The organism is Burkholderia sp. YIM B11467 (genome assembly GCF_052952715.1).
The window spans coordinates 535,461-648,923 of sequence record NZ_JBQVSQ010000003.1 but is presented as its reverse complement, the minus strand read 5'-3'; the positions used below and the strand labels follow the sequence as shown (position 1 = coordinate 648,923).

The 113,463-nt window shown below is 67.7% G+C and carries 95 protein-coding genes and 1 other RNA gene (2 of these 96 running past the window's edge); 46 read left to right on the top strand and 50 right to left on the bottom strand.

From position 1 onward, the window contains the following. From holA to ACTRWB_RS14925, 3 genes are all read left to right on the top strand, one after another. Positions 1 to 684, top strand: partial view of a DNA polymerase III subunit delta gene (gene holA / locus ACTRWB_RS14935; RefSeq protein WP_446902321.1) — the 3' portion only. It extends 411 nt beyond the left edge of the window; only the last 684 of its 1,095 coding nucleotides appear in the window; its start codon lies beyond the left edge, outside the window; the stop codon is at positions 682 to 684. A gap of 137 nt (positions 685 to 821) precedes the next feature. After that, on the top strand, positions 822 to 2,093 hold the full coding sequence (locus ACTRWB_RS14930) for a glutamate-5-semialdehyde dehydrogenase (protein ID WP_446902320.1): 1,272 nt from the start codon (positions 822 to 824) through the stop codon (positions 2,091 to 2,093). Positions 2,094 to 2,110: 17 nt separating this feature from the next. Then, positions 2,111 to 2,533, top strand: coding sequence for a CopD family protein (locus ACTRWB_RS14925; RefSeq protein ID WP_006760213.1), 423 nt, complete (start codon positions 2,111 to 2,113; stop codon positions 2,531 to 2,533). Positions 2,534 to 2,620: 87 nt separating this feature from the next. Here the strand turns inward: ACTRWB_RS14925 and ACTRWB_RS14920 are convergent, their stop codons facing one another. Beyond that, a complete protein-coding gene (locus ACTRWB_RS14920) occupies positions 2,621 to 3,469 on the bottom strand; it encodes a MurR/RpiR family transcriptional regulator (RefSeq protein ID WP_011350936.1) in 849 nt (282 codons plus the stop codon). Between the two features lie 293 nt (positions 3,470 to 3,762). Here ACTRWB_RS14920 and edd point away from each other — a divergent pair, with 293 nt between their 5' ends. From edd to ACTRWB_RS14900, 4 genes are all read left to right on the top strand, one after another. Next, positions 3,763 to 5,619 (top strand): phosphogluconate dehydratase, encoded by a 1,857-nt coding sequence (gene edd / locus ACTRWB_RS14915; RefSeq protein ID WP_446902319.1) that lies wholly within the window; start codon positions 3,763 to 3,765, stop codon positions 5,617 to 5,619. Between the two features lie 19 nt (positions 5,620 to 5,638). Continuing rightward, entirely contained in the window at positions 5,639 to 6,265 is a 627-nt protein-coding gene (gene eda, locus ACTRWB_RS14910; protein ID WP_048251206.1) for a bifunctional 4-hydroxy-2-oxoglutarate aldolase/2-dehydro-3-deoxy-phosphogluconate aldolase, read from the top strand. A gap of 223 nt (positions 6,266 to 6,488) precedes the next feature. After that, on the top strand, positions 6,489 to 7,850 hold the full coding sequence (locus ACTRWB_RS14905) for a GntP family permease (protein WP_048251207.1): 1,362 nt from the start codon (positions 6,489 to 6,491) through the stop codon (positions 7,848 to 7,850). 13 nt (positions 7,851 to 7,863) lie between these two features. Further along, positions 7,864 to 8,367 carry a gluconokinase gene (locus ACTRWB_RS14900; RefSeq protein ID WP_193097629.1) on the top strand — a complete coding sequence of 168 codons (504 nt, stop codon included), beginning with the start codon at positions 7,864 to 7,866 and terminating at the stop codon, positions 8,365 to 8,367. A 74-nt stretch (positions 8,368 to 8,441) separates the two neighbouring features. Here ACTRWB_RS14900 and ACTRWB_RS14895 read toward each other — a convergent pair whose 3' ends face one another. Beyond that, complete coding sequence (locus ACTRWB_RS14895) at positions 8,442 to 9,089, bottom strand: TetR/AcrR family transcriptional regulator (RefSeq protein ID WP_446902318.1); 648 nt, start codon at positions 9,087 to 9,089, stop codon at positions 8,442 to 8,444. Between the two features lie 561 nt (positions 9,090 to 9,650). Here ACTRWB_RS14895 and ACTRWB_RS14890 point away from each other — a divergent pair. Beyond that, positions 9,651 to 11,072, top strand: a complete 1,422-nt coding sequence (locus tag ACTRWB_RS14890; protein WP_446902317.1) for an NAD(P)/FAD-dependent oxidoreductase — start codon at positions 9,651 to 9,653, stop codon at positions 11,070 to 11,072. A gap of 70 nt (positions 11,073 to 11,142) precedes the next feature. Here ACTRWB_RS14890 and purB read toward each other — a convergent pair whose 3' ends face one another. After that, entirely contained in the window at positions 11,143 to 12,531 is a 1,389-nt protein-coding gene (gene purB / locus ACTRWB_RS14885; protein ID WP_048251211.1) for an adenylosuccinate lyase, read from the bottom strand. Positions 12,532 to 12,761: 230 nt separating this feature from the next. Here purB and ACTRWB_RS14880 point away from each other — a divergent pair, with 230 nt between their 5' ends. The 6 genes from ACTRWB_RS14880 (at position 12,762) to ACTRWB_RS14855 (ending at position 18,615) form a co-directional block, all read left to right on the top strand. Next, positions 12,762 to 13,715, top strand: a complete 954-nt coding sequence (locus tag ACTRWB_RS14880) for a LysR substrate-binding domain-containing protein (RefSeq protein ID WP_048251213.1) — start codon at positions 12,762 to 12,764, stop codon at positions 13,713 to 13,715. Positions 13,716 to 13,991: 276 nt separating this feature from the next. Next, on the top strand, positions 13,992 to 15,278 hold the full coding sequence (locus ACTRWB_RS14875; RefSeq protein ID WP_129513711.1) for a Glu/Leu/Phe/Val family dehydrogenase: 1,287 nt from the start codon (positions 13,992 to 13,994) through the stop codon (positions 15,276 to 15,278). A gap of 219 nt (positions 15,279 to 15,497) precedes the next feature. Continuing rightward, on the top strand, positions 15,498 to 16,391 hold the full coding sequence (locus tag ACTRWB_RS14870; RefSeq protein ID WP_164991988.1) for a glutamate/aspartate ABC transporter substrate-binding protein: 894 nt from the start codon (positions 15,498 to 15,500) through the stop codon (positions 16,389 to 16,391). Between the two features lie 84 nt (positions 16,392 to 16,475). Continuing rightward, the gene (locus ACTRWB_RS14865; RefSeq protein WP_129513713.1) at positions 16,476 to 17,216 is read left to right on the top strand and encodes an amino acid ABC transporter permease; all 741 of its coding nucleotides are present in this window, start codon (positions 16,476 to 16,478) and stop codon (positions 17,214 to 17,216) included. After that, entirely contained in the window at positions 17,216 to 17,893 is a 678-nt protein-coding gene (gene gltK / locus ACTRWB_RS14860; protein ID WP_129513714.1) for a glutamate/aspartate ABC transporter permease GltK, read from the top strand. The genes ACTRWB_RS14865 and gltK overlap by 1 nt, the downstream gene beginning before the upstream one ends. Continuing rightward, positions 17,890 to 18,615 (top strand): amino acid ABC transporter ATP-binding protein, encoded by a 726-nt coding sequence (locus ACTRWB_RS14855; protein ID WP_011350949.1) that lies wholly within the window; start codon positions 17,890 to 17,892, stop codon positions 18,613 to 18,615. The genes gltK and ACTRWB_RS14855 overlap by 4 nt, the downstream gene beginning before the upstream one ends. A 122-nt stretch (positions 18,616 to 18,737) precedes the next feature. On the opposite strand, the gene ACTRWB_RS14850 is transcribed toward ACTRWB_RS14855, so the two are convergent. Further along, complete coding sequence (locus tag ACTRWB_RS14850) at positions 18,738 to 24,008, bottom strand: autotransporter outer membrane beta-barrel domain-containing protein (protein ID WP_446902316.1); 5,271 nt, start codon at positions 24,006 to 24,008, stop codon at positions 18,738 to 18,740. Between the two features lie 646 nt (positions 24,009 to 24,654). Beyond that, complete coding sequence (locus ACTRWB_RS14845; RefSeq protein ID WP_114176117.1) at positions 24,655 to 25,566, bottom strand: class II glutamine amidotransferase; 912 nt, start codon at positions 25,564 to 25,566, stop codon at positions 24,655 to 24,657. A gap of 205 nt (positions 25,567 to 25,771) precedes the next feature. On the opposite strand from ACTRWB_RS14845, the gene pyrC reads away from it, so the two are divergent. Both pyrC and rnpB read left to right on the top strand, forming a co-directional pair. After that, positions 25,772 to 26,836 (top strand): dihydroorotase, encoded by a 1,065-nt coding sequence (gene pyrC, locus ACTRWB_RS14840; protein WP_027788369.1) that lies wholly within the window; start codon positions 25,772 to 25,774, stop codon positions 26,834 to 26,836. Positions 26,837 to 26,973: 137 nt separating this feature from the next. Continuing rightward, positions 26,974 to 27,385, top strand: an RNA gene (rnpB, locus tag ACTRWB_RS14835) — RNase P RNA component class A. A 69-nt stretch (positions 27,386 to 27,454) separates the two neighbouring features. On the opposite strand, the gene ACTRWB_RS14830 is transcribed toward rnpB, so the two are convergent. Beyond that, on the bottom strand, positions 27,455 to 27,919 hold the full coding sequence (locus ACTRWB_RS14830; RefSeq protein ID WP_193097634.1) for an OsmC family protein: 465 nt from the start codon (positions 27,917 to 27,919) through the stop codon (positions 27,455 to 27,457). A 420-nt stretch (positions 27,920 to 28,339) separates the two neighbouring features. Continuing rightward, positions 28,340 to 28,645, bottom strand: a complete 306-nt coding sequence (locus ACTRWB_RS14825) for a hypothetical protein (RefSeq protein WP_446902315.1) — start codon at positions 28,643 to 28,645, stop codon at positions 28,340 to 28,342. A gap of 311 nt (positions 28,646 to 28,956) precedes the next feature. On the opposite strand from ACTRWB_RS14825, the gene rplM reads away from it, so the two are divergent. The 3 genes from rplM to erpA all read left to right on the top strand — a co-directional run bounded on the left by rplM (position 28,957) and on the right by erpA (position 30,377). Further along, positions 28,957 to 29,385, top strand: coding sequence for a 50S ribosomal protein L13 (gene rplM / locus ACTRWB_RS14820; protein WP_041490553.1), 429 nt, complete (start codon positions 28,957 to 28,959; stop codon positions 29,383 to 29,385). A 10-nt stretch (positions 29,386 to 29,395) separates the two neighbouring features. Continuing rightward, positions 29,396 to 29,788: a 30S ribosomal protein S9 gene (gene rpsI / locus ACTRWB_RS14815; RefSeq protein ID WP_048251223.1), complete on the top strand. Its 393-nt coding sequence runs from the start codon at positions 29,396 to 29,398 to the stop codon at positions 29,786 to 29,788. Positions 29,789 to 30,005: 217 nt separating this feature from the next. Continuing rightward, positions 30,006 to 30,377 carry an iron-sulfur cluster insertion protein ErpA gene (gene erpA / locus ACTRWB_RS14810; protein ID WP_011350956.1) on the top strand — a complete coding sequence of 124 codons (372 nt, stop codon included), beginning with the start codon at positions 30,006 to 30,008 and terminating at the stop codon, positions 30,375 to 30,377. A 102-nt stretch (positions 30,378 to 30,479) separates the two neighbouring features. Here erpA and ACTRWB_RS14805 read toward each other — a convergent pair whose 3' ends face one another. Then, the gene (locus ACTRWB_RS14805) at positions 30,480 to 31,628 is read right to left on the bottom strand and encodes an anhydro-N-acetylmuramic acid kinase (RefSeq protein ID WP_446902314.1); all 1,149 of its coding nucleotides are present in this window, start codon (positions 31,626 to 31,628) and stop codon (positions 30,480 to 30,482) included. Positions 31,629 to 31,770: 142 nt separating this feature from the next. On the opposite strand from ACTRWB_RS14805, the gene tyrS reads away from it, so the two are divergent. The 3 genes from tyrS to ACTRWB_RS14790 are packed head-to-tail and all read left to right on the top strand — an operon-like array spanning position 31,771 to position 34,153. Then, positions 31,771 to 33,012: a tyrosine--tRNA ligase gene (gene tyrS / locus ACTRWB_RS14800; protein WP_129513720.1), complete on the top strand. Its 1,242-nt coding sequence runs from the start codon at positions 31,771 to 31,773 to the stop codon at positions 33,010 to 33,012. Then, a complete protein-coding gene (dtd, locus tag ACTRWB_RS14795; protein ID WP_048251602.1) occupies positions 33,009 to 33,467 on the top strand; it encodes a D-aminoacyl-tRNA deacylase in 459 nt (152 codons plus the stop codon). The genes tyrS and dtd overlap by 4 nt, the downstream gene beginning before the upstream one ends. Before the next feature lie 23 nt (positions 33,468 to 33,490). Further along, positions 33,491 to 34,153 (top strand): histidine phosphatase family protein, encoded by a 663-nt coding sequence (locus tag ACTRWB_RS14790; protein ID WP_446902313.1) that lies wholly within the window; start codon positions 33,491 to 33,493, stop codon positions 34,151 to 34,153. A gap of 57 nt (positions 34,154 to 34,210) precedes the next feature. Here ACTRWB_RS14790 and ACTRWB_RS14785 read toward each other — a convergent pair whose 3' ends face one another. From ACTRWB_RS14785 to ACTRWB_RS14740, 10 genes are all read right to left on the bottom strand, one after another. Then, entirely contained in the window at positions 34,211 to 35,338 is a 1,128-nt protein-coding gene (locus ACTRWB_RS14785; protein WP_446902312.1) for a ParB/Srx family N-terminal domain-containing protein, read from the bottom strand. A 152-nt stretch (positions 35,339 to 35,490) separates the two neighbouring features. Further along, entirely contained in the window at positions 35,491 to 36,444 is a 954-nt protein-coding gene (locus ACTRWB_RS14780) for an oxygenase MpaB family protein (protein ID WP_446902311.1), read from the bottom strand. A gap of 24 nt (positions 36,445 to 36,468) precedes the next feature. Further along, positions 36,469 to 37,539, bottom strand: a complete 1,071-nt coding sequence (gene ruvB, locus ACTRWB_RS14775; RefSeq protein ID WP_343492939.1) for a Holliday junction branch migration DNA helicase RuvB — start codon at positions 37,537 to 37,539, stop codon at positions 36,469 to 36,471. Positions 37,540 to 37,933: 394 nt separating this feature from the next. Further along, entirely contained in the window at positions 37,934 to 38,515 is a 582-nt protein-coding gene (ruvA, locus tag ACTRWB_RS14770; protein WP_129513724.1) for a Holliday junction branch migration protein RuvA, read from the bottom strand. A 156-nt stretch (positions 38,516 to 38,671) separates the two neighbouring features. Then, a complete protein-coding gene (gene ruvC / locus ACTRWB_RS14765) occupies positions 38,672 to 39,214 on the bottom strand; it encodes a crossover junction endodeoxyribonuclease RuvC (RefSeq protein WP_048251609.1) in 543 nt (180 codons plus the stop codon). Between the two features lie 151 nt (positions 39,215 to 39,365). Then, a complete protein-coding gene (purH, locus tag ACTRWB_RS14760; RefSeq protein WP_129513725.1) occupies positions 39,366 to 40,931 on the bottom strand; it encodes a bifunctional phosphoribosylaminoimidazolecarboxamide formyltransferase/IMP cyclohydrolase in 1,566 nt (521 codons plus the stop codon). 44 nt (positions 40,932 to 40,975) lie between these two features. Continuing rightward, on the bottom strand, positions 40,976 to 41,209 hold the full coding sequence (locus ACTRWB_RS14755) for a Fis family transcriptional regulator (protein ID WP_006476892.1): 234 nt from the start codon (positions 41,207 to 41,209) through the stop codon (positions 40,976 to 40,978). After that, the gene (gene dusB, locus ACTRWB_RS14750; RefSeq protein WP_446902310.1) at positions 41,206 to 42,273 is read right to left on the bottom strand and encodes a tRNA dihydrouridine synthase DusB; all 1,068 of its coding nucleotides are present in this window, start codon (positions 42,271 to 42,273) and stop codon (positions 41,206 to 41,208) included. Before dusB ends, ACTRWB_RS14755 begins: the two co-directional genes overlap by 4 nt. Before the next feature lie 137 nt (positions 42,274 to 42,410). After that, complete coding sequence (locus ACTRWB_RS14745; RefSeq protein WP_446902309.1) at positions 42,411 to 43,598, bottom strand: UbiH/UbiF/VisC/COQ6 family ubiquinone biosynthesis hydroxylase; 1,188 nt, start codon at positions 43,596 to 43,598, stop codon at positions 42,411 to 42,413. A gap of 70 nt (positions 43,599 to 43,668) precedes the next feature. Continuing rightward, the gene (locus ACTRWB_RS14740) at positions 43,669 to 45,066 is read right to left on the bottom strand and encodes an aminopeptidase P N-terminal domain-containing protein (protein ID WP_193097641.1); all 1,398 of its coding nucleotides are present in this window, start codon (positions 45,064 to 45,066) and stop codon (positions 43,669 to 43,671) included. A gap of 186 nt (positions 45,067 to 45,252) precedes the next feature. On the opposite strand from ACTRWB_RS14740, the gene ACTRWB_RS14735 reads away from it, so the two are divergent. Continuing rightward, positions 45,253 to 45,864: a glutathione S-transferase family protein gene (locus ACTRWB_RS14735; RefSeq protein ID WP_048251619.1), complete on the top strand. Its 612-nt coding sequence runs from the start codon at positions 45,253 to 45,255 to the stop codon at positions 45,862 to 45,864. A gap of 122 nt (positions 45,865 to 45,986) precedes the next feature. Here the strand turns inward: ACTRWB_RS14735 and ACTRWB_RS14730 are convergent, their stop codons facing one another. From ACTRWB_RS14730 to ACTRWB_RS14720, 3 genes are all read right to left on the bottom strand, one after another. Further along, positions 45,987 to 47,606, bottom strand: coding sequence for an FMN-binding glutamate synthase family protein (locus ACTRWB_RS14730; protein WP_419686236.1), 1,620 nt, complete (start codon positions 47,604 to 47,606; stop codon positions 45,987 to 45,989). A gap of 401 nt (positions 47,607 to 48,007) precedes the next feature. Further along, on the bottom strand, positions 48,008 to 49,177 hold the full coding sequence (gene mnmA / locus ACTRWB_RS14725; protein WP_446902308.1) for a tRNA 2-thiouridine(34) synthase MnmA: 1,170 nt from the start codon (positions 49,175 to 49,177) through the stop codon (positions 48,008 to 48,010). Beyond that, positions 49,174 to 49,683, bottom strand: a complete 510-nt coding sequence (locus ACTRWB_RS14720) for an NUDIX hydrolase (RefSeq protein ID WP_047899825.1) — start codon at positions 49,681 to 49,683, stop codon at positions 49,174 to 49,176. Before ACTRWB_RS14720 ends, mnmA begins: the two co-directional genes overlap by 4 nt. A gap of 286 nt (positions 49,684 to 49,969) precedes the next feature. Between ACTRWB_RS14720 and ACTRWB_RS14715 the strand changes: the two genes are divergently transcribed. From ACTRWB_RS14715 to ACTRWB_RS14705, 3 genes are read left to right on the top strand one after another with little or no spacing between them, the layout of a single operon-like run. Then, a complete protein-coding gene (locus ACTRWB_RS14715) occupies positions 49,970 to 51,109 on the top strand; it encodes a Re/Si-specific NAD(P)(+) transhydrogenase subunit alpha (RefSeq protein ID WP_193097644.1) in 1,140 nt (379 codons plus the stop codon). A gap of 11 nt (positions 51,110 to 51,120) precedes the next feature. Next, positions 51,121 to 51,438 (top strand): NAD(P) transhydrogenase subunit alpha, encoded by a 318-nt coding sequence (locus ACTRWB_RS14710; RefSeq protein ID WP_129513733.1) that lies wholly within the window; start codon positions 51,121 to 51,123, stop codon positions 51,436 to 51,438. Then, the gene (locus ACTRWB_RS14705) at positions 51,435 to 52,889 is read left to right on the top strand and encodes an NAD(P)(+) transhydrogenase (Re/Si-specific) subunit beta (RefSeq protein ID WP_446902307.1); all 1,455 of its coding nucleotides are present in this window, start codon (positions 51,435 to 51,437) and stop codon (positions 52,887 to 52,889) included. The genes ACTRWB_RS14710 and ACTRWB_RS14705 overlap by 4 nt, the downstream gene beginning before the upstream one ends. A gap of 88 nt (positions 52,890 to 52,977) precedes the next feature. On the opposite strand, the gene ACTRWB_RS14700 is transcribed toward ACTRWB_RS14705, so the two are convergent. Beyond that, on the bottom strand, positions 52,978 to 53,898 hold the full coding sequence (locus tag ACTRWB_RS14700) for a LysR family transcriptional regulator (RefSeq protein WP_446902306.1): 921 nt from the start codon (positions 53,896 to 53,898) through the stop codon (positions 52,978 to 52,980). Positions 53,899 to 53,978: 80 nt separating this feature from the next. Between ACTRWB_RS14700 and ACTRWB_RS14695 the strand changes: the two genes are divergently transcribed. Then, positions 53,979 to 54,902, top strand: coding sequence for a carbon-nitrogen hydrolase family protein (locus ACTRWB_RS14695; protein ID WP_343492948.1), 924 nt, complete (start codon positions 53,979 to 53,981; stop codon positions 54,900 to 54,902). A 72-nt stretch (positions 54,903 to 54,974) separates the two neighbouring features. On the opposite strand, the gene ACTRWB_RS14690 is transcribed toward ACTRWB_RS14695, so the two are convergent. After that, positions 54,975 to 55,661 (bottom strand): helix-turn-helix transcriptional regulator, encoded by a 687-nt coding sequence (locus tag ACTRWB_RS14690; protein ID WP_069746174.1) that lies wholly within the window; start codon positions 55,659 to 55,661, stop codon positions 54,975 to 54,977. A 73-nt stretch (positions 55,662 to 55,734) separates the two neighbouring features. After that, the gene (locus ACTRWB_RS14685; protein ID WP_048250823.1) at positions 55,735 to 56,139 is read right to left on the bottom strand and encodes a VOC family protein; all 405 of its coding nucleotides are present in this window, start codon (positions 56,137 to 56,139) and stop codon (positions 55,735 to 55,737) included. Between the two features lie 162 nt (positions 56,140 to 56,301). Here ACTRWB_RS14685 and ACTRWB_RS14680 point away from each other — a divergent pair, with 162 nt between their 5' ends. Both ACTRWB_RS14680 and ACTRWB_RS14675 read left to right on the top strand, forming a co-directional pair. After that, positions 56,302 to 56,634, top strand: coding sequence for an ArsR/SmtB family transcription factor (locus ACTRWB_RS14680; RefSeq protein WP_129513735.1), 333 nt, complete (start codon positions 56,302 to 56,304; stop codon positions 56,632 to 56,634). Continuing rightward, entirely contained in the window at positions 56,627 to 57,091 is a 465-nt protein-coding gene (locus ACTRWB_RS14675) for an SRPBCC family protein (protein ID WP_129513736.1), read from the top strand. Before ACTRWB_RS14680 ends, ACTRWB_RS14675 begins: the two co-directional genes overlap by 8 nt. A 60-nt stretch (positions 57,092 to 57,151) precedes the next feature. On the opposite strand, the gene ACTRWB_RS14670 is transcribed toward ACTRWB_RS14675, so the two are convergent. The 6 genes from ACTRWB_RS14670 to ACTRWB_RS14645 form a co-directional block, all read right to left on the bottom strand. After that, the gene (locus ACTRWB_RS14670) at positions 57,152 to 58,453 is read right to left on the bottom strand and encodes a THUMP domain-containing class I SAM-dependent RNA methyltransferase (protein WP_343492950.1); all 1,302 of its coding nucleotides are present in this window, start codon (positions 58,451 to 58,453) and stop codon (positions 57,152 to 57,154) included. Positions 58,454 to 58,631: 178 nt separating this feature from the next. Beyond that, a complete protein-coding gene (locus ACTRWB_RS14665) occupies positions 58,632 to 60,755 on the bottom strand; it encodes a site-specific recombinase (protein ID WP_446902305.1) in 2,124 nt (707 codons plus the stop codon). A gap of 474 nt (positions 60,756 to 61,229) precedes the next feature. After that, positions 61,230 to 61,943 carry a PqiC family protein gene (locus ACTRWB_RS14660; protein WP_419686249.1) on the bottom strand — a complete coding sequence of 238 codons (714 nt, stop codon included), beginning with the start codon at positions 61,941 to 61,943 and terminating at the stop codon, positions 61,230 to 61,232. After that, a complete protein-coding gene (locus ACTRWB_RS14655) occupies positions 61,940 to 63,559 on the bottom strand; it encodes a PqiB family protein (protein ID WP_193097648.1) in 1,620 nt (539 codons plus the stop codon). The genes ACTRWB_RS14660 and ACTRWB_RS14655 overlap by 4 nt, the downstream gene beginning before the upstream one ends. After that, complete coding sequence (locus tag ACTRWB_RS14650; RefSeq protein ID WP_129513741.1) at positions 63,552 to 64,181, bottom strand: paraquat-inducible protein A; 630 nt, start codon at positions 64,179 to 64,181, stop codon at positions 63,552 to 63,554. The genes ACTRWB_RS14655 and ACTRWB_RS14650 overlap by 8 nt, the downstream gene beginning before the upstream one ends. Beyond that, a complete protein-coding gene (locus tag ACTRWB_RS14645) occupies positions 64,178 to 64,852 on the bottom strand; it encodes a paraquat-inducible protein A (protein ID WP_048250782.1) in 675 nt (224 codons plus the stop codon). The genes ACTRWB_RS14650 and ACTRWB_RS14645 overlap by 4 nt, the downstream gene beginning before the upstream one ends. 258 nt (positions 64,853 to 65,110) lie before the next feature. Here ACTRWB_RS14645 and ACTRWB_RS14640 point away from each other — a divergent pair, with 258 nt between their 5' ends. The 4 genes from ACTRWB_RS14640 (at position 65,111) to ACTRWB_RS14625 (ending at position 68,339) form a co-directional block, all read left to right on the top strand. Further along, positions 65,111 to 65,671: a cytochrome b gene (locus ACTRWB_RS14640; RefSeq protein ID WP_446902304.1), complete on the top strand. Its 561-nt coding sequence runs from the start codon at positions 65,111 to 65,113 to the stop codon at positions 65,669 to 65,671. A gap of 8 nt (positions 65,672 to 65,679) precedes the next feature. Next, on the top strand, positions 65,680 to 66,240 hold the full coding sequence (locus ACTRWB_RS14635; protein ID WP_419686254.1) for a YceI family protein: 561 nt from the start codon (positions 65,680 to 65,682) through the stop codon (positions 66,238 to 66,240). A 63-nt stretch (positions 66,241 to 66,303) separates the two neighbouring features. Then, positions 66,304 to 66,885 carry a YceI family protein gene (locus tag ACTRWB_RS14630; RefSeq protein WP_129513745.1) on the top strand — a complete coding sequence of 194 codons (582 nt, stop codon included), beginning with the start codon at positions 66,304 to 66,306 and terminating at the stop codon, positions 66,883 to 66,885. A gap of 176 nt (positions 66,886 to 67,061) precedes the next feature. After that, the gene (locus ACTRWB_RS14625) at positions 67,062 to 68,339 is read left to right on the top strand and encodes an MFS transporter (protein ID WP_048250791.1); all 1,278 of its coding nucleotides are present in this window, start codon (positions 67,062 to 67,064) and stop codon (positions 68,337 to 68,339) included. Between the two features lie 30 nt (positions 68,340 to 68,369). On the opposite strand, the gene ACTRWB_RS14620 is transcribed toward ACTRWB_RS14625, so the two are convergent. From ACTRWB_RS14620 to queA, 6 genes are all read right to left on the bottom strand, one after another. Next, on the bottom strand, positions 68,370 to 69,884 hold the full coding sequence (locus tag ACTRWB_RS14620) for a S41 family peptidase (protein WP_446902376.1): 1,515 nt from the start codon (positions 69,882 to 69,884) through the stop codon (positions 68,370 to 68,372). Between the two features lie 168 nt (positions 69,885 to 70,052). Further along, positions 70,053 to 71,003, bottom strand: coding sequence for a protein translocase subunit SecF (gene secF / locus ACTRWB_RS14615; protein ID WP_048250793.1), 951 nt, complete (start codon positions 71,001 to 71,003; stop codon positions 70,053 to 70,055). A gap of 18 nt (positions 71,004 to 71,021) precedes the next feature. Then, entirely contained in the window at positions 71,022 to 73,043 is a 2,022-nt protein-coding gene (gene secD, locus ACTRWB_RS14610) for a protein translocase subunit SecD (protein WP_446902303.1), read from the bottom strand. 106 nt (positions 73,044 to 73,149) lie between these two features. Next, a complete protein-coding gene (gene yajC, locus ACTRWB_RS14605; RefSeq protein WP_048250795.1) occupies positions 73,150 to 73,473 on the bottom strand; it encodes a preprotein translocase subunit YajC in 324 nt (107 codons plus the stop codon). A 233-nt stretch (positions 73,474 to 73,706) separates the two neighbouring features. Next, a complete protein-coding gene (tgt, locus tag ACTRWB_RS14600) occupies positions 73,707 to 74,894 on the bottom strand; it encodes a tRNA guanosine(34) transglycosylase Tgt (RefSeq protein ID WP_129513749.1) in 1,188 nt (395 codons plus the stop codon). A gap of 91 nt (positions 74,895 to 74,985) precedes the next feature. Continuing rightward, positions 74,986 to 76,065 (bottom strand): tRNA preQ1(34) S-adenosylmethionine ribosyltransferase-isomerase QueA, encoded by a 1,080-nt coding sequence (gene queA / locus ACTRWB_RS14595; RefSeq protein ID WP_446902302.1) that lies wholly within the window; start codon positions 76,063 to 76,065, stop codon positions 74,986 to 74,988. 167 nt (positions 76,066 to 76,232) lie between these two features. Between queA and recG the strand changes: the two genes are divergently transcribed. The 6 genes from recG (at position 76,233) to ubiA (ending at position 84,408) form a co-directional block, all read left to right on the top strand. Beyond that, the gene (gene recG / locus ACTRWB_RS14590) at positions 76,233 to 78,563 is read left to right on the top strand and encodes an ATP-dependent DNA helicase RecG (protein WP_446902301.1); all 2,331 of its coding nucleotides are present in this window, start codon (positions 76,233 to 76,235) and stop codon (positions 78,561 to 78,563) included. Positions 78,564 to 78,687: 124 nt separating this feature from the next. Then, entirely contained in the window at positions 78,688 to 79,647 is a 960-nt protein-coding gene (locus tag ACTRWB_RS14585) for a hydrogen peroxide-inducible genes activator (protein ID WP_048250800.1), read from the top strand. A 625-nt stretch (positions 79,648 to 80,272) separates the two neighbouring features. Beyond that, complete coding sequence (gene katG, locus ACTRWB_RS14580; RefSeq protein ID WP_446902300.1) at positions 80,273 to 82,459, top strand: catalase/peroxidase HPI; 2,187 nt, start codon at positions 80,273 to 80,275, stop codon at positions 82,457 to 82,459. Between the two features lie 110 nt (positions 82,460 to 82,569). Further along, complete coding sequence (locus ACTRWB_RS14575) at positions 82,570 to 82,725, top strand: hypothetical protein (protein ID WP_193097654.1); 156 nt, start codon at positions 82,570 to 82,572, stop codon at positions 82,723 to 82,725. A 121-nt stretch (positions 82,726 to 82,846) separates the two neighbouring features. Next, positions 82,847 to 83,335, top strand: a complete 489-nt coding sequence (gene dpsA, locus ACTRWB_RS14570; protein ID WP_446902299.1) for a non-specific DNA-binding protein DpsA — start codon at positions 82,847 to 82,849, stop codon at positions 83,333 to 83,335. A gap of 209 nt (positions 83,336 to 83,544) precedes the next feature. Further along, a complete protein-coding gene (ubiA, locus tag ACTRWB_RS14565; RefSeq protein WP_343492961.1) occupies positions 83,545 to 84,408 on the top strand; it encodes a 4-hydroxybenzoate octaprenyltransferase in 864 nt (287 codons plus the stop codon). A gap of 97 nt (positions 84,409 to 84,505) precedes the next feature. Here the strand turns inward: ubiA and proC are convergent, their stop codons facing one another. The 6 genes from proC to ACTRWB_RS14535 form a co-directional block, all read right to left on the bottom strand. Further along, a complete protein-coding gene (gene proC, locus ACTRWB_RS14560; protein WP_343492962.1) occupies positions 84,506 to 85,318 on the bottom strand; it encodes a pyrroline-5-carboxylate reductase in 813 nt (270 codons plus the stop codon). A 51-nt stretch (positions 85,319 to 85,369) separates the two neighbouring features. Continuing rightward, positions 85,370 to 86,068 carry a YggS family pyridoxal phosphate-dependent enzyme gene (locus ACTRWB_RS14555; protein WP_446902298.1) on the bottom strand — a complete coding sequence of 233 codons (699 nt, stop codon included), beginning with the start codon at positions 86,066 to 86,068 and terminating at the stop codon, positions 85,370 to 85,372. Between the two features lie 98 nt (positions 86,069 to 86,166). Next, positions 86,167 to 87,393, bottom strand: a complete 1,227-nt coding sequence (gene glcF, locus ACTRWB_RS14550; protein ID WP_129513756.1) for a glycolate oxidase subunit GlcF — start codon at positions 87,391 to 87,393, stop codon at positions 86,167 to 86,169. A gap of 7 nt (positions 87,394 to 87,400) precedes the next feature. After that, entirely contained in the window at positions 87,401 to 88,489 is a 1,089-nt protein-coding gene (gene glcE / locus ACTRWB_RS14545) for a glycolate oxidase subunit GlcE (protein ID WP_048250813.1), read from the bottom strand. 185 nt (positions 88,490 to 88,674) lie between these two features. Beyond that, positions 88,675 to 90,168 (bottom strand): FAD-linked oxidase C-terminal domain-containing protein, encoded by a 1,494-nt coding sequence (locus ACTRWB_RS14540; RefSeq protein ID WP_193097659.1) that lies wholly within the window; start codon positions 90,166 to 90,168, stop codon positions 88,675 to 88,677. A 38-nt stretch (positions 90,169 to 90,206) separates the two neighbouring features. Then, positions 90,207 to 91,616 carry an FAD-binding oxidoreductase gene (locus tag ACTRWB_RS14535; RefSeq protein WP_193097660.1) on the bottom strand — a complete coding sequence of 470 codons (1,410 nt, stop codon included), beginning with the start codon at positions 91,614 to 91,616 and terminating at the stop codon, positions 90,207 to 90,209. Between the two features lie 137 nt (positions 91,617 to 91,753). Here ACTRWB_RS14535 and ACTRWB_RS14530 point away from each other — a divergent pair, with 137 nt between their 5' ends. Together ACTRWB_RS14530 and hmpA are read left to right on the top strand one after the other, a co-directional pair. Beyond that, positions 91,754 to 92,305 carry a cob(I)yrinic acid a,c-diamide adenosyltransferase gene (locus tag ACTRWB_RS14530; protein ID WP_446902297.1) on the top strand — a complete coding sequence of 184 codons (552 nt, stop codon included), beginning with the start codon at positions 91,754 to 91,756 and terminating at the stop codon, positions 92,303 to 92,305. A gap of 95 nt (positions 92,306 to 92,400) precedes the next feature. Next, the gene (gene hmpA / locus ACTRWB_RS14525) at positions 92,401 to 93,609 is read left to right on the top strand and encodes an NO-inducible flavohemoprotein (RefSeq protein ID WP_129513761.1); all 1,209 of its coding nucleotides are present in this window, start codon (positions 92,401 to 92,403) and stop codon (positions 93,607 to 93,609) included. 84 nt (positions 93,610 to 93,693) lie between these two features. Here hmpA and ACTRWB_RS14520 read toward each other — a convergent pair whose 3' ends face one another. The 6 genes from ACTRWB_RS14520 to ACTRWB_RS14495 form a co-directional block, all read right to left on the bottom strand. After that, positions 93,694 to 94,083: a type II toxin-antitoxin system VapC family toxin gene (locus ACTRWB_RS14520; RefSeq protein WP_193097662.1), complete on the bottom strand. Its 390-nt coding sequence runs from the start codon at positions 94,081 to 94,083 to the stop codon at positions 93,694 to 93,696. Next, on the bottom strand, positions 94,080 to 94,349 hold the full coding sequence (locus ACTRWB_RS14515; RefSeq protein ID WP_446902296.1) for a type II toxin-antitoxin system Phd/YefM family antitoxin: 270 nt from the start codon (positions 94,347 to 94,349) through the stop codon (positions 94,080 to 94,082). Before ACTRWB_RS14515 ends, ACTRWB_RS14520 begins: the two co-directional genes overlap by 4 nt. A gap of 125 nt (positions 94,350 to 94,474) precedes the next feature. Then, positions 94,475 to 95,548 (bottom strand): 3-deoxy-7-phosphoheptulonate synthase AroG, encoded by a 1,074-nt coding sequence (gene aroG / locus ACTRWB_RS14510; RefSeq protein ID WP_412022451.1) that lies wholly within the window; start codon positions 95,546 to 95,548, stop codon positions 94,475 to 94,477. A gap of 445 nt (positions 95,549 to 95,993) precedes the next feature. Then, positions 95,994 to 97,460, bottom strand: coding sequence for a metalloprotease TldD (tldD, locus tag ACTRWB_RS14505; RefSeq protein ID WP_048242939.1), 1,467 nt, complete (start codon positions 97,458 to 97,460; stop codon positions 95,994 to 95,996). 85 nt (positions 97,461 to 97,545) lie between these two features. Next, positions 97,546 to 98,373 (bottom strand): carbon-nitrogen hydrolase family protein, encoded by an 828-nt coding sequence (locus ACTRWB_RS14500; protein WP_048242938.1) that lies wholly within the window; start codon positions 98,371 to 98,373, stop codon positions 97,546 to 97,548. Positions 98,374 to 98,436: 63 nt separating this feature from the next. Then, entirely contained in the window at positions 98,437 to 102,636 is a 4,200-nt protein-coding gene (locus tag ACTRWB_RS14495; RefSeq protein WP_446902295.1) for a YhdP family protein, read from the bottom strand. Between the two features lie 230 nt (positions 102,637 to 102,866). On the opposite strand from ACTRWB_RS14495, the gene glnE reads away from it, so the two are divergent. Continuing rightward, positions 102,867 to 105,656, top strand: a complete 2,790-nt coding sequence (glnE, locus tag ACTRWB_RS14490) for a bifunctional [glutamate--ammonia ligase]-adenylyl-L-tyrosine phosphorylase/[glutamate--ammonia-ligase] adenylyltransferase (RefSeq protein ID WP_446902294.1) — start codon at positions 102,867 to 102,869, stop codon at positions 105,654 to 105,656. A gap of 143 nt (positions 105,657 to 105,799) precedes the next feature. Next, positions 105,800 to 108,040, top strand: coding sequence for a carbohydrate-binding protein (locus ACTRWB_RS14485; RefSeq protein WP_446902293.1), 2,241 nt, complete (start codon positions 105,800 to 105,802; stop codon positions 108,038 to 108,040). Between the two features lie 129 nt (positions 108,041 to 108,169). Here ACTRWB_RS14485 and recN read toward each other — a convergent pair whose 3' ends face one another. Next, a complete protein-coding gene (recN, locus tag ACTRWB_RS14480) occupies positions 108,170 to 109,819 on the bottom strand; it encodes a DNA repair protein RecN (RefSeq protein ID WP_446902292.1) in 1,650 nt (549 codons plus the stop codon). A 19-nt stretch (positions 109,820 to 109,838) separates the two neighbouring features. Then, positions 109,839 to 110,741: an NAD kinase gene (locus ACTRWB_RS14475; RefSeq protein ID WP_129513765.1), complete on the bottom strand. Its 903-nt coding sequence runs from the start codon at positions 110,739 to 110,741 to the stop codon at positions 109,839 to 109,841. Between the two features lie 131 nt (positions 110,742 to 110,872). Here ACTRWB_RS14475 and hrcA point away from each other — a divergent pair, with 131 nt between their 5' ends. The 3 genes from hrcA to ACTRWB_RS14460 all read left to right on the top strand — a co-directional run. Next, positions 110,873 to 111,895: a heat-inducible transcriptional repressor HrcA gene (hrcA, locus tag ACTRWB_RS14470; protein WP_048242933.1), complete on the top strand. Its 1,023-nt coding sequence runs from the start codon at positions 110,873 to 110,875 to the stop codon at positions 111,893 to 111,895. Positions 111,896 to 112,020: 125 nt separating this feature from the next. Next, positions 112,021 to 113,085: a ferrochelatase gene (gene hemH, locus ACTRWB_RS14465; protein ID WP_446902291.1), complete on the top strand. Its 1,065-nt coding sequence runs from the start codon at positions 112,021 to 112,023 to the stop codon at positions 113,083 to 113,085. Positions 113,086 to 113,169: 84 nt separating this feature from the next. Further along, positions 113,170 to 113,463 carry the 5' portion of an RNA-binding S4 domain-containing protein gene (locus tag ACTRWB_RS14460; RefSeq protein WP_419686280.1) on the top strand. It continues 114 nt past the right edge of the window, so only the first 294 of its 408 coding nucleotides appear in the window; the start codon lies at positions 113,170 to 113,172; its stop codon lies off the right edge, out of view.

Below are 113,463 nucleotides of genomic sequence, written 5' to 3'. Positions count from 1 at the left end.
ATCGATCCGGTCGATCGCGCGCAACTGCCGAACTGGATCGGCCAGCGTCTCGCGATGCAGGGCCAGCGCGCCGCGCCCGGCGAGGACGGGCGGCGCGCGCTGCAGTTCATCGCGGAGCGCGTCGAGGGCAACCTGCTCGCCGCGCACCAGGAAATCCAGAAGCTCGGGCTGCTGTATCCGCAAGGCGCGCTGTCGTTCGAGCAGGTGCACGACGCGGTGCTGAACGTCGCGCGCTACGACGTCTTCAAGCTGAACGAAGCGATGCTCGCCGGCGACGCCGCGCGGCTCGCGCGGATGATCGACGGGCTGAAGGGCGAGGGCGAGGCGATCGTGCTCGTGATGTGGGCCGTCGTCGAGGAGTTGCGTACGCTGCTGCGGATCAAGCGCGGTGCGGACGCCGGCAAGCCGTTGGCGACGCTGCTGCGCGAGAACCGCGTGTGGGGGCCGCGCGAGCGGCTGATCGGCCCCGCGCTTAACCGCGTGTCGGCACCCGGGCTCGAGAAGGCGCTTGCGTTTGCCGCGAAGCTCGACCGGCAGGTCAAGGGGCTCACGGCCGTCATGCCGGGCCGCCGCACGCAGGACGAGCCGCCGCCCGATCCGTGGGACGGGCTGTTCCAGCTCGCGATGACGGTTGCGGGCGCACGCGGCGAACGACCGCCGACCGCGGGTCGCGTGCGGCGTTAAGTCCCTCCGGGCCGTCAGCGCGTACTGCGCAACCCGCTTACAATGCTTCGATGGTCGGGGCGGCCATCCGGCCGCCGCCCCACATGCTTCCCCACGAATTCATGCCGCCCAGCGCGGCTCGCTTCTCGAGTCACACGATGGATATCGATCAGTACATGACCGACCTGGGCCGTCGCGCCCGGCACGCTTCCCGCGCGATGGCGCGCGCCAGCACAGCCGCGAAGAACGCGGCGCTCGACGCCGTGGCCCGCGCGATCGAACGCGACGCGCAGGCGCTGAAGGAGGCGAACGCACGCGATGTCGCCCGCGCCCGTGAAAAGGGGCACGATGCGGCGTTCATCGACCGCCTGACGCTGTCGGACAAGGCGCTGAAGACGATGGTCGAGGGCCTGCGCCAGGTCGCGTCGCTGGCCGATCCGATCGGCGAGATCGGCAACCTCAAGTTCCGCCCGAGCGGGATCCAGGTCGGCCAGATGCGCGTGCCGCTCGGCGTGATCGGCATCATCTACGAATCGCGCCCGAACGTGACGATCGACGCGGCCGCGCTGTGCCTGAAGTCGGGCAACGCGACGATCCTGCGCGGCGGCTCCGAAGCGCTCGAATCGAACGCGGCGCTCGCGAAGCTGATCGGCGAAGGTCTCGAGGCGGCCGGTCTGCCGCAGGATGCGGTGCAGGTCGTCGCGACGGCCGATCGCGCGGCGGTCGGCAAGCTGATCACGATGACCGAATACGTCGACGTGATCGTGCCGCGCGGCGGCAAGAGCCTGATCGAGCGCCTGATCAACGAGGCGCGCGTACCGATGATCAAGCACCTCGACGGCATCTGCCACGTGTATGTCGACGATCGCGCCGATCTCGACAAGGCACTCACCGTTTGCGACAACGCGAAGACGCACCGCTACGGTACCTGCAACACGATGGAGACGCTGCTCGTCGCGAGCGGCATCGCGGCGACGCTGCTGCCGCCGCTCGGCAAGCTGTATCGCGACAAGCAGGTCGAGCTGCGTGTCGATGCGGCCGCGCGCACGGTGCTTGCTGATGCGGGCGTCGGGCCGCTCGTCGATGCGACCGAGGAAGACTGGCACACCGAATACCTCGCGCCGGTGCTCGCGATCAAGGTCGTCGACGGCCTCGACGCCGCGATCGAGCACATCAACCATTACGGCTCGCATCACACGGATGCGATCGTCACCGAGGATCACGACCGCGCGATGCGGTTCCTGCGCGAGGTCGATTCGGCGAGCGTGATGGTCAACGCGTCGACGCGCTTCGCGGACGGCTTCGAATTCGGCCTCGGCGCGGAAATCGGCATCTCGAACGACAAGCTGCACGCGCGCGGCCCCGTCGGCCTGGAAGGGCTGACGTCGCTGAAGTACGTCGTGCTCGGACACGGCGAAGGCCGCCAGTAAAGCGAGGCGCACAACCGATGGCAATGCTCTGGGTCAAGACGTTCCATATCGTTCTGATCGCCGCGTGGTTCGCGGGGCTCTTCTACCTGCCGCGCATCTACGTGAACCTGGCCATGGAGACCGATCCGGCCGCGGTGCGGCGCCTGCTGCTGATGGCGCGCAAGCTGTTCCGCTTCATGACGATGATCGCGGTGCCGGCGCTGGCCTGCGGGCTGTGGCTCTGGCTCGTGATCGGCATCGGGCAGGGGCAGGGCTGGATCCATGCGAAGGTGACGGTCGTGCTGCTGCTCGTCATCTATCACGCGTACTGCGGGCACCTGCTGCGGGTGTTCGAGCGCGGCGAGAACCGCCGCACCGACAAGTGGTATCGCGTGTTCAACGAACTGCCGGTGCTCGGCATGCTCGCGGCGGTCGCGCTGGTCGTGATCAAGCCGTTTTGAGCGGTGCGGCCGGCGAGGCTGCCGGCGTCGATCCATGCGCAACGGCGCCCCGCGGGGCGCCGTTTGTCGTTTACGCGCGGGTTCTTTTCAATCCTTCGCGCCGTCGTCGATCCGCCTGCGCGTGATCGCTTCCTTTGCGCGGCCGACCCGTTCCATCAACGCGGGGCCACGCGACAGCGCGACGCCGACCGCGAGGATGTCGCCGATCGCGAGATGCGACATCCGCGACGTCATCGGCGAGAACACGTCCGTTTCCTCGGCGACGTTCGATGCGAGGCTGACCGTCGCGAGCTTCGCGAGCGGCGAATGGCTCTGCGTGATCGCGACGACCTTCGCGCCGCACGCGAGCGCGGAGCGCGCGGCGTCGACGATGTCGCGCGTGCGGCCGGTGTTCGAGATCGCGACGACGACGTCGTGCGGCCCGAGCAGCGCCGACGACATCGAGAACGTGTGCGGATCCGAATACGCGACGCTCGGCACGCCGAGCCGGAAGAACTTGTGCTGGATGTCCTGCGCAGCGATGCCCGAGCCGCCGGCGCCGTAGAACTCGATGCGCGACGCGTTCGACAGCAGCGCGATCGCGTCGGCGACGCTACCGGCCGACAGGCTGTTGCGCACCTCGATCAGCGCGCCGATCGTGCGGTCGAACACCTTGCCGATGATGCCGGGCGCCGGTTCGTCGGGTTCGACGTCGCGGTACACCGACGACACGCCCGGCGCGACGCTCTGCGCGAGCCGGATCTTGAATTCGCGAAAGCCGCTGCAGCCGAGCGCCTGGCAGAAGCGCGCGATCGTCGGCTGGCTGACGCCCGCGCGCGTCGACAGCTCGGTCATCGCGAGGTCGAGCACCTCGCGCGGCGCGGCGAGGATGTAGTCGGCGAGCTTGCGCTCGGACGGGCGCAACTCGGCGCGGATCGCTTCAATGCGAGGCAGCATGGGACGGCAGGCGTTAATCGGGTTCGGATGAGCGAGTGTATCGCAATCGAATTGTAGAAAATCTACATAAAAATACTAGCTGCATTATTGCCCTTTCACGGTGACGCTGGTGGAGAGGATTAGGGTTTTCACTAGGTTAAGCCTTGCTGGTGGCGGGAGTAAGGGTCGCGCGTGAATCGATCTGCATTGCATGCGTGTAGTTTTTCTACTAGACTGACTTCGTTCTGTCGATGCATTCGACCGTCCCCACGATTCCAACCGCCGGTGTCGGCCGGCATACAGGAGCGCCCAGCATGACGTCGCTGCACCCCACCCTGGCGAAGGTCACCGAACGCGTGATCGCCCGCAGCCAATCGACCCGTTCCGCCTATCTGCAGCGCATCGACGGCGCGCAGGGCAAGTTCCCGGCGCGCGGCGCGCTGTCCTGCGCGAACCTCGCGCACGGTTTCGCGGGCCTCGAGGGCAACGACAAGTTCGCGATCAAGGCGATCCGCGAGCCGAACATCGGCATCGTGTCCTCGTACAACGAGATGCTGTCCGCGCACGCGCCGTACAAGGATTTCCCCGAGATCATCAAGGCCGCCGCGCGCGAGAACGGCGGTGTCGCGCAATTCGCGGGCGGCGTGCCGGCGATGTGCGACGGCGTCACGCAGGGCAACCCGGGGATGGAACTGTCGCTGTTCTCGCGCGAGGCGATCGCGATGGGCACGGCGATCGCGCTCACGCACAACATGTTCGACGCGGCGCTCTGCCTCGGCATCTGCGACAAGATCGTGCCGGGTCTGCTGATCGGCGCGCTGCAGTTCGGCCACCTGCCGACGATCTTCGTGCCGGCCGGCCCGATGACGAGCGGCCTGTCGAACGACGACAAGGCGAAGATCCGCCAGCAGTTCGCGACCGGCCAGGTCGGCCGCGACGCGCTGCTCGAAGCCGAATCGGCCGCGTATCACGGCCACGGCACCTGCACGTTCTACGGCACCGCGAACAGCAACCAGATGCTGATGGAGCTGATGGGGCTGCACCTGCCGGGTTCGGCCTTCGTCCATCCGCACACGCCGCTGCGCACCGCGCTGACGGCCGAGGCCGCGCGCCGCGTGCTCGACCTGACCGTCGAGCGCGGCCACTACACGCCGATCGGCCATGTGATCGACGAGAAGGCGATCGTCAACGGGATCGTCGCGCTGCTCGCGACGGGCGGCTCGACCAACCACACGCTGCACCTCGTCGCGATCGCGCGCGCGGCCGGCGTGCTGATCGACTGGAACGATTTCGACGAGCTGTCGGCCGTCGTGCCGCTGCTCGCGAAGATCTACCCGAACGGCAAGGCCGACGTGAACCATTTCCACGCGGCGGGCGGCGTCGCGTTCCTGGTGCGCAACCTGCTCGACGGCGGGCTGCTGCACGAGGACGTGACGACGGTCGCCGGCAAGGGGCTGTCGCACTACACGAAGGAGCCGAAGCTGATCGACGGCAAGCTGACGTGGGTCGACGGCGCGGCCGAGAGCCACGACCCGAAGGTGTTGCGCGGCATCCGCGACCCGTTCCAGCCGGACGGTGGCCTGCGCCTGATGCAGGGCCGGCTCGGCCGCGGCGTGATCAAGATCTCGGCGGTCGCGCCCGAGCACCGCAAGGTAACGGCGCCCGCGATCGTGTTCGATTCGCAGGAAGCCGTGCAGGAGGCATTCGATCGCGGCGAGCTGAAGCGCGATTTCGTCGCGGTGGTGCGCTTCCAGGGCGCGCGCGCGAACGGGATGCCCGAGCTGCACCGTTTGACGCCGCTGCTCGGCGTGCTGCAGGATCAGGGCTTCCACGTCGCGCTGGTGACCGACGGCCGCATGTCGGGCGCGTCGGGCAAGGTGCCGGCGGTGATCCACGTGTCGCCGGAGGCGCTGCTGGCCGGCCCGCTCGGCAAGGTGAAGACGGGCGACACGCTCGTGATCGACGCGGAAGCCGGCGTGCTCGACATCGAGGTCGACGACGCCGAGTGGCACGCGCGCCCGGTCGCGCAGCCGCAGCACCAGGCCGAGAATGAAGTCGGTTTCGGGCGCGAACTGTTCGGCGTGTTCCGCGCGGCTGCGGCGCCGGCCGAGCAGGGCGCATCGGTTTTCGGGACGCTGGTCGGCGAAACGGCCGTCCACGTCGCCGCATGAATTTCAAGGAGTGTTATCGATGAAGACGATTGGTGAAATCGTGAAGCTGGGCCCGGTCATTCCGGTGCTCGCATTCGACTCGGTCGAGCAGGGCGAACAGGTGTCGCGCGCATTGCACGCGGGCGGCGTGAAGGTGCTCGAGATCACGCTGCGCACGCCGGCCGGCCTGGAAGCGATCCAGCGCGCGAGCCAGCTCGCGGACGACATCGTCGTCGGCGTCGGCACGATCACGAAGCCCGAGCATTGCGCGCAGGCGAAGCGCGCGGGCGCGAAGTTCGGCGTGTCGCCGGGCCTGACGAAGGACCTGCACCTCGCGTCGCTCGACGCGGGCCTGCCGCTGCTGCCGGGCGTGATGACGCCGAGCGACATCATCCAGGCGCTCGAATTCGGCTACGAGATCGTGAAATTCTTCCCCGCGCAGCAGGCGGGCGGCGTGCCGATGCTGCAGGCGTTCCACGGCCCGTTCCCGGCGCTGAAGTTCTGCCCGACGGGCGGCATCACGGTCGAGAGCGCGCCGAATTTCCTGAAGCTGCCGAACGTCGTCTGCGTCGGCGGCTCGTGGCTCACGCCGAAGGCCGCGCTCGCCGCGCAGGACTGGGCCGAAGTCACGCGCCTCGCGCAAGCCGCGAGCCAGCTGCCCCGCTAAGACTTGTACGAAATGGTAGTCTGACCCTCGGAGAACAAGCGCTTAGTGCTTGTTTTACCGAGGGTTTTTGCTGATGGAACCGGTTCTATCCGTGGACCGTAAAGATAAGTAAAATTCAGCGTCCTGACGGCGGGTGGGGGACCTCCCGTGTTTCGGAGACCTGCATAGCCGGGCATACTCGCAACGACTCGCCCGGTTCGAACAATTCTAGGAGGAGTGCCACATGGGGGCTGTCCAAGGCAGCATGCTGCTCGTATTCACGCTGATCGCGATTGCCGCGCTGATCCTGATGATCGCGCGCTACAAGATCTACCCGTTCCTGGTGCTGATCATCGTTTCGCTCGGCCTTGGTCTCGTCGTCGGCATGCCGATGGACAAGATCGTCAAGTCGTTCGAGACGGGCACCGGTGGCACGCTCGGCCACATCGCGATCGTCGTCGGCCTCGGCACGATGCTCGGCAAGATGATGGCCGAATCGGGCGGCGCCGAACGGATCGCGACCACGCTGATCGACTGGTTCGGGGAAAAGAACATCCACTGGGCGATGATGTTCGTCGCGATCATCGTCGGCCTGCCGGTGTTCTTCGAAGTCGGCTTCGTGCTGCTGATCCCGATCGCGTTCAACGTCGCGAAGCGCACCGGCAAGTCGCTGCTCGTCGTCGGCCTGCCGATGGTGGCCGGCCTGTCGGTCGTGCACGGGCTGATTCCACCGCACCCGGCCGCGCTGCTGGCCGTCCAGCAATACGGCGCCGATATCGGCAAGACCATCGCGTTCGGCCTGCTCGTCGGCGTGCCGACCGCGATCATCGCGGGCCCGATGTTCGCGCTGATGATCTCGAAGTTCGTGAAGCTGCCGGAACACAACCCGCTCGCCGCGCAGTTCGTCGATTCGCACACGGATGGCCGCAAGCGCGAACTGCCGAGCTTCGGCATCACGCTGTTCACGATCCTGCTGCCCGTCGTGCTGATGCTCGTCGGCAGCTGGGCCGACCTGCTGTTCACGCCGAAGTCGCTGCCGAACAACCTGCTGCGCTTTGCCGGCAACTCGGACGTCGCGCTGCTGATCGCGGTGCTGGTCAGCTTCTGGACGTTCGGCGCGAAGCAGGGCTTCAACCGCGACCAGATCCAGAAGTTCTGCAGCGAGTGCCTGGCGCCGATCGCTGGCATCACGCTGATCGTCGGCGCGGGCGGCGGCTTCGGCGGCGTCCTGCGTGACAGCGGGATCTCGCAGCAGATCGTCGAGACCGCGAAGCACGCGCACCTGTCGCCGCTGCTGCTCGGCTGGTTCGTCGCGGCGCTGATGCGTCTCGCGACGGGTTCGGCGACGGTCGCGATGACGACGGCCTGCGGCATCGTCGCGCCGATCGCGGCGGCGGCCGGCACGACGGTCAGCCCGGAGCTGCTGGTGCTCGCCACGGGCTCGGGCTCGCTGATCTTCTCGCACGTGAACGACGGCGGCTTCTGGCTGATCAAGGAGTACTTCGGGATGACGGTCGGTCAGACGTTCAAGACCTGGTCGTTGCTCGAAACCATCATCTCGGTGCTTGGTCTGAGCTTCACGCTGCTGCTGAGCCTGGTTTTGTAACAAGGGGTAGTCAATGATTCTGATCGCAATGGGCGTGTCGGGCGCGGGCAAGTCGCGAATCGGCGAAATGCTGGCGGAACGCCTGTCGTGCAGCTATACCGACGGCGACGCGTTTCACAGCGCGGCGAACAAGGAAAAGATGCACCACGGCATTCCGCTGACCGACGACGACCGCTGGCCGTGGCTGCGCGCAATTCGCGCGGCCATCGAGGAAAAGCAGCGCGCGGGGGAGACGGCCGTCTTCACCTGCTCGTCGCTGAAGCGGTCGTACCGCGACGTGCTGCGCGGCACCGACGCCGACGTGCGGTTCGTGTATCTGCAGGGTTCGTTCGAGGTGTTGCACGAGCGCCTGAAGACCCGCACCGGCCATTTCTTCGATCCGTCGCTGCTGAAGAGCCAGCTCGACACGCTCGAGGAACCGGGCCCGGACGAAGCGATCGTGGTCAGCATCGAGCTGACGCCCGAGCAGATCGTCGATCAGGTGATGACGAAGATCGACAGCGCGCATCCGCACTGAGCGCGGTTCGCGGCAATACGTGATGAAAAAGGCGCCCTTCGGGGCGCCTTTTTCGTTGGCGGCCCGCCGGCCGGTCAGGCCGCGTGCGCGCGCGTCGCGATGCCGTCGAGCAGCACGTCGAGCATCGTGTCGTGCACGGCCGCCGGATCGAGCTGCGCATAGAGCGGCGCGGCCGACCGGACGAGCGGATGCTCGGTGTCGGACAGCGCGTGCATTTCCGCGAGCTCGACGTCGTTCGCGGGCCGCGTGAGCCCGCCGGCCTCGGCGGCGGCGAGCCCGATCACGCTCGCATACCAGCCGACGCACACGGCCGGCAGCGCCGCGCGCGGGATGCCGGCGTCGACCAGCGCGCGATGCACGGCGTCGATGTGCGCGAGATCGGCGGGGCCCGTGCTCATGTGGCGCTGCAGGAGCGCGAACGCGGCAGGATGGCGCAGCGCGAGCGCGCGGTACTGGCGCGCGAGGTCGCGCAGCCGGTCGCGCCACGGCAGCGCGTCGTCGACCGGCACGAGTGAACGCGACAGCGCGTTCGCGATCGCGCGGGTCAGGCCGTCCTTCGACTTGAAGTGGTACAGCACGCTCATCGGATCGCAGCCGACCGATTGCGCGAGCTTGCGCACGCTGAATGCGGCTTCGCCGACGTCTTCGAGCAGCGCGAGCGCGGCCGCGACGATCGCGTCCTTGTCGAGGCCGCGCGGGCCCTGGGCGGGTTTGTCTTTCATCGATGCGGGCTGGCGGCCGGCGTAGGCCCGGCCGTAAACTTGACGAAAGCTTATTCTACACTGTAGAATTATTTCTGCGATGTAGAAATTGGGTGTCCCGGCACCTTTCAATACGTGCTTTCGCACAGTCCGGGATCCAGGCGGCACAAGCGTGCCCGCCGTCAACACGGGCCATTGCGCCCCTTTTCTCGTTGACACCCATGTGGAACCGGCTGCCCCACACGCAAAGCCATCAGGCTCTTCGACAGGCGGCCCAGGGCCTGCTCACGCTAATAACGGGCTTGCGCTGGCCCCCAGAAGGGCCGAGCGCGAGGAATGCGACGAAGCGAATACTCGACGTATTCGCGAGGAGCATGACGCGGCGATCGGCCCTTCTGGGGGCCAGCCCCACGAATGATTTTTTCCAAACAGGGGAACGCGCCTTGCCGGCCGTATTGCGGCGTCGATCGTCGCTTGTTTGGCTTAGCCAAACGGCGCTCCTCACTCCTTGCACTACGACCGGCAAGGCACGTTCGCAAGCCCGTTATTAGCGTGAGCAGGCCCTACCATGCAAGTGCAATCATGACTTCCAATCACCAACCCCTGATCCAGGGCGAATCGCGTTTCGAGCAAACGCAACTGAACATCGAAAAAGACAACTGGAACTGGTGCGACCCGGCCCGTTACGACGGCGAGCGCCCGGCCAACTGGTACGAGGCGTCGCTGTCGCGCCACGCGAACACCGCGCCGCTCGCGCACGATGCCGTATGCGACGTGCTCGTGATCGGCGCGGGGCTGCTCGGCGCGTCGGCCGCGCTGCATCTCGCGGAAGCGGGCGTCGACACGATTCTCGTCGACAAGCATCACGTCGGCTCGGCGGCATCGGGCCGCAACGGCGGTCAGCTGACGCCCGGCCTCGCGCGCTGGGAAGCCGCCGACATGATCGATTACCTGTCGCACGACGATGCGAAGCGGCTGTGGCGCTTCGCGTCGGCCGAATCGATGGGGCTGATCGATGCGATCGGCGCGCGTTACGCGCTCGATCTCGACCGCAAGCGCGGCCACATCACGGCGGCGGTCCACCCGGGCCACATGAGCGCGCTGCTCGACGGCGCGGATGCGCGCCGCCATCTCGGCGACGCGGGCGTGACGCTCGTCGGCCGCCATCAGCTGCATGACGAATACGTGCGCTCGGGGCTGTACCACGGCGCGGCGATCGACACGATCGGCGGGCAGATTCACCCGCTCGCGCTCGTGCGCGGCCTCGTGCACGGCTTCCGGCTGAACGGCGGCGCGCTGTTCGAGGGCACCGAGGTGCTCGAGCTCGACGACACGCCGGCGGGCGTCGTCGCGACGACGCCGGGCGGCACGATCACCGCGCGCAAGGGTGTCGTGCTCGCGCTGCACAACACGACGTTCCGGCTGCTCGACGACGGCGCCGCGACCACCGTGCCGTTCTTTACCTACGTGAGCGTGACGGCGCCGCTCGACGTCGACGTCGCGACGCTGATGCCAGCCGGCATGCCCGTGTACGACACGCAGTTCCAGATCGACTACTACCGGCCGGTGCGCGGCAACCGCCTGCTGTTCGGCGGGCAGGGTACCGGTAGCTGCTGGGCGCAGCCCGACGTCAACGCGTATCTGCTGACGCGGCTGAACACGGTGTTTCCGCAGGTCGACGGCCAGTTCGCGCTCGACTACTGCTGGAGCGGCGTCAGCGACTTCACGCTGAACGGCGCGACCGACAGCCGCAAGACCGACGGCCGCGTGCCGATGTACATGGTGCAGGGTTGGAGCGGCCACGGCGTCGCGCAAACGGTGCGGATCGGCAAGGCGATCTGCGACGATTTCGTCGGACGCAACGACGATTTCTCGATGCTCACCGGCATCGACCACCGCGCGATTCCGCTCGGCCGTCAGTTGTCGCCGATCGCGATCCCGGCCGCGAAGGCCGCGATGAGCGTGATGAGCGCGCTCAACCCGGGCCGGATGATTTCGTTCTGAGCGCCTGAAAGGAAAAAAGCCCGATGCGAGCGATCGCATCGGGCTTTTTCGCGTCTGGCGACGGCGGCGCTTACGCGATCCGCTTCGCGAGTTCGACGGCCTTGCCGATGTACGACGCGGGCGTCATCTCGAGCAGGCGATCCTTCGCATCCTGCGGGATCGCGAGCGTGCCGACGAACTGCTGCAGCGCTTCGCGCGTGATGCCCTTGCCGCGCGTCAGTTCCTTCAGCTGCTCGTACGGGTTCTCGATGCCGTAGCGGCGCATCACCGTCTGCACCGGCTCGGCGAGCACTTCCCAGCAGTTGTCGAGATCTTCGTTCAGGCGCTGCGGATTCACTTCGAGCTTGTCGAGGCCGCGGATCAGCGAGTCGTACGCGAGCAGCGAGTAGCCGAGCGCGACGCCCATGTTGCGCAGCACCGTCGAGTCGGTCAGGTCGCGCTGCCAGCGCGACACCGGCAGCTTGTCGGCGAGGTGGCGCAGCGTCGCGTTCGCGAGGCCCAGGTTGCCTTCCGAGTTCTCGAAGTCGATCGGGTTGACCTTGTGCGGCATCGTCGACGAGCCGATTTCGCCGGCCTTCGTCTTCTGCTTGAAGTAGCCGACCGAGATGTAGCCCCACACGTCACGGTCGAGGTCGAGCAGGATCGTGTTCGCGCGTGCGACCGCGTCGAACAGCTCGGCCATGTAGTCGTGCGGCTCGATCTGGATCGTGTACGGGTTGAACGTGAGCTTCAGGCGGTTTTCGATCACGTCGCGCGAGAACGCTTCCCAGTCGAATTCCGGATACGCGGACAGGTGCGCGTTGAAGTTGCCGACCGCACCGTTCATCTTGCCGAGGATCTCGACCTTCTCGATACGAACGATCGCACGGGCGAGGCGCGCGGCGACGTTCGCGAGTTCCTTGCCGAGCGTCGTCGGGCTGGCCGGCTGGCCGTGCGTGCGCGACAGCATCGGCTGTTCGGCGTGCGCATGTGCGAGCGCGACGAGGCGCTGGTAGACCGTGCGCAGCGCCGGCACGATCACGTGTTCGCGCGCGCCGGCGAGCATCATCCCGTGCGACGTGTTGTTGATGTCCTCGGACGTGCACGCGAAGTGGATGAATTCGCTCGCCTTCTCGAGTTCGGCCTGGCCCTTCACCGATTCCTTCAGCCAGTATTCGACGGCCTTCACGTCGTGGTTCGTCACACGCTCGATTTCCTTGATGCGTGCGGCGTCGTGCGCGGTGAAGCGCTCGGCGAGCTGCAGCAGGAACTGCTCGGCGGCGTCGGAGAAGCGCGGGACTTCCGCGAAGCCGGCGCGCGACAGCGCGATCAGCCAGTGCACCTCGACGGTGACGCGGTGGCGCATGAAGGCGGCTTCGGAGAGCCAGTCGCGCAGCGCTTCGGTCTTGCTGGCGTAGCGGCCGTCGATGGGCGAGAGCGCGGTGAGGGCGAAAAGCGTATCGGGACGAGTGTCGGACATGATCGGGCGGGCCTTGAAGCCGGGGCAAGCGAGGGGAGGAGAATCCGGTATTTTACCATCGGCGCGGGACGATCCCGGCCGCGGCCGGCCGGCGGGTGCCGTCGCGGGCGAACGCCGCGCCGGCGCCCGTCCGCGGCGGGCCGCCGGGCCGCTCGCCACGCCGCCGGCCGGGCCCGGCCGCCGGTAGAATGCAGGCTTCTTCCCGACCGCCGCCCGCCGCGCCCGCCTGCATGGAACTGAAATGGCTCGAAGACTTCGTTTCGCTCGCGGAAACGCGCAGCTTTAGCCGGTCCGCCGAACTGCGGCACGTGTCTCAGCCGGCGTTCTCGCGGCGCATCCAGGCGCTCGAGGCATGGCTCGCGACCGAACTGATCGATCGTTCGGTCTATCCGACGCGCCTCACGCAGGCCGGCCAGATCTTCTACGAGCAGGCGCTGACGATGCTGTCGCAGGCGCACGAGGCCCGGACGCTGTTGCGCGGCCACGTCGGCGCGCCGGTGCCGACGATCGAGTTCGCGGTGCCGCACACGCTGTCGCTCACGTATTTCCCGCGCTGGCTGCAGCGGATCGAGGCGAAGATGGGTCAGGTCCACACGCGGCTGCGCGCGCTGAACGTGCACGACGCGGTGCTGTCGCTCGTCGAGGGCGGCTGCGATCTCGTGATGGGCTACCACCACCCGAGCCATCCGGTCGCGCTCGACCCGGCGCGCTACGACATGCTGGTCCTCGGCAGCGAGCCGATCAGCCCGTTCTCGGCACCCGGCCGCGCGGGCCGGCCGCGTTATACGCTGCCCGGCACGGCCGACGCGCGCGTGCCGTACCTGTCGTATACGCCGAACGCGTATCTCGGCCGGATGACGGAAGTCATCGTCGCGAACGCGCCGACCCGGCTGTTCCTCGATCGCGTCTATGAAACCGACATGGCCGAAGGGCTGAAGGCGATGGCGCTTGCGGGCCACGGCGTCGCGTTCCTGCCGCACAGCGCGGTCGAGGACTCGGTTGCCGGTGGTCGCCTGATCCGGCTCGACCGGTCGGTGCGCGGCGGCGCGCATCCGTTCACGCTGACGATGGAGATCCGGCTGTACTGCGACAAGCTCGCGCTGCAGGGCGACGATCCGCGCCAGAAGCTGGTGCGGGCGCTGTGGGACGTCGTGCGCGACGAGCTGCGCGATACCGACGCCTGATTGTGGCCGCGTGATTGTGGCCGCTTGAAGGCGGCGGGCTGACGGCGACCTTGCGGCGCCTGTCGGACGGCTGTCCGGCGGCCGGCCCGCACCCGACAACACGATTTTTCGCGGACGCGATGCATGACCGATCGCGGGCGTTCTTGCGCAAATCGACCGCAGATTTGCGAAAAATCGCGATCATGCAAGAAACGCATAATCGAATAAGCAAACGGCATTGGATAAAAAAAACGGGTTTTTCGACAATGTGCGCACCTGTTGACCGTTGGAGCATCCATGTCTTCGCAATTGCAGTCCATCCCGTCCTACCTGCACGCCGACGATCTCGGCCCGTGGGGCAACTACCTTCAGCAAGTCGATCGCGTCGCGCCGTACCTCGGTTCGCTGTCGCGCTGGCTCGAGACGCTGAAGCGTCCGAAGCGCATCCTGATCGTCGACTGCCCCATCGAGCTCGACAACGGCACCGTCGCGCACTTCGAAGGCTATCGCGTGCAGCACAACGTGTCGCGCGGCCCGGGCAAGGGCGGCGTGCGCTACCACCAGGACGTGACGCTGTCGGAAGTGATGGCACTGTCCGCATGGATGTCGGTCAAGAACGCGGCCGTGAACGTGCCGTACGGCGGCGCGAAGGGCGGTATCCGCGTCGACCCGCGCAAGCTGTCGCGTGGTGAGCTCGAGCGCGTGACGCGCCGCTACACCAGCGAAATCGGCATCATCATCGGCCCGAACACCGACATTCCGGCGCCGGACGTCAACACCAACGAACAGGTGATGGCGTGGATGATGGACACCTACTCGATGAACCAGGGCCAGACGTCGACCGGCGTCGTGACCGGCAAGCCGATCGCGCTCGGCGGTTCGCTCGGCCGCAAGGAAGCAACGGGCCGCGGCGTGTTCGTCGTCGGTTCGGAAGCGGCGAAGAAGAAGGGCCTCGAAATCGCAGGCGCGCGCATCGCGGTGCAGGGCTTCGGCAACGTCGGCGGCATCGCGGCGAAGCTGTTCCAGGAAGCGGGTTCGAAGGTGATCGCGGTGCAGGATCACACGGGCACGATCTACCAGCCGGCCGGCCTCGATTCGAACAAGCTGCTCGACCACGTCGCACGCACGGGCGGCGTCGCGGGCTTCGAAGGCGCTGAGCCGATGCCGAACGACGAGTTCTGGACGGTCGAAACCGACATCCTGATCCCGGCGGCCCTGGAAAACCAGATCACCGAGAAGAATGCAGCGAAGATCCGCACGAAGATCATCGTCGAAGGCGCGAACGGCCCGACGACGACGGCGGCGGACGACATCCTGAGCGCGAACGGCGTGCTCGTGATCCCCGACGTGATCGCGAACGCAGGTGGCGTGACCGTGTCGTACTTCGAGTGGGTGCAGGATTTCTCGAGCTTCTTCTGGACGGAAGACGAGATCAACCACCGTCTCGAGCGCGTGATGCGCGATGCGTTCGCCGGCGTGTGGGCGGTCGCGGAAGAGCACAAGGTGTCGGTGCGCACGGCGGCGTTCATCGTTGCGTGCAAGCGCATCCTGATGGCGCGCGAAATGCGCGGCCTCTACCCCTGATCGTCGACTTCGATCGATTCATGACGCAATCCACCCGATTGCGGATATGAACCCTCGCGGGCGGTGCCGGATCCGGCACCGCCCGCGCGCGCATTCGGGGTGCCCGGAGCCGGGAGGAAGGCTTCGCACGGGGCGATTCGTAGTGCGGTAAACAACCAGTACTTTCAAAAATATTACTTTGATACACTGGCGCGGGTTTTAGCCAAGGAGATGACCAAAATGAAATACCAAAAGGCTGTCCTGATGATCGCGGCGCTTTGCGCATTCGCAAGCGGCGCGCATGCTCAGGAGACGGGCACGCTGAAGAAGATCAAGGACACGGGCGTGATCGCGCTGGGCCACCGCGAATCGTCGATCCCGTTCTCCTACTACGACCAGAACCAGCAGGTGGTCGGTTATTCGCGCGAATTCCAGATGAAGGTGGTCGACGCGGTGAAGAAGAAGCTGAACCTGCCGAACCTGCAGGTGAAGAACATTCCGGTCACGTCGCAGAACCGCATTCCGCTGGTGCAGAACGGCACGGTCGACATCGAGTGCGGCTCGACGACCAACAACGCCGAACGTCAGCAGCAGGCTGCGTTCTCCGACACGATCTTCGTGATCGGCACGCGCCTGATGACGAAGAAGGATTCGGGCGTCAAGGATTTCGCGGACCTGAAGGGCAAGACGGTCGTGACGACCGCCGGCACGACGTCCGAACGCCTGCTGCGCAAGATGAACAACGAGAAGCAACTCGGCATGAACATCATCAGCGCGAAGGATCACGGCGATTCGTTCAATACGCTGGAATCGGGCCGCGCGGTCGCGTTCATGATGGATGACGCGCTGCTCGCGGGCGAGCGTGCGAAGGCGAAGCAGCCGGGCGAGTGGGTGATCGTCGGCACGCCGCAATCGGAAGAGGCGTACGGCTGCATGATGCGCAAGGGCGATACCGATTTCAAGAAGGTCGTCGACGACGCGATCTCGCAAGTCGAGAAGTCGGGCGACGCCGCGAAGATCTACGCGAAGTGGTTCGAGAACCCGATTCCGCCGAAGGGGCTGAACCTGAACTTCCCGCTGTCCGATTCGATGAAGAAGCTGTACGCGAACCCGAACGACAAGGCGCTCGACTGACCGCACGGCCGTTGATGCAGAAATGACGCTAATGAGACGGAAGAAGCCACGCTTCTTCCGTCTCTTTTTGCTGGAGTCTTGCCCATGTCTTACCACTGGAACTGGGGCATCTTCCTGAGCCCCGTGTCGACCGGCGAGCCGACGACTTATTTCGGATGGCTGATGTCCGGCTTCTGGGTGACGATCGAAGTGTCGCTCGCCGCCTGGGTCATCGCGCTGATCGTCGGATCGCTGTTCGGCGTGCTGCGCACCGTGCCGAACAAATGGCTGTCCGCGCTCGGCACCCTGTACGTGTCGATCTTCCGGAACATTCCGCTGATCGTGCAGTTCTTCGTCTGGTATCTCGTGATACCCGAGTTGCTGCCCGCGTCGATCGGCACCTGGATCAAGCAGTTGCCGCCCGGCACGCAGTTCTTTACCGCGTCGATCATCTGTCTCGGCCTGTTCACGGGCGCGCGCGTGTGCGAACAGGTGCGCTCGGGGATCAACGCGCTGCCGAAGGGCCAGCGCGCCGCCGGCCTCGCGATGGGCTTCACGCAATGGCAGACGTACCGCTACGTGCTGCTGCCCGTTGCGTACCGGATCATCGTGCCGCCGCTCACGTCGGAATTCCTGAACATCTTCAAGAACTCCGCCGTCGCGTCGACGATCGGCCTGCTCGACCTGTCCGCGCAGGCACGCCAGCTCGTCGACTACACCGCGCAGACCTATGAGTCGTTCATCGCGGTCACGCTCGCGTACGTGCTGATCAACCTGGTCGTGATGGCGTTCATGCGCTGGATCGAAGCCCGTACGCGGCTGCCCGGCTATATCGGAGGCAAGTGATGCATCAGTTCGACTGGAGTAGTATTCCCGGCGCGCTGCCGACGCTGTGGACGGGTGCGATCGTCACGTTGCAGATCACGCTGATCGCGATCGTGATCGGGATCGTCTGGGGCACGCTGCTGGCGCTGATGCGGCTGTCGGGCGTCAAGCCGCTCGCGTGGTTCGCGCAGGGCTACGTGACGGTGTTCCGCTCGATCCCGCTCGTGATGGTGCTGCTGTGGTTCTTCCTGATCGTGCCGCAGCTGCTGCAGGGCGTGCTCGGGTTGTCGCCGACGATCGACATCCGTCTCGCATCGGCGATGGTCGCGTTTTCGCTGTTCGAAGCCGCGTATTATTCCGAGATCATCCGCGCCGGCATTCAGTCGGTGCCGCGCGGGCAGGTGAACGCCGCGTTCGCGCTCGGCATGAACTACGCGCAGGCGATGCGCCTCGTGATCCTGCCGCAGGCATTCCGCGCAATGGTGCCGCTGCTGCTCACGCAGGCGATCGTCCTGTTCCAGGATACGTCGCTCGTGTACGTGATCAGTCTCGCGGACTTCTTCCGCACGGCCGCCAACGTCGGCGATCGCGACGGCACGACCGTCGAGATGGTCCTGTTCGCCGGCGCATGTTATTTCGTGATTTGCTCGTTGGCGTCTGTTCTCGTCAAGAGTCTCCAGAAAAAGGTCACACGATGATTTCCATCAAGAACGTTTCGAAGTGGTACGGCCAGTTTCAGGTCCTCACCGACTGCACGACCGAGGTCAAGAAGGGCGAAGTGGTCGTCGTGTGCGGCCCGTCGGGCTCCGGCAAGTCGACGCTGATCAAGACCGTGAACGGCCTCGAGCCGTTCCAGCAGGGCGAGATCCTGGTGAACGGCCAGTCGGTCGGCGACAAGAAGACGAACCTGTCGAAGCTGCGCTCGAAGGTCGGGATGGTGTTCCAGCATTTCGAGCTGTTCCCGCACCTGTCGATCACCGAGAACCTGACGCTCGCGCAGGTCAAGGTGCTCGGCCGCGGCAAGGACGAGGCGAACGAGAAGGGCATGAAGCTGCTGGATCGCGTCGGCCTGAAGGCGCATGCGCACAAGTTCCCGGGCCAGCTGTCGGGCGGCCAGCAGCAGCGTGTCGCGATCGCGCGCGCGCTGTCGATGGACCCGATCGCGATGCTGTTCGACGAACCGACGTCCGCGCTCGATCCCGAGATGATCAACGAAGTGCTCGACGTGATGGTCGAACTCGCGCAGGAAGGGATGACGATGATGGTCGTCACGCACGAGATGGGCTTCGCGAAGAAGGTCGCGCATCGCGTGATCTTCATGGACAAGGGCGCGATCGTCGAGGACGACCGCAAGGACGATTTCTTCTCGAATCCGAAATCGGAACGCGCGAAGGACTTCCTCGCGAAGATCCTGCACTGAGCGTTCGCGTATCGCGTGCGCTTCGTGCGCGCCCATGCGAAACCGCCCGGCCGAACGCCGGGCGGTTTTTTTTCGCCGGCTGCCGTTGCTCGCAGCCGGCGGACGGGGCCGTGCGCCGTTCGTTACCAGCTGTACCGGTAGCCGACCTGCCCGACGACGCCGCGCCGGTACGCGCCGCCGATGTTGCGCGCGATCTTCGCATTCGCGTACAACTCGCCCGACTTGCCGAAGCCCGCGGTCACGCCGACGCCGAGCTCGTACCACGTGCGGCCGAGATGCGTCGCGAACGGCGTGCCGCCGACGACGGTCTGGCCCGGCGACAGGAAGTCGTGCAGCACGTCGGCCGTGAAGTACGGCGTCGCGGCGCCGCCGCCCGAATCCGCGGCGAGGTTCGGCCGGAAGATGCGCACGCCGACGCGGCCGCGCAGCGCGTTGGTCGTCGTGCCCGACACGGCCGACACGTTGTCGTTGAACCCGTTCAGTTTCAGGTACTGATACATCAACTGCGCCTGCGGCTCGACCGCGATCGGCGTGTTGCCGATCGCGAACGGCTTGCCGACCTCTTGCGACAGCGCGAAGCCGAAGCCGTTCTGCGACGCCTCGTTGCCGTAGCTGTCGCGATAGCGGTTGCCGTAGTGCGTGACCTGACCGACGCTGTCGAAGTACGTGCCGTCGGACAGATAGCGCGTCCAGTAACCGCCGATGCTCTGCGCGTGCATCTCGACCGAGCCCGTCGACGTCGACAGGTTCGGCGAGCCGGCGCGCGCCATGTCGCTGAAGCTCGCGTTCGACACGCCGATGCTGGCCGTCACGCCCGCATGCGTGCTGCCGCCGCCGTTCGGCGCCTGGTCGAGCGTCCAGTCCTTGCCGAACTGCGCGAAGAACGTGCGCTCGTCGGCCGCGAAGCGGCCCGCGTCCGCATCGAGGCTCTCGCCGCCGATGCGCCCCCACACGCCGTCGCGGTTGCCGGGCTGCTGCTTCCCGAGGTTGTAGATGTCGCCCACGCGCTCGTGCAGCTTGCCGAGCGTCGAGAAGCCGTAGTCGGCGTTCAGCAGCGGCGTCAACGCATAACCGGCGACGCCCGGGCGATACGCGAGCGTGCCGCCGTTGCCATTCCCGTTGCTGCTACCGCCGCCGTTCGTGGTGGCCGGATCGATCGGGTCGCCCGGGTCCGTCGAGTCGAGTTGCGAACGCAGGTACCAGTTGTTCGTGCCGCTCTGGCCGCCGCGGTAGAGCCGGTACTCGTAGGCGCCGGCCTGCACGGGGCCTGCCAGCTGGAATGCCGACGCCGTGGTCGTGCCGCCGTTCGTGGCGACGACCACGGGAATCCCGTCGCCCCTGGTCTGTGCGCCCGTGCCGGCCGTATTGGCGATCTTCAGGCCGGTCGTGCCGCTCGCGGCGCCGCCGTTCACGATCAGCTGGTCGGTCGGCGACGCATCGGCGCCGAGATACGTGTTGAGCGCGATCGTGCCGCCGTTGCCGACGTAGCTGCCGGTCGTCAGCGTCTTGTAGCTGCCCGTGAGCGTCGGCGAGCCGACCGGCGCGGCGAACGCGACCAGGCCCGCATTGTTCAGGCTGCTCAGCACCGAGCTGCCCGTCATGCGCCATGTGCTCGTGCCGTCGATCGTCAGCGCGACCGGATCGATCTTGCCCGTCAGCGTCGTGCCGTTCGCGAGGAGCACGTTGCCGGTGCTCGACGCGTCGGAGACGATGTCGCCGGCGAGGTTCACCGCCGACGCGTTGAACGTCACGTTGCTGCCGTTCACGAGATTCAGCAGCGCGCCGTTGCCGGCCGTCACGACCGTGCCGTTGCGCACTGTGATGTCGGCCGTGCCGCCGCGCGCAAGGAATGCCGGCCCGGCGGCGGACGTCACGCTGCCGCCGTCGACGAGCACCGAGCTCGTCGCGCCGTTCGCGAGCGTGTCCGACGTCAGCACGCCGGCCGTCGCGCCCTTGAGCGTCGTGCCGGTCAACGCGAGCACGCCGCCGCTGTCCGCGGTCGCGCCATTGCCGGCCGCGCTGGCGATCGACGACCCCGCATCGGCGACGCGGCCGCCGTTCTGCGCGACGACGCCATCGGCCGCACTGCCCGACGCGGTGATGGCCGTGCCCGACAGCAGCGCCGTCGCACCGCCGTCCATCACGATCGCATGCGCGCCGGCACCGGTCGTCGCGACGGTCGTGCCGGTGGCCGCGAGCGTCGAAGCCGCGCCCGACACGAACAGGCCGCGCGCGTTGGCGCCGGCGGTGCGGACGACCGTTGCCGCATCGGTCGCGATGCGCGCGCCCGCGCCGGTCGACGTGAGGCCATCGGCGCCGTTGCCGGTGGTGGCGACCTGCGTGCCGGACAACGAGATCGTTGCGTTCGCGCCGAGGTTGCGGATCCCGCTGCCCGATCCGCCGACCGCGATCGACGTCGCGCCGGCCGCGAGTTCGCCGCCCGAGACGGTCGAGTCGATCAGCACGCCGTCGGCGCTGCCGTTCGCGATGACGGTGCCCGCGCCCGACAGGGCGACCGACGCGCCGGCGCCCGTCAGGCGCACGCCCGCGATGCCGTCGTCGGCTTCGATCGAACCCGTGTTGGCGAGCGTCGCGGACGCGCCCTGCACGAGCGCGCCGATGCCGTCGGATACGCGGATCGTCGACGTGTTGTTCACCGTGCCGAGCGTGCCGGCCACGACGCCGGTCGAGCCGGCGCCCGTCAGCAGTACCGTGTCGCGGTTCTCGAGCGTGCCGAGGTTTTGTGCGACGAAACCCGTCACGCCGGCGGTCGACGACGTGACGGCGGCGTTGTTGATCAGCGTCGTCGCGGCCGGCGCGCCGGCATTCGCGCCGGTGAGGTCGTGCGCCTGGCCGTCGACGACGCCCGCGATCGCGCCGGCCGCGTTCAGGTTGATCGTCGCACCCGCGTCGATCGTGCCCTTCGCGCCGCCTTCGACCGCGATCGCGATGCTATTCGCGCCGTTGACGTTGTAGATCGCGTTGCCGGTCGACAGCGTGGTGCCGGCGTCGGTCGCGAGCACGCCGTGCGCGCGCTGGCCGTTGACGTCGGTCGTCAGCGCGCCGGCCGTCGACGCGCCGGTGTAGGCCGCGCCGCCCGCGACGCGGAACAGCGTCGAGTCGTCGGTGTCGACGCTGAGGTGCTGCGCGGCGACGTTGATCTTCGAACCCGCGCCATACGCGTAAAAGCCGATCTGGCTGGTGCCCGACATGAACGCGGGCACCGCGTTCGCACCGACGTCGATCGTCGCACCCGAGCGCGCGTGCACGCCGATCGCGCCGGTGCCCGTCAGGTTGAGCGCGCCGTCGAGCGTCGCCTTCGCGAGCGGCCCTTCGGCCCACACGCCGTAGTTGCGCGTGCCCGATGCGGGATCGAGGCCGCCGGCCACGTTGATCGTGCCGGTCGAGGTCGCGGCGGTCGCGTTCGTGCCGGTTCCGACGACCATGATGCCGATGCCGTTCACGCCATTCAGCGTGATGGTGCCCGTGTTGGTCACGGTCGCGGCGGTGTCGGAGGCCAGCATGCCGACATTGGCGAGCGGTGTGCCGGGCGCCGCGCCGTTGACGACGATCGTGCCCGCGTTGTTCAGTATGCCGGACGACGAGCCGATGCTCGCCAGCGCGGCGCCATTCTGCGTCTGCGAGCCGATCACGATCGTGCCGAGGTTGCTCGCGGTGCCGGATGCGCCGAGCAGGATGCCGTACGCGTGCGCGGACAGCGCGACGTCGTTCGCGGCTTCCGGCGACGCGGCGTCGTACTGGGCCGCGCGGCCGAGGTAGATCGTGCCGCCGGCTTCGTTCGTGAAGCTGCCGCCGTCGACGAGGCCGCCGATCACCTGGCTGTCGAGCGTCGTTGCGTTGACGCCGACGTTGATCGTGCCGGCGTTCGATGCGCTCGCGCCGCCCGTCGCGGCCACCGCGTAGTTCTGCAGGTCCGGGCGCGTACTGTTGAAGGTCCACGCGCCGACGTTCATCACGCCGTGGTTGACGAATGTCGTGCCCGCACCGTTCGCGTAGACGCCGTTGCCCTCGGTGTACGCGTTGAGGCTGAAGTTGTCGGGCAACGCGGTGCCGCCCGTATTGAAGTTGTCGCCGGCCGCGTAGCCGGACGAGATCACGCCGTTGTTGACGCCGCTCGCGCCGGTCAGCAGGCGCACGAGCGTGAAGTCGCCCGACAGGCGTCCGTCGTTGACGAAATGCGCGCCGTTTTCGGCGAGGACCGCCGAACTCGAGGCGATCGTATTGGTGCCGCGGAAGTCGATCTGGCCATCCTTGCCGATGTGCAGCGTCGCGTTCGCGCCCGTGCCGTGCAGCACCGACAGATAGTTCAGCGGCAGCGCATTCTTGTCACCCGGCGACACGTTGTTCGCATACTCGAAGGATTGCGTGGAGAACGTGACGGCCTGGCTGAACGCGTTGTCGTAGGCGGCCTGCGAACCGAGCGCGCCGTTCTGGACCGACCGCACGAGAAAGTTGTTGTACGCGGCGAGCGACGCGGCATCGGTGACGGTCCACGCGCTGCCGTCGAACGCGGTGAAGGTGCCCGCATAGGCCGGCACGTCGAGCAAGACATGGCTGACGGGGCCGCCGCTCGCGAGATAGTCGCCGGTGCCGAGCCAGATCTGGTTGCGCGAATTCCAGTTGACGACGCTTTTCGCGGCGCCCGTGCCGTCCGCGACGAACAGGTCGCTGTTCTTCGGCGCCATCGTGATCGCGTTGCCGGCTGCCGCGGGCGAGCTCGCCGGGTTGCCGATCGACACGTCGAGCGTGCCGCCGGAGCTGTCGACCGTGCCGATCCGCGTGTTCACGTACTGGTTGCCGTTCACGTCGTGATAGACGGGCACACTGCTCGAACCCGCGCTCGACGCGGCAAACGTGGTCGAGTCGTAGGTGGCGACCGACGCATGGCCGCCGGTGATCGCGTCGGGCGTGCTGACGCTCTGCGTCTTGCCGCCGATCGACAGCAGCGGCTGGTTGGGGTTGCCCGACACGACGGACGTGCCGCTGAGCGGCGTCAGCGTGTAGCCCATGTCGCCGGTCGCGCCGGTCCATGCACCCGTCAGGCCGACCCGGTCGCCGCCCGACACGGTCGTGGCGCCGGCCAGGTTGTCGTTGACGGTTGGGCTGAAACTGCCGAGCGCGCAGTTGCCGCCGCTCGCGACCGCCGCGCCGCTGCCGCACGTCGACGCGTACGCGGAGCCGGCCGACAGCGCGGCCAGCGCGGCGCTCAGCGCCGCGACGCGAAACGGCGACCGGCGCGCGGCCGCGCGTACGGCACGGCGGCTTGTGCCGGATTCGCTGCCCGAACGCTTGCCGCGCGCCCGTGTCGTTTCCGCAACCGCGACCCAGCAGCCGGCGGCCTCGCTCCATATCGATCGAAATGAGTGATTCACGACAAGCCTCTCTTTCTTTTTTTGAAGTGGTATTCACCGCGCTGCGGTGAAATCGCAATCCGCGGTGGAGAAGTGGCCTGAATGGACGTGCAGTGGCCGTGGCCGTTTCTGCGCCAAGCGTGATTCGTTACACCGAGGATGAGCGGAGTCTACTGATCGAGAGGGTGCTCGATTATCAAAAAAATAATGAATGTGGCGATAATGCCGACTTCTGGCGGTATATTTTGATTGTGTGATGAATCGAACTGAAAGCCTTTGTAGATAAGGCTTTTGGAGATTTTTCAGATATCAGGCGATGCATGCTGGATCGGTGGGGTGGCGCACGGTTTGCATCGGGATGGTGCGCTAAAATATGGCTTCCGGATTATATGCATTGCGAATCCGCTGATTTATTTATTTTGTATTTGTGTTATTTTCGCTCGGAAATTAATTAAATCAAGCGAATGTTGTGCGGTGTTGATTCGATATGCCCGAGTGTGGTTCGGATGAAACGAATTCGGCGCCGGGCGAGCGATTTTCTCCGGCCGCGAAGGTCGCCGCATCGCGTGCGCACGCAACCGAACGCCACAACCGGGTGTCGCGGGCGATTGTCTTGCGGTGTCGTGTCGTCGCGGAAACGGAAGAGAAGGGCGCCGCCGCGCCGTGCTCAGAAGTCGATCGCGTCGTCGGAATCGCCGTCGGCGGCGGTTGCGAGCGCCTCGCGGGCGTCGCGCGGCGCCGATGCCGACGCGTCGAGCGCCGGATTGCGCAGCTTCTCGAGCACGCGCTCGGGCACCGGGATCTGCATCCGCGCGGCGACGTCGCCGCACTGGAACATGATCAGCTCGCCCGGCTCGAACGCGGTCCAGACTTCGTTGTCGGTGAGCGGCTGCGTCGCGATCACCGCGACGCGATCCTCGGGCGTCGTGTATTTCGCGAAGTCGATCGACAGGTCTTCGTCGACCAGGTGCGCGGTCGAGAACGGCCAGCGCCGCACGAGGTAGTGCAGCCGAGTCGAGCAGTGCGCGAAGAGCGCCTGGCCGTTCGACATCAGGAAGTTGAACACGCCGTGATCGGTGATGCCGCGCGTCAGCTCGCCGACGCGCTCGAACAGTTCGGGCAGCGGCGGTTGCGCGCCGGGAAATGCCTCGCGCAACCCCTGCATCAGCACGCAGAACGCCTGTTCGCTGTCGGTCGTGCCGACCGGATGGTAGACGCTGCCGTCCATGTCCGGTGCGTAGTCCTGCAGGTCGCCGTTATGCGCGAAGATCCAGTGCCGGCCCCACAGCTCGCGCATGAACGGGTGGCTGTTCTCGAGCAGGATGTGCCCTTGCGTCGCTTTGCGGATATGCGCGATCGTGTTCTTGGACTTGATCGGGTAGCGCTTCACCATTTCGGCGATCGGCGAGGTGGCCGACGCCTGGTGATCGATGAACAGGCGGCAGGCCTTGTCCTCGAAGAACGCGATGCCCCAGCCGTCGGCATGGTGATCGGTGAGCCCGCCCCGGGCCGCGAAACCTGTGAAGGAGAATGTGACGTCCGTCGGCGCGGCGCAGTTCATTCCTAAGAGTTGGCACATTTTACTTGGGGCGGCAGGCAGAGGCGGGGGGTAACGAACCGGGCGAACCCCGGTACAATGCGGCTTCTAGCATATCACCGAGCCCTCAGCGGTAAAAAGCGGATTCCGCCGGCCGAAGGCCTCGTGTTGCGGTTTGCCGTCAGTCGGCCCGCGCACGTGGGTTCCGGCCCCGCCGATGGCCAGCACGTTCCTCACGATGCCTCCTATGACTGCCTCGAACGCTTCCTCCCCGGCGACGCTCTCGCTCGCCCGTCCCGACGACTGGCACCTGCACCTGCGAGACGGCGACATGCTGGCCGCCGTGCTGCCGCACACCGCACGCCAGTTCGGCCGCGCGATCGTCATGCCGAACCTGAAACCGCCGGTGACGACCACTGCGCAGGCGCAGGCCTATCGCGAGCGCATCCTGGCCGCGCTGCCGGCCGGGATGACGTTCGAACCGCTGATGACGCTGTACCTGACCGACAACACGCCGCCCGACGAGATCCGCCGCGCGCGCGAAAGCGGCTTCGTGCACGGCGTGAAGCTGTACCCGGCCGGCGCGACGACGAATTCCGACCACGGCGTCACCGATCTCGCGAAATGCGCGAAGACGCTCGAGGCGATGCAGGAAACCGGCATGCCGCTGCTCGTGCACGGCGAGGTGACCGATGCGTCGATCGACCTGTTCGACCGCGAGAAGGTCTTCATCGACCGCGTGATGACGCCGCTGCGCCGCGATTTCCCGGGCCTGAAGGTCGTGTTCGAGCACATCACCACGAAGGACGCGGCCGACTACGTGCGCGATGCCGACGCCGCGCCCGGCCTGCTCGGCGCGACGATCACCGCGCATCACCTGCTGTACAACCGCAACGCGCTGTTCGTCGGCGGGATTCGCCCGCATTACTACTGTTTGCCCGTGCTGAAGCGCGAGACGCATCGCGTCGCGCTGGTCGAAGCCGCGACGTCGGGCAACCCGCGCTTCTTCCTCGGCACCGACAGCGCGCCGCATGCACGCGACGCGAAGGAAACCGCGTGCGGCTGCGCGGGCTGCTACACGGCGCTGCACGCGCTCGAGCTGTATGCGGAAGCGTTCGACCACGCCGGCGCGCTCGACAAGCTGGAAGGTTTCGCGAGCTTCTTCGGCGCCGATTTCTACGGGCTGCCGCGCAGCGCCGAGACTGTGACGCTGCGCCGCGAGGCGTGGGAGCTGCCGCGCGAGATCTTCGCGGGCGATACGCCGGTCGTGCCGTTGCGCGGCGGCGAGACGATCGGCTGGAAACTCGCGTGACCGGTGCGCCGCCGCGCGAAGCCGGCCACACGGCCGGCAGCGGGGCGGCGGATTTCGCGCGGATCGACTCGTCCGCGCCGCGGCTTGCGCATGACGCTGAGCCCGGCCGCGTCGCGCAGTGCTAGAATGCGCGTCGCAAAGCAGGCCAGGCAGTCGCGGCCTCGCCGCCTTCGGGCGCGCGGGGGCGAGGAAAGTCCGGACTCCACAGGGCAGGGTGATGGCTAACGGCCATCCGTGGCGACACGCGGAACAGGGCAACAGAAAGCAAACCGCCGATGGCCCGGCGCAAGCCGGGATCAGGTAAGGGTGAAACGGTGCGGTAAGAGCGCACCGCGGCGACGGCGACGTTCGCCGGCACGGTAACCTCCACCCGGAGCAATTCCAAGTAGGCAGGCGCGCATTTTCGGATGCAGGACGGGGCCCCCGTCTCGTCTGCGGGTAGGAAGCTTGAGCGCGTCAGCAATGGCGCGCCTAGAGGAATGGCTGCCACGCGCTGTGCGCTTCGGCGCGCAGCGTGCACAGAATCCGGCTTATCGGCCTGCTTTGCCGTTCGAATGCGAAAGGGCCGGCGTCTCCTTGCGGAGCGCCGGCCCTTTTTTCATCGCACGCGCCGTGGGTTCAGGCGGCGACGATGTCGAACGAGTGCGTGAGTTCGGCCGTCTTCGCGATCATGATCGATGCCGAGCAATACTTGTCGTGCGACAGGTTGATCGCGCGCTCGACCGTGGCCGGGCTCAGGTTGCGGCCGGTGACGGTGAAGTGGAAGTGCACCTTCGTGAACACCTTCGGATCTTCGCTCGCGCGCTCGGCCTTCAGCGTGACCGAGCAGCCGGTGACTTCCTGGCGGCTCTTCTTCAGGATCAGCACGACGTCATAGGCCGTGCAGCCGCCGGTGCCGAGCAGCACCATTTCCATCGGGCGCGGCGCGAGGTTGTGGCCGCCGCCTTCGGGCGCGCCGTCCATCGCGACGAGGTGCCCGCTTCCGGTCTCGGCGGAAAACGCCATGCCGTCCTGACCCATCCAGCTTACTTTGCATTCCATGCTTGCACTCCAGCGTTGCCTGATTCGGATTCGATCCGGCATTGTAGCCCGCAGCGCAACGCTCGGCTGATGCACCGCACGACGTGAAATGCCGGACCCGGGCGGGCGCGGCGCGGCAGCGCGTCGGACGACAATTTCCTTGCTGTTTTTAGGGGTTTTACTCTAGGCGGGGCGGATTTGCGACGGTGTTATCGGGTCTTATGCCACTGATTTCAAAGAAGAAATGCTTTTTCGAGACGCCTTGTCATAAATTTCACATCATGGTGTTTGATTTCGTAATGCAAATTTTCTTGTGAAGTCAGCGGCGCGTTCGTATAATGAGCCTCATTGGTTGTCGCGCTGCGGCAACCTCCGCATGTCTCCTCCACCCTCCTCCTTAGGTGGATTAAGCCCGAACCAGCCGTTCGGGCTTTTTTTCGTCCCATGCAAACATCGTCGCGCGGTTTGCGCGCCCCGGCATCGTCAGGCGGGCTGCCGGGCGGCCGGCTGCGACGTCGCGTCGGGCGCGGTGCCGCGCGAGCGTGCATCAGGCGCCGGCGCGTGGACGGCCGACGCATGGCCGTGGCCGCGTGCGCAGAAGTGGCGTACGCGTTCGCGCACCGCGCGCAGGCGGGCGACGCGATCCTCGGCATGGGCGGTCCGGGCTTCGGCAATGCGCGCATCGAGCGCGTCGAGCTTGGCTTCGCAACTGGCGTGGGCGGCGACGGCAGGCGCCGCGGTGGCCACCAGCGTGGCCGCGAAGAAGGGTGTAAGTCGTTGTTTCATCATGCTTGTTTGTTGTTTTCCGTGTTCGGCCGGTCTGGCGCGGCAAGGTCAGGTGCCGCACGTCGATGGGTGCCTCCCCGGGCGCTCGGATCGCCTGGCTTGTCGGGGCACGAACGAATTTTGGCCCATTTCGGGCGCCGCGGACACGGGACGTGGATTCCCTTTGACCGCGTCGCCGTATTTCCTTTATAATTCAGGGCTTTTCCGCATTCATGCCCACGGAAAAAGAACAGGGAGAGCCTGCACCGCGCCTCGAAGCGCACACAGACAAGCAGGACGAACACATCGGGCAAAGCATTTTTTTTGGATCGATCATGAAGACGTTTTCCGCAAAAGCCCATGAGGTGACGCGCGAATGGTACGTGATTGACGCGACGGATAAGGTTCTCGGCCGTGTTGCCAGCGAAGTGGCACGCCGTCTGCGCGGCAAGCACAAGCCTGAGTTCACCCCGCACGTCGACACTGGTGATTTCATCATCATCGTCAACGCGAGCAAGTTGAAGGTCACGGGCAACAAGACGCTGGACAAGAAGTACTACCGTCACTCGGGCTACCCGGGCGGTATCTATGAAACGACGTTCGGCAAGATGCAGGAACGCTTCCCGGGCCGCGCGCTCGAGAAAGCGGTCAAGGGCATGCTGCCGAAGGGCCCGCTCGGCTACGCGATGATCAAGAAGCTGAAGGTCTACGCAGAAGCGACGCATCCGCATTCGGCTCAACAGCCGAAGGCGCTCGAGATCTAAGGGGACCCACATGATCGGTAACTGGAACTACGGTACGGGCCGCCGCAAGAGCGCAGTCGCACGTGTCTTCATCAAGGCTGGCAAGGGCGACATCGTCGTCAACGGCAAGCCCATCGCTGACTACTTCTCGCGCGAAACGTCGCTGATGATCGTGCGTCAACCGCTGGAACTCACGAACCACGGCCAGACGTTCGACATCAAGGTGAACGTGAATGGTGGCGGTGAAACGGGTCAGGCAGGCGCAGTGCGCCACGGCATCACCCGTGCACTGATCGACTACGATGCGACGCTCAAGCCGTCGCTGTCGAGCGCAGGCTTCGTGACGCGCGATGCGCGTGAAGTCGAGCGTAAGAAGGTCGGTCTGCGCAAGGCACGCCGCGCCAAGCAGTTCTCGAAGCGTTAATTCCGCTTCATGGCCTCGCCGCTTTCGGGCGGCGTCCGCCGGAAAAACCGCCAGCTTTCACGCTGGCGGTTTTTTTATGTCCGCTTGCAGCCCGTGCAGCGGCGGTCCGCCCGGGCACGTTTGATGAAATCGACAAGAACCTATTGATTTCATGGACTTCAGCACGATCTTCTGATCGGCCCTACAATAGCGGCTAAAGCTTTTTGGAGAGTTCGCAATGAACGCTGTTACCGAATCCGCAGCAACGACGGCCGAAATGCCGGTTCCGTTCGTCTTCACCGACGCCGCGGCCGACAAGGTCAAGCAACTGATCGACGAAGAGGGCAATCCCGACCTGAAGCTGCGCGTGTTCGTGCAGGGTGGCGGCTGCTCCGGCTTCCAGTATGGCTTCACGTTCGACGAGGAAGTCAACGAGGACGACACCGTGATGAACAAGAACGGCGTCCAGCTCCTGATCGACTCGATGAGCTACCAGTACCTGGTCGGCGCCGAGATCGACTACAAGGACGACCTCAACGGCGCCCAGTTCGTGATCAAGAACCCGAACGCGAGCACCACCTGCGGGTGCGGTTCGTCGTTCTCGGTCTGAGCGCACGGCAGATTCCTTCCGGTTCGCCGGAATGAAAAACGGGGCTTCATGCCCCGTTTTTTTGCGCCCATACGCGGCGAGCGCCGCGCGGCTGGATTCGAATCAGCGCGGATAGAGCGCGCCGAGCACGCGGTCGCCGGCCGCACCGGTGACCGTCGCGAGATTGCCGGGCTGGCGCGCGGTGAAGCGGTACGCGAGCCACGCGAACGCGAGCGCCTCGACCTGTTGAGGCGGCACGCCGAGCGCGGCCGTCGTATCGACCGTGGCCGGCACGCCGGCCTCGCGCAGCGCTTGCCTGAGCGCGTCGAGCAGCACCGGGTTGCGCGCGCCGCCGCCGCACACGAAGACGGCCTTGCAGCTGGCGGCGTGCTGCGCGATCTCGCGCGCGACCGACACGGCGGTGAGCGCCGTGAGGGTCGCCTGCACGTCCTCCGGCGCGACCTGTGCGAACGCGGCGAGCTTCGCGTCGAGCCACGCGGGGTTGAACAGGTCGCGTCCGGTGCTTTTCGGCGGCGGCGCGGCGAAATACGGCTCGTCGAGCAGCGCGTCGAGCAGCGGCGCGTGCACGGTGCCGCGCGCGGCGAACTTGCCGCCGTCGTCGTACGGCTTGCCGAGATGGCGGGTCGCCCATTCGTCGATCAGCGCATTCGCGGGGCCGCAGTCGAAGCCGCGCACGTCGCCGCCTTCGCCGGGCAGGATCGTGATGTTGCTGATCCCGCCGAGATTGCAGACGACGCGCGTCTCGCCCGGCGCACCGAATACCGTCGTATGGAACGCCGGCGCGAGCGGCGCGCCGTGGCCGCCTGCGGCGACGTCGCGGCTGCGGAAATCGGCGATCACGTCGACATGGGTCAGCTCGGCGAGCAGCGCCGGATTGTTGAGCTGCCGCGTATAACCGCGCTCGGGGCGATGGCGCACCGTCTGGCCGTGCACGCCGATCGCGCGGATCTGGTCGCGCGACAGCCCGGCCGTGCGCTGCAGTTCGTGGCAGCACACCGCATAGCGCGTGACGAGCGCGTTGGCCGCGAGCGATTCGCGGTCGATCTCGTTGTCGCCGGGCTGTTGCAGCGCGAACAGCGCGTCGCGCAACGATTGCGCGAATCCGACGAACGCTTCCGCGAGTACGACCGGCGCCTTGCCGGTCTCGAAACGCACGGCGACACCGTCGACGCCGTCCATGCTGGTTCCCGACATCAGCCCGAAGTAGATGCCGTCGGCCGGATGGGCGTTTTGCGGAGGTCGTTGCGGCACGTTGGGTTCTCCTCGATCATGCGGCGCGGGCCGGTGCCGCGCGTCTTGCGCCCGATTATCCGCGTAACGTGACGCGTCGTTAAGCGATGCGCGCGCAAGTTATGGGAAAATCCCTGTTTTTGCGACATTCTTCCTGGCACCGATGAGCACCGAACCCAGTTCCAAGCCTGTTTTCCCGATCACCGACGAAGTCCGGCATGCGCTCGCCGTCACGAAGCGCGGCGTCGACGAGCTGCTGATCGAGGAAGAGTTCGCGCAGAAGCTCGCGCGCAGCGCGGCCACCGGCACGCCGCTTCGCATCAAGCTCGGCCTCGACCCGACCGCGCCCGACATCCACATCGGCCATACGGTCGTGCTGAACAAGATGCGCCAGCTGCAGGACCTCGGCCACACGGTGATCTTCCTGATCGGCGATTTCACGTCGCTGATCGGCGATCCGTCGGGCCGCAACGCGACGCGCCCGCCGCTCACGCGCGAGCAGATCGAGTCGAACGCGAAGACCTACTTCGAGCAGGCCGCGCTCGTGCTCGATCGCGAAAAGACCGAGATCCGCTACAACAGCGAATGGTCGATGCCGCTCGGCGCGGACGGGATGATCAAGCTCGCGTCGCGCTACACGGTCGCGCGGATTCTCGAGCGCGAGGATTTCACGAAGCGCTTCCAGGGCGGCGTGCCGATCTCGATCCACGAATTCCTGTACCCGCTGATGCAGGGCTACGATTCGGTCGCGCTGAACGCCGATCTCGAACTCGGCGGCACCGACCAGAAGTTCAACCTGCTGGTCGGCCGCGAACTGCAGAAGCAATACGGCCAGGAACAGCAGTGCATCCTGACGATGCCGCTGCTCGAAGGCCTCGACGGCGTCGAGAAGATGTCGAAGTCGAAGGGCAACTATGTCGGCATCAGCGAGAAGCCGACCGACATGTTCGGCAAGCTGATGAGCATTTCGGACACGCTGATGTGGCGTTACTTCGAACTGCTGTCGTTCCGCAGCCTGGACGAGATCGCCGGCTTCAAGCGCGAGGCCGAAGGCGGCCGCAACCCGCGCGATTTCAAGGTGCTGCTCGCGCAGGAAATCGTCGCGCGGTTCCATTCGCAGCCCGACGCCGAGCGTGCGCTCGAGGACTTCAACCACCGCGCGAAGGGCGGTGTGCCGGACGATATTCCGTCGGTCACGCTCGCCGGCGCACCGCTGGCGATCGGCCAGTTGCTGAAGCAGGCCGGCCTCGTGCCGTCGACGAGCGAGGCACTGCGCAACATCGAGCAGGGCGGCGTGAAGATCGACGGCGCGATCGTGTCGGACAAGGGCCTGAAGGTCGAGGCCGGCGAGTTCGTCGTGCAGGTCGGCAAGCGCCGCTTCGCGCGCGTCACGCTGACCGCATGATCGCGCTGATCCAGCGCGTGAAGCGCGCCGACGTGCGCGTCGGCGAGCGCACGACGGGCGAGATCGGCGCGGGCCTGCTCGCGCTCGTCTGTGCGGAGCGCGGCGACACCGACGCGGCGGCCGACAAGCTGCTGGCGAAGATGCTTGGCTACCGCGTGTTCAGCGATGCGGCCGGCAAGATGAACCTCCCGGTGTCGAACATCGACGGCGAGGGCCGCGCGGGCGGCCTGCTGCTCGTGTCGCAGTTCACGCTGGCGGCCGATACCAACAGCGGGCTGCGTCCGAGCTTCACGCCGGCCGCACCGCCCGACGAAGGCGCGCGGCTGTTCGACTACTTCGTCGCGGCCGCGCGTGCGCGCCATCCGGTCGTCGAGACGGGCGAGTTCGGCGCCGACATGCAGGTGTCGCTCGTCAACGACGGCCCCGTGACGTTCTGGCTGCAAGTGCGGCCCTGATTCTTTCCCGGAGACGCACCGCGATGGCCACCACGCAGATTCTTTTCATTCGCCATGGCGAGACGGCCTGGAACCGCATCAAACGCATCCAGGGCCATATCGACATCCCGCTGGCCGACTCGGGGCTCGCGCAGGCGCAACGGCTGGCCGCGCGGCTCGCACGCGAAACGCGTGACGGTGCGCGCATCGACGCGGTGTATTCGAGCGACCTGATGCGCGCGCAGCAGACCGCTTTGCCCTTTGCCGACGCGCTCGGGTTGCCGCTGCTGCTGCGTGAAGGGTTGCGCGAGCGCTCGTACGGCGCGTTCCAGGGGCACGACAGCACCGAGATCGAGGCGCTGTTTCCGGACGCGTACGCGGCCTGGCAGACGCGTGATCCGGGCTTCGCGCCGGAAGGCGGCGAGTCGCAGCGCGCGTTCTATCACCGCGTGCTGCATGCGCTCGAGCCGATCGTCGCCGCGCATCCGGGCGGTCGGATCGCGTGCGTCGCGCACGGCGGCGTGCTCGACAGTGTGTATCGCTTCGCGAACGGGCTCGATCTGTCCGCACCGCGCAACTATCAGTTGCTCAACACCAGCATCAACGTCGTCGATTACGTGGACGGCCGCGCGCACGTCGTGCAGTGGGCTGACGTGTCGCACCTCGATGCCGAGAGCGACGACGACGGGTATCGCAAGGTACTCTGACTGAGTGTGAGGGCCCGCCCGGTACGGCCGGCCGGGCTTCCCCTTCGAGCGTGATCCTTACTGCGGCAGCCCGTGGCGCGCCTTGTAGTCGAGCGCGTATGCGATCTTGCCGGGCTTGTCGGCCGTGATCGGCTGGCGCAGCTTGTCGAATTCCCCCTTGTTGTATTTCTTCCCGCCGTTGATCGCATCCGCGCGCCCGAGGTCGGCGCCCGTCTTGCCGTCGATCACCGGGTCCGTGGCCGCGACCATGCGCGTCGACGCATTCCAGACCGCGTTCAGGTAGCCCGTGTCGGCCTTCGCCGGATCGGGGTCGGTCGCACCGGCGCGCGTCAGGTCGTAGCCGGCGAGCGAGAACGTGCCCGGCTGCGCGCGCAGCCAGTCGGACCAGTAGAACTCGAGGTAGTCGGTGCCTTGCGCGGGCTTGCTGTAGCCGATGTCGCGCGTGAAATAGACGAGCGACCGGTAGCGGTCGTTCGTCATCCCGAGCTTCAGGCCGAGCCCGGTCGGCAGCTGCGCGACCGTGATCGGTTTGCCTTCGCCATTCTTCAGGCGCACATAGCCGCGGTTTTGCATCTGCTGCCAGAACGCGTCGCCCGAGTAGTCGCTCAGGTTGTCCTTGACGACGACGTGCACGTGCAGCGCCGGGCCGCCGTCGGGTGTTTCGTAGTAGGTCGACAGGCCGTGGTGGCCGTCGGTCAGGTACAGCGCATCGCCGTTCGGGCCGATCACGACGGGGTTCAGCACCGAGCGGTCGCGGGCGTTCGCGTCGGTCGTCGAACACGCGTAGCTCGCGGGTTCGCGCAGCGACGATTTGGCCGTGTAGCCGCTCGATGCGACGCCGCCGAGCCCTTCGTCCGCGCAGAAGTCGTCGAATTTCTTGTCGGGCTGCAGTTCGTAGCGGCCGAGCTTGTAATAGATCTGGTCGTAGCCGATCGCGCCCTGCGTCGGATGGAGATCGCCGAGCGTCACGTCGATCAGGTCGCCCGCGCGGGCGGCCTTCCACTTGCCCGGTTGCGGCGTGACGGTGGCGGGCGGCGTGGGGGCGGGCGTTGTCGTCGTGCCGCCGGACGGCGTTTGCGCGTCCGTGCGCGCGACGGCGGTGACATCGTCGCCGCCGCAGGCGGTCAGGGCGAAGACGGCGGACAGGCTGGCGGCAAGGGCGAAACGGATCGGCAGGCGTGGCATCGCGGGCATCGGGTGTCGGTCGGGTTGGCAGGACACCACGCGGGTAACGGACATGCGGGACGTACAGGACGTGTGACCGTGCGCGGGTGCGAGCCCGTCAGCTTGTCACATGAATTTGACAGTTAATTGAAATGTTCTGAGGAAGCTGATCGTCAGGCTGGCGGATCGCCGTCGACCGGTGTCGCAGTTGCGCGGCGGCGCGCGCGTTTCGACGCGCCGTTGACGAGCGCCCAGCGCAGCACGGGGGCGACGGTCCGTACGCCGGGCCGGACCACCGCGCGACGCAACGGCGCGAACGTCGACACGCCGAGCATGCGCTGTGCCCACGGCGGCAGCAGGTCGATCCCGGCATGCATCACCAGCGACGCGGCCGGCCGCAGCGCGGGTGTCGCGACCGGCACATTCAGCAGGATGGACATCACTTCGAAGGTATGCGGCCCGGCCTCGAGTTCGGGCTGCATGCGCGCGAGATAGGCAGCGACCTCGGCGCGCGAGCGGGGCACCTCGTGTGCGCCGAGCAGTTCGGCGATCAATGCCGTTTCGGCGTAATAGCGGTCCTGCAATTCGCCCGGCAGCGCCGGATTCACGTAGCACAGATGCGCGGCGAGGAAGCTCGATACTTCGGCGATATGCACCCAGGTCAGCAACGCCGGATCGTCGGCGCGGTATGGCCGACCGTCGGGTGCGGTACCCGCTATGCGCGCGTGGATCGCTTTCACGCGTTCGATCAGCGCGAGTGCGTCCGCGCGACTGCCGAACGTCGTGCCCGTGATGAACGTGGCGGTGCGCCGCAAGCGGCCGAGGATGTCGGTGCGAAACGACGAGTGATCCCACACGCCCGCGAGTGCGAGCGGATGGAGCGCCTGCAGCAGCAGCGCGGCGATGCCGCCAGTCATCATCGACGTGAAGTCGGCATGCACGCGCCAGCAGACGGCGTCGGGGCCGAACAGCCCCGGATCTCCGGGTGGCGAAGAGAGGTCGAGCGACGGGCCGCCGCCGCCCGCCGTCAGGTGCGTGATGCCGGCCACGAGCCGCTTGCGGATCGGCTCGGCCCAGCGCGGGCCCGGTGCGGGTGCGGCGGGGTGGCGGCTGGGCGGCGTCGTCATGGCAGGTACGGCTCGGGCGACGGGCTACTTCCCGTCGGGGACATCCCACGCGCCGCGTTCGGCGCGGCCGGTGTCGGGCACGGAGAGCCCGAAGTGGCGATAGGTGAGCAGCGTCGCGACGCGCCCGCGCGGCGTGCGCTGCAGGAAGCCCTGCTGGATCAGGTACGGTTCGATCACGTCCTCGATCGTGTCGCGCTCCTCGCCGATCGCCGCCGCGAGGTTGTCGAGGCCGACCGGGCCGCCGTCGAACTTGTACAGGATCGCCTCGAGCAGCTTGCGGTCCATCAGGTCGAAGCCGACCGGATCGACGTCGAGCATCGCGAGCGCGGCATCGGCGACGGCCGCGGTGATCTGGCCGTCGGCCTTCACTTCCGCGAAGTCACGCACGCGGCGCAGCAGCCGGTTCGCAATCCGCGGCGTACCGCGCGCGCGCTTCGCGATTTCCAGCGCGCCGTTCGGATCGATCTGCGCGTTCAGCAGCGACGCCGAGCGTCGCACGATGCGCGACAGTTGCTCGGCGTCGTAGAACTCGAGCCGCGCAACGATCCCGAACCGGTCGCGCAGCGGGTTGGTCAGCATCCCGGCGCGGGTGGTTGCACCGACGAGCGTGAACGGCTGCAGGTCGAGCTTCACGCTGCGCGCGGCCGGGCCTTCGCCGATCATGATGTCGATCTGGTAATCCTCGAGTGCCGGATACAGGATTTCCTCGACGACCGGCGACAGCCGGTGGATCTCGTCGATGAACAGCACGTCGTTCGCTTCGAGGTTCGTCAGCAGCGCGGCGAGATCGCCGGCGCGTTCGAGCACGGGGCCCGACGTCTGGCGCAGGTTCACGCCCATCTCGCGCGCGATGATGTGCGCGAGCGTCGTCTTGCCGAGACCGGGCGGCCCGAACAGCAGCACGTGGTCGAGCGGCTCCGAGCGGCGCTTGGCGGCTTCGATGAAGATCTCGAGCTGGCCGCGCACCTTTTCCTGGCCGACGTAGTCGTCGAGCTGGCGCGGCCGCAGCGCACGTTCGAACACCTCCTCGTGCGACGAGGCGGGCGTGGCGGCGATGATCCGCTGCTCGGTGGCGAGTTTGTCGGTTTCAATCATGCGGCCATTGTACCGCGCGGCGTGGTCCCGCCCAGGGCCTGCTCCCGCTAATAACGGGCTTGCGCTGGCCACCAGAAGGGCCGAGCGCAAGGATTGCGACGAAGCGAATACTCGACGTATTCGCAAGGAGCATGACGCAGCGATCGGCCCTTCTGGTGGCCAGCCCCACGAATGAATTTTTCCAAACAGGGGAACGAGCCTTGCCGGCCGTATTGCGGCGTCGCGCGTTGCTTGTTTGGCTCGGCCAAACGGCGCTCCTTGCTCCTTGCACTACGGCCGGCAAGGCTCGTTCGCAAGCCCGTTATTAGCGGGAGCAGGCCCTTGACCAAACGGCCGACTGGCGAGCACCGCGCGGCCGCGCGACACTGACTTCAACAGCCGGTCTGGCCGCGCGTTACGCCTTCGACAGCGCCTTCAGCGCAAGCTTGATGCCTTCGGACACGCCGGTGCCGGCCGGCACGTTCTTGATCGCGGCGAGGCCTTCCTTTTCGGAGTAGCCGAGCGCGAGCAGCGCGTTGAGGATGTCGGTCGCGTGGTCGGACGGCGATGCGGCGCCGGCGAGCGCGCCGAGATCGGCACCGAGCTTGCCCTTCAGTTCGAGCAGCAGGCGCTCGGCCGTCTTCTTGCCGATGCCGGGCAGGCGCGTGAGGCGCGCGGCGTCCTGCATCGTCACGGCCTGCGCGAGCTCCTGCACGCTCATGCCGGACAGCACGGCGAGCGCCATGCGCGCGCCGATGCCGGTGATCTTCAGCAGCTCGCGGAAGGTCGTGCGCTCCTGCAGCGTCAGGAAGCCGTACAGCAGGTGCGCGTCCTCCCGGACGATCTGCTGCGTGAGCAGCACGACGCGCTCGCCTGTTTGAGGCAGGTTGTAGAAGGTGCTCATCGGCACGTCGATTTCGTAGCCGACGCCGTTGCAGTCGACGAGCAGGTGAGGCGGATTCTTTTCGAGCAGGATGCCGGCGATGCGACCGATCATGGGGGACGGGATGCGAGGAAGAAAGCGCGAGTGTAGCGCACGCGCGGCGCAATACCGACGGGATCGGCCGTCAGGCCGAAGCAATGCGTGTCGTGCACGCGCCGTGCGCGGTCAAGACGGTCGATCCGGCGTGCCGGGCGACGGCATGTGCCGGTGTCAGCCCACCAGCCGCCCGCGCCGCACGCGCAGCCCCTTCTTCGCGAGCGCCGGCGCGAGGCCGCCGAGCGTGCTGAGCGTCGTGCCGCCGTGCGCATGGCAGATCGCCATGCCGAGCGCGTCGGCCGCGTCGGAGCCCGGTTGTCCGGAGAGATTGAGCAGCCGCGTGACCATTTCCTGCATCTGCGTCTTGGTCGCGCGGCCGTAGCCGACGACGGCCTGCTTGAGCTGCAGCGCCGTGTATTCGGCGACGGGCAGGCCGCCCGCGACGAGGCCGCAGATCGCGGCGCCGCGCGCCTGGCCGAGCAGCAGCGTCGACTGCGGGTTCACGTTGACGAACACCTTTTCGATCGCGGCCTGGTCGGGCGCATGTTCGCGCACGATCGTCGAGACGCCCTGGAAGATCGTGCCGAGCCGGGTGGCCAGGTCGGCCGTCGGCGTGCGGATCACGCCGCTCGTGACATAGGCGAGCTGGTGGCCGCTGACGTCGATGACGCCGAAGCCGGTGACGCGCAGGCCAGGGTCGATGCCGAGAATTCGCATGAGTGAGGAGAGTTGCCTGATGCAGCGATACTACAACGAATGGTGCGGCGACCCGGCAGCAGGGTCGCGCGCCGGGGCGTCGCGCAATAAAAAACCCGGCGGGTGCGACGCCGCCGGGCTTGCGTACAGCGGCCGCGCGGGCCGTGTGCGATCAGTGACGGAAGTGGCGCACGCCCGTCAGGATCATCGCGATGTTGTGCTCGTCGGCCGCGGCGATCACTTCGTCGTCGCGCATCGAGCCGCCCGGCTGGATCACGCAGGTCGCGCCGGCTGCCACGACGACGTCGAGGCCGTCGCGGAACGGGAAGAACGCATCCGACGCGACGGCCGAGCCGGCCAGCGTCAGGCCTGCATTCTGTGCCTTGATGCTCGCGATGCGCGCGGAATCGACGCGGCTCATCTGGCCCGCGCCGACGCCGAGCGTCATGCCGTTGCCGCAGAACACGATCGCGTTCGACTTCACGTACTTCGCGACGCGCCACGCGAACAGCAGGTCGTCCATTTCCTTCGGCGTCGGCTGGCGCTTCGTGACGACGCGCAGCTCGTGCGGCTGCACGTTCTTCGAGTCGAGCGACTGCACGAGCAGGCCGCCGCCCACGCGCTTCAGGTCGAATGCGTTATGACCGTCGCCGAGCGCGATTTCGAGCAGGCGCACGTTCTGCTTCGCGGTGAACACCTGCTTCGCGGCGTCGGAGAACGACGGTGCGATCAGCACTTCGACGAACTGCTTCGCGACAGCCTGAGCGGCCGCTTCGTCGACTTCGCGGTTGAACGCGATGATGCCGCCGAATGCGGAGGTCGGGTCGGTCTGGAACGCCTTCGCGTAAGCGTCGGCCGAGTCGTTGCCGACCGCGACGCCACACGGGTTCGCATGCTTGATGATCACGCAGGCCGGCGCGTCGAACGTCTTCACGCATTCCCACGCCGCGTCCGAATCCGCGATGTTGTTGTACGACAGTTCCTTGCCCTGCAGCTGGCGGTAGTTCGCGAGCGCGCCGGCTTGCGGCGCGATGTCGCGGTAGAACGCCGCGCTCTGGTGCGGGTTCTCGCCGTAGCGCAGGTCCTGCACCTTGTCGAACGCGATGTTCAGCGTCGCCGGGTACGCGTTGCGCGATGCGTGCTGCAGCTCGTCGGTCAGGCTCGTCAGGTAGTTCGTGATCGCGCCGTCGTATTGCGCGGTGTGCGCGAACACCTTCGTCGCGAGGCGGAAGTTGGTCGCGTAGCCGACCGCGTTGCCGTTCGCCTTCATTTCATCGAGCACGACCGCGTAGTCGGCCGGATCGACGACGACCGTCACGTCGCGATGGTTCTTCGCGGCCGAGCGCAGCATCGTCGGGCCGCCGATGTCGATGTTCTCGATCGCGTCGGCGAGCGTGCAGTCGTCCTTCGCGATCGTCGCGACGAACGGATACAGGTTCACGACGAGCAGGTCGATCGTCGGGATGCCGTGCTGTTCCAGCGCCTGCATGTGCTCGGGCAGGTCGCGGCGGGCGAGGATGCCGCCGTGCACCTTCGGGTGGAGCGTCTTCACGCGCCCATCGAGCATTTCCGGAAAGCCCGTGTAGTCGGCCACTTCGGTAACGGGCAGGCCCGCGTCGGCGAGCAGTTTCGCGGTGCCGCCCGTCGACAGCAGCTTGACGCCGAGGTCGGACAGCGACTTCGCGAAGTCGACGATGCCGGTCTTGTCGGAAACGGAAATGAGCGCTTGCTTGATCATGATGGAACCACCAATAGCCAGGGAAACGGGGACGGGACGGCCGGCTACAGCAGGCCGTGCTGCTGCAGCTTCTTGCGCAGCGTATTGCGATTGATGCCGAGGTACTCCGCGGCGAGCGACTGGTTGCCGCCTGCCTGTACGAGCACGACCTCGAGCATCGGCTTTTCGACGCAGGACATCACCATTTCATAGACGTCGTGCGGATTGGAGCCGTCTAGATCCCGGAAATACACGTCCAGGCTCTCGCGGACACATTGTTCGATGTTGTGCTTGCTCATGCTGCTAACTGGTTATGGTCGTCCGACTCGCCCTGGCCGTTTTCCTCTTCGTCATCGACATAGACGAGATGGTCCGACAGCGCTTTTTGCGCCTCGAAGAATTCATTGACGGCGGCGAGTTGCTCGCGGGTGGAATCGAGCGTGTTCATCCTGTGCCGGAACCCGTTGGCACCGGAAAGGCCGCGAGTGTACCAGCCGATGTGCTTGCGCGCAGTACGGACTCCCGTGAATTCACCATAGAAAGCGTAGTGGTCTTCCAGGTGTTCGTTCATCACGTGCTGGATCTCGTCGATCCGCGGCGGGGGCAGCAACTCGCCAGTTTGCAGGAAATGATCGATTTCGCGGAACAACCACGGCCGGCCTTGCGCGGCGCGACCGATCATCAGTGCGTCGGCGCCCGTTGCGTCGAGCACGGCCTTCGCCTTCGCGGGCGACGTGATGTCGCCGTTCGCGACGACCGGAATCCCGACGGCCGCCTTCACGGCCGCGATGGTTTCGTATTCGGCGTCGCCGCGGTACAGGTCGGCGCGCGTGCGGCCGTGCACGGTCAGCATCGAGATGCCGGCGGCTTCGGCCAGGCGCGCGACCGTGATCGCGTTCTTGTGCTCGCGGTCCCAGCCGGTGCGGATCTTCAGCGTGACGGGCACTGCATCGGGCCCCGTGCCGACCGCCGCGACGACGGCCTCGACGATCCGTTGCACGAGCGGCTCGTTCTGCAGCAGCGCGGAACCGGCCGCGACGTTGCAGACCTTCTTCGCCGGGCAGCCCATGTTGATGTCGATGATCTGCGCGCCGTTGTCGACGTTGTAGCGGGCCGCTTCAGCCATCATCGCCGGATCGGCGCCCGCGATCTGCACCGCGATCGGCTCGACCTCGCCTTCGTGGTTCGCGCGCCGCATCGTCTTCGCGCTTTTCCACAGCTGCGCGTTGGACGCGACCATCTCGGACACGGCGTAACCGGCCCCCAGCTGCTTGCACAGCTGGCGGAACGGACGATCCGTCACGCCGGCCATCGGTGCGACGAACAGGTTGTTACGCAATACGTGAGAGCCGATAACGGGCATCGCAATGGCACCGCCCGCGACAGGTGCGGGCATGAAAAGGGCGGACGGAAAACGCGCATTTTACCGTATTCCCATGCCCCGCCGATTTGACCCGGTTTGCGTGGTCCGGCCGGGCGCACCCGGAGGTGCGCCGCGCGTCAGTTGCGCTGGCCGAACATCATCTGGCGCGCGATCACCTTCTTGAGCGGCGGCACGAATTCGAGCGCGGTGAGCGCGGCGCCGCGCAGCAGCGGGAGCGGGCCCGAGTCGATCGTAAACAGGCGCGCAAGCGTGTCGGTCGCGCCGATCGTGAAGCGCCGGTCGAGCGCGCGGCGTGCATTGAAGGCCGCGAGCGCGGTCGCTTCGAGGCCTTGCGCGGACAGCGTGTCGACCAGCGTATGCGCATCGCGCAGCCCGAGGTTGAGCCCCTGGCCCGCGACGGGGTGCAGGGTTTGCGCGGCATTGCCGACGATCGCGACGCGGCCGCTGACGAGCGTCTGCGCGGCGTTCAGGCCGAGCGGGAACGCCGCGCGGCCCGCGATCGCGACGAATTGGCCCATGCGTTCGCCGAACGCGCTGCCGAGCTCGCGCAGGAGCGCGTCGTCGGGCAGCGCGGCGCGGCGCGCCGCTTCGTCGGGCGTGCAGCACCAGACGAGCGCGTAGTCGGCCTGGCGCGGCCCGCCGAGCGGCAGCAGCGCGAGCGGGCCTTCGTGCGTGAAGCGCTCCCATGCTACGTTCGGGCGTGGCACCGAGACCGTGACCGTGCCGACGAGCGCGGTCTGCCCGTAGTCACGGCGCTGCTGGCCGGCGTCGGCCGCCTGTTCGTGGAACAGCCCGCCTTCCGCGTTGATGACGATGCGCGCGCGCAGTGTGCGCTCGCCTTGCGGGCCGTCGAGCGTCAGCGTGACGCCGTCGGCATCCTGCTGCGGCGCGCGCGCGGTGGTCGACGTGAGCCAGTCGACGCGCGTGCCGCGCACGGCGCCCGCGAGCGCCTGCACGAGCGAGCCGTAGCGCACGACATAACCGAGTGCGGCAAGGTCGTGCTCGTCGCGGTCGATCAGCGTGCGGCCGAAATGGCCGCGCTGCGACACGTGGATATGTTCGATCGGCGTCGCGTCGGCGGGCCACGCGAGCGTGTCGAGCAGCACGCGGCTGCCGTGCGAGACGGCGATCGCGCGCGGGTCGTTCACGCTCGCGACCGGTTCGCGTGCATCGATCAGCGCGATCGACGCGTGTTGGGTTGCGCTGCGGCGCGCGAGCCAGCCGGCGAGCGCGAGCCCGACGGGGCCGGCGCCGACGATGGCGAGGTCGTAGTCCGGCGTGGCCGGGGAGGAAGCGGTCGTCATCTTGATTCGTGATACGGAAATAACGGTCGACGGCGGGTCGACGGCGGCGCGACGAACAGGCGGCGGCCGGTCATGCGCCGTGCGCCGCGCCTGCGCGCATCAGCGCTTCGATCTCGTCCGCGGCGACGGGCACACCGCGCGTGATCAGCTCGCAGCCGTGCTCGCGCACGATCGCGTCGTCCTCGATGCGGATGCCGATGTTCCAGTACTCGGGCGGCACGTCGTCGGCTGCCCGCACATACAGGCCGGGCTCGACCGTCAGCGTCATGCCGGGCTTCAGCGTGCGCCACGGCAGCGCGCCGTTGCCGTCGCGCTCGGCGAGCCGCTCGCGGTAGTCGCCGCAGTCATGCACGTCCATCCCGATCCAGTGGCCCGTGCGGTGCATGTAGAAGCGCGTGTATGCGCGCTCGGCGATCACGTCGTCGACGTTCGAGAAGCGTGTTTTCGGGATGATGCCGGTGTCGAGCAGCCCCTGCGCGAGCACGCGCACGGCCGCGTCGTGCGGCGCCTCGAACGGCACGCCCGCGCGCGTCGCGTCGATCGCGGCCTGCTGCGCGGCGAGCACGATGTCGTACAGCGTGCGCTGCGCGGGCGAGAAGCGCCCGTTGGCCGGGAACGTGCGCGTGATGTCCGACGCGTAGCCGTCGAGTTCGCATGCGGCGTCGATCAGGATCAGGTCGCCGTCCTTCGCGGCCGCGTTGCCGGCCGGGTAGTGCAGCACGCACGCATTCGCGCCGGCCGCGACGATCGAGCCGTACGCGGGCGCCTGCGCGCCGTGCTTGCGGAACAGATACAGCAGCTCGGCCTCGAGTTCGTATTCGCGGATGCCGGGGCGGCACACCTGCATCGCGCGGCGGTGCGCGAGCGCGGAGATGTGCGCGGCGCGCATCATGATCGCGAGTTCGTGTTCGTCCTTCACGAGCCGCATGTCGTCGACGAGCGGCGTGAGGTCGAGCATCGCGTCCGGCGCGGCGACACCCGTGCGCGCCAGCGCGCGCACCGCGTCGAGCCAGCCGGCGAGCTGGCGTTCGAAGTCGGCCGATGCGCCGAACCGGTAGTGCACGGTGCCCGCGTCGGCGAGCAGGCGCGGCATCTCGGTGTCGATCACGTCGACCGCGAACGCCGCGTCGAAGCCGAACGCGTCGCGCGCGGCTTCGGGGCCGTAGTGGAAACCTTCCCAGATCTCGCGGTCGGGATTCTTGCCGCGGCAGAACAGGATCGACTCCGGCGCGCCGTGCGGCGCGGCCGCGTTCAGCACGAGCACGGCATCCGGCTCGGTGAAGCCCGTCAGGTAATGGAAGTAGCTGTCGTGCCGGTACGGGTAGGCCGTATCGCGGTTGCGCAGCATTTCGGGCGCGGTGGGGACGATGGCGACGCCGCCGCCCGCGGCGCGCAGTGCGGCAAGCACGCGTTCACGGCGTTGGCGGTAGACGTCGACGGCGATGGCGGTATCGAGGGGCGCATTCATCGTGCGATTGTAGCGCCGCCGGACGCGGCGCGTGAGAGGGGCGGCCGCGAGCCGCGCCGGCAGGCCCGCGCGGCGGCTGTTGCAAACCATCCACAGGCCGGCCGGGCGATTTTCTACCGCGCGACCCTGCCCGGTTATGATCGGCGACAACGTATACTCTCGGCGGTTCCCTTAAAAAGGCAGATGATGAAATTAATCGGTTCGCTCAGCAGCCCGTACGTCCGAAAGGCGCGGATCGTGCTTGCTGAAAAGAAGATCGACTACAAGCTGGAGCTCGAGAACGTGTGGGCGCCGGAGACGGATATTCATGCATCGAATCCGCTCGGCAAGGTCCCGTGCCTCGTGATGGAGGATGGTGCCGCGGTGTTCGATTCCCGCGTGATCTGCGAATACGTCGATACGCTGTCGCCGGTCGGCAAGCTGATTCCGCCGTCGGGCCGCGAGCGCGTCGAAGTGCGCTGCTGGGAAGCGCTGGGCGACGGCGTGCTCGACGCGGCCGTCGCGATTCGTCTCGAATACACGCTGCGCGACGACGTGCAGCGCAGCGCAAGCTGGATCGCGCGCCAGCAGCGCAAGATCGACGATGCGCTCGTCGCGATGTCGCAGGGCCTCGGCGGCAAGACGTGGTGCGTCGGTAATCATTACACGCTCGCCGACATCGCACTCGGCTGCGCGCTCGGTTATCTCGACTTCCGGATGCCCGAACTGAACTGGCGCGAGCATCACCCGAACCTCGACAAGCACTTCGTCAAGCTGCAGCAACGGCAGTCGTTCGCGGACACGCTGCCGCAGAACTGAGCCGCTGCCGGCCGTGCGTTCAAGCGTTCGAGCGTTCACGCATTCGGCAGACAAAAGAAAAGCGCCCCGCGGGGCGCTTTTCTTTTTGCCGGGCCGCCACCGGAGCGGGGCGGCCGCGAGCGTCACTCGATCGACGCGTACACGGCCTCGCCGAGCGTGAACGAATCGCTGCGCGCAATCGGCCACCAGCTGTCGTACAGCGTGAAGCCGCAATGGTTGCCGTCGAGCAGCGCGCCGGGCTTCAGGTACTTCAGCAACTGCGACATCAGCCGGACCTCGTGCGGCGAGATGCGCTGCACGATGTGATGCGCGCGCAGCTCCGACGGATGCGACAGGCCGGCCGCCTGCACGAGTTCCTGCAGCGCGTGCAGCGTATTGCGGTGGAAGTTGTACACGCGGTCGGCCTTGTCGGGCACGACGAGCGCGCGCTGGCGCACCGGGTCCTGCGTCGCGACGCCGGTCGGGCAGCGGCCCGTGTGGCAGGTCTGCGCCTGGATGCAGCCGACCGCGAACATGAAGCCGCGCGCCGAGTTCACCCAGTCCGCGCCGATCGCGAGCGTGCGCGCGACGTCGAACGCGGTGATGATCTTGCCGCTCGCGCCGATCTTCACGCGATCGCGCACGCCGATCCCGACCAGCGTGTTGTGCACGAGCAGCAGCCCTTCCTGCAGCGGCACGCCGACGTGGTCGGTGAATTCGAGCGGCGCCGCGCCCGTGCCGCCTTCCGCGCCGTCGACGACGATGAAGTCCGGCACGATGCCCGTCTCGACCATCGCCTTCGCGATCCCGAAGAATTCCCACGGATGGCCGACGCACAGCTTGAAGCCGGTCGGCTTGCCGCCCGACAGCGTGCGCAGCCGCTCGACGAATTCGAGCAGCCCGCGCGGCGTCGAGAACTCCGAGTGCGTCGCGGGCGAGATGCAGTCCTTGCCCATCGGCACGCCGCGCGTCTCGGCGATCTCCGGCGTGATCTTCGCGGCCGGCAGCACGCCGCCGTGGCCCGGCTTCGCGCCCTGCGACAGCTTCACCTCGATCATCTTGACCTGCGGGTCGGCGGCCTGCTTCGCGAATTTGTCGGGGTTGAACGTGCCGTCGTCGTTGCGGCAGCCGAAGTAGCCCGACGCGATTTCCCAGATGATGTCGCCGCCGTTCTCGCGGTGGTACTTCGACAGCGAGCCTTCGCCCGTGTCGTGCGCGAAACCGCCTTTCTTCGCGCCGAGGTTCAGCGAACGGATCGCGTTCGCGGACAGCGAGCCGAAGCTCATCGCCGAGATGTTGAAGATCGAGATGTCGTACGGCTGCGCGCGATTCGCACCGACGCGGATGCGGAAATCGTGGTTCGGCAGCTTCGTCGGCGCGAGCGAGTGGCTGATCCATTCGTGCGCGACGGCCTTCACGTTCAGCTCGGTGCCGTACGGGCGATTGTCGGCGACGTTCTTCGCGCGCTGGTAGACGAGGCTGCGCTGCGCGCGCGAGAACGGTTTCTCGTCGGTATCGTCCTCGACGAAGTACTGGCGGATCTCGGGACGGATGAACTCGAACAGGAAGCGGAAGTGGCCCCAGAGCGGGTAGTTGCGCAGGATCGCGTGACGGTCCTGGTTCAGGTCGTACACGCCGAGCGCGACGAGGGCGGCGGGGATGATGATCCACAGCCAGGAAAGCACGTGGATCGACGCAAGCGCGGCCGTTGCGACGAGCAGCAGGATGGCACACCACATCGCCAGATAGCGTCGTGAAAGCATGGGGACTCCTAGGGTCTATTCATGTATGGAACGCGCATGCGAATGCCCGAAATCGCCCGCAGGGCAAGGAGTGAGGAGCGCCGTTTGGCCGAGCCAAACAAGTGACGAACGACACCGCCATGCGGGCGATTTCGGGCATTCCCGTGGAATGATCTACTTAGATTTGGGGTTGCCACGAGAAGGGCCGCTCGCCGCGTTGCGCTCCTTGCGAATACGTCAGTATTCGCGGCGTCGCGCGCCTCGCGAGCGGCCCTTCTCGTGGCAACGCATGCGCGTTCCATACATGAATAGACCCTGCATCTTGAAATACCGCCATGCGTGCGCTGCGCGGCGGTCTGCCGGCCTCGGCGGAATCGTGTTCCGCCGGGCGCGGCGTGCCGCAAGTCTAAACCGAATATGTGTCAGCGTGCGTCGGCGAGCGCCGGGGCGCGACCTTCCGCCGATGCGGAAGGGCTGGTCGCCGCGGATTCGATGATGCCGCCGCCGAGGCAGATCTCGCCGTCGTACAGCACGGCCGACTGGCCGGGCGTGACGGCCCACTGCGCGTCGTCGAACGCGAGCGAGAAGCGTGCTTCGCCTTCCGGACCGGATGCGGCGCCGCCGATCGCGGCCCGACCGAACGTGCACGCCGCATCGGCTTGCCGGTAGCGTGTCTTCGCGCCGCACGCGAAGCCTTCCGCCGGCGGCTCGCCCGCGACCCAGCTCACGTTGCCGGCGACGAGCTCGCGCGACAGCAGCCACGGGTGATCGTGGCCCTGCACGACGTACAGCGTGTTCGACGCGATGTCCTTCGCGGCGACGAACCACGGTTCGCCGCTGCCGTCCTTGCTGCCGCCGAGGCCGATGCCCTTGCGCTGGCCGAACGTGTAGAACGCGAGGCCGATGTGCTTGCCGACGACCTTGCCGTCGGGCGTCTTCATCGGGCCGGGTTTCGTCGGAAGGTAGCGGTTCAGGAAATCGCGGAACGGCCGTTCGCCGATGAAGCAGATGCCCGTCGAATCCTTCTTCTTCGCGTTCGGCAGCCCGATCTGCGCGGCGATTTCGCGCACCTTCGTCTTCGGGATCTCGCCGAGCGGGAACATCGTCTTCGACAGTTGCGCCTGGTTCAGCCGGTGCAGGAAGTACGACTGGTCTTTCGTATGATCGAAGGCCTTCAGCAGTTCGAAACGGCCGTCGCGCTCGCGCACGCGCGCATAGTGGCCGGTCGCGATCATTTCCGCGTCGAGCGACATCGCGTGATCGAGGAACGCCTTGAACTTGATCTCGGCATTGCACAGCACGTCGGGGTTCGGCGTGCGGCCGGCCGAGTATTCGCGCAGGAACTCGGCGAACACGCGGTCCTTGTATTCGGCGGCGAAGTTGACGGCTTCCACGTCGATGCCGATCAGGTCGGCCACCGACACGACGTCGATCCAGTCCTGGCGCGTCGAGCAGTATTCGCCGTCGTCGTCGTCTTCCCAGTTCTTCATGAACAGGCCGACCACGTCGTAGCCCTGTTCCTTCAGCAGCCACGCGGTCACCGACGAATCGACGCCGCCCGACATGCCTACCACTACACGGCGCTTGCTCATTTGTTGACCGCCTGACGTTCGAATGCCTCGGGGCGCGGCGCGACCGAATGCGTGTGCACGAAATCGAGCGGAATGCGCCGCCCGGCGAGATAGTCGTCGACGCAGCGCATCACCGCGGGCGAGCGGTGGCGCTCGCTGCACGCGCGCAGTTCGTCGGCCGTCATCCACAGCGTGCGGACGATGCCGTCGTCGAGCGCGTGGCCCGCGACCGGCTCGCCGGCCGTGCCGCAGAACGTGAAGCGCAGGTAGGTCGCACCGGCGGTGCCGGGGCGATCGTAGTGCGCGAGATAAACACCGACGAGCGCGTCGGGCGTGAACGGGTGCGCGGTTTCCTCGAGCGTCTCGCGGATCACGGCGTCGGCCAGCGTTTCGCCGGCCTCGAGATGGCCGGCCGGCTGGTTGATGCGCAGGCCCGTCGAGGTTTCTTCCTCGATCACGAGAAAGCGGCCGGCGTGCTCGACGAGCGCCGCGACCGTCACATGCGGGGTCCAGATTTCGGGTTTCATGGATCGGCATTTTACCGGTTGCGCCCGAACGCTGCCGGCCGTCTGATCAGACGATAGATGAATCCGACCCTCGCGGATCATCCGTCCCGCCGATGCGCGGCGGCGCGGACCGGGCTAATGTCTCATTCGCGCACGATCGTGCGGAATGTGCTGGCGCGACCATCGCTTTCGGTTAAAGTGCAGCGTAAATGCCGTTGCTCGTGAGCCGGTAAGTCAGCCTGTCCGGCTCGTTGTGCAGTAAAAATTGCAAGAAAAGAAATACTGACAATGACTGGAGGAACTGACGATGCATATTGGAGTGCCTGCTGAAACGCGGGCGAACGAGGCGCGTGTGGCTGCGACGCCGGAAACCGTGAAGAAATACGCGGCTGCCGGCCATCGCGTCAGTATCGCGAAAGGGGCGGGCAGCGCAGCCAGTTATCCCGACGAAGCCTATGCGTCCGCCGGTGCCGAATTGACCGACCAGTCGGCTGCTTTTGATGCCGACATCGTGCTGAAGGTCCAGGCGCCCACCGACCCCGAACTGCCATCGCTCAAGCGCGGCTCCGTGCTGGTCGGCATGCTCGAGCCGTTCAATGCCGAGCAGGCGGCGAAACTCGCGGCAGCCGGCGTGACCGGCTTCGCGCTCGAAGCCGCGCCGCGCACGACACGCGCGCAGAGTCTCGACGTGCTGTCGTCGCAAGCGAACATCGCGGGCTACAAGGCCGTGCTGGTTGCTGCCGCGCTGTATCCGCGCTTCTTCCCGATGCTGATGACCGCCGCGGGCACGGTGAAGGCCGCGCGCGTGCTGATTCTCGGCGCGGGTGTCGCGGGCCTGCAGGCGATCGCGACCGCGAAGCGGCTGGGCGCGGTGATCGAGGCGTCCGACGTGCGGCCGGCCGTGAAGGAGCAGATCGAGTCGCTCGGCGCGAAATTCCTCGATGTCCCGTTCGAAACCGACGAAGAGCGCGAAGCCGCGCAGGGTGTCGGCGGTTATGCGCGCCCGATGCCGCCGTCGTGGCTCGGCCGTCAGGCCGCGCTCGTGCACGAGCGCGCGAAGCAGGCCGACATCGTGATCACCACCGCGCTGATTCCCGGGCGCCCGGCGCCGACGCTGATCTCGGTCGAAACCGCGCAGTCGATGAAGCCCGGCTCGGTGCTCGTCGATCTCGCGGCCGGCCGCGGCCCGGAATTCGACGGCAGGAAGAGCGGCAACTGCCCGCTGACGGTCGCCGACCAGGTGATCGTGCACAACGGCGTGACGATCGCCGGCTACACGAACCTCGCATCGATGGTCGCGTCGGACGCGTCGGCGCTGTACGCGCGCAACCTGCTCGACTTCATGAAGCTGATCGTCACGAAGGAAGGCACGCTGAACATCGACCTGACCGACGACATCGTCGCCGCGACGCTGCTGTGCCGCGACGGCGAAGTCACGCGCAAATAACGGAGGAGACCATGGAAGTCATCAATCACACGGTGATCAACGTGATCATCTTCGTGCTGGCGGTGTACGTCGGCTACCACGTCGTCTGGAACGTCACGCCGGCGCTGCATACGCCGCTGATGGCCGTGACCAACGCGATCTCGGCGATCGTGATCGTCGGCGCGATGCTCGCGGCGGCGCTCACCGTCGGCGTGACCGGCAAGTTCTTCGGCACGCTCGCGGTCGCGCTCGCGGCCGTCAACGTGTTCGGCGGCTTTCTGGTGACGAGGCGAATGCTCGAGATGTTCCGCAAGAAGGAGCCGAAGGCGGCGAAGGAGGGCGCGCGATGAGCATGAACGTCGTTACGCTGCTGTACCTCGTCGCCTCGGTGTGCTTCATCCAGGCGCTGAAAGGCCTGTCGAACCCGAAGAGCGCGCGGCGCGGCAATCTGTTCGGGATGGTCGGGATGGCCATCGCGATCCTCACGACGGTCGCGCTGATCGTCAAGCAGGCGGCCTGGCTCGGCGCGAACCTGCCGCTCGGCCTTGCACTGGTGCTCGGTGCGCTGATCGTCGGCGGCGGGGTCGGTGCATTCGTCGCCGCGCGCGTCGAGATGACGAAGATGCCGGAACTCGTCGCGGCGATGCACTCGCTGATCGGTCTCGCGGCCGTGTGCATCGCGTATGCGGTGGTGTCGGAGCCGGAAGCGTTCGGGCTCGTGCCGCAGGACGCCGTCGCGTCGAACTTCATCCCGTACGGCAATCGCGTCGAGCTGTTCATCGGCACGTTCGTCGGCGCGATCACGTTCTCCGGTTCGGTGATCGCGTTCGGCAAGCTGTCGGGCAAGTACAAGTTCCGGCTGTTCCAGGGCGCGCCGGTCGTGTACGCGGGTCAGCACCTGATCAACCTGATGCTCGCGATCGCGATGCTCGGCTTTGGCATCCTGTTCGTCATCACGCAGGCGTGGCTGCCGTTCATCATCATGACGGCGATCGCGTTCGTGCTCGGCGTGCTGATCATCATCCCGATCGGCGGCGCGGACATGCCGGTGGTCGTGTCGATGCTGAACTCGTACTCGGGCTGGGCGGCGGCCGGCATCGGCTTCTCGCTGAACAACGCGATGCTGATCATTGCCGGCTCGCTGGTCGGCTCGTCGGGTGCGATCCTGTCGTACATCATGTGCCACGCGATGAACCGTTCGTTCTTCAACGTGATCCTTGGCGGCTTCGGCGGCGAGGCGTCGGCCGGCGGTGCGGCGGGCGCGCAGGAGCAGCGGCCGGTGAAGTCGGGTTCGGCCGAGGATGCGTCGTTCATGCTCGGCAACGCGGAATCGGTCGTGATCGTGCCGGGCTACGGGCTGGCCGTCGCCCGCGCGCAGCACGCGCTGAAGGAGCTGACCGACAAGCTGATCGAGAAGGGCGTCGATGTGCGCTACGCAATTCACCCGGTTGCCGGGCGGATGCCGGGGCACATGAACGTGCTGCTCGCGGAAGCGGAAGTGCCGTACGACATCGTGTTCGAGATGGAGGACATCAACGGCGAGATGGGGCAGGCCGACGTGGTGCTGGTGCTCGGCGCGAACGACGTGGTGAACCCGGCCGCGAAGAACGATCCGAAATCACCGATCGCGGGAATGCCGATCATCGAGGCGTACAAGGCGCGCACGGTGATCGTCAACAAGCGCTCGATGGCGGCCGGCTACGCGGGCCTCGACAACGACCTGTTCTACATGGACAAGACGATGATGGTGTTCGGCGATGCGAAGAAGGTCATCGAGGACATGGTGAAGTCCGTCGAGTAACGCGCGTACTGGCAACGCGCCCGCCTGCTTCGATTCGCGGGCGGTTCGCCCGGAACGGCCCGACCGGCGCAAGCCGGCCGGGCTTTTTTCATGGTGCGACGAGGTTCGCGACGCAGGCGGCGATCGTGTCTCGCACGCGCACGATCGCCGGGTCGCGCTGCGTGCTCGTGCGCCAGCCGATTTCGACCGGATAGCGCGGCAGTTCGACCGGGCACGCGAGCGCGCGCAGCGGGGTCGATTGCGCGATCGCGCGCGCCGCGTGTGCGGGAATCGTCGCCACCGCGTCGGAGCCGGCGAGCAGGTACGGCAACGCGGCGAAATGCGTGGTCGATGCCGCGACGCGGCGCTTGTGGCCGAGCGCGGCCAGCGCCTCGTCGACGATCCCGATCACGCCGCCCGACGACACGAGCAGGTGGTCGCGCCGCAGGAAATCGGCGAGCGTGAGCGTGCGCGGCGGTCGCGCGCGGGCGGCCGGATCGATCAGGCACGCATAACCACCCGTCGCGACCGCGCGGCGGCTGAGCCCGTTCGCCGAGAAGCCGCCCGACGCGATCGCGAGATCGACGCCGTGCCGCAGCAGCGCGTCGCCGGCGATGCCGCTGTGGGTCTGCCGGAAGATCAGCCGGATGCCGGCGGCCTCTCGCGCGACCGCGTCGATCAGCGCGCGGCCGAGCGCGATCTCGAAGTCGTCCGACAGCCCGATCGAGATCGTGCGGCCGACGCGGTCGCCGCTGTCGGCGGCGATCGCGAGGCTTTCGCGGCAGCGGTCGAGCGCGTCGGACAGGATCGGCTTCAGCTCGTCCGCGCGCGGCGTCGGCGCGAGCCCGCGGCCGGTGCGCACGAACAGCGGATCGGCATAGATCACGCGCAGCCGCGCGAGCGCCGCGCTGACGGCCGACTGCGTGAGATCGAGCCGCAGCGCCGCGCGGCTCGCGCCGCCTTCCTCGTACAGCGCCTCGAATACCTTCAGCAGGTTCAGGTCGAGGCCGGCGATATCATCTGCATTCATGACAGTTATCGTTCTATCGATTTGATCGATGACATCTTATCGATAAAGATGACGGCATCCCATTCACCGGAGACGCCCTCATGTCCATATCCGTCATCGCCGCGCTGCAGATCGGCGCATCACCCGCCGGCACGCGCGCCACGCTCGACACGATCCTCGGCTACGAAACCGCGATCCGCGACAGCGGTGCGTCGCTCGTCGTGCTGCCGGAGGCCGTGCTCGGCGGCTATCCGAAAGGCGAGATCTTCGGCACGCGGCTCGGTTACCGGCTGCCCGAAGGCCGCGACGCGTATGCGCGCTACGCCGCGCAGGCGATCGACGTGCCGGGCCCCGAAACCGACGAGCTGGCCGCGCTGTCGCAGCGTACGGGCGCGAGTCTCGTGGTCGGCGTGATCGAGCGCGGCGGCAGCACGCTGTACTGCACCGCGCTGTTCTTCGATCCGCGCGACGGGCTCGTCGCGAAGCACCGCAAGCTGATGCCGACCGGCACCGAGCGGCTGATCTGGGGGCAGGGCGACGGCTCGACGCTGCCGGTCGTCGACACGGCCGCAGGGCGCGCGGGTGCCGCGATCTGCTGGGAGAACCACATGCCGCTGTTGCGCTGCGCGATGTACGCGAAAGGCGTGCAGATCTGGTGTGCGCCGACCGTCGACGAGCGCGACCTGTGGCAGAGCTCGATGCGGCACATCGCGCACGAGGGGCGTTGCTTCGTCGTGAGCGCGTGCCAGGTGCAGCCGTCGCCGCGCGCGCTCGGTATCGACGTGCCGGGCTGGGATCCCGAACGGCCGCTGATCCGCGGCGGCAGCGTGATCGTCGGGCCGCTCGGCGACCTGCTGACGGAGCCGCTGATCGGCGAGGCCGGGCTCGTGACCGCGCGTATCGATACCGACGAGCTTGTGCGCGCGCGCTACGACTTCGACGTCGTCGGCCACTACGCGCGTGCCGACGTGTTTTCGCTGCACGTCGACGAGCGGCCGAAGCGGCCGGTGGTGTTCGGCGGGTAGGAACGGCGAGATGGGGAACGAACGGCGGCGGCGCGCGGCACGCACGTGGTGCGCGCCCGCCGTCGTGCCGCGTCAGCGCATCGGTGCTTCCGCGATCCGCATGTAGTCGGCGATCCGCCGTCCTTCCATGTCCGGAAACTGCTCGTGCACGGTGATGTCGCCCATCCGCGCGATGTCGAAGGTGCGGAAATCGTCGCGCAGCTCGCACCACGCGCCGATCGTCCAGCGGCCGCCCCAGTAGACGAGCCCGAGCGGCCACACGCGGCGTTGCGAATGCGCGCCGAGGCGGTCGCGGTAACCGAAGCTGACGACGTGGCGCGTGTCGATGGCCTGGTGGATCGCGTCGACCTTCGCGCAGAACGTCTCGTCGATGTGGAACGACGGCGCGAACACGGGCAGGCGGTCGAGCGCCGTGCGCTTGTCGGCCGGCATCGCCGACGCGATCTTCGCGAGCGCCGAGCGGGCGCCGCTCGCGAAGCGCGCCCCGCCCCAGGTCTCGAGCATGCGCGCGCCGGTGGCGAGTGCCGCGAGCTCCTCGGCCGTGAACGTGAGCGGCGGCAGGCTCGCGTTGCGATTCAGCCGGTAGCCGATGCCGGCTTCGCCTTCGATCGGCACCCCTGACAGTTGCAGGTCGCGCACGTCGCGATAGACCGTGCGCGGCGACACCGACAGCCAGTCGGCAAGCTGCTGCGCGGTCGTGAGACGACGCCCGCGCAACAGCTCGGCGATCTGGAACAGGCGGTCGGCACGGCGCGTCATGGCAGCACCTCGATTCCTTCAGCAACGGGGACTTCGCGATGATAGCGCCGCGCCGGCCCGATGGCCGATGCGCTCAATGGCATTTCGGCGCGTGCAGGCCGACGCGGTTGCCTTCGGTATCGATCAGATAGCCGATATAGCCGTAGTTGTTCGGCAGTTCGACGACCGTGCCCTGCACGATGCCGCCCGCGCGCTTCGCGCGTTCGAGTGCCGCGACGACCGACTCGCCGGCGTTCAGGTACACGAGCACGCCGTTCGCGCTCGGCTTCATCTGCTGCGGATCGAACACGATGCTGCCGCCCGTGCTCGACGCATCGCGATCGAACGTGGCCATCGGCACGCCGCCGATGACTTCGCGCTGCAGCGTCGTTTGCAGCACGGTTTCGTAAAAGCGGATCGCCCGGTCGAAATCGAGGGACGGAATGTCGAACCACGCGATCGCGCGCTCGAGGGTTGCGGTGGCAGTTGCGGACGTCATGACGAGCTCCTTGTTCGTTCGGGTTCTGTGTGGAAACCAGCCTTGCATTGCGCCGGGATTGCAGTGTGATCGCGGCCTGCTGACACCGTATTGTCAGTAGAGTTGTCACCTTTGACATGCAACCATTTGGTTGCATAATAAAGCCATTGACCCGGGAGCGGCATGGATCTTGTTTTCAAGGCGCTGGCCGATGCCACGCGCCGCCAGTTGCTCGACCTGCTGCATGCGAAAAACGGCCAGACGCTGTCCGAACTGTGCGACGGGCTCGCGATGAGCCGGCAGGCCGTGAGCAAGCATCTCGCGTTGCTCGAGGCCGCGAACCTTGTCGCGACCGCGTGGCGCGGCAGGGAGAAGCTGCACTACCTGAATCCGGTGCCGATCCACGACATCGCGGAACGCTGGATCGGCAAGTTCGAGCGTCAGCGCCTGCAGGCGCTGGCGGATCTCAAGCGCGGGCTGGAAGCGGCCCGCGAGACAGGAGACGACGATGGGTAATCCCGCTTTTGTGTACGTGACTTTCATCGCAGCGACGCCCGAACGCGTGTTCGACGCGCTGACCAATGCCGAGCTGACGAAGGACTACTGGGTGCGGCATCGCAACGCGTCGCCCGACTGGCGGCCGGGCTCGCGGTGGGAGCATCAGGACTACGACGATCCGTCGCGTGTCGACATCGTCGGCGAAGTGGTCGAGAACGATCCGCCGCACCGGCTGGTCGTCACGTGGCGTACGCCGTCAGGGGAAGGCGAGGAATCGCGCGTGACCTATCTCGTCGAGCCGTTCGAGGGCGTCGTGAAGCTGACCGTCACGCACGACGGGCTCGTGGCCGGTTCGGAGATGGATCGCGGGATTCGCGGCGGGTGGCCGGTCGTGCTGTCGAGCCTGAAGACGCTGCTCGAGACCGGGCAGGCACTGCCGTTCACGATGGAGCGCTGGTCGAAGTCGAAGCACTGACCGGCGCCGGGGGGAAGCGTGCGCGGGCGCCGCGATGGCGGCCCCGCACGCTTGCGTTGCTTACGCGTCGCCTTCCGGCGTGGCCGGGCGCGCCTTCACGCTGCCGGCGATCAGGTCGAAACGGAACAGCCGGCATTCGAGCGCGCCGTTGAACAGCGGCGTTTTTGCCGATTCGCGCAGCCGCAGCTGGCCCGGCAGCGAACGGTCGGACGTCAGCAGGAACGCCTGCCAGCCCGTGAAGCGCTGCTTCAGCGCATCGCCGAGCGCGTTGAAGAACTCGCTGTCCGGCGCGTCGGTGTGCGTGCGGCGGAACGCGTCGTCGTTGCCGCGGTTGCGGCCGGTTTCGCGCACCTCACCGCGCGCGCTGCGGCCGCGCACTTCGATCCGCTCGCCGTACGGCGGGTTTGCGAGAATGATGCCCGGCCCGTCGCACGGCGGCGTCATCCCGCGTGCGTCGACCTGCTTGAGCCATACCGACGGCACGCCCGCGCGCTCGAGGTTCGCGCGCGCCTTTTCGAGCATGTCGCCGGAGATGTCGCTGCCGTACACGCCGAGCGCGTCGGCGCGCTTGCCGCGCGCCGCGCGTTTCGCGTCCAGCGCCGGCACCTTCAGGCCCTGCCACGCGGTGATGTCGTACTGCTTGAGTTTCTCGAAGCCGAACCGGCGCTCGACGCCGGGCGCCACGCCGAGCGCGATCTGCGCGGCTTCGGCGAGGAACGTGCCGCTGCCGCACATCGGGTCGTACAGCGCGGTGCCGGGTGTCCAGCCCGTCAGGCGCAGGATGCCGGCCGCGAGGTTCTCGCGCAACGGCGCCGCGCCCTTGTCGAGGCGCCAGCCGCGCTTGAACAGCGGCTCGCCGGACGTGTCGAGGTACAGCGTGCATTCGTTGGCCGTCAGGAACGCGAACACGCGCACGTCCGGCGCACCGGTGTCGATGCTCGGGCGCGCGCCGGTCTTGTCGCGCATCCGGTCGCAGATCGCGTCCTTCACGCGCAATGTCGCGAATTCGAGGCTCTTCAGCGGCGACTTGATCGCGGTGATGTCGACGCGCAGCGTCTGCGTTGCCGCGAACCAGCGCTCCCACGGCTGCTCGAGCGCGAGCGCGTAGACGTCCTGCTCGTTGCGGTACGCGCGGTGCGCGATCTTCAGCAGGACCCGGCTCGCGATTCGCGAATGGAGGTTCGCGGCCATGCCGGCCGCCCAGCCGCCACTGAAATGGACGCCGCCCGGCACCTGCGCGCCCGCGGTGAACGGCGCGCCGTTCAGGTGTCGGCCGGCGATTTCGGCCAGCTCGGCGGCAAGCGCCGCTTCGAGGCCGCGCGGGCAGGGGGCGAAGAATTCGTACAGGGTGGGCGAGGACATAAGGCGGGGGAGGACGTGCAAAAGTGCACTATTGTACGCGGCGCGGGCGGCCGGGGCCGGGGTTGCGTCGCGGGGCGGCGCGTTTCGGCGCGGCGACGCGGGCGCGACGGCCGCGATTGCGTGCCGGGAGGCCGGTGTGGCGGCGCCTGGCCGGGCACCGCCATACCGCCCCGCAGGCTCAGTGCGAGCCCGGCTGACCGGCGCGCGAGCCCTGGCCGCCGGCCGGCCAGAACAGCGCGAGCGGATTCGACAGCATCGTGCGGACGATCGCGGCGACGAGCGCGCGCACCTTGGTCGGGCGCAGGCTGCGCGAGCGCACGGCCATCGTGAACGCGAGCGCGAAACTCACGAGCACGTTGAGGATCGCCATGCTGAGCACGCCGGCGCCGGCCCACCACAGCTCGGGCGTCCCGAGCGCATCCTTGCCCAGCACGCCGAGCGCGATCCCGATCGAGCCGGCCGACAGCGTCACGTGCCGCACCTCGAACGGGAACATGAACACGGTGACGATCGCCGGAATCAGGCCGAGCATCAGGCCGAGGCCGACGTTCGCGACCACGCCGGCGACGTTCGAGCGGCAGAAGTGCGCGAGCTTCGCGGCGCCGGCCGCGCCGAGCGTGAGGCGCAGCCGGCGGTTGTACGTGAGCGCGTCGCCGACCCGGTGCAGCACGAACCAGTTGTCGGCCCAGCCCGCGAGCAGGCTCGACGCCCACAGCAGCACGCCGGTCAGCGCCGCGTAGAACGGCGTCGGGCCGAGCAGCGAGAACGAGTGCAGCGTCGCGTGCGCCTTCTCCGGCGAGATCAGGTTCGCGTGCAGCACGTTGCCCGCGAACAGTTGCACGAGCAGGCACACGGGTAGCACGACGAGCACGTTGCCGGAAATCGCGGCCGCCTGCGTGCGGATCAGCGCGATCACCGACGAGACGAACGTCTTCACGCCTTCGTCGTGGCCGGTGTCGTCGAGCTCGCGCGCGAGCGTCGGCGCGGTCATCGCGGGCTGCTTGGTCGCGAGCGTGAAGTGCAGGAAGTGCATCAGCATGAAGCTGGCCGCGTAGTTGACGCCCGCGAGCAGCCCTTCGAGCATCGATTGCAGGTGCGCGCCCGTGATCGCGAACTTCACGCACACGGTTGCGACGGTGACGAGGCCGCCACCCGCGGCCATCCGCAGCATCTTCAGGTACTCGGCGCGGCCGCGCGAGATGTAGTGCTCGCCGGTATCCGCGTTGGTCTCGACCAGCTTGCGCGCGAACAGCGAGAAGTTGCTGCGCACGAGGTGCGTCACGCTCTGGCTGTTCTGGTTCGCGTCGACGAGCTCGGCCGTCAGGCGCGCCATCCCGTGCAGGTCGTCGCGCGCCATCCACGCGTTCAGCAGCGTTTCGGCGCGCAGGATGCGCATGCGCATCCGCTCGACCTGGAACACGATGTCGACCGACACGCCGTTGCGGTACAGGTGCGAGAACACGTCGTCGACGGCGATCCGGCATTCGTCGAGCAGCACGCGCAGGTAGTTCACTTCATGCAGCAGCTTGCTCGGGTCGCCGCCGTCCTCGACGGCCGCGTGCGCGGTCTCGACCGCGAGCATCGCGCGCGTGAGGCGGTAGAACGGCTGCGTTTCGAGCGGCTTGCGCGCATCGTCGTCGGACAGCCGGCTGCGCACCGTCTGCGACAGGCCGGTCGAACTGATCTGGCAGGTCAGGTTGTGCAGCGCGGCCAGCAGGTCGCGCGAGAACGAACCGGGCTCGTGGCGTTCCTCGTCGGTGACGTCGAACGAGATCAGGTCGGCGAGGCGCGCGAGCAGGTCGTCGGGCAGCGCGTCGATCCATTGCACGTCGTCGGGTGTCGGGAACATCAGCGTGAACAGCGCCGACAGCTCGCGGCGGTTCGGCGCGGGCGGGATCAGCGACGAGTCGATCCGCTCGAACAGCGCGCCGAAGAAGCCCGAGTGCACGGGCATGCCGGCGTCGCACAGCAGCGAGATGCCGTCGCAATCGCGCAGGACGCCGCGCAGGATGCGCGCCGCGTGCGCTTTCCACGCGGGGTTGCGATCGAGCACGTGGAACAGGTAGCGCAGCCGCGCATGAGCCGGATACGCGCGCGCGTCGGCGTCGCGATCGGTCGCGGCTTCCTGCGCGGCCTGCATCGTGCCGCCGCGGCGCAGCCAGTGCGCGAGTTCGATCAGCCATTCGCTGCGCTCGGCATACGACGCATCGGCATCGGCGTGCGCGAGCAGCGCATCGAGCTGGTGACCGGCATTGCGCGACGCGCGCCACTTCTTGATCAGGGTCGTCAGGGAACGAAACATAAACGGAATAGCGAAAGCCCTGGACGGGCGGGTTCGGGATGCCTGCCGGGAAATCGGCACGGCGCCGGGGAGAACGGGTGAGACGGGGCCGGTTGCCGGACGATGCGCGGCGACCCGCGATGCGGCTGCCCCGCTGCGATGCACGCCGATCGCGTGCAGGCGCCGGGAGGCACGGCGGTCGGGCCGAACGCGGCCCGGCGCCGCTGACTGGCGCGCCCGACGGGCGGTGCGAGCCTGAAAGTGCGTAGGATCGTCAATCGGGCCGGAAAACGCAAGCCGACCGCGTTGGATGGCGCCGGTTCCGGCCTACTTTGACAAACAATGCAAACCGGCCGTTCGGCCGATGAAAGCGGGGCGAGGCCGGCTGCGGCCGGGTCATGCCGGTGGCTGCCGGCGATCGCGATCGGCCGCACCGGGCCGGACGCAGCCGCGCGGACGAACGCCGCTTCGGACGTTCGCCTGCGCGCCGCGCGCTTATGCGCCGGACTTGCCCGTCGCGCCGTCGCTGCCCGACGTCGGGTTGGCCGGGCACGGCACGACCGGCGCGGCGGCCGTCTTGCTGCCGGTCTGCGGCGCCGTTGTGCCACGGCGTGCGGCCATCGCGCGCACGCCGGCCGCGGCCTGCGCGGCAATCACGTCGAGCGCGCGCCGGTGGCCGGCGACGAGCGCGTCGTAGCCGTCGGCGACCGGTTCCGCGACGCTCGTGCGGCAGGTCATCACGGCCTGCGTGCCGAGCGAGCGCACGCTCCACACGGCGTCGACCGCCGCGCGTTTGCCGGGCCACGACTCGAAGCGCTGCACGTTCACGCTGACGCGATACACGGGCACGCCGGCCGGGTACGCGGAATTCGCGACGTCGATCGTGCCGAGCTGCGCGGCGAGATCGTCCGACAGCGCGCGGCGGATCTCGTCGGCGGGCGGCGACGCCCAGCGTTCCTGCTCGAGCACGTCGACCTGCGCGGCGTTCTTTTGCACGACCAGCTGGTTCTTCGCGACCTGCTCGGGCACGCCGACCGACGGCACCTCGATCAGGAACGCCGGGTTGGCCGGCGCGGTGCGTACCGGCGCTGCGGCGTCGGCCGGGCTGAGCGTGTAGAACCGCGCGGGCGGCGAGCTGCACGCGGCGAGCGCGAGTGCGGCGATGGCCGCCGCCGCGCCGCTCGCGAAACCGTTCACGCGTGTCGTCATTGTTGATCTCCTGGCTTGCCCTTGAGCAGCGATTCGGGGTGACGCTCCAGATAGTCGGCGAGCGCGTTCAGCGACTGCAGCGTGCGCGTGAGCTCCTTCAGCGCGCCGCGCACGTCGGACTGCAGCGGCGAATCCTGCTGCAGCGTCGCCTCGGCGGTCGAGAAGGTCTGCTTCGCGGCCGACAGCGTGTCGCGCGCTTCCGGCGCGACCTGCGTGTCGAGCTGCTTGAACAGCTTGTCGGCGTTCGACAACGCGCTGTTCAGGTTCGCGCCGATCTGGTCGAACGGCACCTTGTCGAGCTTCTTCGCGATGTCGGCGACCTGCAGCTGCAGTTCGTCGAGCGTGTTCGGCACGGTCGGCAGCTCGAGCGGCTGGCGCGACGTGTCGAGCTTCGCGGCCGGCGCCTTCGGGAAGAAGTCGAGCGCGACGTACAGCTGGCTCGTCAGCAGGTTGCCGGTGCGCAGCTGGCCGCGCAGCCCGTGCTGGACGAGCCGCTCGACGATCTCGCGGCGGGCCGGTTCGCCCTTGCTCTCGATCGATTCGCGGAAGCGGCGGCCGAGGCGCTCCGGATACACGTTCATCGTCACCGGCATCATGAAGTTCTTCGACTTCGGATCGAAGTCGATGCCGATATTCGTCACTTCGCCGAGCACGATGCCGCGGAAGTCGACCGTTGCGCCGACGGCGAGCCCGCGCAGCGACTGGTTGAAGTTCATCACGACCTGCAGCGGCTGGCCGTCCGGGTCGCGCATCGCGTCGCCCTCGTCGGAGCCCAGGCGGAACGTCGTGTTGTTCGGCGCCGTCGTGCCGCTGCCCTGGTTCGGCGGCGTCTGGAACGCAATGCCGCCGAGGATCACCGTCGCGAGCGACTGCGTGTTCAACTTCAGGCCGCTCGAATCGAGCCGCAGGTCGACGCCGCTCGCCTGCCACCAGCGCGAGTTCACGCCAACGTACTGGTCGTACGGCGCGTTGACGAACACGTTGAACGTGACGCCCGTGCCGTCCTTGTCGAGCGAGAAGCCGACCACCTGGCCGACCTGCACGCGGCGGTAATAGACCGGCGAGCCGATGTCGACCGAGCCGAGCGAATCGCCGCGCAGCACGTATTGCGTGCCCTTCTGGTCGCCGGTGACGGCCGGCGGCGTCTCGAGGCCCGTGAAGTCGGTCTGGGAATCCTGCGAGCGGCCGGCGTCCACGCCGATGTACGCGCCGGACAGCAGCGTGCCGAGCCCCGACACGCCGGTCGCGCCGATGCGCGGACGCACGATCCAGAAGCGCGAGCCCTTGACCGCGAAGTCCTCGGCTTCCTTCTTGAGCTGCACCTGGACGAGCACGCGGGACAGGTCTTTCGACAGCTTGATCGTCTTGACCGTGCCGATCTCGACGTCCTTGTACTTGACCTGGGTCTTGCCGGGCTCGAGCCCTTCGGCGGTGTGGAAGCTCAGCGTGATTTCCGGGCCGCGCTCGCGCACGGACTTGATCACGAGGCCGATGCCGATCAGCGCGGCGATCAGCGGCACGAGCCAGACGAGCGACGGCAGCCAGCCGCTTTTCGTCGAGATCGTCGGATCGGGCGGCCGGGGCGCGTCGTGCTGCGGGCCTTGTGGACTATTCATTGAGATTTCCTGAGTTTTCGACTGGATCCCAGATCAGGCGGGGATCGAACTGCATCGACGCGAGCATCGTCAGGATCACGACCGAGCCGAACGCAAGTGCGCCGGGGCCGGCCGTGATGACGGCGAGTGAACGAAAATGAACGAGCGCGACGGTGAGCGTCACGACGAAGATGTCGAGCATCGACCAGCGGCCGATGCGCTCGACGATCCGGTAGAGGCGCGTGCGCTGCATCGGTCGCCACGGCGAGCGGCGCTGCGAGCTGATCACGAGGATCGTCAGCACGCCGAGCTTGAGCATCGGCACGAGAATGCTCGCGACGAACACGACGACGGCGAGCGGCCAGTCGCCCGACACCCAGAAATAGATGACGCCGCTCATGATCGTGTCTTCCTGCGAACCGACGATCGACGACGTGCGCATGATCGGCAGCAGGTTCGCGGGAATGTAGAGGATCACGGCAGCGAGCAGCAGTGCCCACGTGCGCATGATGCTGTTCGGGATGCGGAAATGCAGCACGGCGCCGCAGCGGGCGCAATGCGCGTGCGGCCGGTCGAGCGTCTGCACGAGCCCGCACGAGTGGCAGCTCGCATAACCTTCGCGGGCGGCGGTCGGTGTCGTCATCGGCGGGCGGCCTCGGGCAGCGGCGCGGCGTCGTCGGGTTGCGCCGGCGGTTCGGGCGAGCGCCCGGCGCGCAGGTCGTCGGCGATGTCCCACAGCGTGCGCGGATCGAACATCAGCACGACGGCGATCATCAGCGTGAGCGCGGCGAACGCGAACAGCGCGGCATCCGGCACCACGCGCGCGAGGCTCACCATCTTCACGATCGTCACGAGGATCCCGAGCATGAACACCTCGATCATCCCCCATGGCCGCACGAGCTCGATCGCGCGCAGCACCAGGTTGAAGCCGGGCGGCACGACGCCGCGGCGGATCGGCAGCAGCAGGTACAGCAGCGCGGCCATCTCGACGAGCGGGAACAGCACGGTCGAGCAGAACACCATCACGCCGACGATCGCCATGTCCTGGCGCCACAGCGAGTCGATCGCGCCGATCAGCGTCGTCTGCACGCGGTTGCCGTTTACATCCATTTCGAGGATCGGGAACGCCTGCGCGATCGAGAACGTGATCAGCGCCGCGAGCGCGAGCGCGCAGATCCGCTCGATCTGCGCGGCGCTGTTGCGATAGAGGAGCGCGTCGCAGCGCGGGCAGCGCGCGATTTCGCGGCCGCCGAGGCGCGGTTTGTGCAACAGTGCGTCGCACTCGTGACAGGCAATCAGGTCGTTTCGTTGCATGGAAAATGCGGTTGTGCGACGGCGGGGGGACGCGTCGACGGGGCCGGAACCCGCGCCAATCTTACCAAAAGGCCTTTTTCGGCGTGTCAACGATCGCATGTTGAGTGACCGAGCGGTAACATGACAGGAAACCGTCAGGCGGCTGGCACGCCTGTCCTCAGAGTCCGCGCGCGTCAAAAGGTTGCGGTAGCATGGCGCCCTTGACAAGCGTCGGACTCGTGACCGGCGCGGCTGTTCGCTGAACTGAGGAAATCCAAGATGGCATCGAATTCGCTGCCGGCCAGGCCGGTACGCTATACGCAGACCGCGATCGCGCTGCACTGGCTGATCGCGCTGCTGATCGTCTGCGGCTTCGCGCTCGGCTGGGTGATGACGGACATCCCCGGCTTCACGCCGACGAAGCTGAAGTACTTCTCGTGGCACAAGTGGATCGGCGTGACGGCATTTGTGCTGGCCGTCGTGCGCGTGCTGTGGCGCGCGACCCACGTGCCGCCGTCACTGCCGGGCGATACGCCGGCATGGCAGCGCGCGGCGTCGAGCGGCGTGCACTTCCTGCTGTACCTGCTGATGCTGGTGATCCCGATCACGGGCTACCTGTACAGCTCGGCGGCGAACATCCCGGTCGTCTATCTCGGCATCGTGCCGCTGCCGCGGCTGATCGACCCCGATCCGGTGCTGAAGGAAACCTTCAAGACGCTCCACGTGTCTTTGAATTACATTCTGCTTGCGCTCGTGTCGCTGCACGTGGTCGCCGCGCTCAAGCACCAGCTGTTGGACCGCGACGGCCTGCTGTCGCGGATGCTTCCCTTTGCCAAATGAAGGATCCCATGAAAGTGTCTTTCTCCCGCTCCATGCTGACCGCGTTCGCCGCGGTGTCACTTGTCGCGTCGGGCGCGGCGCTCGCCGATGTCGATCTCGCGAAGAGCAAGGTGTCCGCCGTGTCGAAGCAGATGAACGTGCCGACCGAAGGCGCGTTCAAGAAGTTTTCCGCTCAGGTGAAGTTCGACGCGGCGAAGGCCGCGCAGGGCAGCGCCCAGATGACGATCGATGTCGCGAGTTATGACCTCGGCGACAAGATGTACAACGACCAGGTTGCCGGCAAGGACTGGTTCGACGCGAAGACGTACCCGCAGGCAACGTTCGTGTCGTCGGCGATCGCGCCGGCGGGCGGCAACAAGTACAACGTGACCGGCAAGCTGACGGTCAAGGGCAAGTCCGAGACCGTCACGGTGCCCGTCACCGTCACGCAGAGCGGCGCGACGCAGACCTTCGACGGCGTGCTGCCGATCAAGCGTTCGACGTTCAACGTCGGCACCGGCGAATGGAAGGACACGTCGGTCGTCGCGGACGAAGTGCAGATCAAGTTCCATCTCGTCGCCACGAAGTAAGCGGCGGCCTGTCACCTCACTGAATGCCGCGCGAGGGCGCGGCGCCGTTCCAAGGAGAAAGAGTTGAAAAAGCATCTGATGATCGCCGCGGGCGCGCTGGCCGCTTCGCTGTCGTTCTCGGCGTTCGCCGACAGCGCGACGTACCAGTTCGACCCGGCTCACACGTACCCGAGCTTCGAGGGCGACCACATGGGCGGCCTGTCGGTCTGGCGCGGCAAGTTCGACAAGTCGAGCGGCACCGTGACGCTCGACCGCGCGGCAAAGACCGGTACGGTCGACGTGACGACCGACATCGCGTCGATCCACACGGGCAGCGCGAAGCTCGACGAGCATCTGCAGACGGACGAGTTCTTCAACGTCGCGAAGTTCCCGCAGGCGAACTACAAGGGCACGATCAAGTTCGACGGCGACAAGCCGGTATCGGTGGTCGGCAACCTGACGCTGCATGGCGTCACGAAGCCGGTGACGCTGAAGATCGACTCGTTCAAGTGCATGCCGCACCCGATGCTCAAGCGTGAAGTGTGCGGCGTCGACGCGGTCGGCGAATTCAGCCGCGACGATTTCGGTCTCGACTACGGCAAGCAGTACGGCTTCAAGATGAAGACGAAGCTGCTGATCACGGCCGAAGCGATCAAGCAGCAGTAAGGTTTCCGGCCGGGTCAGCCCGGCGCGAGCCAACCGCCGCGTTCCCGTTGCCGGGGGCGCGGCGGTATTTTTTTGCGCGCCTATAATCGCCCGAGCGCCGCCCGCGGCGCCGGGCAGGCCGACGGTGCCGCAAGCGGCCGCCTCGAACAGAACGTACAACGACAAGGAGATCGCCGATGCATGCCGCCACGCAGTCCCGTTCCATTGCCTCGTCGCCGCGCGTGTGGCGCGCGGTGGTCGCCGCGTCGATCGGCAATGCGCTCGAGTGGTTCGATCTCGTCGTCTACGGCTTCTTCGCGGTGACGATCGCGAAGCTGTTCTTTCCTGCCGGCAACGACACCGTGTCGCTGCTGCTCACGCTCGGCACGTTCGGCGTGTCGTTCTTCATGCGGCCGCTCGGCGCGATCGTGCTCGGCGCGTATGCCGACCGCGCGGGCCGCAAGGCCGCGCTCACGCTGTCGATCCTGCTGATGATGGTCGGCACGCTGATCATCGCGGTGCTGCCGACCTACGAGACGATCGGCGTCGCGGCGCCGGTGATCCTCGTCGCCGCGCGGCTGATGCAGGGCTTCTCGGCGGGCGGCGAGTTCGGCAGCGCGACCGCGTTCCTCGCCGAGCACGTGCCGGGACGGCGCGGCTTCTTCGCGAGCTGGCAGGTCGCGAGCCAGGGGCTCACGACGCTGCTCGCCGCCGGCTTCGGCACCGTGCTGAACGCGCAGCTCACGGCCGCGCAGATGGCCGCGTGGGGCTGGCGCGTGCCGTTCTTCTTCGGCCTGCTGCTCGGGCCCGTCGCGTACTACATCCGCACGAAGGTCGACGAGACGCCGGAATTCCTCGCGGCCGAAGGCACCGCGAACCCGCTGCGCGACACGTTCGCGTCGCACAAGGCGCGCCTGGTCGCCGCGATGGGCGTGGTCGTGCTCGGTACCGTCGCGACCTATCTGGTGCTGTTCATGCCGACCTACGGCGTGAAGCAGCTCGGCCTTGCACCGTCCGCGGCGTTCGCGGCGATCCTCGTGGTCGGCGTGATCCAGATGGCGTTCGCGCCGCTCGTCGGCCACTGGTCGGACCGTTACGGCCGCGTGCGCGTGATGGTCGCGCCGGCCATCGGCATCCTCGTGCTGATCTATCCGGCGTTCGCGTATCTGGTCGCGCATCCGGGCTTCGGCACGCTGATCGCACTGCAGGTGCTGCTCGCGTTCCTGATGACCGGCTACTTCGCGGCGCTGCCGGGGTTGCTGTCCGAGGTGTTCCCGGTGCAGACGCGCACGACCGGGATGTCGCTCGCGTATAACGTCGCGGTGACGATCTTCGGCGGCTTCGGGCCATTCATCATCGCGTGGCTGATTCGCGCGACCGGGCTGAAGACCGCGCCGAGCTTCTACCTGATGTTCGCGGCCGTGCTGAGCCTCGCGGCGCTGATCGTGCTGCGCCGGCGGTTCGGGTTCCGGTGACGTTCCGGTGACAGGGCAGGCGGCGGCGCGTCAGCTGCCGCCGCGCTCGCACACGGGTTGCGCGGGCATCAACTGCGCCGGCGCATAGACGGTCCGCACGGGGCGCCCCGCGAGTGCGGCGAGCGCCTGCTGCAACTGCCAGTCGCCGGCGGTGCCGAACGCGCGCTGCGGCAGCGCCGCGCTTTTCGACGTATCGACCTTCGCGCGCACGCGCTGCTCGCGCAGTGCCTGCCGTTCCTTGCGCACGTGCGCGAACGGGTCGGGCGCCAGCCGGTCCGCATACGGTGCGCGGGCGAGATCGGCTTCCCGGTACCACAGCAGCACGCCGTCGACGTCCGAGTCGCGGCGCGGCGGCACGAGCCAGTCCGGCACGACGCCGTAGCCGTCCATCGGGCAGCCGTTCGGCCGCAGGTTGCGCGCGAACGTGAAATTCAGGCGCGTGCCGTCGATCAGGTCGACACCGGTCTGCGCGAGCCCCTTCCCGTAGGTCGGCATACCGAGCAGTTTCGCCCGGCCGAGATCCTTCAGCGCCGCCGCGGTCGCTTCGGCGGCCGACGCGCTCTGGCCGTCGACGAGCACGACGAGCGGCACGGTGTGCCACCAGTCGTCGGTCTGCAGCGGCGCGAGCGGATCCTGCCCGTGCATCACCGGCAGTTCGTAGTCGGGCCAGTTGGTCGAGAAGCGGCGGCGGTTGGCGTCGCCGCGCTCGACCGTCACCATCGCGGTGCGGTCGCGTCCCGCGAGCAGCGCGGTGATGCCGATCGCCGCATTGAGCGCACCGCCGCCGTTGATGCGCAGGTCGAGAATCATGCCTTTCACCGGCGGGCCGGCGCGGCGCGCGGCCTGCACCGCGTCGATGTAGTCGCCGACCGCCGGTTCCGGAAAGCTCGACAGCCGCGTGTACAGGATGTCGCCGGCGAGCCGCTTTGCGATCGCCGGATGCGGTTTGACGATCGCGCGCACAGGCGCGAAGTTCAGCACCGCATGGTTCGGGCCGCGCTGCACCGTGAGCTTCAGCGGGACGCCCGCGTCGCCTTTCGCGAGTTTCACGAGCTCGCTGCTGTCGATGCCGACGACGCTCCTGTCGTTCATCGCGACCACGAGATCGTCGGGACGTACGCCGGCCTTCTCGGCGGGCGCGTCGGGAATCACGTCGATGATGTGCAGCCCGTCGGGCCGCGTCTCGAAGACGATCCCGATGGCCGGTGTGCCGTCGCGCGCGCGCCGCTCGTCGTCGCGCCGTTCCTGCTCCTCCTTCGCGTTGAAGAAGCGCGCGTACGGCAGCGTCTTCATGCCGTCGTGCACGGTGGCATCGAGCAGCGCGCCGATGTCGACGTCGGTCAGGTGCTGCTTCTTCAGTACTTCGACGGCCGCCTTCAATTCGCAGAGCTGCGGTTCCCAGTCGGGCGGGCAGGGCGACGGCTGCGACGCGGCGGGCGGGGCGGAGGCGGATTGCGCGCGGGCCGGCGGCGCGAACGGCATGACGACCGCCACGACGGCTGCGCTGCAGAGGGCGAGGCGAAGAACGGCACGCACGGGAGGCATCATGGAAGCCGCAGGTTCGGACGGGTGGCGGGGGCGGGACGCCGACGATTGTAGCCGACGCCCCGGCAGGACTGCCGCGATCCGGCCGAGGCGGGCCGCGGCCCGCGCATGAAAAAAGGCCGGTCCTGGTGGACCGGCCTTTTGGTGTTTGCCGAAGCGGCGCGCTGCTTAAACCTGCGCGCCCGCGTTCGGATCGTCCGGATCGTGCGCGGTCTTCTTGTCCTTGATCAGGTCTTCGCGCTTGATGCCGAGCCACATCGCGAGCGAGCCCGCGACGAACACCGACGAGTAGATGCCGAACATGATGCCGACCGTCAGCGCGAGTGCGAAGTAGTGCAGCGTCGGGCCGCCGAAGAAGAACATCGACAGCACCATCATTTCCGTCGACGTGTGCGTGATGATCGTCCGCGACATCGTGGTCGTGATCGCGTGGTTGATCACTTCCTGCACGTTCATCTTGCGTTCGCGGCGGAACGTTTCGCGGATCCGGTCGAAGATGACGACCGACTCGTTGACCGAGTAGCCGAGCACCGCGAGGATGGCCGCGAGCACCGCCAGCGAGAACTCCCACTGGAAGAACGCGAAGAAGCCGAGAATGATCACGACGTCGTGCAGGTTGGCGATGATGCCGGCGACCGCGTACTTCCATTCGAAGCGGAACGACAGGTAGATCACGATGCCGATCACGACGCACGCGAGCGCGAGCAGGCCGTCGGTCGCGAGCTCCCGGCCGACCTGCGGGCCGACGAACTCGACGCGCTGCAGCGTGACGTCCGGGCTCTGCGCCTTCAGCGCGTTCATCACCTGGTCGCTCTGCTGCGCGGACGTGAGGCCTTCCTTCAGCTGCAGCCGGATCAGCACGTTGCGCGACGTGCCGAAGTTCTGCACCTGCGCGTCGGCGTAGCCGAGCTTGCCGAGCGTCGCGCGCACCGGTTCGAGTTCCGCGGTCTGCTGGTACTGCACTTCGATCACCGTACCGCCGGTGAATTCGACGGACAGGTGCAGCCCGCGGTGGAACAGGAAGAACACGGCGGCGAGGAACGTGACCAGCGAGATCACGTTGAACACCAGCGCGTGCCGCATGAACGGAATGTCTTTACGGATGCGGAAAAATTCCATGGTCTCGTCTCCGGGGCCTTATTGGGTCGAGCCCGGTTTCTTCGGCGACACGCCTTGCTGCGCGCGGTTGCGCAGCTGCGGCTTGCCGGTGCGCGGCGCGTTGCCCTTCGTGGGGGCGGCGAGCTTCGCGGCGCGCGCGGTGTCGGTCGATTCGTCCGCCGCGTCGAACGAGGCGGGGGCTGCGGCGCCTTCCGGCTTCCACACCTGGCCGATCGCGAGCGACTTCAGCTTCTTGCGGCCGCCGTACCAGAGGTTGACGAGCCCGCGCGAGAAGAACACCGCGGAGAACATCGACGTCAGGATACCGATACAGTGCACGATCGCGAACGCGCGCACCGGGCCCGAGCCGAACGCGAGCAGCGCGAGGCCGGCGATCAGCGTCGTGACGTTCGAGTCGAGGATCGTCGCCCACGCATGCGCGTAGCCGGCCTGGATCGCGAGCTGCGGCGGCTGGCCCGCGCGCAGTTCCTCACGCACGCGCTCGTTGATCAGCACGTTCGAGTCGATCGCCATACCGAGCGCGAGTGCGATTGCCGCGATACCGGGCAGCGTCAGCGTGGCCTGCATCAGCGACAGCACGGCGACGAGCAGCAGCAGGTTCACCGACAGGCCGATCACCGAGACGACGCCGAACAGCATGTAGTACGCGATCATGAACACGGCGATCGCGCAGAAGCCCCAGATCACCGAGTGGACGCCCATCCGGATGTTGTCGGCGCCGAGGCTCGGGCCGATCGTGCGTTCCTCGATGATGTCCATCGGCGCGGCGAGCGAACCGGCGCGCAGCAGCAGCGCGAGGTCGGCCGCGGCCTGCGGCGTCGGCTGGCCCGTGATCTGGAAGCGGTCGCCGAGTTCGGACTGGATCGTCGCGACCGTCAGCACTTCGCCCTTGCCCTTCTCGAACAGCACCATCGCCATCGGCTTGCCGATGTTGTCGCGCGACACCGTGCGCACCGAGCGGCCACCCGCCGAGTCGAGACGGATGTTGACCGACGGACGCTGGTGGTCGTCGAAACCGGCCGATGCATCGATGATGCGGTCGCCGGTGAAGATCACGTCCTTCTTCAGCAGCACCGGCGCCTGGATGCCCTGCGTGAACAGTTCCTCGCCCGGCGGCACCGGGTCGTTCGGGTTCGGGTGCGTGTTGATCGGATCGGCGAGGCGCGCTTCGAGCGTCGCGGTGCGGCCGATGATGTCCTTCGCCTTCGCGGTGTCCTGCACGCCCGGCAGTTCGACGACGATGCGATCGCTGCCTTGCTGCTGCAGGATCGGCTCCGACACGCCGAGTTCGTTCACGCGGTTGTGGAGCGTGGTCAGGTTCTGCTTGAGCGCGGCGTCCTCGACGGATTTCTGCACGGCCGGCGTGAACGTGCCGACGACCTGCGTGCCGCCGCCGCCGGGCTGGGTCGCCCATTGCAGTTCGGTGATCGACAGCGCGAGCACCTTGCGGGCGTCTTCCGCCGTTTGCGCATCGCTGAAGTTGACGACGACGGACTGGTCGACGCGGCTCACGCCGCCGTCGCGGATGTTCTTGTCGCGCAGCAGCGTGCGCGCGTCGGACGCGTCGGAGTCGAGCTTCTTCGTGAGCGCGCCCGTCATGTCGACCTGGAGCAGGAAGTGGACACCGCCGCGCAGGTCGAGGCCGAGATACATCGGCAGCGCGTGCAGGGCGGTCAGCCAGCGCGGCGACGCGCTCTGCAGGTTCAGTGCGACGACGTATTGCGGATCGTTCGGATCGGCGTTCAGCGACTTCTGCAGCAGGTCCTTGACGCGCAGCTGCGTATCGGTGTCCTTCAGGCGCACGCGGATGTTCGCGTTGGTGGCCGTGTTCTCGAAGGTGACGTCGTCCGGCGTGATCTGCGCGGAGGCGAGCGCGGATTCGACCTGGGTCAGCGTGGTCGAGTCGAGCTTGACCGTGGCCTTGCCGCTCGACACCTGCACCGCCGGCGCTTCGCCGAAGAAGTTGGGCAATGTGTACAGAAAGCCGATGGCGAGCGCCACGACCATCACGACATATTTCCAGAGTGGATAACGATTCATGAGGGGGCCGAACGGGTGGTTGGCGTGAAAGCGTCGCGTCCGGCGCCGCGGCGGCCCGCTCTCTCAGGCGGGCACGGCGCGGGGAGCCGGACGCTCGGCGAAGGGCTTACAGCGACTTGATCGTGCCCTTCGGCAGAATGGTCGTGACCGCAGCCTTCTGCACGGTGATTTCAGTGCCTTCGGCGATCTCGACGCCGATGTAGCCTTCGGTGACCTTCGTCACCTTGCCGACGAGGCCGCCGCTCGTGACGACTTCGTCGCCCTTGGCCATGGCCGAGAGCATGTTGCGGTGCTCCTTCTGCCGCTTCATCTGCGGACGGATCATGATGAAGTAGAGCACAGCGAACATCAGGATGAGCGGCAGAAAGCTCATCAGGCTCGATTCGGCGCCACCGGCACCTTGCGCGAAGGCATTGGAAATGAACGGCACGTTGGTCTCTCCGTAGGGGAACTTCGAAAAATAAGCCGGTTATTCTACCACCGGCCCCATGCGCAAACGGCTCGGCAAATGCGCTTTCGGATCAAGCTGTTAAAGCGCGAACCGACACCGTTGCGACTTGTTTGGAAAGGCAATTGTAATATTTGGCGGTCGTGACGGGCGACTGGAACGCGTTATTTAGTACTCGTCCTATGTGACGGGCCGCCGCGCGGCCCGCCGGCCCGTCAGTCGACGCCTCTCGCGCGATCCTCCGCGAAGCGCTGGCGGAACGCGTCGAACGTATGGGTTTCGATCGCGTCGCGGATCTCGCTCATCAGCTGCAGGTAGTAGTGCAGGTTGTGGATCGTGTTGAGCTGCGCGCCGAGGATTTCGCCGACGCGGTGCAGGTGATGCAGGTAGCCGCGCGAGAAGTTCTGGCACGTGTAGCACGTGCAGCTCGCGTCGAGCGGCTTCAGCGAGTTCTTGTGCGTCGCGTTGCGGATCTTCACGTCGCCGAAGCGCGTGAACAGCCAGCCGTTGCGCGCGTTGCGGGTCGGCATCACGCAGTCGAACATGTCGACGCCGTTGGCGACGCCCTCGACCAGGTCCTCCGGCGTGCCGACGCCCATCAGGTAGTGCGGCTTGTTGGCCGGCAGCTTCGGGCCCACGTGCCGCAGCACGCGCATCATGTCTTCCTTCGGCTCGCCGACCGACAGCCCGCCGATCGCGAGGCCGTGGAAGCCGAGTTCCGACAGGCCCGCGAGCGATTCGTCGCGCAGGTCCTCGAACATCCCGCCCTGGACGATCCCGAACAGCGCATTCGGGTTGCCGAGCCGGTCGAACTCGTCGAGCGAACGCTTCGCCCAGCGCAGCGACATGCGCATCGAGTCGGCCGCTTCCTTGTGCGTCGTCGGCACGCCGTTGGTTGCGTACGGCGTGCACTCGTCGAACTGCATCACGACGTCGGAATTCAGCACCTTCTGGATCTGCATCGACACTTCCGGCGACAGGAACAGCTTGTCGCCGTTGATCGGCGACGCGAACGTGACGCCGTCCTCGGTGATCTTGCGCAGGTCGCCGAGCGAGAACACCTGGAAGCCGCCCGAATCGGTCAGGATCGGCTTGTTCCAGCCCATGAACGCGTGCAGGCCGCCGTGCGCGTCGATCGTGTCGAGGCCCGGGCGCAGCCACAGGTGGAACGTGTTGCCGAGGATGATCTGGGCCTTGATCTCGTGCAGCTCGCGCGGCTGGATCGCCTTCACGGTGCCGTACGTGCCGACCGGCATGAAGATCGGCGTTTCGACCACGCCGTGGTTGAGCTTCACGCGGCCGCGGCGCGCGTGGCCGTCGGTCGTCAGCAGTTCGAATTCGAGCCCGTTTGCCGGGCGGTCCTGCACGGGGGCGTGCGTATCGTGGGATGAACCTTCGGTCATCGTGTCGTGCTCCTTGCTACCGGAAAACAGTCCGGCGCATGTTGGAAACGCCGCCGGCAAGCCGGCGGCGGGGAAAAAGGGTGCGTCGCGCTTATGCGCCGGTTTGCACGCCGGCCGCCTCCGGCGTGTCGCGCCGCGTGAGCAGCATCGCGTCGCCGTAGCTGAAGAAGCGGTAGCGCTGGTCGATCGCGTGCCGGTAAGCGGAGCGGATCGTCTCGACGCCCGCGAACGCGGACACCAGCATCAGCAGCGTCGACTTCGGCAGGTGGAAATTCGTGACGAGCCGGTCGACCACGCGGAAACGGTAGCCGGGCGTGATGAAGATGTCGGTCTCGGCCTGCGTCGCCGCGAGCGGGCGGCCCGCTTCGCCTGCCGTGCGCGCGGCGGCTTCGAGCGCGCGCATCGACGTCGTGCCGACCGCGATCACGTTGCCGCCGCGCGCGCGGGTCGCGGCGATCCGGTCGACGAGCGACTGCGGCAGGTCGTACCACTCGCTGTGCATCTTGTGCTCGGCGATGTTGTCGACACGCACCGGCTGGAACGTGCCGGCGCCGACGTGCAGCGTCAGCGTCGCGCGCTCGACGCCCATCGCGTCGAGCTGGTCGAGCAGCGGCTGGTCGAAGTGCAGCCCGGCCGTCGGCGCGGCGACCGCGCCCGGATTGCTCGCGTAGACGGTCTGGTAGCGCGTCTCGTCGGTCGCGTCGGGATCGTGCTCGATATACGGCGGCAGCGGCAGGCGGCCGAACTGCTCGATCAGCACGAGGCACGGCTCGGGGAAGTGCAGCGTGAAGAACGGCTCGACGCGCTCGCCGACCGTCACGTCGAACGCGTCGGCGAGGCGCAGCGTCGTGCCGGCGCCCGGCGACTTGCTCGCGCGGATCTGCGCGAGCGCCGTGTGGGTGCCCGTCACGCGCTCGATCAGCACCTCGATCTTGCCGCCGCTGGCCTTCTGGCCGAAGAAGCGCGCCTTCAGCACCTTGGTATCGTTGAAGACGAGCAGGTCGCCGGGCGCGATGCACGACGGCAGCTCGGCGAATTTGCGGTCGACGAGGCGCGCGGGCTCGACGGTGCGGTCGACCTCGAGCAGGCGGCTCGCGGTGCGATCGGGCAGCGCGGTTTGTGCAATCAGCTCGGGCGGCAGATTGAAATCGAAATCGGAAAGCGTGAACATGCGGGCTGGTTCGAAACGGCCGGCGAGCGTTGCCGGCAGGGCGGAAACGCGTAAATGGGGCGCGCGAGCCGCTATGATGACGGGATGCGCGGCCTGGCCGGCGTCGTTCGTTCGGACGACGTGAAAGCCGCTATTGTACTTGCCTTGCGAAGCACCCAGACGATCCGATGCCTGTGTCACCACGCCGTTCCACCGCCACCGTTGCCGATTCCGCCGATCCGTTCGACGCGGACGATGCCGCGCTCCCCGCGCAAAGCGCGCAGGAGCCTGCCGAGCCGCAGCGCGCCGCGCCGCGCCGGGCCGGGCCGAAGCGCGGCGCCGACGGGCGGCTCGCGCAGCCGGCCGCCGCCGCACCCGATGCCGACGGCGCCGCCGCGAGCGACGAAGCCGGTGCGGCCGGCGCGAAGCGCAAGAAGAAGGCGGCCGCCGACAAACCGGTAAAAACCGTCGACAAGCTCGCGAAGCTCGGCCTCACGCGCTCGATCGATCTCGTGCTGCATCTGCCGATGCGTTATGAGGACGAAACCACGCTCACGCCGATCGGCGAGCTGCTGCCGGGCGGCATCGCGCAGACCGAAGGCGTCGTGTTCGACAACGAGGTCGCGTACCGGCCGCGCCGCCAGCTCGTCGTGAAGATCCAGGACGACGACGGCGAGCTCCTGGTGCTGCGCTTCCTGAATTTCTACGGCTCGCAGGTCAAGCAGATGGCCGTCGGCCAGCGGCTGCGCGTGCGGGGCGACGTGCGCGGCGGCTTCTTCGGGATGGAGATGGTGCATCCGGCGGTGCGCGTCGTCGAAGCGGATGCGCCGCTGCCGCAGGTGCTCACGCCCGTCTATCCGAGCACGGCCGGCGTGTCGCAGGCCTATCTGCGCAAGGCGATCGAGAACGCGGTCGAGCGCACGCCGTTGCCCGAGCTGTTGCCGCCCGAGATCGATCGCGCGTACCTGAAGCCGCTCGGCGTGCCGTCGCTCGAGCAGGCCGTGCGGATCCTGCATCACCCGCGCGTCGATTCCGACGAAGCCGCGCTGATGGACGGCTCGCATCCGGCGTGGACGCGCATCAAGTTCGAGGAGCTGCTCGCGCAGCAGCTGTCGCTCAAGCGCGCGCACGAGGAGCGCCGCACCCGCGCGGCGCCCGCGATGCCGCGTCGCACCGCGAGCGATGCCGATGCGCTGACGACCCGGCTCTACGCGGCGCTGCCGTTCACGCTGACGGGCGCGCAGTCGCGCGTCGTCGACGAGATCGCGCACGACCTCACGCTCGCGCACCCGATGCAGCGGCTGCTGCAGGGCGACGTCGGCAGCGGCAAGACGGTCGTCGCGGCGCTGGCCGCCACGCAGGCGATCGACGCCGGCTACCAGGCCGCGCTGATGGCGCCCACCGAAATCCTCGCGGAACAGCACGCGCGCAAGCTGCGCGCATGGCTCGAGCCGCTCGGCGTCACGGTGGCATGGCTCGCGGGCAGCCTGAAGGCAAAGGACAAGCGTGCGGCGATCGAGGCGGCCGCGCTCGGCACCGCGCAGCTCGTGATCGGCACGCACGCGATCATCCAGGACACGGTCGAATTCGCGCGGCTCGGCCTCGTGATCGTCGACGAGCAGCATCGCTTCGGCGTCGAGCAGCGTCTCGCGCTGCGCGCGAAGGCCGCGAACGCGGCCAATGGCGCGCGCGATTTCCAGCCGCACCAGCTGATGATGTCGGCCACGCCGATACCGCGCACGCTCGCGATGACGTACTACGCGGATCTCGAGGTCTCGACCATCGACGAACTGCCGCCGGGCCGCACGCCCGTGCTGACGCGCCTCGTCGGCGACGCGCGGCGCGAGGAGGTGATCGCCCGCGTGCGCGAGGCCGCGCTGACCGGGCGCCAGGTGTACTGGGTGTGCCCGCTGATCGAGGAGAGCGAGACGCTGCAGTTGCAGACGGCCGTCGAGACCTATGAGACGCTGATCGCCGCACTCCCCGAGCTGAAGGTCGGGCTCGTGCATGGTCGGCTGTCGCCGGCCGACAAGGCGGCCGTGATGGAAGCGTTCACGCGCAACGACGTGCAGTTGCTGGTTGCGACGACCGTGATCGAAGTCGGCGTCGACGTGCCGAACGCGTCGCTGATGGTGATCGAGCATGCTGAACGCTTCGGCCTCGCGCAGCTGCACCAGCTGCGCGGCCGCGTCGGGCGCGGCACCGCGGCGTCGGTGTGCGTGCTGCTGTACACCGGGCCGCTGTCGATCACCGGTCGCGAGCGGTTGAAGACGATGCGCGAGACGACCGACGGCTTCGAGATCGCGCGGCGCGACCTCGAAATCCGCGGCCCCGGCGAATTCCTCGGCGCGCGCCAGTCGGGCGCGGCGATGCTGCGCTTCGCGAACCTCGAGACCGACGGCTGGCTGATCGACCCGGCCCGCGAGGCCGCGGCGCGGCTGATCGACGGCTACCCCGAGGTCGTCACGCAGCATCTCGCGCGCTGGCTCGGCGCGCGCGAGCAGTACCTGAAGGCTTGATCCGCCGGTTTGGGGCCGGATCCGAAGCGCCAATCGATGCATGCGATGCAGAGAAACTTGGCGAACCGGTGCCAGAGGGTGTATAAATTAAACCTATCGCCTGTATATCTCTGATTGACCCACAATGACGCTGACTGAATTGAAATACATCGTCGCGGTTGCGCGTGAGCGGCATTTCGGCCGCGCGGCCGAAGCATGCTTCGTGAGCCAGCCGACGCTGTCGGTGGCGATCAAGAAGCTCGAAGACGAGCTCAACGTGCAGATTTTCGAGCGCGGCGCGAGCGAAGTGAGCGTGACGCCGATCGGCGACCAGATCGTCACGCAGGCGCAGCGCGTGCTCGAGCAGACCTTCGCGATCAAGGAGATCGCGAAGCAGGGCAAGGACCCGCTGGTCGGCCCGTTCCGTCTCGGCGTGATCTACACGATCGGGCCGTACCTGCTGCCGACGCTCGTCAAGCAGATGATCCAGCGTGTCCCGCAGATGCCGCTGATGCTGCAGGAGAACTACACGCTGAAGCTGCTCGAACTGCTGAAGCAGGGCGAGATCGACGCGGCGATCATGGCGCTGCCGTTCCCGGAAACCGGCCTGATGGTGCGGCCGCTGTACGACGAACCGTTCGTCGTCGCGCTGCCGGCCGGCCATCCGTGGGAGAAGCGCGTGGAAATCGACGCCGAGGACCTGAAGCAGGAAACCATGCTGCTGCTCGGCAACGGCCACTGCTTCCGCGATCACGTGCTCGGCGTGTGCCCGGAGCTGATGCGCTTCTCGCAGACGGCCGACGGCATCCAGAAGACCTTTGAGGGCTCGTCGCTCGAGACGATCCGCCACATGGTCGCGAGCGGCGTCGGTATCACCGTGCTGCCGCGGATGTCGGTCGCGGAGGTCGGCCCGCGCGCGAACGGCCCCGATGCGGAGCTGCTGTCGTACGTGCCGTTCAACGAACCGGTGCCCGACCGCCGCGTGGTGCTCGTGTGGCGCAAGAGCTTCACGCGGATGCCCGCGATCGACGCGATCAGCGACGCGATTGCCGCGTGCGTGCTGCCGGGCGTCGCGAAGCTCGACATGCCGGCGACGATGAACTGAGTCGCCGCGACCCACGGCGCTAGCCGATAGACGGGGTTCACGACCCCGTTTAATTTTATCTATGTAATAGATAAAATTAATCAAATATATTGTTTGAATAGTATTTAATAGAATCTCTCACATGGATCGTTTGTCGGTTCGGCAGCCGGTCCGCACGCTGAATGCAAGCGTCAAAGGAGGATGTCATGATGCGTTCGATACTGGGGCACGCGCAGCGGAACATCCCGCCGCGCGGACATGTCGTAGATCGCGCCAGGGCCGCAATTCTGAGCCTGCGCCCGATCGCATTCGCGTACCTGGCGGACCGCGCGTATGGTGGATGAGTGCCGCCGCCCGCCGGTCCTGTGTTCCCCCGAGTCACCCGCCGTCAAGCCATGAGGGAGCAACGCATGTCAGAAAGCTGGAAACCCGCACGCGTCGCCGGCACGCCACCCGCCAGCCACCGCCTGCCGCGGCGCGCCGCTCGCGGCACGCGCGTATCGAAGCGCTCGCACGACATCCCGTAGGACGCAGGAGGATCAACCCGTTCCGTTTCTTACCCCCGCAATGACGCTTCACCCGCCGGTTCCGGCACGATGCCGGATCGCGCAGGTGGGGAAATACGAGCAAGCCAAGGAGAAAACGCATGTCGAACGAAACGAAGTGCCCGTTCAATCACGCCACCGGCGCTGGCGCGACGAACAAGGACTGGTGGCCGAATCAGCTGAACCTGAACATCCTGCACCGGCACTCGGCGCTGTCCGATCCGATGGACAAGGATTTCGACTACGCCGAGGCATTCAAGACGCTGGACCTCGCGGCGGTGAAGAAGGACCTGCACGCGCTGATGACGACGTCGCAGGACTGGTGGCCGGCCGACTTCGGCCACTACGGCGGCCTGTTCATCCGCATGGCATGGCATAGCGCCGGCACGTACCGCACGGCCGACGGCCGCGGCGGCGCGGGCGGCGGACAGCAGCGCTTCGCGCCGCTCAACAGCTGGCCGGACAACGTGAGCCTCGACAAGGCGCGCCGGCTGCTGTGGCCGATCAAGCAGAAGTACGGCCGCAACATCTCGTGGGCCGACCTGCTGATCCTGACCGGCAACGTCGCGCTCGAATCGATGGGCTTCAAGACCTTCGGCTTCGCCGGCGGCCGCGTCGATACGTGGGAACCGGACGACGTCTACTGGGGTTCGGAAAAGATCTGGCTGGAACTGAGCGGTGGCCCGAACAGCCGCTACTCGGGCAAGCGCGATCTCGAAAGCCCGCTCGCCGCCGTGCAGATGGGCCTCATCTACGTGAACCCGGAAGGCCCGGACGGCAACCCCGACCCGGTCGCCGCCGCGCACGACATTCGCGAGACGTTCGCGCGGATGGCGATGAACGACGAAGAAACGGTCGCGCTGATCGCGGGTGGCCACACGTTCGGCAAGACGCACGGCGCCGGTCCGGCATCGAACGTCGGCGCCGAGCCGGAAGCCGCCGGCATCGAGCAGCAGGGTCTTGGCTGGAAGAGCACGTTCGGCACCGGCAAGGGCAAGGACGCTATCACGAGCGGCCTCGAAGTCACGTGGACGTCGACGCCGACGAAGTGGAGCAACGACTTCCTCAAGCACCTGTTCAGCTATGAGTGGGAGCTCACGAAGAGCCCGGCCGGCGCGCACCAGTGGGTCGCGAAGGACGCCGGCGACGTGATTCCGGATGCGTTCGACGCGTCGAAGAAGCATCGCCCGACGATGCTGACGACCGACCTGTCGCTGCGTTTCGATCCGGCCTACGAGAAGATCTCGCGCCGCTTCTACGAGAACCCGGCCGAGTTCGCCGATGCGTTCGCACGCGCCTGGTTCAAGCTCACGCACCGCGACATGGGCCCGCGTGCCCGTTATCTCGGCCCGGACGTGCCGGCCGAGCATCTGCTGTGGCAGGACCCGATCCCGGCCGTCGACCACAAGCTGATCGATGACGCCGACGTCGCGGCGCTGAAGGCGAAGGTGCTGGCATCGGGCCTGTCGGTGTCGCAGCTCGTGTCGACGGCGTGGGCGTCGGCTGCGACGTTCCGCGGTTCGGACAAGCGCGGCGGCGCGAACGGCGCGCGGATTCGCCTCGCACCGCAGAAGGACTGGGAAGTGAACCAGCCGGCGCAGCTCGCGAAGGTGCTCGCGACGCTCGAAGGCGTGCAGAAGGCGTTCAACGACGCGCAGACGGGCGGCAAGAAGGTGTCGCTCGCCGATCTGATCGTGCTGGCCGGTGCGGCCGGTGTCGAACAGGCGGCGAAGAACGCGGGCGTTGCGGTGACGGTGCCGTTCGCACCGGGCCGCGCGGATGCGACGCAGGAAGAGACCGACATCGAAGCGATGGCCGTGCTCGAACCGCTGGCGGACGGTTTCCGCAACTTCCTGAAGCATGCGTACAAGACGCCGGCGGAGGCGCTGCTGGTCGACAAGGCGCAACTGCTGACGCTGAGCGCGCCGGAGATGACGGTGCTCGTCGGTGGCCTGCGCGTGCTCGGCACGAACGTCGGCGATGCGAAGCACGGCGTGTTCACCGACCGTCCGGAAGCGCTGACGAACGACTTCTTCGTGAACCTGCTCGACATGGGCACGGAATGGAAGCCGGCGTCGGCCGCGAACGACGTGTTCGAAGGGCACGATCGCGCGACGGGCAAGGTCAAGTGGACCGGCACGCGCGTCGACCTGATCTTCGGCTCGCACGCGCAACTGCGTGCGCTGGCCGAGGTGTACGGCAGCGCGGATGCGAAGGAGAAGTTCGCGCACGACTTCGTCGCGGCCTGGAACAAGGTGATGAACCTCGACCGCTTCGATCTCGCATGAACCTTGCCGCCGCGTAATGCGGTAGTGCGGTAACGCAGCAACGCGAAACGGCCGGTCGAACGACCGGCCGTTTCTTCTGGAACCTGAGTTTTGTTGAAGGAGTGACGACCATGACGCAATTGATGCTGAACATGCGCGCCGCACTGGCGGCGCCGAAGATGCGCGCGCCGGCCGAGATCGCGCGATACGTAGCCGGATTCGCGATCGTCATCGGCGGTGCGGCCGAACTGGTGTCGCAGGCGCTGCACGCGATCGCGGCCGCCTGAGCGCGGCGCGTCACGCGCCACGCTGCAGTGGCGAGCCGTGCGCGCGGGTGGTGCGGTGTCGACAGGCAGGTAGCCCGATTCGCTTTCATTGCCTTGGTTCATTGAATAAGGAGTCCGTAACATGTCCGGGAAGACTCACGCCACGCAGATCAACATCGGCATCAGCGACAAGGACCGCGGGAAAATCGCGGACGGCCTGTCGCGCCTGCTCGCCGATACGTTCACGCTGTACCTGAAGACCCACAATTTCCACTGGAACGTCACGGGCCCGATGTTCAACACGCTGCACTTGATGTTCGAGGCGCAGTACAACGAACTGTGGCTCGCGGTCGATTCGGTCGCCGAACGCATTCGCACGCTCGGCGTCGTCGCGCCGGGTACCTTTGGCGATTTCGCGAAACTGTCGTCGGTGCCGGAAGCGAACGGCGTGCCGGCGGCGGAAGACATGATCCGCCAGCTCGTCGAAGGGCACGAGGCAGTCGTGCGAACCGCACGCGCGATCTTCCCGATTGCAGACGCGGCGAGCGACGAGCCGACCGCCGACCTGCTGACGCAGCGGCTGCAGACGCATGAGAAAACCGCGTGGATGCTGCGGTCGCTGCTCGCGTAAGCGCGGTGTGGCCGGGCAGGGCGCCGGCCGGCGCGATCCGGGGTGGTGTGGAATCTGTCCCTTGATTGATGCGTATCGCGGCGCGGCCGCGTGCGGTGGGCCTCGGCGGTCCATGCGCGCGCCGCAACTGCCGGCCGCGGGTCGCGCCGACATGACGCGAAGCGCCGCTCGGCTCTAAAATGCCGGGGTTATCTTCCCGGTGCTTCGCCATGCTTGCCCGTTTTCCGCTGTATCTGCGGCTTGTCCGGATGGACAAGCCGATCGGCAGCCTGCTGCTGCTCTGGCCGACGCTCAACGCGCTGTGGATCGCGTCGGACGGCCACCCGCGCTGGCCGCTGCTCGTGATCTTCACGCTCGGCACGCTGCTGATGCGTTCGGCCGGCTGCGCGATGAACGACTACGCCGACCGCGATTTCGACCGCCACGTGAAGCGCACGGCCGACCGGCCGCTGACGTCGGGCAAGATCCGCGCATGGGAAGCCGTCGCGATCGCGGTCGGGCTGTCGTTCATCGCGTTCTTGCTGATCCTGCCGCTCAACACGCTGACGAAGGAGCTGTCCGTCGTCGCGCTGTTCGTCGCGGGCTCGTATCCGTTCATGAAGCGCTTCTTCGCGATTCCGCAGGCGTATCTCGGCATCGCGTTCGGCTTCGGCATCCCGATGGCGTTCGCGGCCGTGCAGGACACGGTGCCGGCGATCGCATGGGTGATGCTGATCGCGAACATTTTCTGGTCGGTCGCGTACGACACCGAATACGCGATGGTCGATCGCGACGACGACATCAAGATCGGCATTCGCACGTCCGCGCTGACGTTCGGCCGCTTCGACGTCGCGGCCGTGATGGCGTGCTACGCGGCGACGCTCGGCATCTACGTGTGGATCGGAGTGACGCTCGGCTTCGGTCTGGCGTACTGGGCCGGCTGGGCGGCGGCGGTCGGCTGCGCGCTGTATCACTACACGCTGATCAAGGGCCGCGAGCGGATGCCTTGCTTCGCGGCGTTCCGGCACAACAACTGGCTCGGCGGCGTGCTGTTTGCCGGGATCGCCGCGCACTATCTGTTGGCCGGCAACTGAACCGAGCCGCGCGCCGGTGCGCGGTGCCAATGAAAAAGCGGCCAATTGGCCGCTTTTTTTACGTCCGGTGCCCGAGAAGCCGGCGCCGCGGACGCGCTTACGCGCGGCCGAGTTCGTCGCCCATTTCCTTCGCGCGCGCCTCGGCCGCGAGTGCGCCGCGCACGATCGCTTCCTTCACGCCCTGCGCGTCGAACGACGCGAGCGCGGCGGCCGTCGTGCCGCCCTTCGACGTCACGCGCTCGCGCAGCACGCTCGCCGGCTCGCCCGATTGCGCGGCGAGTTGCGCGGCGCCCGCGAACGTCGCGACCGCGAGCGCGCGGCCCTGTTCGTCGTTCATGCCGAGGCGGCGCGCGGCTTCCTGCAGTGCTTCGATGAAATAGAACACGTACGCCGGGCCGCTGCCCGAAATGGCCGTGACGGCGTCGAGCTGCGATTCATCGTCGAACCACACGATTTCGCCGACCGCGCCGAGCACGTTCGATGCGAGTTCGCGGCCCGCCGCGTCGACGCCTGGCAGCGCGGCGAGGCCCGTCACACCCATGCCGACGAGCGCGGGCGTGTTCGGCATCGTGCGCACGACGCGGGCGTAATCGCCGAGCCAGCGCGCGAGGTCCGTGCCGCGGATGCCGGCCGCGATGCTGATCACGAGCTGCGACTTCAGGTGCGGCGCGAGCGCCTGCGCGACGTCCTTCAGCACCTGCGGTTTCACCGCCAGCACGATCGCGTCGTAATCGGCGAGCGTCGCGTCGACGGCTGCGCCGGTGCGCACGCCGAATTGCTGCGCGGCGCGCGCGCGGACGTCCTCGTTGATGTCGATGGCATACAGGCCGTCAGCGGCGACGCCGCGCTTGATCAGGCCGCCGATCAGGGCCGCGGCCATGTTGCCGCCGCCGATGAATGCGATTTTCATGATGTCCGATTGAGCAAGTGAGTGAACGGAAAGGCGGAAAGGGCGCGGCGTTCAGTGCGAGTAATCGCGCGCACCGAAGATCGCGGTGCCGACGCGCACGATCGTCGCGCCTTCGAGCACGGCCGCGTCGAGATCGGCGGACATGCCCATCGACAGCGTGTCGAGCGCCAGGCCGTCGGCGCGCAACGCGTCGAACAACTCGCGCAGCGCGCGATGCGGCGCGCGTTGCGCTTCGGTGTCGCCGGCCGGTTCGGGAATCGCCATCAGGCCGCGCAGCCGCAGCGACGGCAGCGCGGCCACCGCGCGCGCGACCTCGGCCACGTCGACGGGCGCGACGCCGCTCTTCGACGCCTCGCCGCTGATGTTCACCTGCACGCAGACATTGAGCGGCGGCAGGTGCGCGGGGCGTTGTTCCGACAGGCGCTGCGCGATCTTCAGCCGGTCGACCGAATGAACCCAGTCGAAGCGCTCGGCGACCGGGCGCGTCTTGTTCGATTGCAGCGGCCCGATGAAATGCCATTCGAGGTTCGCGCGCAAGTCGGCGAGCGCGTCGATCTTGTCGATCGATTCCTGCACGTAGTTTTCGCCGAATGCGCGTTGCCCGGCCGCATGCGCGGCGCGCACGTCGTCGGCGGGAAACGTCTTCGAGACGGCGAGCAGCGACACGGTGGCGGGATCGCGGCCGGCCGCGCGGGCGGCGTCGGTGATGCGGCGATGAACGGATTCGAGACGAGCGGCAAGATCGGACATGACGGGCACGAAGACAGGCACGGAAGCGGGCATGAAGCAGCTGCGCCGCGGCACGCGGCGCATCGATCCGTCCATTATACGGACGCCGCGCGCGAGGCCTAGCCGTACAGCAAATGCTCGACGAGCTGGATCCAGTGGGTGACCGGAATCTGCGTGCCGCTCTGCAGGTGCGCGATGCAGCCGATGTTGCCGGAGACGATCATCTGCGGTTCGAGCGCCTGCAGCTTCAGCAGCTTCTGCTTGCGCAACCGGTACGACAGCGACGGCTGCGTCAGCGAATAGGTGCCGGCCGAGCCGCAGCACAGATGGCTGTCGGCCGGCAGCCGCACGTCGATGCCGAGCGTCTCGAGCAGGCGTTCGACCTTGCCGCGCGACTGCTGGCCGTGCTGCAGCGTGCACGGCGGGTGGTACGCGACGGTATGGATCGCGCGGCGCCGTGCGAGTGTCGCGAGTTCTGCCTCGAACGCGAGCAGCACGTCGGAGATGTCGCGCGTCAGCGCGACGATGCGCTGTGCCTTCTCCGCGTAGATCGGATCGTCGCGCAGCAGGTGTGCGTATTCGAGCACCGTCGCGCCGCAGCCCGTTGCGTTCATCACGATCGCCTCGGCGCCCTGTTCGACGTGGGGCCACCACGCGTCGATGTTGCGGCGCGCGTCGTCGAGCGCTTCATCGTGATAGTTCAGGTGCAGGCGGATCGCGCCGCAGCAGCCCGCGTCGGGCGCGACGACCGTCTCGATGCCGAGCGCGTCGAGCACGCGCGCGGTCGCGATGTTGATGTTCGGCAGCATCGACGGCTGCACGCAGCCGCCGAGCATCAGCATCTTGCGCGTATGCGTGCGGTGCGGCCATTCGAGCAGCCGCGTGCGCGGCGGCACCTTGTCGCGCAGCCGCTTCGGCAGCAGCGGCCGCACGTGCTGGCCGAGCCGCATCATCGGCGAGAACAGCGCCGCATTCGGCACGAGGCTCGCGAGCACGCGGCGCACGAGACGCTGCTGCACGGGGCGCTGCACCTGTGCCTCGACATGCTTGCGGCCGATCTCGACGAGCCGGCCGTACTGGACGCCCGACGGGCAGGTCGTCTCGCAGCTGCGGCACGTGAGGCAGCGGTCCAGGTGCTGCTGCGTGCTGCGCGTGACGTTCGCGCCTTCGACCAGCTGCTTGATCAGGTAGATGCGCCCGCGCGGGCCGTCTAGTTCGTCGCCGAGCAGCTGATAGGTCGGGCAGGTCGCGGTGCAGAACCCGCAATGCACGCACTTGCGCAGGATCGCTTCGGCCTCGTCGCCGTCGGGCGTGTTGCGGATGAAATCGGCGAGGTTCGTTTGCATCGAGCTCTCAGAGATCGGGGTAGAGCCGGCCGCGGTTGAAGATGCGCGCGGGATCGAACGCGGCCTTCAGCCCGCGGTGGATTTTCATCATCGGGGCGGGGAGCGGCGTGAACACGCCCGCGCTGCGGTCGTAGGCGTCGCCCGCGCGGAACAGCGTCGCGTGGCCGCCGGCCTGCTTCGCGCTCATGCGCACGGTCTGCGCATCGGCGTCGGTGATCCACCAGCGCTGCGCGCCGCCCCATTCCATCAGCTGGGTGCCCGGCAGGTGCATCGGTTCGGTGATCGACGGCAGCGCGAGGCGCCACAGCGCATAACCGGGCGGGATGCCGTTGAAGAACGGGTCGGTATGCTCGCGCAGGCCGGCCCAGAAGCGCTCGGCTTCGACCGCGTCGACGACTTCGCCGCCGAGCAGCGTCTTCGCGGATTTCACGGCCGCTTCGGCGCCCGACAGGCGCAGCACGAGCGTGCCGTTGCGCCACGCGCTCGCGCTGACGGGCAGCGGATGGCCACCCCATTCGTTGAGCTTGCGCACCGCGTCGGTGGCGGTCATCTCGAACTTCAGCGTGACTTCGGCGACCGGCATCGGCAGCACCTTGATCGACAGGTCGAGCATCAGCCCGAGCGTGCCGAGCGCGCCGGCCATCAGTCGCGACACGTCGTAACCGGCGACGTTCTTCACGACCTGCCCGCCGAAGCGCAGCATTTCGCCGCGGCCGTTCATCAGCGTGACGCCGAGCACGAAATCGCGCGGTGCGCCGCAGGTGGCACGGCGCGGGCCCGCGAGGCCCGCCGCGACGCAGCCGCCGACGGTGGCCGCGCGGCCGAAGTGGGGCGGCTCGAACGGCAGCATCTGGCCGCACTCGGCGAGGACGGTTTCCAGCTGCGCGAGCGGCGTGCCCGCGCGGACCGTGACGACGAGTTCGGCCGGGTCGTACGACACGATGCCCTGAAACGCGCGCGTGTCGAGTATTTCGCCCTCGAGCGCCTGGCCGTACCAGTCCTTGGTGCCGCCGCCGCGAATCCGCAGCGGCCGGCCGTCGGCGCTGGCCGCGCGGACGCGTTCGGCCCATCCGGCGACGATGTCGTCCTCTTCCATGTTCTGTTGCTGCCTCGACTTGTTGTTCGGTCGATTGTACCGGGGTGGCGCGATTCCACATCGCGACTATCCCTAAGCCCGGTATTGCGGACCGCATGCCCGCGCCGACGCGCGAACGGGCCGCGCGGGCACGGCAGTACGCGGCGGCCCGGCCGCCGGCGCGGGCCGCGCACCGCGCGCGACGCTCAGAAGCGCGGCAGGTCGGGGTGCGGCAGCAGCCCGCCGCGCACGTGCTGGCGACCGTACTCGGCGCAGCGCGCGCGGGTCGGGATGCCCTTGTCCGGGTTCAGCAGCCCCGCCGGATCGAATGCGCGCTTGACCGCGAAGAACGCATCGCGCTCCTGCGGCGAGAACTGTACGCACATCGAATTGAGCTTCTCGATGCCGACGCCGTGCTCGCCCGTCACGCTGCCGCCGAATTCCACGCAGCATTCGAGGATTTCCGCGCCGAACTGCTCGGCGCGGTGCAGCTCGTCCGGATCGTTCGCGTTGTAGAGGATCAGCGGATGCATGTTGCCGTCGCCCGCATGGAACACGTTGATGCAGCGCAGCCCGTAGCGCGTTTCGAGCTGCTCGATGCGCGCGAGCAGCGGGCCGATCGCGCGGCGCGGCACGGTGCCGTCCATGCAGTAATAATCGGCGGAAATACGGCCGGCGGCCGGGAACGCGTTCTTGCGGCCCGACCAAAAGCGCAGCCGCTCCTGTTCGTTGCGCGACACCTGGATGCGCGTCGCGCCGTGCTCGCGCAGCACGGCCGTCATCCGCACGACTTCTTCCGCGACTTCTTCCGGCGTGCCGTCCGATTCGCACAGCAGGATCGCCTTCGCGTCGAGGTCGTAGCCGGCGTGCGTGAACGCCTCGACGGCCTGCGTGGCCGGCTTGTCCATCATTTCGAGCCCGGCCGGGATGATGCCCGACGCGATGATCGCTGCGACGGCCTCGCCGCCCTTGACCACGTCGTCGAAGCTCGCCATCACGAGCTGCGCGGTCTGCGGTTTCGGGATCAGCCGCACCGTGACCTCGGTGACGATCGCGAACATCCCTTCGCTGCCGATCATCACGGCGAGCAGGTCCAGACCCGGCATGTCGAGCGCGAGCGAGCCGAACTCGACGATCTCGCCTTCGATCGTTACCGCGCGCACGCGCATCACGTTGTGCACCGTCAGCCCGTATTTCAGGCAGTGGACCCCGCCGGAGTTTTCCGCGACGTTGCCGCCGATCGTGCACGCGATCTGCGACGACGGATCGGGCGCGTAATACAGGCCGTACGGCGCGGCGGCTTCCGAGATCGCGAGGTTGCGCACGCCGGGCTGCACGGTTGCCGTGCGCGCGTACGGGTCGACTTCGACGATGCGCGTGAAGCGCGCGAGCGACAGCACGACGCCGAGCGCGATCGGCAGTGCGCCGCCCGACAGGCTCGTGCCCGCGCCGCGTGGCACGATCGGCACTTCCATGCGCCGGCAGATCTGCACGATCCGCTGCACTTGCGATTCCGTTTCGGGCAGCGCGACCGCGAGCGGCAGGCGGCGGTAGGCCGACAGGCCGTCGCATTCGTACGGTGCCGTGTCTTCGTCGCGGTACAGCAGGCAGTGCGTCGGCAGCACGGCCATCAGCGCCTGCACGACTTCGCGCTGGCGCTGCGCGCGTGCCGCGCTCGACAGTTCGACGGGAGCATTCATGGGGTCTCCTGCGGGAGGCGCGACGTCGCGCCGCCGTCTCAGCACGTGAAAATCTTGCCGGGATTCATCAGGTTGCGCGGATCGAGCGCGAGCTTGATCGCGCGCATCGTGTCGATCGCGTTGTCGCCGTGCTCCTTCGGCAGGAAGCGCATCTTGTGCAGCCCGACGCCGTGCTCGCCCGTGCAGGTGCCGCCGAGGCGCAGCGCTCGCTCGACGATCCGGTCGTTGATGTGCTCGGCTTCGGCGAGTTCCTCGGGCTTGTCGGGGTCGATCAGGATCGCGACGTGGAAATTGCCGTCGCCGACATGGCCGACGATCGGGCAGGGCAGCGACGAGGCGCGCAGGTCGACTTCGGTTTCCTCGACGCACGCGGCGAGCTGCGAGATCGGCACGCAGACGTCGGTCGTCACCGCGCGGCAGCCGGGTTTCAGCTGCAGCATCGCGAAGTACGCGTTGTGGCGCGCGGCCCAGAGCCGGCTGCGGTCTTCGGGACGGGTCGCCCATTCGAAGCCCTGGCCGTTGTTCTCGCCGGCCAGCGCTTGCACGAGCTCGGCCTGTTCCTTGACGGAGGCCTCGGTGCCGTGGAATTCGAAGAACAGCGTCGGCGCTTCGGTGAGCGTCAGGTTCGAGTGGCGATTGATCGAGCGCACGGCGAGCGAATCGACGAATTCGACGCGCGCGATCGGCACGCCGATCTGGATCGTCTCGATCACGGTGCGCACCGCGTCGCCCATCGTCGGGAACGTGCAGATCGCGGCCGATACGGCTTCGGGCAGCGGGTGCAGGCGCAGCGTGATCTCGGTGATCACGCCGAGCGTGCCTTCGGAGCCGACGAACAGGCGCGTGAGGTCATAACCCGCCGACGACTTGCGCGCGCGCGAGCCTGTTTTCACGACGCGGCCGTCGGCGAGCACCGCGGTCAGGCCGAGGACGTTCTCGCGCATCGTGCCGTAGCGCACGGCGTTGGTGCCCGATGCGCGGGTCGCGGTCATCCCGCCGATGCTGGCGTCGGCGCCCGGGTCGATCGGGAAGAACAGCCCGGTGTCGCGCAGCGCTTCGTTGAGCGCCTTGCGCGTGATGCCCGGCTCGACCGTCACGGTCAGGTCTTCGGCGTTGATCGACAGCACGCGGTTCATTTCCGACAGGTCGAGCGAGATGCCGCCGCGCACCGCGAGCAGGTGGCCTTCGAGCGACGAGCCGGCACCATACGGGATCAGCGGTACGCTGTAGAGCGAGCACAGCGACACGGCTTCGCGCACGTCGTCGGCGCTGCGGGCGAATACGACGGCGTCGGGCAGTTGCGGATCGAACGGCGATTCGTCGCGGCCGTGGTGGGCGCGGACCGCGTCGGCGGTCGATACGCGTTCGCCGAAGGCGGCGCGCAGCGCATCGAGCATGGCGGGGGGCAGCGGGCGGCGCGTGACGGCCGGCGGGGCGGGGTGATTCACGAATGTCTCCTGGCTGCTTGTCGAACTTTCGGCTCATTCTACGCCGTAACGCCCGCTGCGCCTGCCGCCGCGGGCTGCGATAATCACGTTCCAAACCAAGCGGGCTGCATCGCGGCCGCGCATGACAGGAGATTCGCATGGGCAACCGCTTGAGCAAGATCGCCACGCGCACCGGCGACGACGGCACCACCGGCCTCGGCGACGGACGCCGCATCGGCAAGGACGACGCGCGGATCGCGGCGATCGGCGACGTCGACGAACTGAATTCGAACCTCGGCGTGCTGCTCGCCGAGACGCTGCCGGACGACGTGCGCACGGCGCTCGTCACGATCCAGCACGACTTGTTCGATCTTGGCGGCGAGCTGTGCATCCCCGGCCATGCGGTGCTCGACGACACGCATCTTGCGCGTCTCGACCAGTGGCTCGCCGACTACAACGCGCCGCTGCCGCCGCTGAAGGAATTCATCCTGCCGGCCGGCTCGCGCGCGGCGTCGCTCGCGCACGTGTGCCGGACCGTATGCCGCCGCGCGGAGCGCTCGATCGTCGCGCTCGGGCGCACCGACACGCTCAACGATGCGCCGCGGCGTTACGTGAACCGGCTGTCGGACCTGCTGTTCGTGCTGGCGCGCGTGCTGAACCGCGCCGGCGGCGGGGCGGACGTGCTGTGGGAGCGCGGACGCGTCCGCTAGCGCGCCGCGGCCCTTTTTGCGCACTGCGACAATTTGCCCGGGGAAGGTCGTTTTTTAAACATGTATCGTATGTGCATGTTTAACGGAGAACGAACATGACCCACATCACCGCTGACCAGATGGCCCGTGTGAAGGCCACCGCCCCCGTCCTTGCCGAGCACGGCACGACGATCACGAAGCACTTCTACCAGCGCATGTTCGCGCGTCATCCTGAACTGAAGAACCTGTTCAACCAGACGCACCAGAAGACCGGCAGCCAGCCCGAGACGCTCGCGAAGGCCGTCTACGCGTATGCGGCAAACATCGACAACCTCGGCGCGCTGGGCGGTGCGGTGTCGCACATCGCGCACAAGCACGCGAGCCTGAACATCCGCCCCGAGCACTACCCGATCGTCGGCGAGAACCTGCTCGCGTCGATCGTCGAAGTGCTCGGCGACGCGGTCGATGCCGATACGCTCGAAGCCTGGCGCGTCGCGTACGGCCAGCTCGCGCAGATCCTGATCGGCGCCGAGGCCGACCTGTACGCGGGCGCGGCCTGGAGCGGTTTCCGTCCGTTCAAGGTGGCGCGCAAGGTGCGCGAGAGCGACGAGATCACGTCGTTCTACCTGAGCCCGGCCGATGGCGGCACGGCGCCGACCTTCGAACCGGGTCAGTACATCACGGTGAAGCGCTTCGTCGGCGATCTCGGCGTCGACCAGCCGCGCCAGTACAGCCTGTCCGATGCACCGCACGGCAAGTGGCTGCGCATCTCGGTGAAGCGCGAGGCCGGCACGCCGGAAGCGATCCCGGCCGGCAAGGTGTCGACGCTGATGCATGACGGCGTGGAGGAGGGCGCGATCGTCGAGGCGACCGCGCCGATGGGTGAATTCTCGCTGAAGCGGGGCGTCGAGACGCCGGTCGTGCTGATCTCGGGCGGCGTCGGCCTGACGCCGATGGTGTCGATGGCATCGACGCTGGTCGACGAACGCAGCACGCGCGACGTGCGGTTCGTCCACGCCTGCCGTTCGGGCGCGGTGCACGCGTTCCGCGACTGGCTGAACGATACGGCGCGCGAGCATGCGAACGTCAGGCGCACGGTGCTGTACGAACTGGTCGGCCCGAACGATCGCGCCGGCATCGACCACGACGTCGAAGGGCGGCTCACGCCGGAACGCGTGAAGGCATTCGCGCTGGTGCCGGACGCCGACTACTATATCTGCGGCCCGATCGCGTTCATGAAGGCGCAGCGCGACGCGCTGGTCGCGCTCGGCGTCGCACCGGAACGCGTGAACACCGAGATCTTCGGCTCGGGCGCGCTCGAGTGATGGGCCGACGGACGATCTCCGGCCAATAAAAAAGCCCGGCGCGAGCCGGGCTTTTTTATCGCTTGCGATACCGTGCGAATGACGTCAGGCGTGCAACATCAGTGTCGCGTGGTAGCGCCACACCTTCGGATCGGCGCTGACGAGCGGCATGCCTTCGTGGAGCGCCTGCGCGACCATCACGCGGTCGAACGGGTCGGCGTGGTCCGGGAAGTCGGGCAGCGCGGCGACTGCTTCGACGTGATCGCTGTTGATCGGCAACTCCGCGAAGCCGGCGAGCCGGAACGCAGAGCGTGCGTCGCGCGGATGAACGGGAAGGTTGCCTTTGCGGTACTTGATCGCGATTTCCCAGATGGATGCGGCACTGACGTACAGCGTGTTTTCGGGATCGTCGATCAACGCGGCGGCAGTCGACGAAAGTTGAGGTGCGCCTTCGGCGGCCCACAGCGCGATATGCGTATCAAGCAGCAGTCTCACGGCGCGAGCCCCCGGTCCGCGCTGGCATCGAAGTCAGCGGCGATCGATTCGTCGCCGGCATTGAATGCCTCGACAGTGGCCGGGATGTTCAGCCCGGCAAGCAACTGACGCGCCGCACCGATCCGCTTCGGCGCTTCATAAGGAACGATCCGGGCGACCGGATGGCCATTGCGGGCGATCACGACTTCGGATTCGCGCCCCGATTCAAGCGCCTCGACAAGGCTCGAGAGCCGTGACTTGGCATCGTGCATGTTGACGGTCGGCATGGTCGATTCCCGGTTAGCTAGGATGTATTAGCTAGTCTAGCAGAGCCGAACGCCATCCGCAGGCTGGCCAGATGGCCAGCCCGCCGGCAGGCGGGGGCCATCGTGATTCAGCCTGCTCGTGCCAGTCAGTTGCCGCTGCCGCGCGTCACGCGGCGCGCCTTGACCGATTCCGCAAGGCCTTCGAGCACCTTCACGCTGTCGTCCCACGCGATGCACGCGTCGGTGATGCTCTGGCCGTAGGTCAGCGGGCAACCTTCCTTCAGGTCCTGGCGGCCTTCGACGAGGTGCGACTCGATCATCACGCCGACGATGCGTGCGTCGCCGGCCGCGATCTGGCGGCCGATGTCCGCGCAGACGGGGATCTGGTTCTCGTGCTTCTTCGAGCTGTTCGCGTGGCTCGCGTCGATCATCAGGCGCGCAGCGAGGCCAGCCTTGCCGATGTCCGCGCACGCGGCGTTCACGCTGTCCGCGTCGTAGTTCGGCGCCTTGCCGCCGCGCAGGATCACGTGGCAGTCCTCGTTGCCGGCCGTCGACACGATCGCCGAATGGCCACCCTTCGTCACCGACAGGAAATGGTGCGGCTGCGACGCGGCCTTGATCGCGTCGACCGCGATCTTCACGTTGCCGTCGGTGCCGTTCTTGAAGCCGACCGGGCACGACAGCCCCGACGCGAGCTCGCGGTGCACCTGCGACTCGGTCGTGCGCGCGCCGATTGCGCCCCACGAGATCAGGTCGGCGATGTACTGCGGGCTGATCATGTCGAGGTATTCGGTCGCGGCCGGCAGCCCCATCTCGTTGATCTGCAGCAGCAGCTCGCGCGCGGTGCGCAGCCCTTCGTTGATCTTGAAGCTGTTGTCGAGGTGCGGATCGTTGATCAGCCCCTTCCAGCCGACCGTCGTGCGCGGCTTCTCGAAGTACACGCGCATCACGATTTCCAGTTCGCCCTTGAAGCGCTCGCGTTCCTTCACGAGCCGGCCCGCGTACTCGATCGCCGCCTTCGTATCGTGGATCGAGCACGGTCCGACCACGACGATCAGCCGATCGTCCATCCCGTGCAGGATGCGGTGCATCGACTGGCGCGAGTTGTAGATCAGCTCGGACGCGGCTTCGGAGCACGCGAATTCGCGGATCAGGTGGGCGGGCGGCGTCAGTTCCTTGAGTTCGCGAATGCGGACGTCGTCGGTATTGTGCGGGGGCATGCTGTTTCTCCTATGTCGACCGGGGTTAGCGCTTTAGCGGTTACTCCGGACCCATGCAAAGCGGTTGAGGGCGCCGTTCGGTCAGTGCGCGTGCGGCAGATTCATCAATTCAAGCGATTCAGTGGTGTCGGTCGAGGCCGCGGGACGCTGCGGCGACGACCGGGTGGCGAAGGGCGAAAAAAAACCGCCGGGTTCGCCGGCGGTTTTTTCGGGAATTTCGGTTGCGCTTTACGCGCCATCAACCCTCTCGATCCGCCAGCGGTCTGAGATACCAAAAAAAGTAAAAGTAAAACTTGGCGGACATGACGGGGATTCGGTTCGTCAAAAAAAGTTGATTCGGAATTTATACCCCGTCGCCGTGCGGCTGGCAATCGGGAAACGTCGAAAATGCGGAAAATCCGCGCGTTTTCTTCAAAATGCGCGGATTGTCTGCGCCGCGATGCGGTTATGCCGTACCGCCAACCGTCATCTTGTCGATCCGCAGGGTCGGCTGGCCGACGCCGACCGGCACGCTCTGGCCTTCCTTGCCGCACACGCCGACGCCCGTGTCGAGCGACATGTCGTTGCCGATCATGCTCACGTACTTCAGCGATTCCGGGCCGCTGCCGATCAGCGTCGCACCCTTCACCGGGTAGGTGATCTTGCCGTTCTCGATCATGTACGCCTCGGACGCCGAGAACACGAACTTGCCGTTCGTGATGTCGACCTGGCCGCCGCCGAAGTTCACCGCGTACAGGCCGTTCTTCACCGACGCGATGATTTCCTGCGGATCCTTGTCGCCGTTCAGCATGTACGTGTTCGTCATGCGCGGCATCGGCAGCGCCGCATACGACTCGCGCCGCGCGTTGCCCGTGACCGGCATCTTCATCAGGCGCGCGTTCAGCGTGTCCTGGATGTAACCCTTCAGGATGCCGTCCTCGATCAACGTCGTGCACTGCGTCGGGTTGCCTTCGTCGTCGATGTTCAGCGACCCGCGGCGGTTCGGCAGCGTGCCGTCGTCGACGACGGTCACGCCCTTGGCCGCGACCCGCTCGCCGATCCGGCCGGCGAATGCCGACGAACCCTTGCGGTTGAAATCGCCTTCGAGGCCGTGGCCGATCGCCTCGTGCAGCAGCACGCCCGGCCAGCCCGGCCCGAGCACGACCGTCATCGCGCCGGCCGGCGCGGGGCGTGCGTCGAGATTGACGAGCGCCGCGTGCACGGCGTCGTCGACGTAGCGCGACAGCACTTCATCGGTGAAGTAGCCGTAGTCGAAGCGGCCGCCGCCGCCGCCGGAGCCGATCTCGCGGCGGCCGTTCTGCTCGGCGATCACCGTGACCGACACGCGCACGAGCGGGCGGATGTCGGCCGCGAGCGCGCCGTCGCTGCGCGCGACGAGCACGACGTCGTATTCGCCGGCGAGGCCCGCCATCACCTGCGTGACGCGCGGGTCGCGCCCGCGTGCCATCTGCTCGATGCGCTCGAGCAGCTTGACCTTGGCCGTCGCGTCGAGCGACGCGAGCGGATCGGACGGCAGGTACAGGTCGCGACCGGAGATGCCCTTCAGCGACGTCGCGGCCTTGATCTTCTGGCGGCCGCCGCCGGCCGCCGCGATCGCCTTGGTGGCGGCAGCGGCCTGCGCGATCGCTTCGGGCGACAGGTCGTCCGAGTACGCAAAAGCGGTGCGGTCGCCCGCGACCGCGCGCACGCCGACGCCCTGGTCGATACTGAAGCTGCCCGACTTGACGATGCCTTCCTCGAGGCTCCACGCTTCGCTGCGGGTCGCCTGGAAGTACAGGTCGGCATAGTCGACGCGATGCGTGAAGATGTCGGCGATCGTGCGCGTGAGCAGGCTTTCGTCGAGGCCGTACGGCGTGAGCAGGATGTCCTTCGCCAGCGCGAGGTTGCGGATGCCGGGTTCGATGATGTTCATGCGGATATCGGGGTTTCTCAAAAAGTTGTCGGGTGCTTCTGGGCAGATGGGTTGGCCGCGCGGTGTTTCAAGCGGCGAAGCGGATTCAGGTCAGCACGCGGTGCCGCCACGCGGGCAGGCTCTGGCGCACGTCGGCGATGCGCTGCGGATCGATCGCGCCGAGCACGACGCTTGCGCCCACGTCGCGGACCGCGACGATCTCGCCCCACGGGTCGATCAGCATGCTGTGGCCCCAGGTGCGCCGGCCGTTCTCGTGCTTGCCGCCCTGCGCGGCCGCGAGCACGTAGCACTGGTTCTCGACGGCCCGCGCGCGCAGCAGCGTTTCCCAGTGCGCACGGCCCGTCGTATACGTAAACGCCGACGGTACGACGATCATCGCGCAGTCGCCCATCCTGCGATACAGCTCCGGAAAGCGCAGATCGTAACAGACCGACAGGCCGACCCGCCCGAACGGCGCGTCGAACGCGACGACCGTATCGCCTGCACGGATCGTGCGCGCCTCGTCGAACGACTCGTCGCCTTTCTCGAAGTTGAACAGGTGGATCTTGTCGTAGCGCGCGGCTTCGTTGCCGGACGGATCGAACACGAGCGTGGTGTTCAGCACGCGATCGGGCTCGGGCGCCTTCAGCGGCAGCGTGCCGCCGATCACCCAGATGCCGTGGCGCCGCGCGGTGTCCGCGAGGAAGCGCTGGATCGGGCCATCCTGATAGGGTTCGGCAAGCGCGAGCTTGTCGGTGTCGCGGTGGCCCATGAAGCAGAAATACTCGGGCAGCAGCACGAGCTGCGCGCCTTCGCCGGCCGCTTCCGCGATCAGGCGGCGGGCTTCGGCGAGATTGCGCGCGACGTCCGGCGTGCTCACCATCTGCAGCGCGGCAACCCGAAAGGGTGTAGCGGAACGGGTGTGGTCGGTCATCGCGGGATCGGTTGCGTCATAAATGGGGTGCGGCCCGGCACCGCGCGCGGTTCGACGCGCGGCTCATTGGTTCACCGCATCGGCGGGACCGTGATTTATCTTACCCTGATCGCTCCGCACCCGCTCGATGTGCGGGTGCGCCCATGAACCCGTGATCGCGTAGTCGAGCGCGAACGCGTGCGACAGCGTCTCCGACAGCGCGTAGTTCGCGGCCAGTACGCCGACGCCGAGCAGCGGATTGATGATCGCGGCCGCGATCGCCGCCGTGCCGGCGCCGATCTTCGGTGCGACGTGCGCGTGCAGGTCCTGCGTCTCGTGGCCGAGGTCGACCGCGCCGCGTACCGTCACGTTCGCGGGCGCCGTCGTCATCGAGAAGTCGTCGGTGCGCGCGATCCCGTTCGAGATCCGGCCGGTGCCCGTGATCTTGTCGAACGGCAGCCCCTTGCCGACCACGTCGCGGAAATTCAGCGTCAGGAAGCGCGCGAGGCTTTGCAGGCTCAGCACGCCGAGGAGTTTCGCCGCGCCCGGATCGACTTTCAGGATCTGCCCGTGTTCGAGGTCGAGCGCGACCTGGCCGCCGAGCGACGGGAAGTCGAGCGCGGTCGGGCCGCCGCGCCAGCCGACCTTGCCCGTGACCGAGCCGTGACCGTCCGCGAGCGTGCGCGGCAGGCCGACGCGGTCGAGCAGCGCGCCCGCGTTGTCGATGTCGAGCTTGAAGTCGAACACGGTGCGGCGCGGCGCGTCGTTTTCGTCGGCGCCGCGGGCGAGCGCGCGGCGCGACGTGCGCCAGTTGCCGGTCGCCGTCAGCTTCGCGGCCGGGTTCGACAGTTCCAGCTTGTCGAGCTGCCACACGGGCGTGCCATCCTCGTCGATGTTGCGCGCGTTGACGACCAGACGGCCGATGTCGTGATTGCGCGCGACCACTTGATCGACGATCAGGTCGATCGATGGCATCGGGCGGTCGGTCGGCGTCGGCAGGTTCATCGCGCGGCCGACGAGGTCGTGCTGCGCGCTGTCCGGGATCACGAGCTTCGCGAGCCGCGCGTTCAGCACACCCGCGCCGTTGTGGCCGCCGCCCGGCGCCCACGACAGGTAGCCCGACACCTGGTTCGACGCGATGTTCGCCTGCCACAGCTCGTCGATGTGCGACGCGCCGACGATCACGTTTTCCCAGTTGCGCTTGAGCAGCTTCAGCGTGCCGAAGTGGAACGCGAAACGCTTCGGCGCGAAGCTCGCGAAATCGACGCGCGGCGCGGCCGGCGGCTCCGGCGCGCGCGGTGTCGCGGGCTGCAGCGTGTGGGCGAGCGCGAGCCATGCGTCGGCATCCAGTTCGTCGACGTCGACGGCCGCGCTCACGCCGTCCTGCGGCATGTCGGGCATCCGGTGGATGCCCATCGCGCCGCGCACCGCGCGCAGCGGCTGGCCGCGCGTCGCATCGAGCAGGTAGGTCGCGGATACGGGGCCGAGCGTCAGGTCGGCGTGTTCGAGGCGCTTGCCGTCCGCCTGCGGCGCCGGCTGCAGCGTGAAGCTGAACGGCATCGGCGTGCCGGCCGGCTTCGCGAACGGCGCCGGGAAATTCAGCGCGACACCCGTCAGGTCGGAATGCGCGCTGATGTCGGGCAGGCGGCCCGGCGCGCCGCGTACGGCGAGCTTGTACGGTGCGTCGCCGACCACGTGCTCGAGCAGCGCGGCGGCCGGACCGTGCAGGTTCAGGCCGCGCGCGGCGTCGAGCGCGAGCCGGCCGTCGACGTCCACCGTGTACGGGCCGTGCGACTGGAAGGTGCCGTTTGCGTGCACCGGGCCGCCGAGGAAGCGCCCCGACAGGTCGTGCAGCGACGCGCCGGCTTCGGTGAACCGGACGCTGCCGCGCAGCGCCGACAGCGGCGGCACGCCGCTGGTCGACAGCGTGTTGCCGCCGAACGCGAGCGCGCCTTCGATGTGCGTATGCGGATGCGCGACGTGCTGCGGAATCGTGATCTTGAGCCCGAGCGACGCAGGCCCCTGCGCATCGATCCGCTGGCCGATATGCCCGCTCATCGTGCCGAGCGAGCTGTTGTCCGCGTAGTCGATCAGGTCGGCGAGCGGGCCCTGCGCATGGCCGTCGATGACGAGCGGCGAGTGGGTCGGATTGCCGAGATCGTCGATGCGGCCGGCGACCTTCGTCAGCGCGACGCGCTTGTAGTGCGCGCGGTCGATGTCGAAGCGCAGCTTGTTCTGCGCGAGCTCGAACTTGCCGTCGATCCCGTCGAGCGCCGGCCAGACGCTCGGCGTGCCGTTCGCGAGCTTGCGCGGCGGGTACGGCGTCGGCTCGAAGCGGCCGCCGGTGAACGGCGCGACGATGTGGAACACGCCGGCGTCCGGCTCGTGTTCGAACGGGAATTTCTCGAGCGGACCGCGGGCGACGATCGACGCGCCCTTGGTCACCGTGCCGTTCTGCAGCGCGTGGCCGAGATAGTCGCGCAGGTGCTCGGACATCCCGGTCGGCAGGTAGCGCGGAATGCGCGCCACCGACGCGCGTGCGAACTCGGCGCGCAGGTCGAGCGAGCCGCGGCCGTGGCCGGGGTTCGTGTACGAGCCCGACACCGCGATTTCGGCATCGGGGTTCGACACGAGCAGGTCGGGCAGCGTCACGTCGACGCGCGCATGCTTGTCGCCGGGCGCGGGCGTGATCGCCCATTTGACGTTGCCGCGCAGGCGGTCGAACGTCAGGCGCGGCTCGTCGAACTCGCCGGGCACCGTGACGGCCGCGTTGACCGTGTCGAAATGCGCGGTGCCGCCCGTCTCGCTCGCGTCGACGCGGCCCCACAGGTTCTCGATGCCCGGCCAGCCGGCGCGTGGGTGGCCGCGCGGCGACAGGCCGGGCGGCGGCTCCTGCGCGGCGAAGCTGAGGCCTTGCAGATCGCCGAGGAAGCGGTAGCGGACGATCGGCGCGGCGCCGGTGCGGCGCTCCTCTTCCGCGAGGTCGGCCCGCGCGGGTTTCGCGCGCTCGACTTCGATCTGGTAGTTCGACATCATCCCGCGCGGGTCGATCTTGATCAGTTCGTTGCGCAGGCGTGCAGGCAGCGGCAGGCCGCGAATGAATTCGCTGAGGATCCCGAGATCGACACGGTCGCCGACGACGCTGATCAGCTGCCCCTGGGTCGCCGTCGGCACGCGGTAACGGGCCGTCAGCGTCGACAGCGCGAGCGAGCGGGCGAGCGGCGTACCGTCGTCGAGCGGCGGCTGGCCGAGTTCCGCATGGAAGCGCGACAGGTGCAGCGTGTAGTCGTGCCCCGTGTCCATTGCCATGTCCCAGCCGAATCCGACCACCGGCACGTCGAGCCGCGGCTGCGTCGGCCGCACGCGCAGCGTGACGTCGGCGCCCTGCAGGTCGCCGCCCGCCGAGCGCAGCCGGCCGTCGCGAAAGGTCGCCCAGATCGCGTTGTCGATCCGGCCTGCATGGATCGTGAGCGGGATGTCGAGGTAACGGGCGAGCGTCTGCAGATCGACGGGGCCGGTCGACAGGTACGCGTCGCCGGTCCAGTTGGACGGCTTGCCGACCGGCGCGAGCGCCTTGTGCGTGAAGCGCGCGCGGAAATCGAGCGGGCCGAGCAGCAGCGTGCCGTTCGCGGGCGCCTGCAGTGCGGCCCGGTGTACGCGGCCGTTGTTGAGCACCGCGATCCGGATGCCCGACAGCACGAGCTCCGGCGCGTCGTGCTGTGCGTCGCGCCAGCGCAGCGTGCCGCCGCGCAGCACGATCGCTTCCTGTTTCAGCAGCCAGGTACCGAACGTGTCGTTGCCGCCGTGGGTGGTCGCGACGCCGACACCCGCGATGCTCAGCGAGCCGTCGGCGGCGCGCGCGACGACGAGGTCGGGCTGGTCGACGATCAGGCTCGACAGCGCAGGCGACAGCCTCAGCAGCGACATCCACGACAGCGCGGCGGTCGCATGCGGCACCGACAGCGCGATCTTGCCGTCACGGCCGCGGATCGTCAGGTTCGTGAGTTCGACGCCCGGCTGCATGCCGGACCAGTTCGGGGAAAGCTTGCCGATCGAAAGCTGCGCGTGGAGCTTGTCGGACACGAGGCGCTCGATGCGCGGGCGGAATTCGTCGATGCGGGGCAGCAGCACATAGCGCAGCCCGAGGAACGCGCCGGACGCAACGAAGTAGGTGCCGATCCCGACTGCCAGCGTCACCTTGAACACGCGACGCAGGACCGGATGATCGTGCTTCGGAGGTCCCGCTTCGGGCGCAGCTACGGCGGATTCCTGACGGTCGGACATGCGGCGGACGGGCGGCGATATGGTAGTTTTGCAGACTGACGTTGAAATGTATCACACGGGTTCGTGCCGGCGGCCGTTGCGGCAGTGCGGCACGGGCTTTCCGGCGCGCGGTTTCGCGACGGACGCAGGTGCGTCCCGCGATGCCGCGCCGAGTCCATGGGGCCTGTCGGCAGCGGCGCGCGCACGCGTTTGCCCGCGCCGGCCGGCCTTACCGCCAGGCCCGCTTCTCGATGACCGACGCTTCCGCCCTGATCAGCACGTCCTATTCCCGTTATATCGCGCGCGCGGCCGCCGCGCGGCCCGCGCTGGCCGAACAGGTCGCCGCGTGGGCCGCCGCGCCGCTCACCCGCGCGCAGCTCGACGCGCGCCTCACCGAACTGCTCGCGATGCCGGCCGGCGCGGCCGCGCCGACCGAGGAGCAACTGAAGCGCGCGCTGCGGCAACTGCGCGCCGAGGCGTTCGGCGCGGTCGCGGAGCGCGACTTGCGCGGGCTGGCGGACGTCGCCGAGGGGACCGGCGCGATGACCGATCTCGCCGAAGTGGCCGTGCAGCGCTCGCTCGCGCTGCTGTCGGCTGAACGCGAGGCGCTGTACGGCGAGCCGCGCGGCGCCGACGGCCAGCGCGTCGTGCTCGGCGTGGTCGGGATGGGCAAGCTCGGCGGCCGCGAACTGAACGTGTCGTCGGACATCGACCTGATCTTCGTCTACGAGGACGACGGCGAGACGACCGGCGGCGCGCGCGCGCCGCTGTCCACGCAGGAATACTTCACGCGGCTCGGCCGGCGCCTGATCGGCGTGATGTCCGAGGTCACTGCCGACGGCTACGTGTTTCGCGTCGACATGCGGCTGCGTCCGAACGGCGATTCCGGTCCGCTCGTCTGCAGCCTCGGAATGCTCGAGGAATATTTCTACGTGCAGGGGCGCGAGTGGGAGCGCTATGCATGGATCAAGGGGCGGCTCGTATCGGAAGGCGACAGCGACGCGGCGCAGCGGCTCGAGTCCCAGCTCGAGTCGATCGTCAAGCCGTTCGTGTACCGCCGCTATCTCGATTTTGGGGTGATCGGCGCGATCCGTTCGCTGCACCAGCAGATCCGGCAGGAAGCCGCGCGCCGTGCATCGATGCGGCCCGACAAGGCCGATGACATCAAGCTCGGGCGCGGCGGGATCCGCGAAATCGAATTCAGCGCGCAGGTGTTCCAGCTGATCCGCGGCGGCCAGGACGCGGAATTCCGCGTGCGGCCGACGCTCGCGGTGCTGCGCCATGCGCAGGCGCGCGGGCTGATCGGCGAGGACGTGCGCGCGCGCCTGACCGACGCCTACAACTTCCTGCGCACGCTCGAGCACCGGCTGCAATACCGCAACGACGCGCAGACGCACGCGATGCCGGTCGAGCCCGACGAACGCGCGGCGCTGGCCGCGTCGCTCGGCTTTGCCGACTATGCGGCGCTGATGACGGTGCTGGATGATCACCGGACCTTCGTCGAGGCGCAGTTCCGCCAGATCTTCGCGGACAAGGTGGGCGGCAACCCTTGCGCGGCGGGCGACGATACGGCGGCGGCGTGGATCTGGAGCGGCGCGCTGGCCGACGACGGCGAGGACGACACGCTGGTCGCGCGCCTCGACGGCCTCGGCTTCGCCGATCCGGCCACCGTGCTCGCGCGGCTGCGCGCGATCTGGCAGTCGTCGCGCTACACGGGCTTGCCGGAAAAGAGCCGGCAGCGCTTCGACAGCGTCGCGCAACGGGCGCTCGAGGCCGCGCCGCGGATCGACGCCGCGCGCCGCGACGACACGATCGTGCGCCTGTTCGACTTGTTGGAGACGGTCAGCCGGCGCGGCGTCTATCTCGCGCTGCTGACCGAATATCCGGCCGCGCTCGATCGCGTGCTGTCGGTGCTCGGCGCGACGCGCTGGGGCGGCGGTTACCTGATCCGTCACCCGCAACTGCTCGACGAACTGCTCGACGACGAGGCGATCGCGAGCCCGTTCGACTGGCCCGCGTTCAAGGACGCGCTGCGCGCGCGCCTCGCGGCGGCCGACGGCCCCGAGCAGCAGATGGACCTGCTGCGGCACGCGCAGCACGCGGAGGTGTTCCGGATCCTGCTGATCGATCTCGCCGGGCAGCTGTCGGTCGAGCATGTGAGCGACCGGCTGTCCGAGCTGGCCGATGCGGTGCTCGACGTGACGATCGAAGTCGTCTGGTCGCAGCTCGCGAAGCGCCATCGCGACGTGCCGAAGTTCGCGGTAATCGCGTACGGCAAGCTGGGCGGCAAGGAGCTCGGCTACGCATCCGATCTCGACCTGATCTTCCTGTACGACGACCCCGACGAGCGCTCGGCGGACGTCTACACGACCTTCACCCGGCGGCTCATCACGTGGCTCACGACGGCGACCGGTGCGGGCGCGCTGTTCGACATCGACCTTCGGCTGCGGCCGAACGGCGAGGCCGGGCTGCTCGTCACCGATCTCGACGCATTCCGCCGTTACCAGCTGCGCGAGGGCGATGCCGCGAATACCGCGTGGGTGTGGGAGCACCAGGCGCTGACGCGCGCCCGCTACAGCGCGGGCGACGCGCAGATCGGCGCGGACTTCGAGGCGATCCGCCATCAGGTGCTGACGACGCCGCGCGACGGGGACGTACTCGCGAAGGAGATCGTCGACATGCGCGGCAAGGTGTTTGCCGGTCACCCGAACCAGACCGAGCTGTTCGACCTGAAGCACGATCGCGGCGGGATGGTCGACATCGAGTTCATCGTCCAGTACTGGGTGCTGCTGCACGCGTCGAGCGACGCCGAGCTGATCCGCAATACCGGCAACATCGCGCTGCTGCGCGAGGTCGCGCGCTTCGGGCTGATGGGCGAGGACGAGGCCGAGCAGGTTGGCGCGGCCTACCGCAAGTACCGGAAGCTGCAGCACAAGCTGCGGCTCGACGGGATGGAAAAGGCGCGGGTCGACCCGGCGACGGTCGCCGGCGAGCGGGCCGCGGTGACGGCGTTGTGGGAGCGGGTGTTCGGCGGCGCGTGACGGCGGCGCGCGGGCCGTCCGGGCCGCGCACCCGAGGCTTTGAGAATCGATTGAGATTGTTTGAGCGGAACGGCCGGCATCGAAAAAATGCGGCTTTCCGTTCAACCGGCACCGCGTGTGCACGAAGCGATCTCGAGCCTATTTTGAAACCGATCCGCCATTCACTTGTCACGACGGCGCTGTCCGCGGCCGTCACGGGACTTTTCTCCGTTGCCGCCCATGCCGCCGATGCGGCGCCGACCCCGCTCACGAACCGGTTGCTTGGCGAAGGCCAGTGCCTTGCGTGGCAACCGGGCGGCGACGCGGTCGCCTTCGCCGCGTGCGATGGCAGTGCGGCGCAGGACTGGCAGTTTCAGAAGCAGAGCGGCGGTTATCAGCTGATCCGCAACCGGGCGGCGATCGCGCAGGGAGGCGATCGTTGTCTGCGCGCCCACTCGGACGGCGACGCGGGCCGGGTCACGCTGGGGACCTGCAACGGAGACGGCTACACGTCGATGCGCACCTGGCAGGTCAGCGCCGGCCTCGACGGCAGGATCGTGCTGCGCAACAAGTATCGCGGCGATCTGGGCCGAACCGAAGTGCTGAGCGCGTCGGCCGACAACCGCGACGTGGCGATGCGTCCCGGCACGGGCTTCACACCGGCGTCGACGTTCACCTATCCGCTGCCGCAACCGCTGCCGACCCGGCCGCTTGCCGGCGATAAATCCGTGCTGCTGATGGTCACGCACTTCAACGACTCGAAGCCGGCCGATGCCGACGTCGTGCGCAAGGCCGTGTTCGGCGATGGCGACGACTACGCGTCGCTGCGCCGTTATCTCGAGGTCGCGTCGCGCGGCAAGCTGACGGTTCACGGCGAAACGCTCGACAGCGTCAATCTCGGCGACCGGCCGGCAACCTGCGATTCGGGCGCGATCCGCACGGCCGCGCGCAAAGCGGCGCTCGCGCGTGGCGTGAACCCGGATCAATTCGACTACCTGTTCGTCGACCTGCCGAAAATGAGCAACTGCGGCTGGAGCGGTCTTGCCGCGACGCCGGGCAACTGGATCCTGTCGAACGCGAGCGGCCACGGTTACTGGATGTGGTCGCACGAGTTCGGCCACAACCTCGGCGCGAAGCATCCGGGCTCGCTCGTCGATTGTCCGACGCCGGGCGGCACGGTCGAGGTCGGCGGCGCATGTCGCGCCGGCAAGGTCGACGATCCGTCCGACACGATGGGTGGCGGCGGTCGGCGCCTGTATCCGGCGAGCTACCAGCTGTTCGCCGGCTGGCTCGGCGAAGCCGATGTACCGGAGATTCGCGCCGACGGCACCTACCGGCTTGCCCCGCTGTGGGGCGATGCGCCGGGCGCGAAAGCGTACCGGGTCGCGCGCACCGACGGCTCGACGCTGTGGTTCGAGTTCCGCCAGCCGCTGCGCGGTTTCGACGACTGGAAGGCGGGCGATCCGTTCGTCAACGGCGTGATCGTGCGGACCGTTGCGCACGGCGGCAACGTGCTGACGAACACGCTGGTCGACGCGATGCCCGGCAGCGCGGACGGCATGAAGGACGCGCCGCTGATGCCCGGGCACACGTTGCACGATACGCTGTCGGGCAAGCTCGTCACCGTGAAATCGGTCGGGCCGGACGGCGCGGTGATCGAGGTGAGGAACGACGGCCTGCTGCTGCCGAACGCGGTGGTCACGGGCCCGCAGCAGGCGGACGCGGGCGCGCGGGTCGTGCTGTCGGGCGCGTCGTCGGGCGGCGAGCATCTGCGCTACGCATGGAGCGCGCCGGCCGGCATCGACGCGAAGCCGGCCGGCCCCGAGCTGCGCTTCGTTGCGCCGGCACTCGAGCAGGACCGCGACTACGCGTTTCGCTTGACCGTCGCCAACGACCACGACTACACCGCGCAGGCGACGCACGTCGTCAAGGTGAAGGCGCAGGAGGTCGTCGCGCCGCCGCGCGCGGCGATCGGCGGACCGGCGTCGGCCGACGGCGGCGCGAGCGTCACGCTGTCCGGCGAGTCGTCGACGGGCAAGGGGCTGAGCTATGCGTGGACGGGGCCGGCCGGCGTGCCGCTCGTGCAGACCGGCGCGGTCGCGACGTTCACCGCGCCGACGGCGGCGGATGAGCGGCGCTACGACTTCAGGCTGGTGGTGACCGATGCGCTGGGCCGCACGTCCGACGCGACCCACCGCGTGACCGTGCACGCATCGGTCGGCGAGGGCGTGACCGCGTGGGATCCCAGGCAGACCTATGCGCAGCCGTGCCAGAAGGTCAGCCATGCGGGCAAGGTCTGGGCCAACGGCTGGTGGGTGCTGGGCGACGTGCCCGGCACGGGCGGCGAGTGGGCCGCGTGGCGCCCGGTCGGCGCGGCCAACATGCACGAGCAGTGCAAGGGGTAACGTGCGGGCGGCAGGGCGGGCGCGATGCGGCGCGTGGGGCCGCATGCGGGGGCCGGGCCTGGCCGGATGAATCGGGCGAGTCCGCCCCCCGGCCTTTGCATGGCCGGGCGCCGAGTCGTGACGGCCGCGTCAGGCCGCCAGCATTTCCTTCGCGTGCTTGCGCGTCGTGGCCGTGATCTCAAGCCCGCCGAGCATCCGCGCGACCTCCTCGATCCGGTTGGCCCGGTCGAGCGCGACGACCGTCGAGACCGTGCCGCCGCGGTCGTCGGCGCCCTTCGCGACCTGGAAGTGGTGGTCGCCGCGTGCGGCGACCTGCGGCAGGTGCGTCACGCACAGCACCTGACGGTCGCGCCCGAGCTGGTGCAGCAGGCGGCCGACCACTTCGGCGACGCCGCCGCCGATCCCCGTATCGACTTCGTCGAAGATCAATGTCGGCGTCGGGCTCGCGGCGCTCGCGATGACCGCGAGCGCGAGGCTGATCCGCGCGAGCTCGCCGCCCGACGCGACTTTCGCGAGCGGCCGCAGCGGCACGCCGGCGTGCCCGGCGACCCGGAATTCGACCTGCTCGAGCCCGTGCGGGCCGCCGTCGGCGAGCGGCACGAGCGAGACTTCGAAACTTCCGCCCGCCATCGACAGTTCCTGCATGCCTGTCGTGACGGCCGTGCCCAGCGCCCTGGCGGCTTGTGCTCGCGCCTTGGACAGGTGCTTCGCGTCGGCGAGATAGGCTTCCCGCGCCTTGGCCTGGATCGCCTCGAGCGCGCCGAGATCGGCGGCCGCGTCGAGCGCGGCGAGCTGGGCGCGGCGCGCCGCATGTTCTTCGTGCAGCGTGTCGGGCGGCAGCCGGAACTTGCGGGCGGTCGAGTGCAGCGCATCGAGGCGCGTTTCGACCTGCGCGTGCCGCTCGGGGTCGAGATCGACGCGCTGCGCGTAGTGCGACAGCGAGTAGACGGCTTCCTGCAGCTGGATCTCGGCCGGTTCGAGCGACGCGAGCGCGTCGCCGAGCGTGGTGTCGTAGTCGGCGAGGCTGCGCAGCTTCGACACGATCGCGCCGAGCTGCGCGAGCATCGCGTCGTCGGCCTCGGACAGCGCGTTGAGCGCGCCCCGTACGCCTTCGATCAGGTTCGCCGAATGCGACAGGCGCTTGTGCTCGTTGCTGACCTCATCCCATTCGCCGGCCTGCGGCGCGAGCTTGTCGAGCTCGGCGAGCTGCCACGCGAGCTTTTCGCGTTCGAGCTGCAGCTCGCGCTCGTGCGCCTTCGCGGCGTCGATCGCCTGCGTCGCGTCACGCCAGACGCGCCACGCACGTGCGACGTTCGCGGCATCGGCGACGAGCCCCGCGTGCGTATCGAACAGCTCGCGCTGCGCGTCGGGCCGCATCAGCAACTGGTGCGCGTGCTGGCCGTGGATGTCGACGAGCATCTCGCCGAGTTCGCGCAGTTGCGCGAGCGTCGCGCTGGTGCCGTTGATGAACGCGCGCGAACGGCCGTTCGCGTCGATCACGCGGCGCAGCATCACGGTGTCCTCGGCGTCGAACGCGTGTTCGTCGAGCCAGCGCACGACGCGGTCGTGCGGCGTGAATTCGGCCGTGATGTCGGCGCGGCCGCAGCCGGTGCGCACGACGCTCGCGTCGGAGCGTTCGCCCAGTGCGAGCGCGAGGGCGTCGATCAGGATCGATTTCCCGGCGCCGGTTTCGCCGGAAAACACGGAAAAGCCGCGGTCGAATTCGAGATCGAGCGCGGCGACGATGACGAAGTCGCGTATCGAGAGGTGGCGGAGCATGGTGTCGGGCGGAGGGGCGTCAGGACGCCTTGTCGTCTTCGTTCGATGCGTGTTCGTTCCAGTGCAGCTTCTTGCGCAGCGTCGTGTAGTAGCTGTAGCCGATCGGGTGCAGGAACGGCACCGTGTGCTTCGAGCGGCGCACCTCGATCGTGTCGTTCAGTTCGAGCGAGGTGAACGACTGCATGTCGAAGTTCACGTTGACGTCGCGCCCGCCGACGATCTGGATCGCGATCTTCGTGTCGTCCGGCAGCACGATCGGCCGGTTCGACAGCGCGTGCGGCGCGATCGGCACGAGCACGATGCCCTGCAGCTGCGGATGGAGGATCGGGCCGGCCGACGACAGCGCATAAGCGGTCGAGCCCGTCGGCGTGGCGACGATCAGGCCGTCCGAACGCTGGTTGTACATGTACCGGCCGTCGACCGACGCGCGCAGCTCGACCATCCCGGAGAAGCCGCTGCGGTTGACGACGACGTCGTTGAATGCGATCGCGTGGTAGATCGGTTCGCCGTCGCGCATGATCCGCGCCTCGAGCAGCGAGCGCTCTTCGCGCTCGAACTTGCCCGACAGCATCACGGGGACGAGCGCGTGCATGTCGGCGGCCGCGATGTCCGTGATGAAGCCGAGCCGCCCGTGGTTGATCCCGATCAGCGGCGTCCGGTACGGCGCAAGCTGGCGGCCGATGCCGAGCATCGTGCCGTCGCCGCCCAGCACGACCGCCACGTCCGCACGCGCCCCGATTTCGGCCGGGGTGAGCGCCGGATAACCGGTGATGCCGAACTCGCGCGCGGTATCGCCTTCGAAGACGACCTCGAAGCCCAGCTTCGCGAGGCTGGCAGCCAGGGTGGCGAGCGGCTCGGCGATGCCGGGCGTGTTGCTCCGGCCGACGAGCGCGACAGTATTGAACTGATTACCGGTTTTCATGCCGGCATTACACCATAGCTCGTTGACGAAAAGAACCGGCTGTGCACCGGTGGGGCCGGATCGGGCCGGCCCGCGCAATGGCGGCCGACGCCACTCGCCGCGGTCGCGCGGTTGCGCTAAAATTTTCCACCATGCTAGATCCTCGCGCACGAACCCTCCTGAAAACCCTGATCGAACGGTATATCGCCGACGGTCAGCCAGTCGGATCGCGCACGTTGTCCCGTTATTCCGGGCTCGAGCTGAGCCCGGCGACGATCCGCAACGTGATGTCCGACCTGGAGGAGCTCGGCCTCGTGTCGAGCCCGCACACGTCGGCCGGCCGCGTGCCGACGCCGCGCGGCTACCGGCTGTTCGTCGACACGATGCTCACGGTCGAGACGCCGATCGACGCCGAGGCCGTCGCGCGGCAGGTGCAGAACACGCTGCAGGCCGGCGAGCCGCAGCAGCGGGTGGTCGCCGCCGCGGCGAGCGTGCTGTCGAACCTGTCGCAGTTCGCGGGCGTCGTGCTGACACCGCGTCGCAGCCACGTGTTCAAGCAGATCGAGTTCATGCGGCTGTCGGACAAGCGCATCCTGCTGATCATCGTCACGCCCGAGGGCGACGTGCAGAACCGGATGCTCGCGACGCCGCGCGACTACTCGCCGTCGCAACTCACCGAGGCGTCCAACTACATCAACGCGCATTTCGCCGGCCTGTCGTTCGACGAGGTGCGCCGCCGCCTGCGCGACGAGATCGACCAGTTGCGCGGCGACATGACCGCGCTGATGCATCTGGCGGTGACGGCCAGCACCGAGGTGCCCGACACCGAGGACACCGTGCTGATTTCCGGCGAGCGCAACCTGCTCGAGGTGGCGGACTTGTCGTCCGACATGGCGCGGCTGCGCAAGCTGTTCGACGTGTTCGACCAAAAGACGGGCCTCCTGCAACTGCTCGACGTGTCGAGCCACGCCCAGGGCGTGCAGATCTTCATCGGCGGCGAATCGACGCTCGTGCCGATCGAGGAAATGAGCGTCGTCACCGCGCCTTACGAGGTGAACGGGCAGATCGTCGGCACGCTCGGTGTGATCGGCCCGACCCGGATGGCGTACAACCGCGTGATTCCGATCGTCGACATCACCGCGCGCCTGCTGTCGCTGACGTTGAGCCAGCAGTAGCACACCCGATCCCGCCCCGTCATCGTGCCGCGGCGCCGTGCGTGCCGACAGTCGGCCGAACGGTACGGGGCGGCCCGCTATAATTGAGAGCCGTCCGGTCCCGTGCCCTGAGCACGTTCTTGCCCATGCGTTTCGATCTTGAGCCGCCTTCGAGCATCGCGGCCGCCCACCGCATCGGCGTGCTGCTGATCAATCTCGGCACGCCCGACGCGCCCACGCCGCGCGCAGTACGGCGCTATCTGGCCGAATTCCTGTCGGATCCGCGGGTCGTCGAAATTCCGCAGGTCGTCTGGCAGGTGCTGCTGCGCACGCTGATCCTGCCGCTGCGCGGCCGCGCGTCCGCGAAGAAATACGCGGCCGTCTGGATGCCGGAGGGCTCGCCGCTGCGCGTGCACACCGAGCGCCAGACCGACGGCGTGCGGCACCTGCTCGTGTCGAACGGCTATCACGTGCTCGTCGACTACGCGATGCGCTACGGCAGCCCGAACATTGCGCACGCGCTCGCGCAGTTCAAGCGCTCGGGCGTCGAGCGCGTGCTGCTGATGCCGATGTATCCGCAATACTCGGCGTCGACCACGGCCACCGCGTTCGATGCCGCATTCGACGCGCTCGCGCGCATGCGCAACCAGCCGGAGGTGCGCACGGTGCGGCACTACGCCGACCATCCGGCCTATATCCACGCGCTTGCCGAGCAGGTGCGCCAGTACTGGGCGCAGCACGGCCGGCCCGACTTCGCGGCGGGCGACAAGCTCGTGCTGAGCTTTCACGGCGTGCCGAAGCGCACGCTCGACCTCGGCGACCCGTATCACGACCAGTGCCAGCAAACAGGCGCGCTGCTGATGGCCGCGCTCGGGCTGTCGACGACCGAATGCCGCGTCACCTTCCAGTCGCGCTTCGGCAAGGCCGAATGGCTGCAGCCGTACACCGCGCCGACGCTGCGCGAGTTCGGCGAGGCAGGCGTGCGGCGGGCCGACGTGTTCTGTCCCGGTTTCACGGCCGATTGCCTGGAGACGATCGAGGAGATCGGCATGGAAGTGCGCGACGAGTTCCTCGCCGGCGGCGGCAAGGCGTTCCACCGCATTCCGTGCCTGAACGGCGCACCCGCGTGGCTCGGCGCGATCGGCGAGATCGTCGCCGAGAACCTGCAGGGCTGGCCCGTCAAGGCCGCGCAGCCCGAAACGGTGAACTGAGATGGAACGACACCCGCGCACATTTCATTCGCTGCGCGCCGGGGAGGCGGTCAGCCTCCTTGGGGCGGCCCGGCGGAGGCTGACATGAACTACAAGATTTCCACGGAACCGGGCGCGAAGCTGCGCATCGACAAATGGCTGTGGGCGGCCCGGTTCTTCAAGACGCGCTCGCTCGCGACCGATGCGGTCGACAAGGGGCACGTGAAGATCGGCGGTTCCGCGATCAAGCCGGCGAAGGAGGTGCGCGTCGGCGACGAGGTCGAGATTGCGATGGACGGCATCGTCTGGCACATTGCCGTGCGCGGCGTGTGCGATGTGCGCGGGCCGGCGAGCGTCGCGCAGACGCTTTACGAGGAAACGGAAGCGGGGCGGGCCGCG

What these genes read in the sequence shown, in the direction of transcription:
- glcF (WP_129513756.1), bottom strand. Translation starts at nt 87,393, where the DNA reads ATGCAAACGAACCTCGCCGATTTCATCCGCAACACGCCCGACGGCGAC.
- recG (WP_446902301.1), top strand. Translation starts at nt 76,233, where the DNA reads ATGCCTGTGTCACCACGCCGTTCCACCGCCACCGTTGCCGATTCCGCC.
- ACTRWB_RS14870 (WP_164991988.1), top strand. Translation starts at nt 15,498, where the DNA reads ATGAAATACCAAAAGGCTGTCCTGATGATCGCGGCGCTTTGCGCATTC.
- ACTRWB_RS14680 (WP_129513735.1), top strand. Translation starts at nt 56,302, where the DNA reads ATGGATCTTGTTTTCAAGGCGCTGGCCGATGCCACGCGCCGCCAGTTG.
- ACTRWB_RS14645 (WP_048250782.1), bottom strand. Translation starts at nt 64,852, where the DNA reads ATGCAACGAAACGACCTGATTGCCTGTCACGAGTGCGACGCACTGTTG.
- ACTRWB_RS14500 (WP_048242938.1), bottom strand. Translation starts at nt 98,373, where the DNA reads ATGACCGACCACACCCGTTCCGCTACACCCTTTCGGGTTGCCGCGCTG.
- tldD (WP_048242939.1), bottom strand. Translation starts at nt 97,460, where the DNA reads ATGAACATCATCGAACCCGGCATCCGCAACCTCGCGCTGGCGAAGGAC.
- ACTRWB_RS14650 (WP_129513741.1), bottom strand. Translation starts at nt 64,181, where the DNA reads ATGACGACACCGACCGCCGCCCGCGAAGGTTATGCGAGCTGCCACTCG.
- ACTRWB_RS14675 (WP_129513736.1), top strand. Translation starts at nt 56,627, where the DNA reads ATGGGTAATCCCGCTTTTGTGTACGTGACTTTCATCGCAGCGACGCCC.
- ACTRWB_RS14555 (WP_446902298.1), bottom strand. Translation starts at nt 86,068, where the DNA reads ATGTCCGATCTTGCCGCTCGTCTCGAATCCGTTCATCGCCGCATCACC.
- tyrS (WP_129513720.1), top strand. Translation starts at nt 31,771, where the DNA reads ATGAGCACCGAACCCAGTTCCAAGCCTGTTTTCCCGATCACCGACGAA.
- ACTRWB_RS14625 (WP_048250791.1), top strand. Translation starts at nt 67,062, where the DNA reads ATGCATGCCGCCACGCAGTCCCGTTCCATTGCCTCGTCGCCGCGCGTG.
- ACTRWB_RS14585 (WP_048250800.1), top strand. Translation starts at nt 78,688, where the DNA reads ATGACGCTGACTGAATTGAAATACATCGTCGCGGTTGCGCGTGAGCGG.
- ACTRWB_RS14670 (WP_343492950.1), bottom strand. Translation starts at nt 58,453, where the DNA reads ATGTCCTCGCCCACCCTGTACGAATTCTTCGCCCCCTGCCCGCGCGGC.
- ACTRWB_RS14640 (WP_446902304.1), top strand. Translation starts at nt 65,111, where the DNA reads ATGGCATCGAATTCGCTGCCGGCCAGGCCGGTACGCTATACGCAGACC.
- ACTRWB_RS14705 (WP_446902307.1), top strand. Translation starts at nt 51,435, where the DNA reads ATGAGCATGAACGTCGTTACGCTGCTGTACCTCGTCGCCTCGGTGTGC.
- secF (WP_048250793.1), bottom strand. Translation starts at nt 71,003, where the DNA reads ATGGAATTTTTCCGCATCCGTAAAGACATTCCGTTCATGCGGCACGCG.
- ruvC (WP_048251609.1), bottom strand. Translation starts at nt 39,214, where the DNA reads ATGCGAATTCTCGGCATCGACCCTGGCCTGCGCGTCACCGGCTTCGGC.
- ACTRWB_RS14745 (WP_446902309.1), bottom strand. Translation starts at nt 43,598, where the DNA reads ATGACGACCGCTTCCTCCCCGGCCACGCCGGACTACGACCTCGCCATC.
- ACTRWB_RS14720 (WP_047899825.1), bottom strand. Translation starts at nt 49,683, where the DNA reads ATGAAACCCGAAATCTGGACCCCGCATGTGACGGTCGCGGCGCTCGTC.
- katG (WP_446902300.1), top strand. Translation starts at nt 80,273, where the DNA reads ATGTCGAACGAAACGAAGTGCCCGTTCAATCACGCCACCGGCGCTGGC.
- rplM (WP_041490553.1), top strand. Translation starts at nt 28,957, where the DNA reads ATGAAGACGTTTTCCGCAAAAGCCCATGAGGTGACGCGCGAATGGTAC.
- purB (WP_048251211.1), bottom strand. Translation starts at nt 12,531, where the DNA reads ATGTCCGACACTCGTCCCGATACGCTTTTCGCCCTCACCGCGCTCTCG.
- ACTRWB_RS14635 (WP_419686254.1), top strand. Translation starts at nt 65,680, where the DNA reads ATGAAAGTGTCTTTCTCCCGCTCCATGCTGACCGCGTTCGCCGCGGTG.
- recN (WP_446902292.1), bottom strand. Translation starts at nt 109,819, where the DNA reads ATGCTCCGCCACCTCTCGATACGCGACTTCGTCATCGTCGCCGCGCTC.
- tgt (WP_129513749.1), bottom strand. Translation starts at nt 74,894, where the DNA reads ATGACCGAAGGTTCATCCCACGATACGCACGCCCCCGTGCAGGACCGC.
- ruvA (WP_129513724.1), bottom strand. Translation starts at nt 38,515, where the DNA reads ATGATCGGTCGCATCGCCGGCATCCTGCTCGAAAAGAATCCGCCTCAC.
- dtd (WP_048251602.1), top strand. Translation starts at nt 33,009, where the DNA reads ATGATCGCGCTGATCCAGCGCGTGAAGCGCGCCGACGTGCGCGTCGGC.
- ACTRWB_RS14690 (WP_069746174.1), bottom strand. Translation starts at nt 55,661, where the DNA reads ATGACGCGCCGTGCCGACCGCCTGTTCCAGATCGCCGAGCTGTTGCGC.
- ACTRWB_RS14825 (WP_446902315.1), bottom strand. Translation starts at nt 28,645, where the DNA reads ATGATGAAACAACGACTTACACCCTTCTTCGCGGCCACGCTGGTGGCC.
- ACTRWB_RS14665 (WP_446902305.1), bottom strand. Translation starts at nt 60,755, where the DNA reads ATGTTTCGTTCCCTGACGACCCTGATCAAGAAGTGGCGCGCGTCGCGC.
- dpsA (WP_446902299.1), top strand. Translation starts at nt 82,847, where the DNA reads ATGTCCGGGAAGACTCACGCCACGCAGATCAACATCGGCATCAGCGAC.
- glnE (WP_446902294.1), top strand. Translation starts at nt 102,867, where the DNA reads ATGACCGACGCTTCCGCCCTGATCAGCACGTCCTATTCCCGTTATATC.
- ACTRWB_RS14900 (WP_193097629.1), top strand. Translation starts at nt 7,864, where the DNA reads ATGATTCTGATCGCAATGGGCGTGTCGGGCGCGGGCAAGTCGCGAATC.
- eda (WP_048251206.1), top strand. Translation starts at nt 5,639, where the DNA reads ATGAAGACGATTGGTGAAATCGTGAAGCTGGGCCCGGTCATTCCGGTG.
- dusB (WP_446902310.1), bottom strand. Translation starts at nt 42,273, where the DNA reads ATGCCCGTTATCGGCTCTCACGTATTGCGTAACAACCTGTTCGTCGCA.
- ACTRWB_RS14780 (WP_446902311.1), bottom strand. Translation starts at nt 36,444, where the DNA reads ATGACGACGCCGCCCAGCCGCCACCCCGCCGCACCCGCACCGGGCCCG.
- ACTRWB_RS14785 (WP_446902312.1), bottom strand. Translation starts at nt 35,338, where the DNA reads ATGCCACGCCTGCCGATCCGTTTCGCCCTTGCCGCCAGCCTGTCCGCC.
- ACTRWB_RS14830 (WP_193097634.1), bottom strand. Translation starts at nt 27,919, where the DNA reads ATGCCGGATCGAATCCGAATCAGGCAACGCTGGAGTGCAAGCATGGAA.
- ACTRWB_RS14495 (WP_446902295.1), bottom strand. Translation starts at nt 102,636, where the DNA reads ATGTCCGACCGTCAGGAATCCGCCGTAGCTGCGCCCGAAGCGGGACCT.
- ACTRWB_RS14685 (WP_048250823.1), bottom strand. Translation starts at nt 56,139, where the DNA reads ATGACGTCCGCAACTGCCACCGCAACCCTCGAGCGCGCGATCGCGTGG.
- hemH (WP_446902291.1), top strand. Translation starts at nt 112,021, where the DNA reads ATGCGTTTCGATCTTGAGCCGCCTTCGAGCATCGCGGCCGCCCACCGC.
- ACTRWB_RS14905 (WP_048251207.1), top strand. Translation starts at nt 6,489, where the DNA reads ATGGGGGCTGTCCAAGGCAGCATGCTGCTCGTATTCACGCTGATCGCG.
- edd (WP_446902319.1), top strand. Translation starts at nt 3,763, where the DNA reads ATGACGTCGCTGCACCCCACCCTGGCGAAGGTCACCGAACGCGTGATC.
- rpsI (WP_048251223.1), top strand. Translation starts at nt 29,396, where the DNA reads ATGATCGGTAACTGGAACTACGGTACGGGCCGCCGCAAGAGCGCAGTC.
- hrcA (WP_048242933.1), top strand. Translation starts at nt 110,873, where the DNA reads ATGCTAGATCCTCGCGCACGAACCCTCCTGAAAACCCTGATCGAACGG.
- purH (WP_129513725.1), bottom strand. Translation starts at nt 40,931, where the DNA reads ATGATCAAGCAAGCGCTCATTTCCGTTTCCGACAAGACCGGCATCGTC.
- queA (WP_446902302.1), bottom strand. Translation starts at nt 76,065, where the DNA reads ATGTTCACGCTTTCCGATTTCGATTTCAATCTGCCGCCCGAGCTGATT.
- ACTRWB_RS14655 (WP_193097648.1), bottom strand. Translation starts at nt 63,559, where the DNA reads ATGAATAGTCCACAAGGCCCGCAGCACGACGCGCCCCGGCCGCCCGAT.
- ACTRWB_RS14530 (WP_446902297.1), top strand. Translation starts at nt 91,754, where the DNA reads ATGGGCAACCGCTTGAGCAAGATCGCCACGCGCACCGGCGACGACGGC.
- ACTRWB_RS14475 (WP_129513765.1), bottom strand. Translation starts at nt 110,741, where the DNA reads ATGAAAACCGGTAATCAGTTCAATACTGTCGCGCTCGTCGGCCGGAGC.
- ACTRWB_RS14575 (WP_193097654.1), top strand. Translation starts at nt 82,570, where the DNA reads ATGACGCAATTGATGCTGAACATGCGCGCCGCACTGGCGGCGCCGAAG.
- ACTRWB_RS14740 (WP_193097641.1), bottom strand. Translation starts at nt 45,066, where the DNA reads ATGAATGCGCCCCTCGATACCGCCATCGCCGTCGACGTCTACCGCCAA.
- proC (WP_343492962.1), bottom strand. Translation starts at nt 85,318, where the DNA reads ATGAAAATCGCATTCATCGGCGGCGGCAACATGGCCGCGGCCCTGATC.
- secD (WP_446902303.1), bottom strand. Translation starts at nt 73,043, where the DNA reads ATGAATCGTTATCCACTCTGGAAATATGTCGTGATGGTCGTGGCGCTC.
- ACTRWB_RS14620 (WP_446902376.1), bottom strand. Translation starts at nt 69,884, where the DNA reads ATGCCTCCCGTGCGTGCCGTTCTTCGCCTCGCCCTCTGCAGCGCAGCC.
- ACTRWB_RS14845 (WP_114176117.1), bottom strand. Translation starts at nt 25,566, where the DNA reads ATGTGCCAACTCTTAGGAATGAACTGCGCCGCGCCGACGGACGTCACA.
- ACTRWB_RS14920 (WP_011350936.1), bottom strand. Translation starts at nt 3,469, where the DNA reads ATGCTGCCTCGCATTGAAGCGATCCGCGCCGAGTTGCGCCCGTCCGAG.
- ubiA (WP_343492961.1), top strand. Translation starts at nt 83,545, where the DNA reads ATGCTTGCCCGTTTTCCGCTGTATCTGCGGCTTGTCCGGATGGACAAG.
- ACTRWB_RS14660 (WP_419686249.1), bottom strand. Translation starts at nt 61,943, where the DNA reads ATGACGACACGCGTGAACGGTTTCGCGAGCGGCGCGGCGGCGGCCATC.
- ACTRWB_RS14790 (WP_446902313.1), top strand. Translation starts at nt 33,491, where the DNA reads ATGGCCACCACGCAGATTCTTTTCATTCGCCATGGCGAGACGGCCTGG.
- ACTRWB_RS14700 (WP_446902306.1), bottom strand. Translation starts at nt 53,898, where the DNA reads ATGAATGCAGATGATATCGCCGGCCTCGACCTGAACCTGCTGAAGGTA.
- glcE (WP_048250813.1), bottom strand. Translation starts at nt 88,489, where the DNA reads ATGGAAGAGGACGACATCGTCGCCGGATGGGCCGAACGCGTCCGCGCG.
- ACTRWB_RS14875 (WP_129513711.1), top strand. Translation starts at nt 13,992, where the DNA reads ATGTCTTCGCAATTGCAGTCCATCCCGTCCTACCTGCACGCCGACGAT.
- ACTRWB_RS14715 (WP_193097644.1), top strand. Translation starts at nt 49,970, where the DNA reads ATGCATATTGGAGTGCCTGCTGAAACGCGGGCGAACGAGGCGCGTGTG.
- ACTRWB_RS14695 (WP_343492948.1), top strand. Translation starts at nt 53,979, where the DNA reads ATGTCCATATCCGTCATCGCCGCGCTGCAGATCGGCGCATCACCCGCC.
- erpA (WP_011350956.1), top strand. Translation starts at nt 30,006, where the DNA reads ATGAACGCTGTTACCGAATCCGCAGCAACGACGGCCGAAATGCCGGTT.
- ACTRWB_RS14710 (WP_129513733.1), top strand. Translation starts at nt 51,121, where the DNA reads ATGGAAGTCATCAATCACACGGTGATCAACGTGATCATCTTCGTGCTG.
- aroG (WP_412022451.1), bottom strand. Translation starts at nt 95,548, where the DNA reads ATGCCCCCGCACAATACCGACGACGTCCGCATTCGCGAACTCAAGGAA.
- ACTRWB_RS14755 (WP_006476892.1), bottom strand. Translation starts at nt 41,209, where the DNA reads ATGAGCAAGCACAACATCGAACAATGTGTCCGCGAGAGCCTGGACGTG.
- ruvB (WP_343492939.1), bottom strand. Translation starts at nt 37,539, where the DNA reads ATGATTGAAACCGACAAACTCGCCACCGAGCAGCGGATCATCGCCGCC.
- ACTRWB_RS14895 (WP_446902318.1), bottom strand. Translation starts at nt 9,089, where the DNA reads ATGAAAGACAAACCCGCCCAGGGCCCGCGCGGCCTCGACAAGGACGCG.
- mnmA (WP_446902308.1), bottom strand. Translation starts at nt 49,177, where the DNA reads ATGAGCAAGCGCCGTGTAGTGGTAGGCATGTCGGGCGGCGTCGATTCG.
- hmpA (WP_129513761.1), top strand. Translation starts at nt 92,401, where the DNA reads ATGACCCACATCACCGCTGACCAGATGGCCCGTGTGAAGGCCACCGCC.
- ACTRWB_RS14855 (WP_011350949.1), top strand. Translation starts at nt 17,890, where the DNA reads ATGATTTCCATCAAGAACGTTTCGAAGTGGTACGGCCAGTTTCAGGTC.
- ACTRWB_RS14890 (WP_446902317.1), top strand. Translation starts at nt 9,651, where the DNA reads ATGACTTCCAATCACCAACCCCTGATCCAGGGCGAATCGCGTTTCGAG.
- ACTRWB_RS14540 (WP_193097659.1), bottom strand. Translation starts at nt 90,168, where the DNA reads ATGAATGCTCCCGTCGAACTGTCGAGCGCGGCACGCGCGCAGCGCCAG.
- ACTRWB_RS14515 (WP_446902296.1), bottom strand. Translation starts at nt 94,349, where the DNA reads ATGCCGACCGTCAACATGCACGATGCCAAGTCACGGCTCTCGAGCCTT.
- ACTRWB_RS14880 (WP_048251213.1), top strand. Translation starts at nt 12,762, where the DNA reads ATGGAACTGAAATGGCTCGAAGACTTCGTTTCGCTCGCGGAAACGCGC.
- gltK (WP_129513714.1), top strand. Translation starts at nt 17,216, where the DNA reads ATGCATCAGTTCGACTGGAGTAGTATTCCCGGCGCGCTGCCGACGCTG.
- ACTRWB_RS14865 (WP_129513713.1), top strand. Translation starts at nt 16,476, where the DNA reads ATGTCTTACCACTGGAACTGGGGCATCTTCCTGAGCCCCGTGTCGACC.
- pyrC (WP_027788369.1), top strand. Translation starts at nt 25,772, where the DNA reads ATGACTGCCTCGAACGCTTCCTCCCCGGCGACGCTCTCGCTCGCCCGT.
- ACTRWB_RS14930 (WP_446902320.1), top strand. Translation starts at nt 822, where the DNA reads ATGGATATCGATCAGTACATGACCGACCTGGGCCGTCGCGCCCGGCAC.
- ACTRWB_RS14925 (WP_006760213.1), top strand. Translation starts at nt 2,111, where the DNA reads ATGGCAATGCTCTGGGTCAAGACGTTCCATATCGTTCTGATCGCCGCG.
- ACTRWB_RS14730 (WP_419686236.1), bottom strand. Translation starts at nt 47,606, where the DNA reads ATGCTTTCACGACGCTATCTGGCGATGTGGTGTGCCATCCTGCTGCTC.
- ACTRWB_RS14735 (WP_048251619.1), top strand. Translation starts at nt 45,253, where the DNA reads ATGAAATTAATCGGTTCGCTCAGCAGCCCGTACGTCCGAAAGGCGCGG.